The organism is Pseudomonas sp. NFPP28 (genome assembly GCF_900115535.1).
Taxonomy (GTDB): domain Bacteria; phylum Pseudomonadota; class Gammaproteobacteria; order Pseudomonadales; family Pseudomonadaceae; genus Aquipseudomonas; species Aquipseudomonas extremorientalis.
In genome coordinates this window covers 224,476-339,818 of sequence record NZ_FOWT01000008.1, presented here as the reverse complement: position 1 = coordinate 339,818, position 115,343 = coordinate 224,476, and the positions used below count along the sequence as shown (strand labels likewise).

Sequence of the window (115,343 nt, the reverse complement as noted above, 5' to 3'; positions counted from 1 at the left end):
CCAAGGCGTTCGCCAAGTTGTCGTTCCTGCACCGTGAAGTCTTCGGCCAGGTGGGTTTCGGCACCGGCGGCTGGGACTCTGACTTCCCCAATTCGATGCTGGAAATCTTCCGCGTGGTGATGACCAACTGCGACGACCACCAACACCTGGTGGTCGGCGGCGTAGCCCAGGTGCCGATGGGCATCTGGCGCCATGTACCGGAGCGCTGCGCCCACTGGCCGGCCGGCACCAGCCTGAGTTCACTGCATCGCGGCGCGCCACGCGCGGGCGTCAAACGTATCGCCCATGCCGCCGATGGCCGTTTTGCCGTCACCGACAACTATGGCGACACCCGCGAATACTCCGCCGTGCTGACCACCTGCCAGAGCTGGCTGCTGACCACCCAGATCGAATGCGACGAAAGCCTGTTCTCGCAAAAAATGTGGATGGCCCTGGACCGCACACGCTACATGCAATCATCGAAAACCTTTGTGATGGTCGACCGTCCGTTCTGGAAGGACAAAGACCCGGAAACCGGCCGTGACCTGATGAGCATGACCCTCACCGACCGCCTGACCCGTGGCACCTACCTGTTCGATAACGGCGACGACAAGCCGGGGGTGATCTGCCTGTCGTACTCGTGGATGAGCGACGCCCTGAAAATGCTGCCGCAGCCCATCGACAAGCGGGTGAAACTTGCCCTCGACGCGCTGAAAAAGATCTACCCGAAAGTCGATATCAAGGCACGCATTATCGGCGATCCAATCACCGTGTCCTGGGAAGCCGACCCGCACTTCCTCGGGGCCTTCAAGGGCGCGTTGCCGGGGCACTATCGCTATAACCAGCGCATGTATGCACACTTCATGCAGAAGGACATGCCCGCCGAACAACGTGGGATTTTTATCGCTGGTGATGATGTGTCCTGGACGCCGGCCTGGGTGGAGGGCGCGGTGCAAACCTCACTGAACGCCGTGTGGGGCATCATGACCCACTTCGGCGGCAGCACTCACCCCGAGAACCCGGGGCCGGGTGATGTGTTCGATGAAATCGGGCCGATTGCCCTGGCGGATTAAGGAGTTGAACATGCGCGTCGCCCTGTACCAATGCCCGTCGCTGCCGCTGGATGTGGCCGGCAACCTCAAGCGCCTGCACCAACTGGCGCACGAGGCATCCGATGCCGATGTGCTGGTGCTGCCGGAGATGTTCCTGAGCGGCTACAACATCGGTGCCGAGGCCGTTGGCGCCTTGGCCGAGACGCAGGACGGGCCGTCGGCGCAGGCCATTGCCGAACTGGCCAAAAGCGCCGGGCTGGCGATTCTGTACGGCTACCCTGAGCGGGCCGCAGATGGCCAGATCTACAACGCCGTACAGTTGATCGACGCCCATGGCCAGCGCCTGTGCAACTACCGCAAGACCCATCTGTTTGGTGATCTGGACCATTCGATGTTCAGCGCCGGTGAGGATGATTTCCCACTGGTAGAACTCAACGGCTGGAAGCTCGGTTTCCTGATCTGCTATGACCTGGAGTTCCCGGAAAACACCCGGCGCCTGGCCCTGGCTGGCGCTGAGCTGATCCTGGTGCCCACTGCCAACATGGTGCCGTTCGATTTTGTCGCCGATGTCACCGTGCGGGCGCGGGCCTTTGAAAACCAGTGTTATGTGGCCTACGCCAATTACTGCGGGCATGAAGGCGAGATCCAGTACTGCGGGCAGAGCAGCATTGCCGCGCCGAATGGCCAGCGTATTGCCCAGGCCGGCCTGGACGAAGCGCTGATCGTCGGGGAGTTGGAGCGCCAATCGCTCCTCGACGCCCGCAGTGCCAATCACTACCTGCAAGATCGCCGCCCCGAGTTGTACGGCGCGCTGCACAAGCCCTGATCCAGCCGGTTTGCTAGCATAGGCACATTCTCTGTTTCGGAAGTGCCCATGCCTGCGCCGGCCCACCCTCATTACCTTCACCTGACCCTGGCCAATGGCTTGCGGGTTTCCTTGCATCACGCCCCACGGTTAAAGCGTTGCGCGGCCGTGCTGAGGGTGGCGGCCGGCAGCCACGACGTGCCACTGGCATGGCCGGGACTGGCGCATTTCCTGGAGCATTTGCTGTTCCTCGGGACCGAGCGTTTTCCCACAAGCGAAGGGTTGATGGCCTACGTGCAACGCCATGGAGGCCAGGTCAATGCCAGCACCCGTGAGCGCACTACGGACTTTTTCTTTGAACTACCGGCGGCCACGTTTGCCGGGGGCCTGGAGCGCTTGGCCGACATGCTGACCCATCCGCGCCTGGCGCTGGAGGACCAACTGCGTGAGCGCGAGGTGCTGCACGCGGAGTTTATCGCCTGGTCCCAGGATGCAACGGCACAACAGCAAGTGGCACTACTGGAAGGCCTGGCGTCGGATCATCCGCTGCGGGGTTTCCATGCGGGCAACCGCGACAGCCTGCCAGTAGAGCATGAGACATTTCAGCAAGCCTTGCGGGAATTTCATACGCAGTTCTATCAGAGTGGGCAGATGACCTTGAGCCTGGCCGGCCCACAATCGCTGGAGGCACTGGAAGGCTTGGCACAGCGGTTCAGTGAGCACCTGATCTCAGGACTTCCGCGTGTGCAATCCGCGCCACCGCCCTTGATGCCGGGGCAAGCCCAGCGCTATCGGCACATCGCCAATGATCACCTGCATCAGGTCATCACGTGCAATGCACCCCGGGAAGCACTGGCATTCCTCTGCACCTGGCTTAACGCTTCGGCACCCGGTGGCTTGCTGGCGGAGCTGAAAGCGCAGCAACTGGCGAGCGCACTGCAGGCGTCGGTGCTGTATCACTTCGCTGGGCAAGCGGTGCTGGCTATCGACTTTACACTCAGTGGTCCCGCTGAATCGGCGACACACGTCGAGGCGTTGCTGTACGACTGGCTGGCCTTTTTCGCACATAGCGACTGGACGGCGTTGCGCGAAGAATTCGCACTGCTGGCCGTTCGCCAACAACAGACCCAAGGCGCTCTGGCCTTGGCCCGAAACGACAACCAAGGCCTGTCGGAACTGGATGTCGCCGCCCTCAAGGCCATGCTGGATTCGCTGCACCTGCCGCCCTCCACACTCACTTGGCAGTTGCCGCCGAACAACCCCTTCCTGCGTCCGACGATCAAGGAAGAACGCGCCGGCCTGATCCGCGGCCAGACCAGCGCCCACCGAGGCTTGCGCACGTTTGCCCAGGATCGCTCCAGAGGGCGTCGGGATGCATCGGCGTTGACCTTCAGCCAGGCATTGGCGGACGACAGCAACGAAGGAGCATTGTATCTGCAATGGCAATCAGCTCCGCCACACCCGGAAAACGCTTTGCAATCGTTGCGCGACAATGCACGCCAGGCGGGTGTCGACGTGTCGTTCGAAAACCTGGGCAGTCACTGGCGGGTGAAAATGGTCGGGCTACAGGAGCCGATCCCAGCAGTTCTGGAAGTGCTGGCGCAACGCCTGGGCGAGCCGCAAGAGGCACAAGCCGCCGCGCCGCCCATGATCGCCATCCGCGAATTGCTCAAGACGCTGCCCGCTTGCTGCACCTCGACCACGTCCGAACCAGCCTCGTGGGACTCCGCACGTTGGCACGGCCTGGGGCTGGGTTTCTCTACCCCCCATGAAGCCTTGATCAAAACTGCTGCGGCCCGCCTGCCGGGGCAACCCGCGAGCCTCAATCACGTCGCGCCATCCCTGAGCGGCCAACGTATCTGGCATGAGGTGGAAACCGACTCAAACGAAGCCGCGTTGCTGCTGTTTTGTCCAACGCCAAGCCAATCCTTGGCGGACGAAGCCGCATGGCGACTACTCGGCCATCTGCTCCAGGCGCCGTTCTACCAGCGCCTGCGGGTAGAGCTGCAAATCGGCTACGCCGTGTTCAGTGGCATCCGACAGATAAACGGCCAGACCGGCCTGCTGTTCGGTGTGCAATCCCCTGGCCTGTCCCTGTCGGGCATCGCCGATCACCTGAACACCTTCCTCAAGCAACTGCCGGCGCTGATCGACCGCAGCGACGACCTGGGCAACCTGGCGTTGGCCGAGCAGTTCTGCGTACGGACGCTGCCCAACGCCCAAGCCGCCGAACTGCTGTGGCATGCCCATCTGGCGGGCCATCCGTCGGACTACCTGGTTCAACTTCAAGCCCGGATCCAAACCTGTACCCGCGAAGCATTGCAGCATGCCGCGCAACAATTAAACGACGCCGCAGGCGGCTGGCGCTGCATCGCCAACGGCCCGCGCATCTCGACTGCGTGGCAAGCGGCAGGGTGATCATTGCCGCCCCTGCAAAAGGCTTTCTCCCTCAAGACAGCGCTAACTTGAAAAGAATTGAGTAATATTCCCACGCACACATCTGAACATCTCCGACTGGAGGTGGACTATATGTATTACTTGGTAGTAAACGTCCCATCCCTTCGTAGGAGTAAGAATATGACCTGGTCCAAACCTGCTTACACTGATCTGCGCATCGGTTTCGAAGTAACCATGTACTTCGCCAGCCGTTAATCCGCTGGGTACTACAACGCCTCGGTTCGCCCGGGGCGTTTTTGTTTTGAGCTTGATGGAGCTGCCATGTTTGTCCAGATTCTAGGTTCCGCCGCCGGCGGTGGTTTCCCGCAGTGGAACTGCAACTGCGTGAACTGCGCGGGTTTTCGTGATGGCAGCCTGCGGGCCCAGGCGCGTACCCAGTCGTCCATCGCGATCTCCGACGATGGCGTGAATTGGGTGCTGTGCAATGCCTCGCCGGATATCCGCGCGCAACTCCAGGGCTTTGCACCGATGCAACCCGGCCGCGCCCTGCGCGATACCGGCATCAGCGCGATCATCCTGATGGACAGCCAGATCGACCACACCACCGGCCTGCTGAGCCTGCGCGAAGGCTGCCCGCACCAGGTGTGGTGCACCGACATGGTCCATGAAGACCTCAGCACCGGTTTCCCGCTGTTCAGCATGCTCACCCACTGGAATGGCGGCCTGGCCTGGAACCGCATCGAGCTGGACGCCAGCTTCACCATCCCGGCCTGCCCCAATCTGCGCTTCACCCCGCTGCCCCTGCGCAGCGCAGCCCCACCCTACTCGCCACACCGCTTCGACCCGCACCCCGGCGACAACATCGGCCTGATCGTCGAAGACCTGCGCACCGGCGGCAAGCTGTTCTACGCCCCGGGCCTGGGCAAGGTCGACGCGCCATTGCTGGAGATCATGGCCGGCAGCGACTGTCTTCTGGTGGACGGCACCATGTGGGATGACGATGAAATGCAGCGCCGTGGCGTTGGCACCCGCACCGGCCGCGAAATGGGCCACCTGGCGCAAAACGGCCCCGGCGGCATGCTTGAAGTGCTGGAACAGTTGCCCGAGCAGCGCAAGGTGCTTATCCACATCAACAACACCAACCCGATCCTCGATGAAGACTCCCCCGAGCGAGCGGAGCTGGTGCGGCGCAATGTCGAAGTGGCTTACGACGGCATGAGCATTGAATTGTAGGAGCTGACGAGATGACTGACACGCCATTGACCACCGCCGAATTCGAAGCCGCCCTGCGGGCCAAGGGCGCCTTCTACCATATCCATCACCCGTATCACGTGGCGATGTACGAAGGCCGCGCCACCCGCGAGCAGATCCAGGGCTGGGTCGCCAACCGTTTCTATTATCAGGTGAATATCCCGCTCAAAGACGCCGCGATCCTGGCCAACTGCCCGGACCGTGAGATCCGTCGCGAGTGGATCCAGCGCCTGCTCGACCACGATGGCGCCCCCGGTGAGGACGGCGGCATCGAAGCCTGGCTGCGCCTGGGCCAGGCGGTGGGCCTCGACCCCGACCAACTACGCTCGCAGGAGTTGGTACTGCCTGGCGTACGATTCGCGGTAGACGCCTACGTCAACTTCGCCCGTCGCGCCAGTTGGCAGGAAGCCGCCAGCAGCTCGCTGACCGAGCTGTTCGCGCCGCAGATCCACCAGTCGCGCCTCGATAGCTGGCCGCAGCATTACCCCTGGATCGACCCGGCCGGCTATGAATATTTCCGCACCCGCCTGGGCCAGGCCCGCCGCGATGTGGAACACGGGTTGGCAATTACCCTGCAGCACTACACCACTCGTGAAGGCCAGGAGCGCATGCTGGAGATTCTCCAGTTCAAACTCGACATCCTGTGGAGCATGCTCGATGCCATGAGCATGGCCTATGAACTCAAGCGCCCGCCATATCACAGCGTGACCGAGCAGCGGGTGTGGCATAAAGGGATCACCCTATGAGCTTTGACCGCAGCAAGAAACCGACCTGGCGCCCAGGCTACCGTTACCAGTATGAGCCGGCGCAAAAAGGCCACGTGTTGCTCTACCCCGAAGGCATGATCAAGCTCAACGACAGCGCCGCATTGATCGGTGGTTTGATCGACGGCGAGCGCGACGTGGCGGCCATCATCGCCGAGCTGGAGAAACAATTTCCTGGTGTGCCTGAGCTCGGTGAAGACATCGAGCAATTCATGGAGGTCGCCCGTGCTGAGCACTGGATCACCCTTGCCTGAAAAGCCGGCCATCGGCCTGCCGCTGTGGTTGCTGGCCGAGCTGACCTACCGCTGCCCGTTGCAGTGCCCGTACTGCTCCAACCCATTGGACTTTGCCGAGCAGGGCAAGGAGCTGACGACCGAGCAGTGGTTCAAGGTGTTTCGCGAAGCCCGCGAGATGGGGGCCGCGCAGCTGGGGTTTTCCGGCGGTGAACCGCTAGTGCGCCAGGACCTGGCCGAGCTGATCGCTGAAGCGCGCAAACTGGGGTTCTACACCAACCTGATCACCTCGGGCATCGGCCTCACCGAGCAGAAGATCAGCGACTTCAAGAAAGCCGGCCTGGACCATATCCAGATCAGCTTCCAGGCCAGCGACGAACAGGTGAACAACCTGCTGGCCGGCTCGAAAAAAGCCTTCGCACAGAAGCTGGAAATGGCCAGGGCCGTGAAGGCCCACGGCTACCCGATGGTGCTGAACTTCGTGACCCATCGGCACAATATCGACAAGATCGACCGCATCATCGAACTGTGCATTGCGCTGGAGGCCGACTTCGTGGAGCTCGCCACCTGCCAGTTCTACGGCTGGGCACAGCTCAATCGGGTGGGGTTGTTGCCGACCCGGGAGCAGCTGGTGCGCGCCGAACGCATCACCAACGAATATCGCGACCGGCTGGAAGCGGAAGGTCACCCGTGCAAGCTGATCTTCGTCACACCGGACTACTACGAAGAGCGCCCGAAGGCCTGCATGAACGGCTGGGGCAGTATCTTCCTGACCGTGACACCCGACGGTACCGCCCTGCCGTGTCACGGTGCCCGACAAATGCCGGTGCAATTTCCCAATGTGCGCGACCACAGCATGCAGCACATCTGGTACGACTCGTTCGGCTTCAACCGCTTTCGTGGCTACGACTGGATGCCCGAGCCGTGCCGTTCGTGCGATGAAAAAGAAAAGGACTTCGGCGGCTGCCGTTGCCAGGCCTTCATGCTGACGGGGGACGCGAGCAATGCCGACCCGGTCTGCAGCAAGTCCGAGCAGCACGGCATCATCCTGCAAGCGCGGGAAGAGGCCGAGCACGCCACCCAGACCATCGAGCAACTGGCCTTTCGCAATGAGCGCAACTCACGGCTCATCGCCAAAGGCTGACGGCCTCAGCGCTTGGCGATGATGTACACCGCGTGCACGATGCCCGGGATGTAGCCGCACAGGGTCAGCAGGATATTCAGCCAGAACGCGCCGCCGAAACCCACTTGCAGGAACACACCCAGTGGCGGCAACAGAATGGCGATGATGATACGAATGAAATCCATGGGATCAGCTCCAGAAAATCGGCTCGTGTGAGCCGTGTAGCTAATCGACCTTGGGCGTTCGTGAGGGTTCAGTGGGATCTGGCGTTGGGCCATCCAGGCAAAAAAACGCCCCCAGCCAAAAGAATCAGGCCGGAGGCGTCGCGTAGACCGCGAGACGGTTCAGGAATAGGGGTTAAACAGCGATGCCCTTGCGGCATTGCAGTTGTGCGGTGCGCACGCGGGAGAAGGCACGGGCCAGGCGCAGGAGCATTTCGTCGATGTTGCTTTTGCTCACCGTGAGAGCCGGGGTGAAGCGCAGGCAGCCGGGCTGTGGGGCGTTGAGGATCAGGCCTTCGTGCAGGGCCGCTTTTACCACCGCATCCGCAGAATCATCCGACAGCGCCAGGCCCCACATCAGGCCGTGGCCGCGCAGCGGGCCGTGGTCGTAGCGATAGGCCAGGCGGGCAAGGCCTTCGCCGAGGTAAAGGCCGGACTCACGCACCTGTTCCAGAAAGCCGTGCTCCAGCACCGTATCGAATACCGCCAGCCCGGCCGATGCCATCAGCGCATTGCCGTGATGGGTGCCTTCCAGCTCGCCCACTTCAAAACAGCAGGCTTTACCACGCGCCAGCAGCGCCGCAACGGGCACACCGCCACCCAGGCCTTTGCCGAGGGTGATGATGTCCGCACGTACGCCGTATTGCTGTTCGGCGAGTAAGGTGCCGCAGCGGCCTATGCCGGTTTGCACCTCGTCGAGTATCAGCAGGATCCCCAGTTCACGGCACAGCCGCTCGACCCCTTTGAGATAGTGCTCCGTCGCGGGGATCACTCCGGCCGCGCCCTGGATCGGCTCCAGCAGGATGGCGACGGTTTGCGCGTCGACCGCGGCATGCAGGGCCGGCAGGTCGTTGAAGGGCACATGGCTGAAGCCCGGCAGTTGCGGTTCGAAGCGATTGGTACTCTCGCCCGCCGACGCCGACATCGCCGCAAAACTGCGACCATGGCAACCACCGCTCGCGCTGATGATGCGGTAAGCGCCACCACGATGCAGTTGGCCCCATTTGCGCGCCAACTTGATCGCGGCTTCAACGGCTTCCGCGCCGCTGTTGAGCAGGTAGGCCTGGTCACTGCCGGTGCGATGGCACAGGCGCTCGGCAAGGTTGAGTTGAGCGCGGTTATGCAAGCCGTTGCCTGGGTTGATCAGCGCCTGAGTCTGGTCGGCCAGCGCCTTGATCAACACCTGTGGGCTGTGGCCGAGGCTGTTGGCTGCGTTGCCCTGGCTGAAATCCAGGTAGGCCCGGTCGTCACTGTCCCAGAGCCAGGAACCCTGGCCGCGCACGAACACTTGCGGCGGCCGTGCGACGGAGGGCATCAGGGATTCGTTGGGAGGATTATCGCTGGGCGTCTCCAGAACTAAATCGTCCAGGCTCGGCGCGGGGCGACGGAATAGATTCATGGCTCGCCCCCAATAGCAACTGGGCCTTGGTCGGTGCGAGGTGCCAACATTGCCTTGAGGTTTTTTGCCTTGCCTATGTAAACGCCATCAATATAAACGCTGTTCATTGCCCGATCTGGCCCTGTAAGCCCTGCGAATAGGCGCTAGACTAGGCGTCTCGGGGGCCAGCGGCCATTTCGATTTTCCAGCTTTTTCGATAAGTAAACCTTATGGATTTCAAGCAACTGCGTTATTTCGTCGCGGTGTATGAGGAGGGCCATGTAGGCCGTGCTGCGGAGCGTCTGTCGATCTCCCAACCGGCGCTGTCCCAGCAGATTCGCCAGTTGGAGCAGAACCTGGATGTGAGTCTGTTCGAACGCAGCAGCAAGCGCCTGCTACCGACACTGGCGGCGCATACGCTGTACAACCACGCCTTGCCGCTGATCGATGGCATGCAACAGGCAGTTGAGGCCCTGCGCAACTTCAAGGGCCAGGCGATGCGCACGCTGGCCATCGGCGTGTTGCAAACCGTGCACACCAGCCTGGTCCCGCAGATGCTCGAGCGCGTGCGCAAGGCCCAGCCGCATTTGGTGGTGCAGATCTACGAATTGACCGGGCTCGAAATTGAGCGGCGGCTACTCAACGGCTCGCTGGATATCGGCATCAGTTACCTGCCGCCACGCCAGCCGGGGTTGCACGGCGTGTTGTTGTACGAAGATGAGTTGAAGGTGGTCATCCCCGAAGACCATCCCTTGCGGGAATTCAAGAAAGTCTCACTGAAGCAGGCCGCGGAGTTGCCGATGTTGCTGTTGGGGGAAGAGTTTCAGGTGCGGCAGATCTGGCAGGGCCAACTGTCCAACCTCGGGCGACGCCCGCAGGTCCAGGCGGAACTCAACACCATGGTGGGGATCCTCGACAGCCTGCCTCACACAAAACTGGCGACGGTGCTGCCGGGGCGCTCCCAGGATGAACACAACAGCCAGGCGCTGCTTTGGAAGCCCTTGAGTGAGCCCAGGGTGCCGCTGAAAGTCGGTCTGGTGTGCCGCGATGTGCAGCGCCAGCAGGCGACGGTGGCGTTGCTGCGCACCTTGCTGGAAGACGTGATGAATGCCCCGCAGGCGCCTGCCTGACTTTTTCGCGGGCAAAAGAAAACCCCGCCGAAGCGGGGCTTTGCAGACTGTTTCCCTGACATCCATTTCACTCCGCCGTCCTGGCAGAATCCTACGTGTCCGTGTTGTTGCTTTGCGCTTCCTGCGCGACGTCCATGTGAAGTAGATTATCCGTGGATCCAATATGGCGATAGAGGACGAATAGCAGCACGTCATGTAAGAGAATGCTTACACGTCCTCCAAGCCCTTAGAACAAGGCTTCATCCAGCAAAAACAGTGATTCGCTACCGGCTTTTACCGACGCACTCAGCGAGTGGATGCGTGGCAACAGGCGCGCAAAGTAGAAACGCGCAGTCCCCAGTTTGCTGGCGTAGAAGTCTTCTTGCGACTCCTTGCCCAACGCGGCCTTGGCCATGCGAGCCCACATATAGGCATACGCCATGTAGCCAAAGGCATGCAGGTACTCCACCGACGCCGCGCCGATTTCATTGGGGTTGGCCTTGGCGCGGTCCAGCACCCAGGCGGTCAGCTCATCCAGGTTGTCCACCGCCGCGCCCAACGGCTTGGTGAATTCGGCCAGCTCGGCACCCGCCGAGGCAATGAACGCGCGGATCTCATCGGCAAACAGGGTGTAGAACGCCCCGCCACTGCCGACGATCTTGCGCCCCATCAGGTCCAGGGCCTGGATGCCGTTGGTGCCTTCGTAAATCTGGGTGATGCGCACATCGCGCACCAGTTGCTCCTGGCCCCACTCACGAATGTAACCGTGGCCGCCAAATACCTGTTGGCCCAGCACAGTGGTTTCCAGGCCCAGGTCGCTCAGGAACGCCTTGGCCACCGGCGTCAGCAGTGCCACCAGGTTATCCGCACGCTCGCGGGCAGCGGCGTCGTCGCTGAACTTGGCGATGTCCAGTTGCGTCGCCACGTAGGTGGAGAACGCACGGCCACCTTCGTTGGCGGCCTTCATGGTGAGCAGCATGCGCCGTACGTCCGGGTGCACGATGATCGGGTCGGCCATTTTGTCTTTGGCCTGGGCGCCGGTCGGTGCACGGCTTTGCAGGCGGTCGCGGGCGTACTCGATGGCGTTCTGATAGGAACGCTCGCCGGACGCCAGGCCCTGGATACCGACACCCAGGCGCTCGTAGTTCATCATGGTGAACATCGCCGCCAGACCACGGTTCGGCTCGCCCACCAGGTAACCCACGGCCTCGTCGAAATTCATCACGCAGGTCGCCGACGCCTGGATCCCCATCTTGTGCTCGATGGAACCACAGCTCACGGCATTGCGTGCGCCCAGGCTGCCGTCGGTGTTCACCATGAACTTCGGCACCAGGAACAGCGAAATCCCCTTGGGCCCCGCCGGCGCGTCCGGCAGCTTGGCCAGTACCAGGTGGATGATGTTATCGGTGAGGTCGTGTTCACCGCCGGTGATGAAGATCTTGGTGCCGCTGACTGTGTAGGAGCCGTCCGCCTGCGGCTCAGCCTTGGTGCGGATCATCCCCAGGTCGGTCCCGGCGTGGGCCTCGGTCAGGCACATGGAACCGGCCCACTCACCGGAATACATCTTCGGCAGATAAGCAGCCTTGAGCGCTTCGCTGGCGTGGGTGTTGATCGACACGCAGGCGCCGGAGGTCAGCATCGGGTACAGGCCGAACGCCAGGCTCGACGAGTTGATCATCTCTTCGACCTGGGCCGACACGGCCTTGGGCATGCCCATGCCGCCGAACGCAGGGTCGCCGCCTACACCCACCCAACCGCCTTCAGCGTAGGTTTTGTAGGCTTGCGGAAAACCGTCCGGCGTAAATACCGCTGTGTTATCCCAACGGCAACCTTGTTCATCGCCACCACGGCTGAGCGGGGCGATGGATTTGGCGGTGACCTTGCCGGCTTCTTCGAGGATGGCCTCTACGGTTTCGGCGTCAACGGTGTCTGCCAATGCCGGCAACTGGGCCCAAGTGGTGGCGACCTCAAAGACTTCGTTGAGGACGAAGCGCATATCACGCAGCGGCGCTTTGTAATCAGCCATGGCAAACCTCGTGAGAACGTGAAAAGTAATTCGGTAAGAGTCGGTTTTACAGGCTCAGAGTGTACCCGAACAACTTTTCAGACACATAGGGTCCACTTGTGACTGATTGGTATTTTTAAGTCATTACCACGCAAACGCCTCCGCAGGCAGACTCATCAGGCATTCGCTGCCCGCTTCCACGGCCGCGCGATGGGTAGCCGTACGCGGCAGTAGACGCTTGAAGTAGAACTCGCACGTGGCCAACTTGGCCTTGGCAAAATCGCCATCTGGCTGTTCAAGGGCAGCGATCGCCATGCGCAGCCACAGGTACGCGAGCACCACGTAACCGCTGTACATCAAGTAATCCACCGCCGCCGCGCCCACTTCATCGGGGTTCTTCATCGCGGCCATGCCGACCTTCGTGGTCAGCTCACCCCACTCCCCGTTCAACTGATTGAGTTGCGCCACATAGCCCTTGAGCTGAGGGTGCTCGGCATTCGCGGCACAGAACTTATGCACGATTTTGGTAAACCCACGCAGCAACTTGCCCTGGCTGCCCAGCACCTTGCGCCCCAGCAGGTCGAGGGCCTGGATGCCGTTGGTGCCTTCATAGATCGGCGCAATCCGCGCATCGCGGGCCAGTTGTTCCATGCCCCATTCGCGGATGTAACCGTGGCCACCGAAGATCTGCATGCCGTGGTTGGTCACCTCAAGGCCAGTGTCGGTCATAAAGGCTTTGCAGATGGGCGTGAGGAACGCCAGCAGGTCTTCGGCCTCCTGACGCTGCGCCGCGTCCTTGCTCAGGTGCGCGGTGTCGAGCAATTGTGCGGTGAAGTAGGTCAGCGCACGGTTGCCTTCGTTGAAGGCCTTCATGGTCAGCAGCATGCGGCGCACATCAGGGTGCACGATGATCGGGTCGGCGGCTTTGTCCGGGGCCTTGGCGCCAGTCAGCGAGCGCATTTGCAGACGGTCGTTGGCGTACTTGATCGCGCCCTGGAAGCTCGCTTCGCCGTTGCACAGGCCCTGCATGCCGGTGCCCAGGCGCGCATGGTTCATCATGGTGAACATACAGTTGAGGCCCTTGTTCGGCTCACCGATCAGGAAACCCTTGGCCCCATCGAAGTTCAACACACAGGTAGCGGACGCCTTGATGCCCATCTTGTGTTCGATGGAACCGCAGTGCACCGCATTGCGCTCGCCTGTGTCGGCATGGAACTTGGGCACGATGAACAGCGAGATGCCCTTGGTGCCCGCCGGCGCATCCGGCAGCTTGGCCAGCACCAGGTGAATGATATTGGCGCTCATGTCGTGCTCGCCGGCCGAGATGAAGATCTTGCTGCCGGTGACCGCATAGCTGCCGTCCGCCTGGGGCACGGCACGGGTCTTGATCAGGCCCAGGTCGGTGCCGCAGTGGGCTTCGGTGAGGCACATGGTGCCGGTCCATTCGCCCGCAGTGAGTTTGGTCAGGAACGTGTCTTTCTGCTCGGCGGTGCCGTGGGCGTGGATCGCCGACATCGCGCCGTGTGTCAGCCCCGGGTACATGCCCCAGGAGGTGTTGCTGGAGCCGATCATCTCGCTCAGCACCAGGCCGAGCGACTGCGGCAAGCCCTGGCCACCGTAGGCCGGGTCCGCTGCCACGCCGTGCCAGCCGCCCTCAACGTACTGGGCGAAGGCTTCCTTGAAGCCCTTGGGCGTGGTGACCACGCCATTGTCGAAATGGCAGCCTTCTTCGTCGCCACTGCGGTTGAGCGGCGCGAGCACGTTCTCGCAGAATTTTGCGCCTTCTTCGAGGATCGCAGCGACCATGTCCGGGCTGGCATCGGTGGCGCCCAATGCGGCGTAGTGGCCGTGGAAATCAAACACGTTGTCGATCAGAAAGCGCATGTCGCGAAGGGGAGCTTTGTACTCAGGCATGGCAATGTCTCCGTCAGCAGATGGTTTCAACCTACCGCCGGCCAACGCCCGGAACAATCACTGTAGAACCGCTGAATACACCGCCATCACTCAACCGGCAGCGCTCTCCATGCGCACCGCGCCACGCCGGGTCTGCCCGGACGCTACCACGCAGTTGCGCCCCGCGCCCTTGGCGGCGTACAGCGCCTGGTCGGCGGACTTGAGCACTTCCTCGGGCGTGCGCTGCTCGGCCTGGCGTTCGGCCACGCCGATGCTGATGGTCACTGAGACACTGGAGGCGCCGCTGCCTGAACGGCGCTGGCGACCCTGCTGATCGTCCTGGGGGCGGTCCGAATGACGCAGCTTGATGTCGTAGTCGGCGATGATCTCGCGGATCTCCTCCAGGTGCGGCATGCATTCATCCAGGGTCTTGCCGGCGAACACCACGGCGAATTCTTCACCGCCGTAGCGGTACGCGCGCCCGCCGCCGTTGACCTTGGACAGCTTGCTCGCCACCAGCCGCAATACCTGGTCGCCCACGTCATGACCATGGGTATCGTTGAAGCGCTTGAAGTGGTCGACGTCGCTCATCGCCAGCACATAGTTGCGCCCCAGCCGCTGCATGCGCTCGTTCAGCGCACGACGCCCCGGCAGGCCGGTCAGCTCATCGCGGAAGGCCATTTGATAAGCCTCGTGGGCCACACCGGCGGCGATCATCAGCATCACCTGGCTGCACATGATATTCAGGGTGAAGGGCAGGATGAACGTCTGCGGCAACATCCAGAACAGGCCGAGCAACCCCACCAGTTGCGCCGCATGCAGCGGGCGCGGCTGGTACCAGTATTGCGCTGCCAGGGTCAGGAAGCCGATCAGGAACATCGGGTACGACAACTGGATCAGGCTCATCCAAGTGCCATGCAGCGCCGGCCAGCGGATCTCCGCCAGCCAGTTCAGCACCGCCTGGGGATAACTCTGCTCCAGCGCCAGCGCTACGCTGCCGACCGCCAGCAACACCGCGCCACGGGCAACGAAGTCACGAAACAGGTGGGTCTTCTCCTGCCACAGAGCGTAGATGCTGAACAACAACGGCAGCAGCAGGCAGCACAGGTGAAACACCACCGCGGCGTCTTCGCGCACGCGGCCATTGTCGCGGTAGAAGTCGGTCTGGGTATCGAGCAGGAAGTAGACGATGTACACCGTGATCATCAGGAACAGTTCACGCTGGCGGCGGTACACCGCGCAGTACGAACCACCGAGCAACAGCACCAGGGTCGGCAATACATTGAACAGCGAGGTGAAGAAGACGTTGAGGTCCTTGACGTACGCAGCCGAGAGCCCGGCCAGCAAGAGCAGCAACGAAGGGAGAAAGTGACTGAAACGTACAGCGGACACGCGTGACAAGGGTAAAACTCCGACCCGCAAAAAATGATGGCACTGTGCCTTTATGCAGACAGTTAAACACAACCCGTCGAACATGTATCACATTGCCATCACTGTAACGGCAGCCGACAGTAATCCCTGAGTGCTGCGCTGTGGTTTTTTATCGGGTAAAAAAAACCGCCGCTCCCGCAAGGGAGCGGCGGCTCTGCAAGTGAACCCCGGTAAGGCTTAGTAAGCCAGGCCGAAGTCTTCTTCTTTCATGTCCATGAGGTTGTTGGCGCCCGACAGCATGGTGGCCACGTGCGTACGGGTACGCGGCAGGATGCGCTGGAAGTAGAAGCGCGCGGTCTGCAGCTTGGCGGTGTAGAACGCTTCTTCGGTGGTGCCGGCAGCCAGTTTCTCGGCCGCCAGGCGCGCCATGTCGGCCCAGAAGTAAGCCAGGCAGGCGTAACCGGAGTACATCAGGTAGTCCACCGAGGCGGCACCCACTTCTTCACGGTCTTTCATCGCGGCCATGCCGACCTTCATGGTCAACTCGCCCCACTCTTTGTTCAGCGCAGCCAGCGGTGCAACGAATTCTTTGACCGCTTCATTGCCTTCGTTGGCCTGGCAGAACTTGTGCACGATCTTGGTGAAGCCCTTGAGCGCTTCGCCTTGGGTCATCAGCACTTTACGGCCCAGCAGGTCGAGGGCCTGGATGCCGGTGGTGCCTTCGTACAGCATCGAAATGCGGCTGTCGCGAACGTTCTGCTCCATGCCCCACTCGGCGATGAAACCGTGGCCGCCGTAGATCTGCACACCGTGGTTGGCCGATTCAAAGCCGACTTCGGTCATGAAGGCCTTGGCGATCGGGGTCATGAAGGCCAGCAGGCCGTCCGCCTGTTTCTTGGCTTCGTCGTCGGTGCCGTATTTGACGATGTCCACTTGCTTGGCAGTGAAGTACACCATCGCACGGTTGCCTTCGGCGAAGGCCTTCATGGTCAGCAGCATGCGGCGCACGTCAGGGTGCACGATGATCGGGTCGGCGGCTTTGTCCGGTGCTTTCGGGCCGGTCAGGGAGCGCATTTGCAGGCGATCGCGGGCATATTTCAAGCCGCCCTGGAAACCGATCTCGGCATGGGACAGGCCTTGCAGCGCGGTACCCAGACGAGCGGTGTTCATGAAGGTGAACATGCAGTTCAGGCCTTTGTTCGCCGGGCCGATCAGGAAACCGGTGGCCGCGTCGAAGTTCATCACGCAGGTGGCGTTGCCGTGGATGCCCATCTTGTGTTCCAGGGAACCACAGCTCACGGCGTTGCGCGCGCCAATCGAGCCATCGGCGTTGGGCAGGAACTTCGGCACGATAAACAGCGAGATGCCTTTGGTGCCGGCCGGTGCGTCCGGCAGGCGGGCCAGTACGATATGGACGATGTTGTCGGCCATGTCGTGTTCACCGGCCGAGATGAAGATCTTGGTGCCGGAGACCTTATAGGAACCATCAGCCTGAGGTTCGGCCTTGGTGCGCAGCATGCCCAGGTCGGTGCCGCAGTGTGGCTCGGTCAGGCACATGGTGCCGGTCCATTCGCCCGACACCAGTTTGGTCAGGTAGGCCTCTTGCTGCTCGGGGGTGCCGTGCTCGGAGATGGTGTTCATCGCACCGTGGGACAGGCCCGGGTACATGCCCCACGACCAGTTGGCGGTGCCGACCATTTCGCTCACGGCCAGGCCCAGGGATTCCGGCAGGCCTTGGCCGCCGTGCGCCACGTCGTGGGCCAGGCTTGGCCAGCCGCCTTCGACGAATTGTTTGTAGGCTTCTTTGAAACCGGTAGGGGTTTTGACGCCCGACTCACTCCAGGTGCAGCCTTCGATGTCGCCCACGCGGTTCAGCGGTGCCAGCACTTGCTCACAGAACTTGGCGCCTTCTTCAAGGATGGCGTCAACCATGTCCGGGGTAGCGTCCTGGCAAGCCGGCAGGCTCTGATAGTGCGCTTCATAGCCAAGCAGTTCGTCACGAACGAAGCGAATATCACGCAAGGGGGCCTTGTAGTCAGGCATAGCGATAAACCTCTGCTGATGTATCTGGAATGAACAACCGCGTGGAAGTGTTGGGGCGGTCAAACAGGTGTTTGAAACATACGTTTACCACTTGGGGATGTCAAGCGTCGTCCGGATGCCGTTTGTCATGACGCGAATCAATGGCGCGCACGGCAACGCTTGCGGCAAGACGCCACATGACTGCGGGAGTGTAGAAGTTCAGAAGGACGGCACAGTAAAAATGTGGGAGGGGGCTTGCCCCCGATAGCGCCATGTCAGCCATACACACATTGGCTGATCCATCACTATCGGGGACAAGCCCCCTCCCACATTTTTTAGCGCCAGCAGATCAGGCGTAGGTGTCGATCAAGGTGCCGAGCATTTCATCCGAAGCCTTGGCGACTTTGGCGCCGAGCTCCACTTGGAATTTGCCCTGGGCCATTTCAACCATATTGCTGGCCGAGTTGGACGGCTGAGCGCGGTCGTTGGCTTGCAGACGGTCGCTTTGCGCATCCGATGGCTGGGTAGTCGCGGCGCTGGCAATTCTGCCGGCGGCCTGATCGACACGGTTCTGTCCGGACTGAATACTGCTCAGGCCCGAATAAAACGCGCTGCTTCCAGAGATTTCCATGGCGTAAGCCTGCCTTTAGAGAATCGTGAAGTTGAATTGAAGCAGATATCCCGTCAAAGGGCTCGTCAAAAACACTAATGGCATAATGCCTTATCGATAGCCAAAATCAGTCAAGCAGGTCCAACTGTAAGTACTCGGCAACCGCTTCAGCCCCGGCGTGCTTGAGTTTCGGCACACGCCCCAGGCATGGCGCAGGCAGGCGCTCGGCCAGGGTGGCGAGGTTTTCTTCCAGACGGGAGGTCTTGGGCTCGATGATATTGGCCACCCACCCGGCCAACTGCAGGCCGTCCCGGGCGATGGCTTCGGCGGTCAGCAAGGCATGGCTGATGCAACCCAGGCGCACGCCCACCACCAGGATCACCGGCAACTTCAGCGCCATGGCCAGGTCCGACAGGTTCGCCTGATCGGCCAATGGCACCCGCCAGCCGCCGGCGCCTTCGATCAGGGTGAAATCCGCTTGCCGTGCCAGGATCTGCTGCATGGGCTTCAACAACGATTGCACGGTGAGCGAGAAACCCGCCTCCCGCGCCGCCAGGTGGGGAGCGATGGCCGGTTCGAAGGCCACCGGGTTGACCTCGGCATAACTCAACGGCAACGAGCATTCGGCCAGCAACGCCAGTGCATCGGCGTTGCGCAAGCCCTTGGGCGTGACCTGGCAACCGGAGGCCACCGGCTTGCCAGCCGCGGTGCTTCTACCGGCTTGCCGCGCCGCGTGCAACAGGCCGGCGGCGATGGTGGTCTTGCCGACATCGGTGTCGGTGCCGGTGATGAAGTAAGCGGCGCTCATAGAGGTTTCTCCAGTACGGCATACACCACTTGGTAAGTCGCCGGCAGGCCTTGGGCCTGGCGGAACCGCTCATACGCGTGCACCAGTGCAACAATCCGCGCGCGCCCCGTCAACCCACCGGGGCGACCTGGGTTGAGGTTATGCGCGCCCAGGGCCTTCAACTCGTGGGTCAGGCTGCGTACATCCGGGTAATGCAACACATGAGGACGGCGCTCCACGCTCACCACCCGCAGGCCGCTGGCCGCACACAAGTGTTGATACGCCTCGAAGGTGCGGAAGCGATTGACGTGCACCAGGCCATCCGCCGCACGCCAGCTTTCGCGCAGTTCTTCCAGGGTGCCCACGCAGAGACTGGCGAAGGCCAGCACTCCGCCCGGTTGCAACACCCGATAGGCTTCGCTGAGCACCGCCTCGAAATTCGCACACCACTGCACCGCGAGGGAGGAAAACAGCAGCTGCACGCTCTCAGCTTTGAGCGGCAAGCGTTCAGCGTCGCCGGCGATGAAGTGCTCGGCGCCACCCAGGGGGCGTGCGTGGTTGAGCATGCCTTCGGCGATATCCAGCGCGATGCCTTCGCTGGCGGGCCACTGTTCACCCAGCACGCGACTGAAATAACCGGTGCCGCAGCCCATGTCCAACCAGCGTTGCGGCGCGGTATTGCCCGGCAGGCGCGCCAGCAATTGGCTGCCCACCGCCCGCTGCAATTCGGCAACACTGTCGTAACTGGCGGCGGCACGGGAAAAGGACGCCGCCACCTGGCGCTTGTCCGGCAACGCGCCCGGCAGCGGGGCGTGGGATAAATCAGTCATCGACGCACTCATGCAAAAAAGCCTGGATGGCCCCCGCTACACCGTGAGGGTCTTCCAGAAGAAAAGCGTGGCCGGCCTGTTCAATCAGGCCGATTTCAACATCCGGCAGCAGGGCCAGCAGGTCGCTGGCGGCTTCGGCGGGGACCAACCCGTCCAGGCCGGCGAACAGGTGCAACTGCGGGCCGCGATAGGCCAATAAGGCTTCACGGGTATCCAACTGGGCGAGTAGCTCAAGGCCGGGCATCAACACACTGGACGGCGTGTTCGGCGCGCCACTGACCAGCAGCCGCGACAGTCCGCGCGGGTCTTCGGCGCCCTTGGCGCACAACAGGCCGAAGCGCTTGAGGGTGACCTGGGAGTCGGCATGGCAGCCCGCGAGGAACGCGTCGAAGGTCTCGGCGGGCATCGCGCTTGGCCAGCCAGCGTGGGCGACGAAACACGGGTTACTCGCCAGAGTCAGCAGGCCGCAGCAACGTTCGCCACGCCGCGCCGCCAGTTCCGAAGCCAGCATGCCGCCCAGGGACCAGCCGCCCAGCCAGGCGTTGTCTGGCAGCGTGGCGTCGAGTTCGTCGAGCCACTCATTCAGGTCGCTGGAATCCAGTGCGGGCAACGGTTCGATCTGCACCTGCAGGTGCTCGTCCAAACCTTGCAAGGCGGCGGCCAACGGCTCCAGCGGCGATACACCGAGGCCCCAGCCGGGCAGCAATATCAGTCGATCACGCATGGTTGGGCCCCGAACTGCCTGACAAGCGGAAACACGCTTCCAATGCGTTTAACAATAGCTGCACCTGCGCCGCGCTGTGGGCCGCCGTCAATGTCACGCGCAGACGCGCACTGCCGGCGGGCACGGTCGGTGGGCGAATAGCTGTGACCATCAGGCCGCGCTCGCGCAGCATCTGCGACAGCCGCATGGCCTTGGAGCTGTCGCCGATCAGGATGGGTTGGATCGGCGTGAAGCTGTCCATCAGGTCCAGCCCAAGCTGCTCGGCGCCCTGGCGGAACTGGCTGATCAGGCGGTTGAGGTGCTCGCGCCGCCAATGCTCAGTGCGCAACAGTTCCAGGCTTTTCAAGGTGGCGCAGGCCAGGGCGGGCGGTTGGCTGGTGGTGTAGATGTACGGGCGGGCGAACTGGATCAGGCTTTCGATCAGCTCTTCACTGCCGGCCACAAACGCCCCGGCCGTGCCGAACGCCTTGCCGAGGGTGCCGACCAGCACCGGCACGTCCTCCTGGCTCAGGCCGAAATGCTCGACGATGCCGCCGCCGTTGGCGCCCAGGGGGCCAAAACCATGGGCGTCATCCACCATCAACCAGGCGCCTTTGGCCTTGGTTTCGCGGGCCAGCGCGGGCAGGTCGGCCAGGTCGCCGTCCATGCTGAACACACCATCGGTGACCACCAGGGTATTGCCGGTAGCTTTCTCCAGGCGCTTGGCCAGGCTCTGCGCATCGTTATGCAGGTAACGCTTGAAACGCGCCCCCGAGAGCAAGCCCGCGTCCAGCAGCGACGCATGGTTGAGACGGTCTTCCAGCACCGTATCGCCCTGCCCCACCAACGCCGTGACCGCGCCGAGGTTGGCCATGTAACCGGTGGTAAACAGCAGCGCACGCGGGCGACCGGTGAGGTCGGCCAGGGCTTCTTCCAGTTCATGGTGCGGCGTGGCATGCCCGACCACCAGGTGCGAAGCGCCGCCGCCCACACCCCAACGGGAGGCACCGACGCGCCAGGCCTCGATCACTTGCGGGTGATTGGCCAGGCCCAGGTAATCGTTATTGCAGAACGCCAGCAGCGGCTGGCCGTCCACCACCACTTCCGGGCCTTGGGGGCTGTCGAGTAGCGGGCGTTGGCGGTAAAGGTGTTCGGCACGACGGGCAGCGAGGCGCGCGGCGAGATCGAAAGACATGCTGGCCTCGGTTTAACGGTAAAAATGTGGCGGGGATCTAATGTGGGAGGGGGCTTGCCCCCGATTGCAATCGGTCAGTTGATGCAGGTGTCGACTGACCCATCGCTATCGGGGGCAAGCCCCCTCCCACACAAGCCGTTTCCCACAGCTGTATGGCGTTTAAATCAAACGACAGCGTTGTAGAACTGCTCGCTGCTCTTCTGCTCCACCAACGCCTGCTCGATTGCCGCCTGATGCACTTCATCGGCATGTTCTTCACGGGCTTCCGGCAGGATGCCCAGGCGCGCGAACAGTTGCATGTCCTTGTCAGCCTGCGGGTTGGCGGTGGTCAGCAACTTGTCGCCGTAGAAGATGGAGTTGGCACCGGCAAAGAACGCCAACGCCTGCATCTGCTCGTTCATCGCCTCACGGCCGGCCGACAGGCGCACGTGGGACTTCGGCATCAGGATGCGCGCCACGGCGAGCATGCGGATGAAGTCGAACGGGTCGATATCTTCGGCGTTTTCCAGCGGTGTCCCCGCCACCTTCACCAGCATGTTGATCGGCACCGACTCCGGATGCTCCGGCAGGTTGGCCAGCTGGATCAGCAAATTGGCGCGGTCATCGAGGGACTCGCCCATGCCGAGGATGCCGCCGGAGCAGATCTTCATCCCCGAATCACGCACATAGGCCAGGGTTTGCAGACGCTCGCTGTAGGTGCGGGTGGTGATGATGCTGCCGTAGAACTCCGGCGAGGTGTCGAGGTTGTGGTTGTAGTAGTCCAGGCCGGCCTGGGCCAGGGCTTCGGTCTGGTCCTGGTCAAGGCGGCCGAGGGTCATGCAGGTTTCCAGGCCCATGGCCTTCACGCCTTTGACCATTTGCAACACGTAGGGCATGTCTTTGGCCGACGGGTGTTTCCAGGCGGCGCCCATGCAGAAGCGGGTCGAGCCGATGGCTTTGGCGCGGGCCGCCTCTTCGAGGACCTTCTGCACCTCCATCAGCTTCTCTTTTTCCAGGCCAGTGTTGTAGTGGCCCGATTGCGGACAATATTTGCAATCTTCCGGGCAGGCGCCGGTCTTGATCGAGAGCAGCGTCGACACTTGCACACGGTTGGCGTCGAAATGCGCGCGGTGCACGGTCTGCGCCTGGAACAGCAGGTCATTGAACGGCTGCACGAACAGCGCCTTGACTTCGGCGAGGGACCAATCGTGACGCAAGGTGGCGGTGGTGCTGGCGCTCATGGGCGATTCCTTGATTATGCTTTGGCAAGCGCTGCGGGAAGGGCAATACCCACAGGCACGACACGGATGCTCGGCATATTTAAGGAAGATTCATGCACTGTCAACCGAGATACAAACACCAGGTTTACATCTGGTTAAATAACATACAGACCTGTTTAATCTGTGATGAAGCGACACCTTCCGCCCATTGTGTGTGCAACGTCTGCGAAACCGAGCTGCCCTGGCTCATGGAGCACTGCGATGTGTGTGCCCTGCCCTTGCCGATGGAGGGTTTGATCTGCGGGCAATGCCAAAGAAATCCCCCCGCGTTTAAACAGGTCATCGCCCCCTGGTCCTACCGCTTTCCCATCGACAGCCTGATCAGCCGCTTCAAGCATCAGGCACGCTGGCCCCTCGGGCAGATGCTGGCGTGGCTCCTGGCGCAGCACCTGCAACATCGCTTTGACAATACCGAACTCGTACGCCCCGAGTGCCTGCTACCGGTGCCCATGGCGCGCAAGCGCCTGCGCGAACGCGGCTACAACCAGGCGTTGATGCTGGCGCGCTGGCTCGGCAGCGACTTGAACATCCCCCACGATGAACAGCTGTTGTTACGCCCCCATGAAACCGTGGCCCAACAAGCCCTTGACGCCAAGACCCGTCAACGCAACCTGCTCGGCGCCTTCGCCCTGGCGCCCGACGCCCAGGTGCAGGGCCGGCATTTCGCCCTGGTCGACGACGTGCTGACGACCGGCGCCACGGCCCACAGCCTGGCGCGGTTATTGATGAACGCCGGTGCGAAGCAGGTCGATGTGTATTGCCTGGCCCGCACGCCCAAACCGGGCAGTTGACTTGACTCCGGCGCACCTTGCCCGCAACGTTCGGCTCATCCCAGCCAAGCGTATCCCCATGTCTCTGCCAGCCTCCCTCAGCCAACACATCATTCGCCGCCCCCAGCGCATTGCCTTGCTGGCGCATATCGCCGAGCAGGGTTCCATCACCCGCGCGGCCAAAAGCGCAGGCTTGAGTTACAAGGCGGCGTGGGATGCCATCGACGAGTTGAACAACCTGGCACAAAAGCCGTTGGTAGAACGCAGCGTGGGCGGCAAAGGCGGCGGCGGTGCCAAGCTGACGACCGAAGGTGAGCGCGTGTTGCGTCTGTACCAGCGTCTGCAAGTGCTGCAAGCCGAGGTGCTGGGCTCCGATGAAGCCGCCAGCGACTTCAACCTGCTCGGCCGCTTGATGCTGCGCACCAGCGCGCGCAACCAATTGCATGGCCAGGTCATCGCCATCGAGCAGCAGGGCCGTAACGATCTGATCCGCCTGCAACTGGCCGGCGGCCTGAGCCTGGACGCGCAGATCACCCACGACAGCACGCAGCGCCTGGAGCTGGAAACCGGTGTGGAAGTGGTCGCATTGATCAAGGCCGGATGGCTGGAACTGCTCCCATCCAAGCAATCTGCAACACCTGGACACAATTGCATGAGTGGCACCGTCGACGCCATTCTCGACGCCGACGACGGCCCAGGCGAAGTGCGCATCGCCCTGCCCAATGGCCAGGTTTTATGCGCCCTGGCGCGGCCCGACGCTCTCAAGGACGTGGGCGCCGTCGTAGGTAAAACCATCACCGTGCAGTTCGCGCCAAGCAATGTGCTGCTGGGTACGCCGGTGTAGCCGCAGCCCGTCTTCAAACTGCAACCATTTCGTCACGCCCGCTCCTTATGGTGTCTGCAAAAACCGCAGGGAGCCTGAGATGAGCCTATTAGAAGAAAACCAAGCCACCGACCTGGAACAGATGGTCGGCCTCACCCGCCGCCGCTTTATCGGCGCTGGCGCCCTGTGCGGTGCCGCAATGTTCCTCGGTGGCAACCTGCTGAGCCGCAGCGCCCTGGCCGTCAACGCCGCCAGCGCCAGCCCACTGCTGGGCTTTACCAGCATCGCCGCCGCCACCAGTGACGCCATCACCTTGCCGCCAGGCTACAGCGCCTCGGTGCTGATCAGTTGGGGCCAACCGCTGAGCAAGAACGCACCCGCCTTCGACCCGTCCGGCAACGGCACGGCCAAGGCCCAGGAGCAGCAGTTCGGTGACAACAACGACGGCATGAGCCTGTTTGCCTTCCCGGGCGACGACAACCGTGCGCTGATGGCGATCAACAACGAATACACCAATTACCGCTACCTCTTCGCCCACGGCGGCGCGCCGCAATCGGCCGAAGACGTGCGCAAGGCCCAGGCCAGCGAAGGCGTGTCGGTGATCGAAGTGCGGCGCAAGGGCGACACCTGGCAGTTCGTGCAGGACTCGCGCTACAACCGGCGCATCCACGGCAACTCGCCGATCAACCTCAGCGGCCCCGCCGCTGGCCACGCCTGGCTGAAAACCAGCGCCGACAAAACCGGCAAGAAAGCCCTCGGCACCTTCCAGAACTGCGCCAACGGCAAGACGCCGTGGGGTACTTACCTGACGTGCGAAGAGAACTTTACCGACTGCTTTGGCAGCAGCAACCCGCAACAAACCTTCGACGCCGGGCAGAAACGCTACGGCGTGGTGGCCGCCAGCAAAGACATCAACTGGCACCCGCACGACCCGCGCTTCGACATCGCCAAGAACCCCAACGAACTCAACCGCCACGGTTGGGTGGTGGAAATCGACCCGTTCGATCCCAAGTCCACGCCGGTCAAGCGCACTGCGCTGGGCCGCTTCAAGCACGAAAACGCCGCCCTGGCCGAAACCCGTGACGGCCGCGCCGTGGTGTACATGGGCGACGACGAACGCGGCGAGTTCATCTACAAGTTCGTCAGCCGCGACCCGATCAACCACCACAACCCCAAGGCCAACAAGGACCTGCTCGACCACGGCACCTTGTACGTGGCGATCTTCGACGCGGGCGACGGCAACGCCGATCACCCCAAGGGCAAGGGCCAATGGGTCGAACTCACCCACGGCAAGAACGGCATCGACGCCAGCACAGGTTTCGCCAGCCAGGCCGAAGTGCTGATCCACGCGCGCCTGGCCGCCAGCGTGGTGAAGGCCACGCGCATGGACCGCCCGGAATGGATCGTGGTCAGCCCCACCGATGGCCAGGTCTATTGCACCCTCACCAACAACGCCAAGCGCGGTGAAGACGGCCAGCCGGTGGGCGGCCCCAACCCGCGTGAAAAAAACGTCTACGGCCAGATCCTGCGCTGGAAGGCCGACGCGGATAACCACGGTTCCACCGAATTCAGCTGGGACCTGTTCGTGGTGGTCGGCAACCCGGGCGTGCACGCAGGCACGCCAAAGGGTGGCTCGTCGAATATCAACCCGCAGAACATGTTCAACAGCCCGGACGGCCTGGGTTTCGACAAGGCTGGACGCCTGTGGATTCTCACCGATGGCGACTACAGCAACGCGGGTGACTTCGCGGGCATGGGCAACAACCAGATGCTCTGCGCCGACCCCTCCACCGGGGAAATCCGCCGTTTCATGGTCGGACCGGTAGCGTGTGAAGTGACGGGCATCAGCTTCTCGCCGGATCAGAAGACGTTGTTTGTGGGGATTCAGCACCCAGGCGAAACCGGCGGTTCGACCTGGCCGGAGCATCTGCCGAATGGCAAGCCGCGCTCGTCAGTGATGGCAATTCGGCGGGATGACGGCGGTATCGTCGGCGCCTGACAAAGCCTCATCGGGGGCAAGCCCCCTCCCACACTGACTGTGTTCACAAGTCAAAATATGTGAATGCAGTCAATGTGGGAGGGGGCTTGCCCCCGATAGCAATGGCACAGCCACCACCTATCTCAGCCCCGGTGCGTTACCATACCCGGCCGGACGCGGCGCCCTGCTGCGCGCAGGAGTTCGCATGGCCCACCCGTTTGAAACACTCACCCCCGACCTGGTCCTCGACGCCGTCGAAAGCATCGGTTTCCTCAGCGACGCTCGCGTCCTGGCACTCAACAGCTACGAAAACCGCGTCTACCAAGTGGGCATCGAAGACTCAGAGCCGCTGATCGCCAAGTTCTACCGCCCGCAGCGCTGGACCAACGCGGCGATCCTCGAAGAACACCGCTTCACCTTCGAACTGGCCGAATGCGAAGTGCCGGTGGTCGCGCCACTGATCCACAACGGCGAAAGCCTGTTCGAACATGCCGGATTCCGCTTCACCCTGTTCCCGCGCCGTGGCGGCCGCGCGCCGGAACCAGGCAACCTCGACCAACTCTATCGCCTCGGGCAACTGCTCGGCCGTTTGCATGCGGTGGGCTCTACCCGCCCGTTCGAACACCGTGAAGCCCTGGGCGTGAAGAATTTCGGGCACGACTCCCTCACCACACTGCTCGAAGGCAATTTCATCCCCAAGAGCCTGTTGCCGGCCTACGAGTCCGTGGCCCGCGACCTGCTCAAGCGTGTGGAAGAGGTGTACAAGGCCACGCCGCACAAGAACATCCGCATGCACGGCGATTGCCACCCCGGTAACATGATGTGCCGCGACGAGATGTTCCACATCGTCGACCTGGATGACTGCCGCATGGGCCCGGCGGTGCAGGACCTGTGGATGATGCTCGCCGGCGATCGCCAGGAATGTCTGGGGCAACTGTCGGAATTGATGGACGGCTATCAGGAGTTCCACGACTTCGACCCGCGTGAACTGGCGCTGATCGAACCCCTGCGCGCCTTGCGCCTGATGCATTACAGCGCCTGGCTGGCACGCCGCTGGGATGATCCGGCGTTCCCCCATAGCTTTCCGTGGTTTGGCAGTGAGCGTTACTGGGGCGATCAGGTGTTGGCCTTGCGCGAGCAATTGGCGGCCCTCAACGAAGAACCCCTGAAACTCTTCTGACCTGTCGAGTTAAATGTGGGAGGGGGCTTGCCCCCGATTGCAGTCTGCCAGTTGATGCATCTGTGACTGACACACAGCAATCGGGGGCAAGCCCCCTCCCACCCAAAGCAAAGCAGATCACATTGCCCGCCAAATGTACTTACAATCACGCCTTTGTTAGCTGCCTAAGCAAGGATTCTGCAATGCAAGCCGCCAACCCCCGCAAGGGTTATATCCTGGGCCTGAGCGCCTATGTCATCTGGGGTCTGTTCCCGCTCTACTTCAAAGCCATCGCCAGCGTGCCCGCCGCCGAAATCATCGTGCACCGCGTGTTGTGGTCGGCGCTGTTCGGCGGTTTGCTGTTGATGGTGTGGAAACATCCCGGCTGGTTCCGCGAACTGCGCGACAACCCCAAGCGCCTGGCGATCCTGGCACTCAGTGGTTCGTTGATCGCGGGTAACTGGCTGACCTACGTGTGGTCGGTCAACACCGGGCGCATGCTGGAGGCGAGCCTGGGTTACTACATCAACCCGTTGGTGAATGTGGTACTGGGCATGTTGATCCTGGGTGAACGCCTGCGCCGTTTGCAGTGGGTCGCCGTTGGGCTGGCTGCGGTGGGTGTGGCGCAGCAGGTGTGGCAAGTGGGCAGCCTGCCGTGGGTATCGCTGGTACTGGCGTTGACCTTTGGTTTCTACGGGCTGATTCGCAAGCAGGCACCGGTGAAAGCCCTGCCGGGGCTGGTGGTGGAAACCTGGATGCTGGTGCCGATTGCGGTTGCATGGCTGCTGTTCAACCCGACCGCCCACAGTGCGCAGATGGAATTCTGGGGCACCTCCGAAGCCTGGTGGCTGGTAGCCGCCGGCCCGGTGACACTGATCCCGCTGGTGTGTTTCAACGCCGCCGCACGGCATTTGCCCTATACCGCCCTGGGCTTTTTGCAGTACGTCGCGCCGACCCTGGTATTGCTGGAAGCCGTGCTGCTGTTCGGCGAGCATCTGGCACCAAGCACCTTGACCGCCTTCGCGTTCATCTGGGCGGGCCTGGTGGTGTACAGCGTGGATATCTGGCTCAGCGCACGCAAACGCTGATCAAATAACGTACAAACCTCTGCAAGCCATAATCTACGTGGCTTGCAGACATCCACCCCAAGGTTATCCACAACCTGATCCCCGCCATTTGTGCACAAGCCCTTGAAACTGCTCGTTTTTTGCTCAAGTAGCGAAGAACCCCGCACGGCGTGGCCTGGCGCCGGGTCTCTACAGGTTATCCACAGGCCCATGCAAGATTTCCATGCATAACCCTGTGGGCCGATTATTCCTCGTGATGCAGTTCCACCATCAGATCGTCCGCCAGGGTTTCCAGGGACAACTGCAAGGTATCCAGGGATAACGCTGCCGGCACCTGCAGCAGCGCTTCAGCAGTAAACAACGGATCACCGCTCATGGGCGCCGGGCGCACGTCCGTGCTCAGGCTCTCCAGGTTCACGCCCTGCTGGCTCAGCAGCGCCGTAATCTCGCGCACAATACCCGCACGGTCATTGCCCACCAGCGTCATCATGATCGACTTGGAGGCCGAGGCCTGCCCGCTGCTGCCTTCGCCCACCAGCACGCGAATGCCATGTGTGGATAAGTCCTCCAGCGCGCCGACCAGCGCCTGACGGTTCTCTGTTGGAACGCTGACCCGCAGGATCCCGGCAAATTGCCCGGCCATGTGCGCCATGCGGCTTTCCAGCCAGTTGCCACCGTGGGTGGCAATATTCTGCGCGATGCGTTCAACCAGGCCGGGTTTGTCGGCGGCGATAATTGTGAGTACAAGATGGTCCATGGCGAAGCCCTCTGAATTCAATCTACAAGGTGGACTCGGAAGCCCTCGAAAACAAATCGTGTACCATTTTTATATTTATCTGGAACAATCCAATAGTTTTTTGAGAACATCCGGTTCTCCGCTGTGACCGTACGACCAAAGTGGGTCGCTAAACGACGTATTTAGTCTAATTTTCACAACCGCAAGTCATCATGTAGTATGCCCAACCGTGCACTACATAATGAAAATCTGAAAAAGCGCATAAGCTCCGCAGAGTGAGGCAAGCAATGACTGAACACGTTCAAGTCGGTGGCCTGCAGGTCGCCAAAGTCCTGTTCGACTTCGTGAACAACGAAGCCATTCCCGGTACCGGCATCACTGCCGACCAGTTCTGGGCCGGTGCCGACAAGGTCATCCACGACCTGGCACCGAAGAACAAAGCCCTACTCGCCAAACGCGACGATTTCCAAGCGCGGATCGATACCTGGCACCAGACTCACGCAGGTAAAGCGCACGACCCGGTGGCTTACAAAGCCTTCCTGCAAGACATTGGATACCTGCTGCCAGAAGCCGCGGATTTCCAGGCCACGACCCAAAACGTCGATGACGAGATCGCCCGCATGGCCGGCCCGCAGCTGGTGGTGCCCGTGATGAACGCGCGCTTTGCCCTCAACGCCTCGAATGCGCGCTGGGGCTCGTTGTATGACGCCCTGTACGGCACCGACGCCATCAGCGAAGCCGACGGCGCCGAGAAGGGCCAGGGCTACAACAAAGTCCGTGGCGACAAGGTGATCGCCTTCGCCCGCGCCTTCCTTGATGAAGCCGCACCGCTCAGCGCCGGCAGCCATGTGGATTCGACCGGCTACAAGATCGTCGATGGCACGCTGATCGTCAGCCTCAAGGGCGGCAGCAACAGCGGCCTGCGCGACGACGCACAACTGATCGGCTTCCAGGGTGACAGCGCCCAGCCGATTGCGATCCTGTTGAAACACAACGGCCTGCACTTCGAAATCCAGATCGACGCCAACACCCCGGTCGGCCAGACCGACGCCGCCGGCGTCAAAGACGTGCTGGTGGAAGCCGCGCTGACCACCATCATGGACTGCGAAGACTCCGTCGCCGCTGTGGATGCCGACGATAAAGTGGTGATCTACCGCAACTGGCTCGGCCTGATGAAGGGCGACCTGGCCGAAGAAGTGTCCAAGGGCGGCAAGACCTTCACCCGGACCATGAACGCCGACCGCGTGTACACCGGCGTAAATGGCCAGGACGTGACGCTGCATGGCCGTTCGCTGCTGTTCGTACGCAACGTGGGTCATCTGATGACCATCGACGCGATCCTCGACAAAGACGGCAACGAAGTGCCGGAAGGCATTCTCGACGGGCTGATCACCAGCCTGGCCGCGATCCACAGCCTCAACGGCAACAGCAGCCGCAAGAACAGCCGCACCGGTTCCGTGTACATCGTGAAACCAAAGATGCACGGCCCGGAAGAAGCCGCGTTCACCAACGAGCTGTTCGGCCGTATCGAAGACGTGCTGAAGCTGCCACGCAATACGCTGAAAGTCGGGATCATGGACGAGGAACGCCGCACCACGGTCAACCTCAAGGCCTGCATCAAGGCCGCCAGCGAGCGCGTGGTGTTTATCAACACCGGCTTCCTCGACCGTACCGGCGACGAGATCCACACCTCCATGGAAGCCGGCGCGATGGTGCGCAAGGCGGCGATGAAGGCGGAAAAATGGATCGGCGCCTACGAAAACTGGAACGTCGATATCGGTTTGAGCACCGGGCTGCAAGGCCGTGCGCAGATCGGTAAAGGCATGTGGGCGATGCCCGACCTGATGGCGGCGATGCTCGAACAGAAAATCGCCCACCCACTGGCCGGCGCCAACACCGCGTGGGTGCCATCGCCTACGGCGGCGGCGCTGCACGTGTTGCACTACCACAAGGTCGACGTGTTCGCCCGCCAGGCCGAGCTGGCCAAGCGCGAGCGCGCGTCGGTGGACGACATCCTGACCATTCCCCTGGCCAGCAACACCGATTGGTCTGACGAAGAGATCCGCAACGAGCTGGACAACAACGCCCAGGGCATCCTGGGTTATGTCGTCCGCTGGATCGACCAGGGCGTCGGCTGCTCGAAAGTGCCGGACATCAACGATGTGGGCCTGATGGAAGACCGCGCCACCCTGCGTATCTCCAGCCAGCACATCGCCAACTGGCTGCGCCACGGCATCGTCGACGAAGCCCAGGTGATGGAAAGCCTCAAGCGCATGGCGCCGGTGGTGGACCGTCAGAATGCCGGGGACAAGTTGTATCGTCCGCTGGCGCCGGATTTCGACAGCAACATCGCGTTCCAGGCAGCGGTGGAGTTGGTGATTGAAGGGACCAAGCAGCCGAACGGGTACACCGAGCCGGTGTTGCACCGTCGGCGTCGGGAGTTCAAGGCTAAAAACGGCCTGTAAATCAAAAAGCCCTGATCGAGAGATCGGGGCTTTTTCTTTGGGGTTGTGGTGGCTGAACTGGCGCTATCGGGGGCAAGCCCCCTCCCACAACTAATAGAACATGTGGGAGGGGGCTTGCCCCCGATGAGGCCGTTATAGACACCGCAGAATCAGGACGCCATCCCCAACTCCCGCTTCACCATCTTTGCCAATTTCACGCTATCAATCGGCTTGAGCAAAAAGTCCACTACGCTCAAGTGCATCGCATCGATCACGTCCGGCGCTTCGGCGTCTCCCGACATGATGATGATCGGCAACGCCGCCCGGGTGGATTCACGCACTTGTCGGATCAGTTCCAGGCCATTGCTGGGCGCCATGCGCAGGTCGGTGATCAACAAACCGATAGAGCTGCTGGACTTCAACAAATCCCACGCCGCCTCACCACTGTCGGCGGTCATGCAGCGAATACCGTCCAGCCCCAGGATTTCCGCCAGCAGTTCACGCGCGTCCTTGTCATCGTCAACAATCAACACGCGTTGTGGCGGTAAATCAGGCTCCAGCATCACGGCGCTCAGCGCCTCGCGCTCGGCATCGCTCAAAATATCGTGGTCGGACATACGGTTCTCAGCAATTCTCATCTAGCTCCCAGCACACTCGTCAGACATCTGCGGAAGGGCGATCAATGTGCACTTCGTCGGAAAGTTTGACTAGTGGGTGTTCTACGGGGTTTGGACGATAGTCATGTAAGGTTTTTCCCTAGTTCTATGGTGTTTTCAGCGACCTAGACTTACGTCCAATGGGCACCCGCTGCGCAGGAGTCGACCATGAGGGACGATAACGACAAAAAAACTGCGGTCACTGTTATGAGTAAAGCTGATGCCTACGCCCAGGCGGGGAAAACTGCTGTACTGCAAAATATCCACGGCACCCTGCAATTCCTGCAACGTTTCCCGCCGTTCAACCAGATGGAAAACGCGCACCTGGCGTTTTTGGTGGAACAGTGCCAGTTACGCTTCTACAGCCCCGGCGACAGCATCCTCAAACCGTCGGGCGGCCCGGTAGAGCATTTTTATATCGTCAAGCAGGGCCGCGTCGTGGGCGAGCGGCCCGACAGCGCCGAAACCACCTTTGAAATCACCACGGGCGAATGCTTCCCCCTGGCAGCCCTGCTAGGTGAACGGGCCACCCGCACCGAGCACAAGGCCGCCGAAGACACCTTCTGCCTGCAACTGAACAAACCGGCGTTTATCAAGCTGTTCGCGCTGTCCAGCCCGTTTCGCGACTTTGCCCTGCGCGGCGTCAGCAGCCTGTTGGACAAGGTCAACCAGCAAGTGCAGCAAAAGGCGGTGGAAAACCTCGGCACTCAATACTCCCTGAACACTCGCCTGGGTGAATTGGCCATGCGCCACCCGGTAACGTGCAGCCCCACCACACCGCTGCGCGAGGCCGTTACGCTGATGCATGAGCAGCAGGTGGGCAGTATCGTGATCGTCGATGAACACAAAGCGCCCCTGGGGATTTTCACCCTGCGCGACCTGCGCCAGGTGGTGGCCGATGGCACCAGCGATTTCAGCCGGGCCATTGAAGGCCATATGACCCAGGCACCGTTTTTCCTGACCCCGGACCACAGCGCCTTCGACGCGGCCATCGCCATGACCGAGCGGCATATCGCCCATGTGTGCCTGGTCAAGGAGCAGCGCCTGTGCGGCGTGGTGTCCGAACGCGACCTGTTTTCCCTGCAACGGGTGGACCTGGTGCACCTGGCGCGCACCATCCGCAACGCACCGCGGGTAGACAACCTGGTAGCGATTCGCGGCGAAATCGGCCAATTGGTGGAGCGCATGCTGGCACATGGTGCGTCGTCCACCCAGATCACCCACATCATTACGCTGCTCAACGACCACACCGTGTGCCGGGTGATCGAACTGACCCTGGCCGAGAAAGGCGACCCCGGCGTGCCGTTCAGCTGGCTGTGCTTTGGCAGCGAAGGCCGCCGCGAGCAGACGCTGTATACCGACCAGGACAACGGCATCCTGTTCGATGCCAAGGACGCCGCCGAAGCGGCCGAGATGCGTGGCCGGCTGCTGCCGCTGGCGCAGCAGATCAACCAGAGCCTGGCGCTCTGCGGGTTCAGCTTGTGCAAGGGCAATATCATGGCCTGCAACCCGGAGTTGTGCCTGTCGCGGGCTGAGTGGGCGCGCCGTTTCGCAGCGTTTATCCGCGAGGCCACGCCGGAGAATTTGCTGGGTTCCAGTATCTATTTCGATCTGCGGGTGGTGTGGGGCGACGAGCGTGGCTGCGAGCAACTGCGCCAGGGCATTCTGGATCAGGTCGCGGACAACCGATTGTTCCAACGCATGCTGGCCGAGAACGCGTTGCGCCAGCGCCCACCTGTAGGACGCTTCCGCGAGTTTGTGCTGACCCGTAAAGGGGGCGAGAAAGCCACCCTCGACCTCAAGGTGCAGGGCCTTACGCCATTTGTGGACGGCGCGCGCCTGCTGGCCCTGGCCAATGGCATCCACGCCAACAACACCCTGGAGCGCCTGCGCCAACTGGTGGTCAAGGAAGTGATCGAGCCCCTGGACGGCGCCGCCTACGAAGAGGCCTACCACTTTATCCAGCAAACCCGCATGCAGCAGCACCAGTTGCAGACCCGCGAGAACCAGCCGTATTCCAACCGAGTCGACCCCGACAGCCTCAACCATCTGGACCGGCGCATCCTGCGGGAATCCCTGCGCCAGGCCCAACGCCTGCAAAGCAGCCTGACGTTGCGGTATCAGCTGTGAGCTTGTTCAACTGGCTGCGTACGAAAAAACCGGGGCTCGACAGCACGCAACAACAGCGCCTGGAGCAACTGTGCAAGCCTTCGCCTCTAGGCAACGAACCTTTGCGCAGCCAGCGCTGGGTGGTGGTGGACCTGGAAACCAGTGGCCTGAACCTCAATCGCGACCAGGTGCTGTCCATCGGCGCGGTGGTGATCGAGGACGGCGCGATGGACTTCTCCCAGATGTTCGAACGCACCCTGCAACGCGCCGAGACCAGACTCAGCCCCAGCGTACTGATCCACGGCCTCGGCCCCAGTGCCATTGCCGCCGGCAGCGACCCGGCCGAGGCACTGCTGGATTTCATGGAGTTCGTCGGCGACAGCCCTTTGCTGGCCTTCCATGCGCCATTCGATCAACACATGCTGTGCCGGGCGCTCAAGGACAGCCTGGGTTACCGCCTGGCCCACCCGTTCCTGGACGTGGCCGACATCGCCCCTTTGCTGTGCCCCGACGCGCATATCCGCGAGGCCGGGCTGGACGACTGGATCAACCATTTCAACCTGCACGTGGGCGAGCGCCATCACGCCAGCGCCGACGCCCTGGCCACGGCGGAGCTGATGCTGATCCTGTTCAGCCGCGCACGGGCGCAGCACATCGACACGCCACAGGCGCTGCTAGAGCGTTTGAGCCAATGGAAACGGCGTAAACACGCACCCTCTTTCTAAGGCCGCCGATCCTTGTGGTGAGCAGGCTTGCCCCGGTACAAACCGACAGACGCCAATTGCGCCCACCCCACGGCTCTGACACAATCGCGAATAATTCTCGTTAGTTTAAACATCGCGTTTACCAGGTGATGCCTTGTCGTCGATCCAGAACCCACGCAGTGAGCTTGTTGGTGCGTTGTATCGCGACCATCGTGGCTGGCTGTTGGCCTGGCTTCGACGCAACGTCGCCTGCCCGAGCCGTGCCGAGGATTTGAGCCAGGACACCTTCATACGTCTGCTCGGCCGTGATGAGCTGCGCGAACCCCGCGAGCCACGGGCCTTTCTGGTGGCGATCGCCAAGGGCCTGTTGTTCGACTACTTCCGCCGCGCCGCCCTGGAGCAGGCGTATCTCACCGAACTGATGCTGATCCCGGAAAGCGAACATCCCTCGCCGGAAGAACAGCAACTGATCCTCGAAGACCTCAAGGCCATCGACCGTCTGCTCGGCAAGCTGTCGAGCAAGGCCCGCGCCGCCTTCCTCTATAACCGCCTCGACGGGCTGGGCCACACGGAAATCGCCCATCGCCTGGGCGTATCCGTACCCCGGGTGCGCCAGTACCTGGCCCAGGGCATTCGCCAGTGCTACATCGCGCTGTATGGCGAGCCGCTGTGACGGTGATCAGTTCCAAACCCGTGTCGGCCCGCGTGCTGGATGCGGCGATTGCCTGGCAGCTGTCCCTTGATTCAGGCGACGGCAGCGCCATTGAGCGCGAAGAGTTCGATAAATGGCTGGCCAGCGATGAAGAGCACGCTCGCGCCTGGCGCCAACTGGGCATGCTCGACCAGCGTTTCAGCATGGCCTCGGGCCCGGCGCGGGTGGCGTTGTTGCAATCGCGCGAAGGCATTCGCCAACGCGTGCGCAAGCTGGGCAGTGGGCTGGCGAGCATTGCACTGGTGATCGGGCTGGCGTTGTTTGCCGGCGAGCGCTATGTGCCGATCCACTATTGGCTGGCCGACCAACGCACCGCCACGGGTGAACAGCGCACGCTGAAGCTGGCGGACGGTACGCTGATCAACCTCAATACCCACAGCGCCATCGACGTGCGTTTTGATGAAAAACGTCGCCTGATCGTATTGCAGGAAGGCGAGATCCTGGTCGAGACCGGCCATAACGATGCCCGCCCGTTCTATGTGCAAACCCGCGACGGCAGCCTGCGGGCGTTGGGCACGCGGTTCATCGTCAAGCGTGAAGACGACGCCACGCGCTTGAGCGTGCTGCAATCGGCGGTGGCCGCCCAGCCCGAGGCGCTGCATCAGGAGCAAATCTTCAAGGCCGGCCAGCAAGTGCTGATGCGCAGCGACGGCCTCGGCCCACTGCTGGCCGTTACCCCCGCCACCGACGCCTGGACCCGCGGCATGCTGGTGGTGGACAACGCCCGCCTGGGCGATGTGATCGAGGAATTGAGCCGCTACCGCACCGGTTACCTGGGTGTGGATAAAAACGTGGCCGACCTGCGCATCACTGGCAGCTTCCCATTGCGCGACACCACGCTGGCGCTTAATGCGCTGCTGCCGACCCTGCCGGTGCAGATCGAGCAGCACACGCCGTGGTGGGTGACGGTGACTGGCAAGGCACCTGCCGCCAAATAAAAAATATTTCCCCCCGCCCTATCACTTTCTGATTCTCGTTCGGCACATAGGCAATTGCGAATTACTTCCATTCAGGAGCCGCCCTATGTCCCGCACGCTAGACACCTTGTTGCGCCCCAGCCTGTTAGCCGTGGCCATTGCCCTCGGCGCCCCGCTGGCCAGCACGTCGCTGATCGCCGCCGAACAGGCGTCCAGCGTGCGCGCCTACAACCTGCCGGCGGCGCCACTGGCCAGCACCCTGAACCAGATTGCCAGCCAGGGCGGCCTGGCACTGACCCTCAGCCCGGCACTGGCATCGGGCAAGACCTCGGCGCCGGTCCAGGGCCAGTTCGACGCACCCGGCGCGCTGCGTGAGGCGTTGCGAGGGACGGGACTGCAGTTGGAACAAAGCAGTGCGGGAACCTACACCCTGGTGGCAATTCCGGAAGGCGTCGTAGCGTTGCCGACCACCAATATCACCGGCCAGGACAGCTATGAAAGCGCCTGGGGCCCGGTCGACGGCTACCTGGCCAAGCGCACTGCCGCCGGCACCAAGACCGACACCGCGTTGGTCGAGGCGCCGCGTTCGATCTCGGTTGCCACGCGCCAGCAGATGCAGGACCGCAACGTGCAGAACCTGGACGATGCGGTCAAATACATGCCCGGCATCGTGTCCGCCAGCTACGGCAGCGACACCCGCTACGACTGGATGCGCGTGCGCGGCTTCGAACCAACCCAGTTCCTCGACGGCCTGCCGCTGCCACGCGGTGTGTACGCCAACCCGAAAGCCGAAACCTGGAACCTCGACCGCCTCGCCCTGCTGCGCGGCCCGGCCTCGTCGATCTACGGCCAGACCCCGCCGGGCGGTTTGCTGGACATGGTCAGCCGCCGCCCCAGTGCTGAATCGAGCAATGCCGTACAGGTGCAATACGGCAGCGACAACTACCGCCAGATCAACTTCGCCAGCACCGGCAAGATCGATGACGAAGGCCAGTTCCTCTATGGCCTCAGCGGCGTGGTGCGGGATGCCGGCACCCAGGTCGACCACATCGATAACAAGCGCTACAACATTGCGCCCAGCCTGACCTGGAACATCGACCCGGACACCAAGCTGACCTTCCTGTCGCAGTTCACTCGTGACGATACGGGGGCCACCAGTCAGTTCCTGCCTATCGTGGGCACCAAGATCAAATCGCCATTGGGCGATGTGTCCCACCACAAGAACCTGGGCGACCCGGACTACGAGTTTTACGACCGCACCTATTACGCGTTGGGCTATGCGTTCGAGCACCGCTTCAACGACACCTGGCAGTTCAAACAGAACCTGCGCTACACCAAGTCGGAGCTGTCGTTCCAGCAACTGACCGTGGGCGCTTATGCCTATTACCCGGTTGACGCTGCCGGTAACATTGGCCGCACCTCGACCAACGTCGACGAGAACATCGGCCAGTTCGCAGTCGACAACAACTTCCAGGCAGACTTCGCCACCGGCGATGTCACGCATACCCTGCTGCTGGGCCTGGATCACCAGCGTACCGATACGTCATACCTGTCGATCTACGGCGGAGCAGGCACCGTCAACATCTTCAATCCTGTAAACACCACGCCGGTCGTACGTCCTCCACGCTCCGATGCGTATTACGATTACAACCAGAAAACCATCCAGACCGGCCTCTACGTACAAGACCAGATGGCCTTGGACAATTGGCGCCTGACCCTGGGCGGTCGTGAAGACTGGGTCCATCAGGGCACGACCTACTTCAATAAGAACGACGTCACCAACACCGACCGCAGCAAGAACTTCAGTGGCAACGCAGCGTTGAGCTATGTGTTCGACTCGGGCTTTGTGCCGTACTTGTCCTACGCTGAATCTTTCCAGCCAGCGAGCAACGCCAGCGTAGACCCACTCAAATCGTACAAGCCAACCGAAGGCAAGCAGTGGGAACTCGGGATCAAGTACCAGCCACCCGGTTCCAACACCCTGTTGAGTGCGGCGGTGTATGACCTGACCCAGAAAAACGTGCTGGTCACCAGCACAGGTGCAGGCGGCCAGGCGGTCACCGACCAGACCGGCGAAGTGAAAGTCAAAGGCCTGGAGTTGGAAGCCGTGTCTGACGTGACCGAAAACCTCAAGGTGATCGCCGCCTACACACTGGCCAAATCCGAAGTCCAAAAAGGCGACTTCAAAGGTAACCGCCTGCAACTGATGCCAAATCAGCAAGCGTCGCTCTGGACCGACTACACCTGGCACACCGGTGTACTGGACGGCTTCGGTATCGGCTTCGGCGCGCGCTACACCGGCAACACCTACGGCGACCAGGGCAACACCTGGCTCGGCAAAGCCAACGCCTACACCGTTTTCGACGGTGCGGTGCATTACGACTTGGGTCGCCTGGACAACAGCCTCAAAGGCGCCTCGGTCAAACTCAATGCCACCAACCTGTTCAACAAGGACTACATCTCCACCTGTGACGGTTCCTACTGCTACTTCGGCGACCAACGCAGCGTCGTTGCCAGTGCCACCTACCAGTGGTAATCGGCTGAGTTAACCACCGGGCCGCCCCAATGGGCGGCTTTGGTGTGTCTGAAGGTTGAAAACATGAAAAGCAAAACCATCCGCCGCTGGTCCTTCATCCACACCTGGACCAGCCTGATCTGCACGGTATTCCTGCTGCTGCTCGCGCTCACCGGCCTGCCGCTGGTGTTTCACCACGAGATCGACCACCTGCTGGGCAACGAGCCCGAGCTAGCGCAGATGCCCGCCGACACGCCGCAGCTCAACCTGGAGCAACTGGTCAGCGCCGCGCAGGCCCATCGCCCCGGCGACGCCATGCAGTACCTGGCCTGGGACGAAGACGACAAGAACGGCGTGATCGCGATCATGGCCGCCACCGCCGGCACCGAACCCAACTCGTCGCACACCTTCCTGCTCGACGCGCGCACCGGCCAAGCCATGGAAACCCCGGCGGCCAACGGCGGGTTCACGATGTTCCTGCTGCGCTTGCATGTGGATATGTTCGCTGGCCTGCCGGGCAAGTTGCTGCTGGCGTTCATGGGGGTTCTGTTTGTGCTGGCGATCATCTCCGGCACGGTGCTGTACCTGCCGTTCATGCGCCGCCTGAAGTTCGCCACCGTACGCCAGGACAAGTCCACCCGCCTGCGCTGGCTCGACCTGCACAACCTGATCGGCGTGGTCACCCTGACCTGGGCGCTGGTGGTGGGCGTGACCGGCGTGATCAGCGCCTGCGCCGACCTGATCATCGCCGCCTGGCGCCAGGACAGCCTCAGCGCCATGATCGAACCCTACAAAAACGCCCCGCCCCTGACCCAACGCGCACCGGCCACCGAACTGCTGGCGATTGCCGCCAAGGCCGCCCCCGGCATGGAGCCGGACTTCATCGCCTTCCCCGGCACACGCTTTTCCAGCGAACACCATTACGCGGTGTTCATGAAAGGCAGCACCCACCTCACCTCGCATTTGCTCACGCCGGTACTGATAGACGCCAGCACCCTGGCTGTCACCGCCGTCGCCGAACGGCCTTGGTACATGGACGCCATGGGCCTGTCCCAGCCGCTGCACTTTGGCGATTACGGCGGCATGCCGATGAAGATCCTGTGGGCGGTGTTGGATGGGCTGACCATCATCGTGCTGGTGAGCGGGATCTACCTGTGGATCGTAAGGCGCCGAACATGAAGCCACGTCAGTCGAGTTTCTGGAAGGTCTTCGGGATCCCTCTGGGGATCGGCCTGCTCAGCGCCGCCGGGTTGTTTGCGGCGCTGCTCGGGGATGGGCTGTGGGATTCGCTCAGTTGGCTCGGGCTGGGCATCCCCGCTGCAATTGGTACTTGGGCCTTGATCAAACGGTGAGATAGATTAGCGCAGCCCATTCAGAGGAATGCCCATGTCCGCTCCCAGCATGACCTTGTTCCACAACCCCGCGTCACCGTTCGTTCGTAAGGTTCGCGTGCTGCTGGCTGAAACCGGCCAGCAGGATCGCGTCGCCCTGTACGGCTGCATGCCGACCCCGGTCAACCCGGATGCGCAGGTGGTAGAAGGCAACCCCGTGGGCAAGATCCCGGCCCTGCGCCTGGCCGACGGTTCAGTACTGCACGACAGCCGGGTGATCCTCGATTACTTCGACCACCAGCACGTCGGCACCCCGCTGATCCCCCGCGACGGCTCGGCCCGCTGGCGCCGCCTGACCCTGGCCTCGATGGCCGATGGCATCATGGATGCCGCCGTGCTGGTGCGCTACGAAACCGCCCTGCGCCCGGCAGAAAAACACTGGGACCAGTGGCTCGACGAACAGCGCAACAAGATCCGTCGCACCCTCGCCGAGCTGGAAGCCGACGCGATTGCCGAACTGGCCAGCCATTTCGATATCGCCGCCATCAGCGTGGCTTGTGCCCTGGGTTACCTCGACTTCCGCCACCCGGATATGCAATGGCGCCTGGACAACCCGCAGCTTGCCGCCTGGTACGCCGAGGTCAGCCAGCGGCCTTCGATGCTGCAGACCCAGCCACCGACCTGATGTTCACACCGACCCCATGTGGGAGCGGGCTTGCCCGCGATCGCGGTATGTCATTCAGCACAGCTGTTTCTGAACCACCGCTATCGCGGGCAAGCCCACTCCCACATTGAACGGCGGTGGTATTGAGGAATGTAGCGATCCTTGCGGCTAATTGCGCCCCCACTTGCTGATCCTCGCGTAACCCGATCATTGCACCGCCTCCAGGTCAAACATCAACGGCTCGGCCGCCTTGCGCTTGCCCACGCCATACCAGTCCAACTTGCGCGTCAACACCATCACCGTGCCCAGCAGGCCGAACAGCAGCAACGAACCCATCAGCAACGCGTAGTCCTCGGCACTCAATAACCCGTACAGCAAGCCATACAACGCCGCCAACCCCGCCGAGAAGCCCAGCCCGTGCGCCACGCTGCGCAGCACATGGCACACATAGAAGCCGATCAACAGCACACAGGCACTGGCCGAGGTCAGGTAGGCCAGGGCAAAGCCTATGTGCTCGGACAACGACAACAACAGCAGGTAGAAGAACGCCAGCGCAAAGCCCACCAACGCGTACTGCACCGGGTGCACCGCCAGGCTCTTGAGCACTTCGAACAGGAAGAAGCCAGCAAAGGTCAGGGCGATGAACAGCAGCGCATATTTGATCGCACGGTCGCTCTTGAGGTACTGGTCCACCGGATCGATGAAGTTCACGCCGAAGCTGCGGTTGTTGAAGTCATTGCAGCCCTGCCCGTCCAGGCAGGTTTGCAGAGCCTGTTCGAGGTTGGTGGAGAAGAATGAGGTCTGCCAGTTGGCGGTAAACCCCTTATCGGTGACCTCACGTTGCGCCGGCAGGAAGTTGCCGATAAAGCTGGGGTGCGGCCAGTTGGAGGTGAGTGATACCTGGCTGGTCTTGCCCACCGGCACCACTTGCAATTGCTCGGTGCCCTGCAGGCGCAGGTCGAAGGCAAAGTCCATGACACTGGGCTTTTTGCTGTCCTGCTCCGGCAGCGTCACGTGCACGCCTTCACCCAGCCAGTCCACCTGGGAGCCCGGTTCGAACTCCAACTGCTGGCTGCCCAGCTCCAGCTTCAACGCATTTTCGATGCCGCGAATATCGCTGATGCCCACCGCCAGAAACGCCGGTTCAAAGCGGTAATCGGCGAAGTCTTCGGTGATACCCAACTGCGCGGGCAATTCGAAACGTCCGCTGATACGGTTGTCGGCGTGGAACAGCCGCGCCTGGTAGATGCCCCGTGCGCGCAGTTCGGTCTGCACCTTGCCGTCGAGTTCAAAACGGTCCGGCAGGAAATACAGCCGGCCGCGCTCTTCACGGATGACTTCGTAGCGTTTGTTGAGTTTTTCGTTGAGCTTCCACTCGCGGACGGTCTTGCGATACGGCACCACCATCACCGGGCCGGTGAGGCGCTGGGCGTAGCTGGAGCTGCGGGCGATGTCCATCAGGACGCCATCGCGCAGTTGCTGGCGGTCGCTGATGATGCCGTTGATCATCAGCAACGGAATCAGCAACAGCAGGATCAGCAGCGCAATCGCGCCAAGTTTGAAAAGCAGGCTGCGGTTCATGGGTCTCTCCCTGTTTGGATGGAGGAGAGTCTGGGCAGCCTGTGTGGGAGATTTATGTGGGCAATGTGGAGACTGTGTGGAGATGCAGCACCACTTGCACGCCGCCTTGCACGTTGCCGATCTGCAACGCGCCGCCGTGCAGCTTCATCACTTCCTCGACAAAGTTGAGGCCCAGGCCGGTGCTTTTGCGGCCACTGGCCGGGCGTGGCAGCGAGTAGAACCGTTCGCTCAGGCGCGGCAGGGCGTAGTCGGGAATCGGCGCAGCCTGGTTGAACAGGCTCACCTGTACGTCGTTGTGCCGGGTCTGCGCGCTGAATTTCAAGGTGCCGCCAGGCGGTGTGAAATCCAGGGCGTTATCCAGCAAGTTGCCCAGGGCCTGGCGCAGCAGAAAGGGTTCGCCGTACACCTTCACATCCGCCGCAATCGCCTGATCGACGTGCAACCCGGCGCCTTCGATCCGCGCACATTGCGCCTTGAGCACATCATCGACCATGGCTGCCAGCGGGATGCTCACCTGCTCTTCCAGGCCCTGGCGTTGCTCGACCTGCGCCAGGTTCAGCAGGCGTTCGATCAACTGCTGCAGGCGCGCGCTTTCACTGTCGATATTGCCGACGAAACGCTGCTGTTGCTCACGGGTCATGTCGCCCTGCAACAGCTCTGCCGCGCCGCGTATCGCGGCCAGCGGGCTCTTCAATTCGTGGGTCAGGGTGTGCACGTAGTGTTCGACGTAAGCCTTGCCTTCCAGTTGCGTGCGCATGTGCTCGACAGCGGTGGACAACTGCTTGAGTTCACCGCCACGGTAATGCGGCAGCTCGGCGCGCCGGCCCTCGCTGACCGCCTCGGCGTAGGCCGTCAAACGACGCAGCGCAACGCTCAGCCACCACGACAGCAGCGCGCCGAGCAACAGGCCGAGAATCACCAGGCCCGCGCCGTACCACAGCAGGCGCCGCTCGGTGCGGTCGACGTAGGGCTGCAACGAGCTGTTCGGCTTGGCCACGGTGACCACGCCAATGATCTGCCCGTTGTCACGGATCGGTGCACCCACGTGCATCACCGAGGAAGTGGGGTCATCCAGCTCGCTGCGAGTGGAACGCGCACCGTACTCGCCACGCAGGGTCAGGTACACGTCGTTCCACTTGGAATAGTCCTGCCCCACTGCTTCACCCGTGGAGTCGAGCAGCACGGTGCCCTTGGCGTCGGTCACGTAGATGCGGTGGTTGACCTGGTTCTTCGGCAATCCCCAGATGGTCGCGCCCGGCTGGCGATTGCCGTAGGCCTTGAGCAGTTCGGGCCAGTGGCTTTGGCCGAGGGTGCCGTTCTTCACGTCGTCGCGCAGGATTTCGGCCAGCAGGTTGGCGGTGTCCACCAGGGTTTCTTCGGTGGACTGGCGCACGCCAGGGCGGATTTCCTTCATCACGGTGCTGAGCACGAAGTAGCCGGTCAGGCCGATAAACAGCGCGTATACCAGGAAGATCCGCAGCCCCAGGCGCATCAGCTGTTGCCCGGGCTGTAGCTGTAGCCGAGGCCGCGGTGGGTCTGGATCGGCTCGGCGTCCGCAGCCACGCTGCGTAACTTGCTGCGCAGGCTTTTGATATGGCTGTCGATGTTGCGTTCGTAACCGGCATCCGCCGCCACGCCGACCGCGTCCAACAGCTGCTCGCGGCTGAATACACGTTCAGGCTGTTCCAGCAGGCTTTGCAGCAGGCGGAATTCGTGACGCGTGAGGCTCAACGGCTGGCCGCGATACATGATCTGCATGCGCTCCAGGTCTACCTGGAACACCACCGGCGCAGCTCCTGGGCCAATGCGCTTGAGGATCGCCCTGACCCGCGCCGTCACTTCCCGAGGGCTGAAGGGCTTGACCACATAATCGTCCGCACCGATTTCCAGCCCCACCACCCGATCGATCTCGCCATCCCGCGCGCTGAGGAACATCACCGGCACTTCGCTGAACCGGCGCAGTTGCTTGCAGGTTTCAAACCCGGTGATGTCCGGCAGGCCGATATCGAGGATGATCAGGTCGGCCGGGGTCTGGCGTTGATGCTCCAACGCCGCCTGGCCAAGTGTCAGCCAGGTGGTGGTGAAGCCCTCGCCTTGCAGGGCGAATATCAGCGTGTCGGCTATCGCCGCTTCGTCTTCGACAATCAGGATGTGGGGCATGGTGGTCGGTCAGCAGTCCGGTTTGTCAGCAGTGTAGCGACGCGCCGGGTTGACCGCAGCGCCGAACTCGCGCAGAGCCTTGGCGCCGATCAGCAGCGGATAGTTGAAGCTGCTGCGGTCGGTGAGGTTGACCTCAACGGTGCGCTTGACGTCGCCCAGGCACATTTCCAGGTCGATCACCGGGCGCTTGGCCACGGTGGCTTCGTCCTTGTCCTCGTCTTCGTCGGCGCGGCTCTTGATCTTGCTGATGCGCGAGACTTTGTGTTCGTAGACCTTATCGGACGCGTCCTTGCCGCCGAGGCGGAAACGCACCCAATCGTCACCGTCACGGGTGAAGGTCTGGATGTCGCGGGCCGACAGCGAGGCGGTCAGCGCGCCAGTGTCCATCTTGGCCTTGAAGGTTTCGCCGATCTCCGGCAACTGGATGTATTCGTAGCGACCGTAGAGGGTCGGCTCGGCGGCCATGACCGGCAGGGCAACCAGGGCGAGGGAGGCAAGAAACAGTTTCACGAAGTGATGTCCTCGGAAAGAAGTAGGCGGATTCTAGACCGCAAAAGCGCCGGTTAGTTAGCTAACCCCACCATACCCGGCACATTGTGAAACATTCGTACGGTGATTTGCGATTTGGCCTCTAGACTCACCTTGCTTATGATGGCCCGCCCACAAGATTCCAAGAGTTACTTATGCGCCGCCTGCTCACCGGCTGTTTCGTCACCCTGCTGCTCTTGCTCAACACCCTCGTGCTGTTCGGCCCGTTGATGGTGTTTGCCCTGCTCAAGCTGGTAGCCCCGGGGCGCTTGCGTGACTACATGTCATGGGCGGTGATGTGGATCGCCGAGACCTGGGCCGAGATCGACAAGCTGATTTTCTCGCTGTGCATCCCGACCCAGTGGGACATTCGCGGCGGCGACGATCTGCGGGGTGACACCAGTTACCTGGTGATCAGCAACCACCAATCCTGGGTTGACATCCCGGCCTTGATCCAGGCCCTCAACCGGCGTACGCCGTTCTTCAAATTCTTCCTGAAAAAAGAGCTGATCTGGGTGCCCTTCCTGGGCCTGGCCTGGTGGGCGCTGGATTACCCGTTCATGAAGCGCTACACCAAGGCATTCCTGGCCAAGCATCCGGAACTGGCGGGGCAGGATCTGAAGATCACCAAAGAGGCCTGTGAGCTGTTCAAGCGCCAGCCGGTGACGGTGGTCAATTATCTGGAAGGTACGCGGTTCAGCGAGGCCAAGCGCAAACAGCAGGGCTCACCTTTCACCCGCTTGCTCAAGCCCAAGGCAGGCGGTGTGGCATTCGTGCTGGCGGCGATGGGTGAACAACTGGATGCTGTGCTCGATGTGACGGTGGTCTACCCGCAAGACAGGATTCCAGGGTTCTGGGATTTGATTTGCGGATCGGTACCGAAGGTGATCATCGATATCCGCACCCGTGAGCTGGACCCGGCGCTGTGGCAAGGAGATTACGAGAATGATCCGGCATTTCGCCAGACCGTCCAGGACTGGGTCAACCAGCTCTGGGGCGAGAAGGATCAGCGCATTCAAAACCTTCTCAAATGAAAGTGTCAAAGACAGTAGGGCTGTTAAACCCTACTGTTTCAAAACTAAAGTTCAAGCCTGCGAGTTTATGCTATTGCAAAAAGTATCTCGTCATTGCTCAGGGCTGTTAGCAAAAAACGAATTGCTAAGAAGAGGCTTCAAACCCGAGCGCAAGTTTTCCGCTGCCTGCGAGATGTCGTCTACAGCAGCCCTAGCTTCCAGCAACGCCTTGTCTGCAGGCCGCTCTTTGGGCGGGGTGATTTCTTTTAGCAGGCCGTCACTGCCCTTCACAAAGAATTTACCGCCTTCAGGGATCACTTTGTCTGCAGGCCACTCTTTGGCCGGGGTGATTTCTTTTGGCAGGCCGCCACTGCCCTTCACAAAGAATTTACTGCCTTCGGGGAACCCTTTGTCTGCAGGCCACTCTTTGGGCGGGGTGATTTCTTTTAGCAGGCCGTCACTGCCCTTCACAAAGAATTTACCGCCTTCAGGGATCACTTTGTCTGCAGGCCACTCTTTGGCCCCGCCACTAAAAGAAGTCAGGAGTTGTTGAAACCCAGCCACCAAATTAGTGAGTGCCCGGTCAGGGACCGACCCATTAATCACCGCGTCCAAGTCATTTCGCAAGTTGTGCAGTAAGTTCGCGTTCAACCCCATATCATGCAAAAAATTGGGGGCAGTCAGCACAGGCTTGGTGCTCTGCAAGTTGGCGCCAATCTGGTTATATTGATTCTGAAGCGTTGTTTGCTGCGGATTAACAGATGTCATTAGTTCACCATTAATTCAGTCGATTTGCCCTTCAAACAGCACCGAAGTGATGCTGCGAAGGGTACAACTGCGTGGCACTCAGACTTCCTACCGTTCCTACCGCTTTACTACAACTCATTGCGCCGATAATCCAACTCATCATGAATAATGACGCAGAAATAATTACAGGAAATGCACTCCTTGGAGAAAGGGCGATTAACCGCCTGTACCCCAGGCCTTGGCCAGCTTGCCCAGCACCGAGCTGCTGGCACCCTGACCACCCAGGTATTGCAGGATCACCGGGGCAAACTGGCCGACCATGCCACTGTCCATGCCCAGGGCGCTGAACGCGGTGTTCAGGTCGTTGGTGTTCTTCACGTTACCCAGCAGGCCATCCAGGCCGCTGGTCTTGCTACCGCCAGCCTGGCCGAGCATCCCGCTCAAGGCCCCGAGGCTGCCCAACGCATTATTCCCCGACAGTTGGTCGAGGCCAGGCACACTATTACCCAGTTGCGAATAGTCGTTGCCGCTCAATTTGTTCTTGGCCAGGCCCAGCATTGCGCCCGTACCGCCGACCGCTTGCTCGGGGGTGATGTTCAGTTGCGAGGTCAGGGCGCTCAGCAACCCGGCCGTCTCGGACGACGGCGCTGCTGCCGCTGCCTTGTTGTTACCACCCTGCATGCCGGAAATGGCATTGGCCGCGTCGCCAAGGCTGAACCCTGCGGCAAGCACCGGGCCGGCTGCCAGGGTCATCAGGCAGGAAAGGGCGAAACCGCGTGAAATCTTCATCGAAACAACCTCTGGGTGTAGGGGTGAAAGCAGGCGTTTGACTGGGTATCCGACGCATTGTTCCGGGCGGGCCGAGGAACCCAAGGGGAATACCAGAGTCCATGAAATGACTTCAACACAGCCAGGAATAGCCATATGAGCGCCACACGCCCCCAAGTGATTGAGCCAACGTCCCCATTCTGGAGCCGCCCACGTGTGTTTATCGGCGCCTGCATGGCCATCGTCGCCGGCCTCGGTGGCGCGCTCTACACCCAGGATAACGTCAAGTCCGCCGCCACCCTGGTGACCACGGCCCAGCAGCCGGCCGCTCAAATCATTGCGCACAAGGATTACCTCGAAGTTGAACCGATCGCCACGGCGGCCCCGGAGCCGGACCGCAGCCTGGAACTATGGGCCATTCCAGAAGGCAGCACGCCGGTTTCCCTGGGGCTGTTGCCGGAAGATGGCAAAGGCATTATCGGACTCAACCCGCGCCAGCAGAAAAGCATCCGCAAGCCGGTGGAGTTGATGGTGAGTTCGGAGACCAAGGGTGGTTCCATCAGCAAACAGCCGACGGGGCCGACCGTCTACCAGGGCGCACTGGCCACTCGCTGATTCCACAAACACCACAAACCCATGTGGGAGGGGGCTTGCTCCCGATAGCTGTAGTTCAGTCACAACTTTACTGACTGAGCCACCGCCATCGGAGCCCCCTCCCACATTGACATTCAGTGCCTGGGTGACTTGCTCGTGGCAAGGGATCGCGCTTTATAGTTCGGCCGTCGTCCACATGGCGACACGGGTTTGGCGACCCGGTGAATGGTGCAAAAGCTTCTGCTTTTTTGCAGGCCCTTTTGCGTCCGCAATAGCCGCTTTCATGGTGGCTGTGCGCGGGAGACCTTCGGGTCTGCCGGTTCCATTCCCGGTTCGCCAACCTGCGTACAGCTGCCACCCAATTCGTTTGGCGACGAATATATGTGTAGCCCACCTCTACTTGAATGGGTTCAAAACATGAACCGATACATGCCGCTCACCGGCCACGACAGCGCCACCCCATCCCTGCACACCGACACCCTCGTCCCCCAGGACTTCGACCTGCTATGCGCCATTCCGCTGTGCGACGGCTGCGATTTGCTCGATGTCATCAGCCGGCGATTGCAGGCTTAAAAAATTGCCGCAAAAAGGGCGATGCCCTGTCGCCCTTTCTGTACCTGCGTATGCAATTTCTGGCAGCTTCAAATATACCGACTCCCATATAAAACGAATTTTTCATACCGAATAATTATAAATTACTGTCATTTCTAACAGTACCCCACGCTAGCAAACCGTCTTAGCATTCAGACTTCACCTCACAATTCAATTAAGGATCAGATATGAATTATCAATTCGCCGTAGGGATGCTGGCTGCTTGTGTATTGGCCGGGGGCGCTCATGCAGCTGATATCGAGGACTGCCCGGCAACTAGCACCATTAAATCTGAAGCATTCCAAGAAACCATCCAAGGTAATAGCGTCGACGGTTTCAAATACACCGCCAAGAGCGGTGGTAAGGAGTGAACGGGCCAAACAGGTAACACTAAAGATGATTACCTGGCACCTGAATATGAACTCAAAGCAGAGACGTTCAATGTAGTGAATGGAAAGCTGCGCTGTGACTACGGAGGCAAAACGCTGATAAAAAATGGTGAAACTGCAGTTCCTAATCTAAGACTCACAGCACCGCAATAATTAATATGGGCGACTTTGCGGTCGCCCTTCCCGCAACCCACAGGAGGCGGGTAATGAGAAGCTCACTGCTTGCAGGTATGTTGGCCACGATGGCCCTGGTGCACACTGTCGGTGCAGCGACCTCCACCTGTCCCTCGATCCAAGCCATCAAACAAACGGAGATGATCAATGGCGGTTACCGCTATGAGGCGTCACAACCTGATGGACGGGCCTGGATAGGTGAAAACCCGTTGGCTGCCGCTTCGTACTTGAATGATTCGACCTTTCACGATGCCCGGTACGATGCAAATAACAAAACCGTCACCTGCACCTATAAGGGCCCCATGAATAACGACGCGAGCTTTTCGGTCACGCTCAAACCTGTGTCTGCCTGGAACCTTATCCCTCCTATTGGCGAGTGGAAAGGCACGTATTGCGAAGCCCTGGCAATTTCCAAGTGTTCATTTACGCATCAGTAAAAACGTCATCCGAATCATTCCGACCGTTCACGTTCACAAATCCTCAGCCAGCCGCCGACGTGCTTGCGGAACTGTAGGCCCGGCACGGCCCACCCAAGGCAGCCTTCTCACGATTTTCGACGCGAAGGTTCAGCCACAAACAAAGGAACTGTGACGAGATGATCGGATTGATACCCAATATTTTTGCTGCCGCTACCGCACTCAACCTTCTCGATTTTCGCAGGCCACACCAGGCTTCGTCGGGCCAGGCCATCGACATCGGCCAATGCCCAGCCGTCAGCGACATCCACTCCAAACCCTACACGGACCCTGACCTGCCACCGCCCTACGGCGAAGGATATGAATACTCGGCCCACACCAGGGGCAGGACATGGAAGGGCCAGACAGCCGGAACAGATGACGATTATCTAGCCCCCAGGTACGCACTCAAGGCAGAGACCATCACCCAGACAGAGGGAAGGCTACGTTGTGACTATGGCGGAAAGACTGTCGTTGAAGAGGGTGTAACAGCCACTCCCTACCTGCGGCTCAACTCACAATAAATAATAAGGGCGACCCTGGGGTCGCCCTTATTATTTGCCCTGCTCTTTATGCCGCACTGAACAACTTATGCGGATCAATCACAAACTTCTTCGGCACGCCCGCATCGAACTCGCCATAGCCGCGCGGTGCGTCATCCAGGCTGATCACCTGCACACCGACGATTTCAGCAATGTTGATACGGTCCCACATGATCGCCTGCATCAGCTGGCGGTTGTACTTCATCACCGGCGTCTGCCCGGTGTGGAAGCTGTGGGATTTAGCCCAGCCCAGACCAAAGCGAATGCTCAGGCTGCCCATTTTTGCGGCGGCGTCCACGGCACCCGGATCTTCGGTGACGTACAGGCCAGGGATACCGATCTTGCCCGCCACGCGCACCACGCCCATCAGCGAGTTGAGTACGGTGGCCGGCGCTTCGGCCTTGACCCCTTCATGACCATGACCACGGGCTTCAAAGCCCACGGCATCGACGGCGCAGTCCACTTCCGGCTCACCCAGCAGTGCGGCGATCTGTTCGTGCAACGGGGTGTCCTTGGACAGGTCGGCAATCTCGAAGCCCTGAGCCTTGGCGTGAGCCAGGCGGACCGGGTTGACGTCGCCGATGATCACCACTGCGGCGCCCAGCAGGCGGGCGGAGGCGGCAGCCGCCAGGCCCACAGGACCGGCACCCGCGATGTACACGGTACTGCCTGGGCCAACGCCGGCGGTGACTGCACCGTGGTAGCCGGTGGGCAGAATGTCGGATAGACAGGTCAGGTCGCGGATCTTCTCCATGGCCTTGTCGCGGTCCGGCAATTTGAGCAGGTTGAAGTCGGCGTAAGGCACCAGCACATATTCGGCCTGGCCGCCGGTCCAGTCGCCCATGTCAACATAGCCATAGGCGCCACCGGCACGGGCCGGGTTGACGGTCAGGCACACACCGGTGTGTTGCTCTTTGCACGAGCGGCAACGCCCGCACGCCACGTTGAAAGGCACCGAGACCAGATCGCCGATCTTCAGGTTCTCGACGTCGCTGCCCTTCTCGATCACTTCACCGGTAATTTCATGACCGAGCACCAGGCCGGTCTGGGCAGTGGTGCGGCCGCGCACCATGTGTTGGTCGGAGCCGCAGATGTTGGTGGAGACCACGCGCAGGATGACGCCATGCTCGATCTTCCTGCCACGGGGGTCCTGCATTTTGGGATAGTCGATTTTCTGTACTTCGACCTTGCCGTTGCCGAGATACACGACACCACGATTACCAGACATGCTTTCACCTCGCTGTTGTTTTTATGGAACTGCGTTGCCCGTTGGGTGGGCAGCGCGTTTAAGTGCTCGGGTACAGATGCTGTTCTTGCGTTGTTAGTGAGGGCCTCATCGGGGGCAAGCCCGCTCCCACATTCGACCGCATTCCAAAGGTGGGAGGTGGCTTGCCCCCGATGGCGTCAGTCAGAGCACCACCGTCCGATTGGCGTTCAAAAACACCCGCCGCTCAATGTGATACCCCACCGCCCGGGCCAACGTCAGCCCTTCGATATCCCGCCCCTTGGCAATCAAGTCCTCGGGATAGTGGCTGTGGTCCACCACCTCCACGCCCTGGGCGATGATCGGGCCTTCGTCCAGGTCGTTGTTGATGTAATGCGCCGTGGCGCCTACCAGCTTCACGCCCTTGTTATACGCCTGGTGATACGGCTTGGCGCCCTTGAACCCCGGCAGCAACGAGTGGTGAATGTTGATGGCCTTGCCATCGAGCTTGCGGCACAGCTCCGGCGACAGCACTTGCATGTAGCGCGCAAGGATCACCAATTCGGCGCCAGTGTCTTCCACCACCTGCCACACCTGACGCTCCTGGGACGGTTTGTCGTTGGGGTCGAGGGGGAAATGGTAGTAGGGAATCTGGTGCCAGTCGGCCAAGGGTTTCAGATCGGGGTGGTTGGACACCACCGCGACCACGTCCATCGACAGTTGGCCGATGCGCTGGCGATACAGCAGGTCGTTGAGGCAGTGATCGGCCTTGGAGACCATGATCACCACTTTTGGCCGGTAGTTCGGCGCCGTCAGCTCGAAGATCATGCCGAAGGCTTCACCGCGGGTGGCCAGGCCATCGCGGAACGCCTGTTCGTCAAAACCATCGGGCTGGCGGAATTCCACGCGGATAAAGAACCGGCCCGAAAGCCGGTCATCGAACGAGTGGTGCTCGGTGACGTAGCAACCCTGTTCGAACAGGTAGCGGGTGACCGCGTCCACCGTGCCGAGCACGCTGGGGCAGTCGGCGGTCAAAATCCATGTATCGGGTGCGCGGCTCATGGCTCATTCCTCAGGCTTGGACGCTCAGGCCGAACTCGGCCGATGCATCCTGCAACCACAACCACCAGTAATCCGAGAAGCTGCGACGGATCACCAGCTCCCAGGTGTCTTCAGCCGTGTGGCGGATCACCAGTTGCGACTTGGCGAACACCGTGCCCACTGCCTTGCCCACCGGGAAGTTGTTGGGGTGCACGTCGTAGCTGGTGGACTTCATCAGCACATCGCGCACGTTCGGGCCGCTGAGTTCGAGGATCTGCTGACCGCCGCTGACATTGACGACCTGGATATGCAGGTCGCCCAGGGCGGCGCGCAGGTTTTGCTCGGCGGCGAATTCTTCACCGCTCGGCACGATCAGCAACCACTCATCCGGGCCGAGCCATTGCAGGCTGGTTTCGCCCTTGACGATCACTTGCAGCGCGCCGGGCAACTCGATGCCGATGGCTTTGTGCACGCCGGCGGCGAAAGCTGCGTCATGGCCGTCGCCACGAATCGTCAGATGGCCCAGGAGTTTCTTTTCACGCACGGTCACGCCGGCGTTCTTGCGGCCCTTGCCGACCAGGCTGGCGAGGTCGGCGTGATGCAGCGACGACTCGGCCTTGGCGCCGGAGGTGGGGCGTTGTTGGTAAACATTGGCTGCTGTCATAAAGCACCTGTTCTGAATTCTATTGTGAGGCTGCTGACCTCATCGGGGGCAAGCCCCCTCCCACAGGGGAATGCATTTCAACTTGAGGGAGGGGCTTGGCCTGTCAGATGTTCTGGCGATCGCCTTTGGGGTCGAAGAACACCGAAGAAACAATCTCCGCCTCGATCACGCTGCCATCGGCCTGCGGTGAGAACACCCGCTCGCCGATACGCTTCAAGCCGCCCTTGACCACACCCAGCGCAAACGAATAGCCGAGGGAGTTGTGGGCGTAGCTGGAGGTGACGTGGCCGACCATCTTCATCGGGATCGATTGCTTCGGATCAAACACCAGTTGCGCGCCTTCCGGCAGCCACACCTTCGGATCGACTGGCTTCAAGCCCACCAGTTGCTTGCGTTCTTCACGCACACAGTCTTCACGGTTCATGCCACGCCAGCCGATCCACGAGAACGGCTTGGTACGGCCCACGCACCACCCCATGTTCAGGTCATCCGGGGTCATCGAGCCGTCAGTGTCCTGGCCGACAATGATGAAGCCCTTCTCGGCCCGCAATACGTGCATGGTCTCGGTGCCGTACGGGGTCAGGTTGTACTTTTTGCCGGCGTCGACGATTTTTTCCAACACACCCATGGCGTAGTCGGCCTGCACGTTGACTTCGTACGACAGCTCACCGGTAAACGAAATGCGGAACACCCGCGCCGGTACGCCGCCGACCAGGCCTTCTTTCCAGGTCATGAACGGGAACCCGTCCTTGTCCAGGTCGATGTCGGTGACTTCCGCCAGCAGCTTGCGGCTGTTGGGGCCGGACAGGGTCATGGTCGCCCAGTGGTCGGTGACCGAGGTGAAATACACCTTGAGGTCTGGCCACTCGGTCTGTTGGTAGATTTCCAGCCATTGCAGCACACGGGCAGCGCCGCCGGTGGTGGTGGTCATCAGGAAGTGGTTGTCGGCGAGGCAGGCAGTCACGCCGTCGTCGAAGACCATGCCATCTTCCTTGCACATCAGGCCATAGCGCGCCTTGCCCACGTCGAGCTTGGTCCAGGCGTTGGTGTAGATGCGGTTGAGGAACTCCCGCGCGTCGGGGCCCTGGATGTCGATCTTGCCGAGGGTGGACGCATCCAGCAGGCCGACGCTGTCACGCACGGCCAGGCATTCGCGTTTGACGGCGGCGTGCAGGTCTTCACCGTTGCGCGGGAAGTACCAAGGGCGCTTCCACTGGCCGACGTCTTCAAACTCGGCACCGTTCTTCACGTGCCAGGCGTGCAACGCGGTGTAGCGCACCGGTTCGAAGATGTGCCCACAGTGACGGCCCGCTACGGCGCCGAAAGTCACCGGCGTGTAGTTGGGACGGAACATGGTGGTGCCCATTTGCGGGATGGTCACGTTCAGCGAGCGGGCGGCAATGGCCAGGCCGTTGACGTTGCCCAGTTTGCCCTGGTCGGTGCCGAAGCCCAGCGCGGTGTAGCGCTTGACGTGCTCGACCGACTCGAAACCTTCGCGAGTGGCGAGTTCGATGGCGGCGGCGGTCACGTCGTTCTGCAGGTCGACGAATTGCTTCGGCGCCCGTGCAGTCGGCTTGTCGTGCGGTACTTGGTAAACCGCCAAAGTCGGCTCTTCCAGGCGGCTCAGCGCTTTGGGCAAGGTGCCTTCCACCGGCGCGAAACCGGCTTCGCTGGCCGCGCGCACGCCGCCTTCAAAACCATCCGCCAGGGAGTCGCTAAGGCCGTAGACCCCGTTGATCCCACCGACACACACGCGTTTCTGCGGCGCTTCGCCGGGTACAAACCCGAGGATATCTTCACGCCAGGTCGGCTTGCCGCCCAGGTGCGAAGCCAGGTGAACTACCGGGCTGTAGCCGCCGGAGCTGGCTACCAGGTCGCACTCCAGCCATTCGCCTGGGCTGGTGACTTTATGCGCTTTCACATCGATCGCAGCCACGCGGGCGGCGGTCACGTGCTTGCTGCCACGGGCTTCGATCACGGCGCTGCCGGTGAGGATACGAATGCCTTTGGCGCGGGCTTCTTCCACCAGCGCACCGCGTGGGTTGTGGCGAACATCGGCCACGGCCACCACTTGCAGGCCGGCATCGAGCCAGTCCAGGGCAACGCGGTAGGCGTGGTCGTTGTTGGTCGACAGCACCAGCTTCTTGCCCGGTGCCACGCCGTAGCGACGCACGTAGGTGGAGACCGCACCGGCCAGCATGTTGCCCGGCACGTCGTTGTTGCCGTACACCAGCGGACGCTCGCACGCGCCGGTCGCCAGCACCACGCGCTTGGCACGCACACGGTGGATACGCTGACGCACCACGCCAATCGGCGCACGGTCACCGAGGTGATCGGTGAGGCGCTCGTGAATGGTCAGGAAGTTATGGTCGTGGTAGCCGTTGACGGTGGCGCGGGGCAACAGCACCACGTCCGGCAGGGCCTTGAGTTCAGCGATGACGCTGGCAACCCATTCCGCAGCCGGCTTGCCGTCGAGGCTTTCACGCGAATCCAGCAGCGAACCACCGAACTCTTCCTGCTCGTCGGCGAGGATCACGCGGGCACCGCTGCGGGCGGCGGCCAGTGCGGCAGCCAGGCCCGCAGGGCCGGCGCCGACGACCAGCACGTCACAGTGACGGTTGAAGTTGTCGTAGGTGTCCGGGTCATTCTCGGTCGGCGAGCGGCCGAGGCCGGCGGCCTTACGAATGTACTTCTCGTAGGTCATCCAGAACGATTGCGGGTACATGAAGGTTTTGTAGTAGAAACCCGGCGGCATCAGCTTGCCGCCGACCTTGCCGAGGATGCCCATCACGTCATTGTTGACGTTCGGCCAGCCGTTGGTGCTGGTGGCGACCAGGCCTTGGTACAGCGCCTGTTGCGTGGCGCGCACGTTGGGAATCTGGGTGGCTTCGGTGGCACCGATCTGCAGCACCGCGTTCGGCTCTTCGGCGCCGGCGGCAAAGATGCCGCGAGGGCGCGAGTACTTGAAGCTGCGGCCGATGATGTCGACGCCGTTGGCCAGCAGGGCTGCGGCCAATGTGTCGCCTTCAAAGCCTTTGTAGGTCTGGCCGTTGAAAGTAAACGTCAGGACTTTATTACGGTCGATCCGGCCACCGTTGGACAGGCGATTGGTCTGGCTCATACCTTCTCTCCAGAGGCCTTGGCGGTGAATTGTGGCTTCTCACCGATCTTGTAGGTTTCAAGAATTTCGTAGGTCAGGGTGTCGCGGGTCGCGTTGAAGTACTGGCGGCAACCGGCAGCGTGGATCCACAGTTCGTGGTGCAGGCCGCGCGGGTTGTCGCGGAAGAACATATAGTCGCCCCACTCTTCATCGGTGCAGGCATTCGGGTCCAGCGGGCGCGGGATATGCGCCTGGCCGGATGCGTGGAATTCCTCTTCGGAGCGCAGTTCGCCACAGTGAGGACAGAAGATATGCAACATAGGGAATTTCTCCTGTTAGTGGGCGACGGCCGCAGCGCCGTGTTCGTCGATCAACGCACCGTTGTGGAAACGGTCGATGGAAAAAGGTGCCGCCAATGGGTGCATTTCACCCTTGGCCAGGCTGGCGGCAAACACGTTGCCTGAGCCCGGCGTGGCCTTGAAGCCACCGGTGCCCCAACCGCAGTTGAAGAACATGTTCGGCACCGGAGTCTTGGAGATGATCGGGCACGCATCCGGCGTGGTGTCGACGATACCGCCCCACTGACGGTTCATGCGCACGCGGGACAGCACCGGGAACATCTCGACGATGGCCTGGATGGTGTGTTCGATCACCGGGTACGAGCCGCGCTGGCCGTAGCCGTTGTAGCCGTCGATACCGGCGCCGATCACCAGGTCGCCCTTGTCGGACTGGCTGATGTAGCCGTGTACGGCGTTGGACATGATCACGCTGTCGATAATCGGCTTGATCGGCTCCGACACCAGCGCTTGCAGCGGGTGGGATTCGATCGGCAGGCGGAACCCGGCGAGCGAAGCCATGTGCCCGGAATTACCGGCAGTGACTACACCGACGCGCTTGGCGCCGATGAAGCCCTTGTTGGTTTCCACGCCGATGCACACGCCGTTTTCCTTGCGAAAGCCGATCACTTCGGTCTGCTGGATCAGGTCCACACCCAATGCGTCGGCGGCACGGGCAAAGCCCCAGGCCACGGCATCGTGACGGGCCACGCCGCCGCGCCGTTGCACGGTGGCGCCGAGCACCGGGTAGCGGGTGTTTTTCGAGCAGTCGAGGTACGGGATCTCGTCGGCCACTTGCCTGGCATTGAGCAATTCGCCGTCCACCCCATTGAGGCGGTTGGCGCTCACACGGCGCTCGGAATCACGGATGTCCTGCAAGGTGTGGCACAGGTTGTACACGCCACGCTGGGAGAACATCACGTTGTAATTGAGGTCCTGGGACAGGCCTTCCCACAGCTTCATCGCGTGTTCGTACAGGTGCGCCGACTCGTCCCACAGGTAGTTGGAACGCACGATGGTGGTGTTGCGCGCGGTGTTACCGCCGCCCAACCAGCCTTTCTCGACCACGGCCACGTTGGTGATGCCGTGTTCTTTGGCCAGGTAGTAGGCGGTTGCCAGACCATGCCCGCCGCCGCCGACGATGACCACGTCGTAGACTTTCTTGGGGGTCGGCGTGCGCCACATCTTCTGCCAGTTTTCGTGGTGGCTGAGGGAGTGCTTGAAGAGGCCGAAGCCCGAGTAGCGTTGCATAGTCATTACTCCAAAACCGCGCTCAGCGATAAACCGGGAAATCAGCGCACAGGGCAGACACGTGCTTGGCCACGTTGGCCTCGACGTCGGCGTCGCCGAGGTTGTCGAGGATGTCGCAGATCCAGCCGGCCAGTTCGATGCACTGCGGCACTTTGAAACCACGCGTGGTCACCGCCGGGGTGCCGATGCGCAGGCCCGAGGTCACGAACGGCGACTGCGGGTCATTCGGCACGGCGTTCTTGTTGACGGTGATGTGAGCGCGACCGAGGGCGGCGTCCGCCTCTTTGCCGGTGAGGCCCTGACGGATCAGGCTGACCAGGAACAGGTGGTTATCGGTGCCGCCGGACACTACATCGTAGCCGCGTTTGATAAACACGCTGGCCATGGCCTGAGCGTTGTCGATCACTTGCTGCTGGTAAGCCTTGAAGCCTGGCTCCAGCGCCTCCTTGAAGCACACGGCCTTGCCGGCGATGACGTGCATCAGCGGGCCGCCCTGGGCGCCGGGGAATACGGCGGCGTTGAGTTTCTTTTCGATCTCTTCGTTGGACCTGGCCAGGATCAGGCCGCCACGAGGACCGCGCAGGGTCTTGTGGGTGGTGGTGGTGACCACGTCGGCGTAGGGCAGCGGGTTCGGGTACAGGCCGGCGGCAACCAGGCCGGCGACGTGGGCCATGTCGACGAACAGCAGCGCCCCCACTTTGTCCGCGATCTGACGGAAGCGTGGGAAATCCAGGGTCTTGGAGTAGGCGGAGAAACCGGCCACGACCATTTTCGGCTTGTGCTCCACCGCCAGGCGCTCGACTTCGTCGTAATCGATCAGGCCGGTGTCGGTGTTGATCCCGTATTGCACCGCGTTGTACAGCTTGCCCGAGGACGACACCTTGGCGCCGTGGGTCAGGTGACCGCCGTGGGCCAGGCTCATGCCCAGGATGGTGTCGCCGGCGTTCAGCAGGGCCAGGTACACGGCGCTGTTGGCGGACGAACCGGAGTGTGGCTGCACGTTGGCGTAATCGGCGCCGAACAGCTGCTTGGCGCGCTCGATGGCCAGGGCTTCAACTTTGTCCACATGCTCGCAGCCACCGTAGTAGCGCTTGCCTGGGTAGCCTTCGGCGTATTTGTTGGTGAGGCCGCTGCCTTGGGCTTGCATCACGCGTTTGCTGGTGTAGTTCTCTGACGCGATCAACTCGATATGATCTTCCTGGCGCTGCTCCTCGGCATTCATGGCCGCCAGCAGTGCGTCGTCATATCCCTGGATCTGGTCTTGTTTGCTGAACATCGCGTCTCTCCCAGCCTTTCGTATTGTTGAGGCCCGTGCAGGGCCCTTTGATGCGATGGTAGGGCTGGCGCAGACAGGTCAAATGCCTGCGCACGCCATGCAAAGGTGCGTTTACGACATGGGTTGCTGGTCGACCTCGTTTTCAACGTACACGAAGAGGCAGGCACCTGCCCGGCAGAAAGTTTTATATACAAACAAACCTACTGAAAGAGGCTTCTTACAAAAACCACTAATAGGCAAACATTAAAAGAAACTTTGAAAACACCCAATCAAATAACCACTTACAAAACGTCTTTTGCATTTCACCCTACATGAGAACTTAATTGCTCCCCGAGCAATACCTCGACTCGCGACAAGCCAACAACGCTATCTTGAAACTGACTTTTAAACCGCAGGAGAACAAACATGGCTTTAATTGATCAAGTCAAAGATATTTGCACCCGATTGGCCCCTGGTGGCTGGCATAACTTACTGCTTCATCACGGCCTCAACATCCTTGCACCGTCCTTGCAAGACGAACTTCGTAACATCTTAAAGGTGGATCGAACACTCGCCGGCTTTGAAGACTTCGCGTTAAGCGGAGTACGCGGCATTGAACCCGGCAACCCCGCACTCAGTTTGCTGTTTCACGCACTGGCCAACGCTAACGTAACAGTGGATGCGAAAGGTAATCCACTTCAGATTTACCCTACGGCTGCCGAGTTGGAAACGGTCATGAACTATGTTTACGGCAGCCAACCACCCAGCCTCCAGCAATTAAAAGAACGCGCCAATGGTGCGCCCATGGCTGTGGTCGTCTTTGCTAATGAGTACCGACCGGCACCTGATACAGTTCACAAAGAACAGGCCGATATGTGTTTTTCACGAACCGGCATATCACGCGTTGGCACCGCTGAACCTTTGTACGATGCGCAAAGTAGGGGGTTCCTACCTTTTGTTGCAGATGACAACCACGCCATTCGTGTCTTGCCTGCTCGATACGCCGCCTACATCGCCATCCAACGCAAGGGAGACGCCACAACTTTCGGCCCTATGCGCGTGCGCGAAGAGGACGAAACCCACGATTTTTGGGTACCCCTGCACAAACTGTTCAACGGCACCGAGTGCATTGCAGGTCTGAGCCTTGACGTCCAACTGACAGCGATGCACAAAAACGAGAAAATACGCCGCCTACACTTAATGTTGGGCGCCGGGTCGGGCTGGGAAGAACCAGACATCAGTCAACCACCTTTTGTCATAACCGAAGGGCTCGGCAACTGGCTTTGCGAACAGGAATTCGGCGCGGGGCTCATGGCAGCCTCGCCACGCAGATTTCTGGTTGAGGCGGCGCAATACAAAGGTAAACCGTTGACCTTCAACGTACCAAAATCGCCAAGGCTGTTAGCATCCACCCTGATCGGGCCCGAAAACGCTCCGGAATATGTGCACATTCGCCATAAAGTTGACGACGCCGGCAACCTTGTTAACTTCAACCAACAGCCAGGCATCCTCAGTGAGCTGGAAAAAGGCGACTTCCGAGCCCTGCATTACCTGGACTTTACCGCAGACGGCTGGATTCAAGCTCAGTGCCCAGCGCTGGACACCGCTTTTCCAACTCGCATACCCGCCTACTCTTTGCTGTGCGCTCCCGACTTCTACCCTCTGTGTAATCAGCGGCATCTGAGCGAGTGGCTGGAGACCCTGAGTCCGGACATTCAAAAAACCGTGTTTCAAACGCCCCCTGAATGCCTGTCCGACTCTCGCTATGCGGCCAATATCCAGTCTTTTCCCACCCTCTTTTCCAGCACTGATGTCAGCGTAACTGCGATTGTGGGTCACCATGGGTCAACTGTTGGGCAGTCGACTGCGGCAAAACCTGATACAGCGTCGGCAAAACGTGCCTCATGCCTTCCCGATGCCGCAGCGGGAGTATTTGCTCCTGGCTGGGATGTTGGTGCTGTCGAATACGAGAGTAGCTCGGGGGCCGTGCCGCACCTCGCAGCCTACAGGCTAGGCAGCCCTTTTCCAGAGGACGCAAAACTGTGTGCCGCGCTCAGTTCATTTTGGCCGGCAGTCGCTCCTGACGCCGCTCAATCCTTTGAACCCGACGCCGGAGCGGGCCCGACGATTAAACCGATGCTCGATCAGGAAATTGGCATAACTTCCGGTTTTTCTTGGGACGGCATCCCCGCACCACACAGTATTATTACCAACAACGTGACACAAATTGCTTATCACAGTTATCGCTATGGTGATTATACGGAAAGCGCTCTGGAAGGTAAGTTCTCACTCGCCCTGACCGGCAAGATTGATACATTGGAATACCAAAGACGTATTGATGCATTCCGACGCGTCAAACTTGCACTCGGCTCCCTGCATGAAAAATGGTTTATACGCTCGTTCAAAACTATAACTTCCGACGATTTAAGAGAGCTCGATTCCCCTCTAAATTCAAACGTCACCCTTGATACCACAGCATATCGATTCGAACTCTATCGCTATGAACCAAGCGCCTCTCCACATTTCAATAAAACCCTAATCAAAGTCATAGAAACTTCAAATTATCTCGTCTGGCCACATGTGATCTTTCACCAATCAGGCACGCGTCCATGGCAACCCGTTTAACCACAGCTAAAGTCCGACACGATGAATGACTACGATGTCGTCATAATAGGCGCCGGCCCGGCAGGATGCGCGGCGGCTATTGCTTGCGCTCAACATGGCCTGAGGGTGGCCATTGTTGAGCGCCTTTCATTTCCTCGCGAACGTCCTGGCGAAACACTGCATCCTGGCATTGAGCCTCTTCTTAAGCAGCTAGGCGTGATGAACCAAGTGCAGGCGGGCAAATTCATCAGGCCTTTTGGAAACTGGGTAACCTGGGATAAGGAACGAAACTTTACTCCCTTCGGAAATGATGCCGATGGCGCTTGGTCAGGGTTTCAAATACCCAGGTCCATATTGGATGGTTTTTTATTGGCGAAGGCAATCGCGCTGGGGGTCCATGCCCTGCAGCCTTGCCATGCAAAAAAGGTACTCCTGGAAAACGGTCGCGTCATGGGCGTACAAACCCTTACCGGGACTCTGTCTTGCCGCCAGCTTGTGGATGCCAGCGGCGCTCATGGCTGGCTCACACGTCAGCTCGGGCTGGGATCACGTTGCTACTCACCGCCACTTACGGCCCTGTATGGCTATACGAGCGGAACCATCGACGAAAGTGCACTGGGTATTTTCGCCGATCGGCTGGGGTGGTATTGGACCGCACAGGTAGGACGAAAGCTGTATCACTGGACACGTCTCTATTTTGAGCACGATCAGATCTGCAAGGCATCTGCTGTTCCATCCTCCTTCGAACACCTGACCCGCGTGGGGAAAATGCAGGGTGCCGATGTTACTTGGAGAATCTGCGATCAATCGGCAGGCAGTGGCTACTTCATCGTGGGAGACGCCAGCGCGGTGATAGATCCGGGCGCCTCTCATGGGGTTCTTAAAGCACTAATGTCAGGAATGATGGCCGCCCAGGCTGTCGTCGAAGGATGTGCCAACCCAACGAATCAAGAGGTTATTTCCCTGCAGTACCAACGATGGATACGGGACTGGTTCGAGAGCGATGTAAAAAGAATGCGTGAACTGTATCGTGCCCATCCGTTCCCTCCTCCGTGGCTTGAAAAGCCATAGCCAATACGGCCCTTGCGCGGTCAAGCAATCAGCTGTCGAACGGCAAGCAACACTATAAAATGCGCAGGGTAAAGGCTATACGCCCAGCGCCGCATGGCGGGTGGCGCGGCGTTTTTGGCATGTCGCAGCAGGACCAAGCCGAGCAGTGGCGCGATCATGCACACCGTCAGTCCCGACAGCGCCAAAAACGTACCGCTGTTGAGCAGGGCCTGCCATTGATTGGCTGCTACGCAGATCGCGCCCGGCAAGACGCTGAAATACCAGGGGCGACGGAAGACCAGCAACATCGCCAACGGCAGTAATACGCCGAAAAAGCCGAACATCAAGTGCGCGGAAAAAACGGTCGCAATCATGATGGCAATCAACGCCAATCCTCGATCAAAAAACGTCTTCTGCTGCCATCCTCTGGCAACCAGCAAACCCAGCGCCAGGGTTGGCAACACATTCAATGTATCGGCATCGTCGATAAACATCCGGTACGGCACTTCGCTGATCACACTGAACAGCAGTAGCCATCCCAGGTAACGCCACTGGCGCGTCACCGGCGTGCCTGCGACCCGATGCAGGTTGGCCGCAATTGCCAGGCAAAACCACGGAAACGCCAGGCGCCCCGGCACATACAGGCCATCCAGGCTTAAACCGACATAGCGCAGGTGGTCCAGCACCATACTCAACAGCGCCAGCCACTTGAGCAGATCCAGGGCGCCATCGCGGACACGTCCGACAGGCATCGTTCCAGTACCGTGCATAATTCCCCAGTGACTTTGCATTTACAGTGCGTGCGCACCCGCGACAATCTTCGTTACAGTGCGCACCAACATCGACCACAGGAATGGGCCATGACCGACAAGAGCCAACAATTCGCCAGTGACAACTATTCCGGCATCTGCCCGGAAGCCTGGGCCGCGATGGAACAAGCCAACCAGGGTCATCAACGCGCCTATGGCGATGATGAATGGACCCACCGCGCCGCCGACGGTTTCCGCAACTTGTTCGAAACCGACTGCGAAGTGTTCTTCGCCTTCAACGGTACCGCCGCCAACTCGCTCGCGCTGTCTTCGCTGTGCCAGAGCTACCATAGCGTGATTTGCTCGGAAACCGCCCACGTCGAAACCGACGAATGCGGCGCGCCGGAGTTTTTCTCCAACGGCTCCAAGCTGCTCACCGCCCGCACCGAAAACGGCAAGTTGACCCCGGAGTCGATCCGCGAGATCGCCCTCAAGCGCCAGGACATCCACTACCCCAAGCCACGCGTGGTCACCCTGACCCAAGCCACGGAAGTCGGCAGCGTGTACACCCCGGAAGAAATCCGCGCCATCAGCGCCACCTGCAAAGAGCTGGGCCTGAACCTGCACATGGACGGCGCACGCTTCTCCAACGCCTGCGCGTTCCTCGGCTGCTCGCCCGCCGACCTGACCTGGAAAGCCGGTGTGGACGTGCTGTGCTTTGGCGGCACCAAGAACGGCATGGCCGTGGGCGAAGCGATCCTGTTCTTCAACCACAAGCTGGCCGAAGACTTCGACTACCGCTGCAAACAGGCCGGGCAGCTGGCGTCGAAAATGCGCTTTCTTTCGGCCCCGTGGGTAGGTCTGTTGGAAAACGACGCCTGGCTCAAACACGCACGCCATGCCAACCACTGCGCGCAGCTGCTGAGCAGCCTGGTGGCGGATATTCCCGGTGTGGAGTTGATGTTCCCGGTGCAGGCCAACGGCGTGTTCCTGCAACTCTCGGAGCCGGCCATCGCAGCGCTGACGGCCAAGGGCTGGCGTTTCTATACCTTCATCGGCAAAGGCGGCGCGCGTTTTATGTGTGCGTGGGATACCGAGGAAGAGCGTGTAAGAGAATTGGCGGCGGATATTCGGAAAGTGATGGGGGCCTGAGACTACGGGCCTTCCAGCCCGTTTTCAGAGACTGTTTGTACGTATTTCTGACAGTATCTATCTAGCCCCTGCCCTGGATAAGATCTCGTCACCCCGAACCAATGGACGCGTTGTTTCGGGGCTGACTGCCTGCCGAATAGTCGGCTGGAAATGGATATCCCACAGAGGGCAACATCATGGAAATTCAATGCTACACGACTGCTTCTCAGCTTCAATCCGACACCAACGCCACCCTCGTCGGCCTGGACGACCTGAGGAAACTGGCGAACGTTGGTGACGCTATCATCGAGCCTTCAAGGCACTTTACCGTCACGGGTAAAGAGTTCGAAATGACAGCATCGGGTGCGTATCTCATCAACCTGTTTGTGCGTTAAGCACTGACTGTGGGAGGGGGTTCTACACCCCTCCCACATTTAGAGCGGCTTCGTTAGTCAGAACTCGATACGCACATCACCCTTCGGCACGCTGCAGCACGACAGGATGTAACCCTCGGCTTCATCTTCCTCGGTAATCCCGCCGTTGTGGTCCATCTCGACCTCGCCACCCAGCTTCATCACCTTGCACGTACCACAGATGCCCATGCCGCAGGCTTTCGGGATCAGCAATCCAAGCTTCGCAGCAGCGGCGTGGACAGTTTCGCCAGGGGCCACGCGAATACTTTTGCCCGACGCAATGAACTCCACCTGATGCAGATCCGCCAAGTCGATTTCCGGCGCGTCGGCGGCCTGTTCGGCTTGTTCTACCGCATCCGCACGGGCCTCCGGCGGCGTGGCGCCAAAGGACTCCTCGTGATACCGCGTCATGTCGAAACCCGCCACTTCCAGCAGGCGCTTCACCGCATTCATATACGGTGTAGGCCCGCAACAGAACACTTCGCGCTCGAGGAAGTCCGGCACCATCAGTTCGAGCATCTTGTGGTTCAGGTAACCGCGATAACCGGCCCATGGCTCGCCCAGCCCATGCTTCTCGCAAATCAGGTGCAGGCTGAAGTTGTCGATCCGCGACGCCATGTGCTCCAGCTCGCGGTGGTAGATGATGTCTTTCGGCGAGCGGGCGCTGTGGATAAACGTCATGTCGACGTTGGCGTTGGTGTCGTAGAACCAACGGGCCATGGACATCACCGGCGTGATGCCGACGCCGCCGCTGAGGTACAGCACCTTCGGGCTCGGATAGTCGATGGCATTGAACAGGCCTACCGGCCCGTGCACCGCCAGTTCCTGGCCCTCGTGCAACGTGTCGTGCAGCCAGTTGGAAACCTTGCCGCCCGGCACGCGCTTGATGGTCACCGAGAAGCTGTACGGCACCGACGGCGAGCTGGAAATGGTGTAGGAACGCATGATCGGCTGGCCTTCGATCTCCAGTTCCAGGGTGACGAATTGCCCTGGCTTGAAGAAGAACAGGATCGGCTGATCAGCCATGAAGCAGAAGGTGCGTACGTCCCAGGTTTCCTGGATGACTTTGACGCACCGGACAATGTGCCGACCATTGGCCCAGGTCTGGGTGGTTACCGGATTCAGGAAATTATTGGACATGTTGTTCTCCACCGCCGACGTCGGCCTTATGGTGGCGATTCTGCGTAACGCCGGAACCGCCCATTTACCTATCTGCGACATTCACATACTTATCGCGACCAGCCCCCAACGACCTAGGGTTGCGCGTCGGGAACAGATTGGGCCATGTCGCCCATGGATAAGGTTCTGACGTTGCGCGGCCCCACACTCGCTCCCAACAACGACGCTTTCTTTATGCCTTGCGTAGTACAACCGTAGCCACTATTCGCCGGCCACACAGAATGGCCATGAGGACACACACGATGGACGTCACCGCAACCTTAAGCTTGGGCGATCCGCTGGAACCCGCACGCAAGGCCACCGCGCAGATGCTGCAAGAGCGCGAGCGCACTTTCTCGCTGCCACAGCCGTTCTACTCTGATGAGCGGCTGTTTGATATCGACATGCAGGAGATCTTCCAGAAAGAGTGGTTGATCGCAGGCATGACCTGCGAGATCCCCACCAAGGGCAATTACCTGACCCTGCAAGTGGGCAAGAACCCGATCATCGTGATCCGTGGCGCCGAAGGCGTGGTGCACGCGTTCCACAACGTGTGCCGCCACCGTGGCTCGCGCTTGTGCACCAGCGACAAGGGCAAGGTCGCCAAACTCGTGTGCCACTACCACCAGTGGACCTACGAGCTGGACGGCCGCCTGCTGTTCGCCGGCACCGAGATGGGCGCCGACTTTGACATGAAGCAGTACGGCCTCAAGCCAGTGAACGTGAAGACCGCCGGCGGCTACATCTTCATCAGCCTGGCGGAGAACCCGCCGGCCATCGACGACTTCCTGTCGACGCTGAACCACTACATGGAACCCTACGACATGGAGAACACCAAGGTGGCGGTGCAAACCACCTTGATGGAAAAAGCCAACTGGAAGCTGGTGCTGGAAAACAACCGCGAGTGCTACCACTGCAACGCGTCGCACCCGGAACTGCTGAAAACCCTGCTGGAATGGGACGACGTCACCGATCCGCGCGCCGACCAGGCGTTCAAGGACCATGTAGCCGCCTCCGCCGCCGCCTGGGATGCCGAGAAGATCCCTTACGCCCACGCCAGCTTCGGCTTGCGTAACCGTATCGTGCGCATGCCGCTGCTCAAAGGCACCGTGTCGATGACCATGGACGGCAAGCAGGGCTGCGCCAAACTCATGGGCCGCATCAAGAACCCGGACCTGGGCTCGATGCGCATCCTGCACCTGCCCCACTCCTGGAACCACTGCATGGGCGACCACATCATCGTGTTCACTGTGTGGCCGATCAGCGCCCAGGAAACCATGGTCACCACCAAGTGGCTGGTGCACAAAGACGCCGTGGAAGGTGTTGACTACGATGTGGCACGCATGCGCGAAGTGTGGGACGCCACCAACGACCAGGATCGTCGCCTGGCCGAAGAGAACCAGCGCGGGATCAACTCCACCGCTTACCAGCCTGGCCCGTACTCCAAGACCTATGAGTTCGGCGTGGTGAACTTCGTGGACTGGTATAGCGAGCGCATGCTGCACAACCTTGGGGCCGCTCCGGCGCCCTACCTCAAGGGTGTTGCCGCTCACGAATGACACGTTGGTCCGGGGGGCTGAATTGTGCAAAAAACATTCAACCCCCTGCTTCCCCTTGTTTCCCCTGCCCTCCAGACTTTGCCCAACAACTTATCCACAGAGCCACCCACAGCAATTGTGGACAAGCGCCGCACCAGCCTGAAATTAAGTGAATAAAATCCGTGACTTATTCAAACCAGTGAGTCTGGCCCGGCTTTGTTCGTTTTTTGAACAACCTACTGAAAGCCATGATTTACGTGGCTTGTAGCAGTACACGAACACCTTATCCACAGATGCACCAACAGACTTTGGGGGCAACTCCGATCACGCTGTGGAAAACCACCTCAAAGCTTCACGAATCTAGGCTTTCAGGCGTCTCAGCTGAGAAACCGCTTACATCGATCAGATTTTGATCAACTCCATGCAGGCCTTTATTAATAAGGTCCTCAGCCGAGAGCGAACACGTTATCCACAGAAGCACCAACAGACTATGGGGGCAAGTCGGTTCAGCGAAATACACCGACGCAGCGAAAAACCCCATCAAAAACCTTCAGTTAGCTTGGTTATTTTTCGTACATGGGACTCTAGGGCTTGATTCATAAGGGGTGTGGACAACCGCGAACAGGTTATCCACAGACAGGTCAACAGGGATTGTGGGTAAACACAGTCCCTGTTCACGTTCAGCGAACCACACCTTCCTCAACCAATAGCTTGAGGATCGCCTGCGCACCCTCTTCCGGGCTCACACCCTTGAGCACTTGCCCACCGCCACCACTGGCCTTGGCCGTGGCGGCTTTCATCCGGTCAGCGCCGCTCTTGGCCTTGATCACCTTGAGACGCTTGGGCCGTGGCTTGGCCGGCTGCAACACCGCCGCATGGAACAGCTCATCCTCTTCAATCTGGACTTCATGGGGCGCCAACTCACCGCGTTGCGCCGGGCCGTAGGCGCTTTGCCGTGGCTTGGGCGCAGCGTTATCCACCGTCGCCAGGAACGGCAGGCGCACCTTCAAGCGCCGCCGCTGACCACGGGGCAAGGCTTGCAGCACATGGGCCACACCGCCGTCGATGGACTCCACCTGCGCCAGCCCCACGATCAGCGGCCAACCCAGTTGCTCGGCCAGCAGGAACGGCAGCATGCCCGAGCCTTCACCGGTTTCGGCCTGGCTGCCGGCGAGCACCACTTGGGCACCCGCATCGCGCAGGTACTCGCTGAGCACCGGCAACGCATCGCTACCCGCCGGTTGCTCCAGCACATGCAATTGCGGCAGGCCCATGCCCAGGTAGCTGCGCAGGGTCGGTTCGGCGATGTTGCCGGCGTGCAGCACCTGCAACTTATCCCCAGCCATTTGCAGGCCCAGCTCCACGGCTCGCGCATCCTGCTCGGCACGGCGCGGGCGCCCGGAAGTCGGGTGGGCGCCGATGGACACCAGGCTGATTACATTCGTCGTCATGGTCGTATCCTCATGCTGCATCGCGCTTGGCGCCATTGCGGTAGGCTTCGACCGCCGCGATCAAGGCTTGCAGTATTGCGGCGCTTTCGCCGATCACCGACAGGTCGGCCCGCTTGATCATGTCGCAGCCCGGGTCGAGGTTGATCGCCACCACTTTGTCGCAGGCGCCGATGCCTTGCAGGTGCTGGATCGCACCGGAAATACCCACGGCCACGTAGACCCGCGCCGTGACCCAGGTGCCGCTGGCACCGACCTGGCGATCACGCGCCATGAAGCCATCGTCCACCGCCACCCGCGAGGCGCCTTCGGTGGCGCCCAGGGCGGCGGCGGTCTGGTGGAACAGCGCCCAGTCCTTCACGCCGTTGCCGCCGGAGAAAATGAATTCCGCTTCGGCCATGGGAATCGCCGCCGGGTCCACCGCCACCGCGCCGAGGTCTTCGATGCGTGGCAGGCTGCGCGCCAGGGCTGTGGATAACTCCACTGGCAGCACTTCGTGACGGGTTTCGCTGACCGGATCGGCACATTCGGCAGCCGCCAGGACCAGGCGCGGCAGTGGCCGGGCCAAGTCTTCCTGGCCGGCACCGGCGCAGCCGATGCACTCGTCGCCCTTGATCTGCCACACCCGCGTGGCCGGGCGCTCCTTGAGGCTGGCGGCAAAGCGTCGACCCAACTCACCACCGCCGCTGCGGCTGTCCGGCAGCAGCCAGTGTCGCGGGTTGAACTGGTTATCCACAGCCCGCAGGCCCTGGACGCGTTGCTCCGGTGAATAACCGTCGAATGCGTGGCCCTCCAGCACCAGCAAACGGTCGACACCCGCCGTGGCAAACGCACTTTCCTTGTGCTCACCAAACACCACCGCCAGCACCGCGCCGTCGCTGCCGGCCAGTTGTCGCGCCAGGCCAAGCAGGTCGCGATCGTGGCTGCTCAAGCGGCCGCCAACCATGTCCGGTACCACGTTGATGTAGAACGCGGGGGCGGCAATCTGATGCAGCGGCAATTGCACTTCTACCGCCGCCGTACGCTTGGCCGAGCCGCCCTGCTGCGCGCCGCTGCGGTCGATACGCTTGATGCCATTGGGGCCGATAAAACCGACGCCGTGCACGTTCTTGCGGATGACGCCATTGGGCCCCATCCAACTGTGCTGCACAGGTTGCATCGCCGCATGCAGCGGGTGCAGGCGGTTGCGGGCGATCCACTCGGCGCGTGGGTCGCGGCGGATAATGTCGCTCATCAGTGCACCTCCGCAGGTTCACGCTTCAATGGGGCTTTGGCAGGCGCGGCGTCTTCAAGCAGCGCGTCGGCCACCAGCTCGGCAATGTCCTTGATCAAGGGTCTTGGTTCTACAACGCCCTCAAGCATCGCCGTGCACTGTGGACAACCCACCGCCACCAGCTCGGCACCGGTTTCGCGGATGTCTTCCATGCGCATGTCCGGGATACGTTGCTTACCGGGGATGTCAGTGATTGGCGCACCGCCGCCGCCACCGCAGCAGCGTGAACGGAACCCCGAGCGTTGCATTTCCTTGACCTCAATCCCCAATGCACGCAGCACTTGGCGTGGCGCCTCGTACTCGCCGTTGTAGCGGCCGAGGTAACAAGGGTCGTGATAGGTCACGCTGTTGCCTTTGTGCTGGCCCAGGTTCAGCGCTCCCTCACCGATCAACTCGGCCATGAAGGTGCTGTGGTGCTGTACCCGGTAATTGCCGTTGAAAGCGCCGTATTCATTTTTCAGCACATGGAAACTGTGGGGGTCGCAGGTGACGATCCGCTTGAAGCTGTACTTGGCCAGGGTCTGGATATTGCGCGAAGCCAGCAGCTGGAAGGTCGCTTCATCACCCAGGCGCCGGGCGACATCACCGCTGTCGCGTTCTTCCAGGCCGAGCACGGCGAAGTCGACCTTGGCCGCTTTCAGCACTTTGACGAAGGCACGCAAAGTCCGTTGGTTACGCATGTCGAAGGCACCGTCGCCGACCCAGAACAGCACCTCGGCACTGCCTTTTTCGCTGAGCAGCGGCAGGTTCAGGTCCGCCGCCCAGTTCAGGCGACCGCCCGGTGCGAAACCACCGGGGTTGTCGGTGGCGATCAGGTTTTCCAGGACTTCGGCACCCTTGTTCGGCGTGGCGCCTTTTTCCAACGTGAGGTGGCGACGCATGTCGACGATGGCGTCCACGTGCTCGATCATCATCGGGCACTCTTCCACGCAGGCGCGGCAGGTGGTGCACGACCACAGGGTCTCGGCGTCGACCAGGCCGTTGACGATCGGCTGGTGCGGGTTGCCGCTGTGCTCGCCCACCGCTTTGCCCGGATACGGGCTGCCGGCGAACTTGGCATCGGTGCCGCCGGCCAGGCCGACGACCATGTCCTGGATCAGCTTTTTCGGGTTCAGCGGCTGGCCGGCGGCGAACGCCGGGCACGCGGCTTCACACTTGCCGCACTGCACGCAGGCGTCGAAACCGAGCAGTTGGTTCCAGGTGAAATCCTTGGGTTTCTCCACACCCAGGGGCGCAGTCTTGTCACTGAGGTCCAGCGGTTTCAAACCAGTGGAACGGCCACCGCCAAAACGCTCGGCGCGGCGGTGCCAGGCCAGGTGCAGGGCACCGGCGAAGGCGTGTTTCATCGGGCCGCCCCAGGTCATGCCGAAGAACATCTCGGACACGCCCCACAACACACCGACGCTGAGCAATGCGGCGAGCAGCCAGCCGCCGAAGTCCGCCGGCAGAATCCCAGCCACCGGCAGCGTCACCAGAAAGAAGCTCACCGAGAACGCCATCAGGCTTTTCGGCAGGCGCATCCACGGGCCTTTCGACAGGCGCGACGGCGGGTTGCGCCGACGCAGATAGACGAAGGTGGCGCCAACAAACATCAGCACCGAGGCCAACAGTAAGGCGTAACCGAGGATACGGCTTTGCAGGCCGAAACCGTGGACCAGGATCGCCAGCAAGGCCGACAGCACAAAGCCCAGCGCGGTGGCGACGTGGGTATTGGCGATGTATTTATCGCGGGCGACCACGTGGTGCAGGTCGACCATGTAGCGCTTGGGCATGGCCAGCAGGCCGCCCAGCAGGTCGACTTTGGACGCGCGGCCACGGCGCCACATGTTCACCCGGCGCAGGGCGCCGAGGACGGCGAGGCCCAGGGCGGTAAACAAGAGAATAGGCAGCAAGGTGTTCAACATGGTGAAGCTCCCACAGACCGCACAGGTCTACTGTGAAACTGGCGCTGAATGTGGGAGGGGGCTTGCCCCCGATAGCAGTGGATCAGCTACAGCTGTATCAACTGACACTCCGCCATCGGGGGCAAGCCCCCTCCCACATTTGGACCGAGTACACATTGGTTCAAGGCTGGCTCAGAAATCCTTGCACAGGCGCAGAGCGTCATAGATCGCAGCGTGGGTATTACGCTGCGCCACACAGTCACCGATGCGGAACAGCAAGTACCCATCACCCGTCTCGCTCAGGCACGGCTGCGGCTTGATCGCGAACAAGGCTTCGACGTCGATCTGGCCCTTGTTGCGCGAGCCTTCCTTGAGCGCGTAGTAGATGGCTTCGTCCGGCCGTACGCCGTTTTCCACCACCACCTGGTCGACCACCCGCTCCTCTTTGGCGCCGGTGTATTCGTTCTCCAGCACCGCCACCAGCTTGTCGCCCTCGCGGTAGACCTTTTCCAGCATCATGTCGCCGGTCATGATCACTTCCTTGGGGTACATGCTGCGGTAGTAGGTCGGGAACGACGTACCGCCGATGGCCACGCCCGGCTTGATGTCGTCGGTGACGATCTCGACCTGGCTGCCTTTGTCCGCGAGGAAATCCGCCACCGACATGCCGGTGAATTCGCAGATGGTGTCGTACACCAGCACGTTCTTGCCCGGTGCTACCTTGCCGTCGAGCACATCCCAACTGCTCACCACCAAACCTTCGGCGGCGCCCCAGTGTTCGTTCTGCTCCACATTCGGATGCCCGCCCACCGCCAGCACCACCACGTCCGGACGCAGGTCCAGGATGGTGTCGGCATCCGCCGCCACGCCAAGACGCAGGTCGACTTTCAAGCGTGCCAGCTCCAGTTGGAACCAGCGGGTGATACCCGCAATCTGGTCACGCTGCGGCGCTTTCGAAGCGGTGGTGATCTGCCCACCGATAAATTCTTTCTTCTCCAGCAGCGTCACATCATGGCCACGTTCGGCGGCCACGCGTGCAGCTTCCATCCCGGCCGGGCCGGCACCCACCACCACCACTTTGCGTTTCGGCCCGGTGGACTTCTCGATGATATGCGGCACGCCCATGTATTCACGGGACGTCGCGGCGTTCTGGATGCACAACACATCCAGGCCCTGGTACTGGCGGTCGATGCAATAGTTGGCGCCGACGCATTGCTTGATCTGGTCGATCTGGCCCATCTTGATCTTGGCGATCAGGTGCGGGTCGGCAATGTGCGCGCGGGTCATGCCGACCATGTCCACATAACCGCCTTCCAGGATGCGCGTGGCCTGGTTCGGATCCTTGATGTTCTGCGCGTGCAGCACCGGGACCTTGACCACCTCCTTGATACCGGCGGCCAGGTGCAAAAACGGCTCCGGTGGATAACTCATATTGGGGATAACGTTGGCCAGGGTGTTGTGGGTATCGCAACCCGAACCCACCACGCCGATGAAATCGAGCATGCCGGTGTCGTCGTAATACTTGGCGATCTGCTTCATGTCCTCGTGGGACAAACCATCCGGGTGGAACTCGTCACCGCACAGGCGCATGCCCACGCAGAAGTCGTCACCCACCTCGGCACGCACGGCCTTCAGCACTTCCAGGCCGAACTTCATGCGCCCTTCAAACGTGCCGCCCCACTCGTCGGTCCGCTTGTTGACCCGCGGGCTCCAGAACTGGTCGATCATGTGCTGGTGCACGGCGGACAATTCCACCCCGTCCAGGCCACCGGCCTTGGCGCGGCGTGCGGCCTGGGCGTAGTTGCCGATCACACGCCAGATTTCTTCCGGTTCGATAGTCTTGCAGGTGGCGCGGTGCACCGGCTCACGCACGCCAGACGGCGACATCAGCGTCGGCCAGTTGAAGCCGTCCCAACGCGAGCGGCGGCCCATGTGGGTAATCTGGATCATGATCTTGGCGCCATGCTTGTGCATGGCGTCGGCCAGGTTCTGGAAGTGCGGGATGATGCGGTCGGTGGACAGGTTCACCGAGCTCCACCATTCCTGCGGGCTGTCGATGGCCACCACCGAGGAACCGCCGCAGATTGCCAGGCCGATACCGCCCTTGGCTTTCTCTTCGTAATACTTCACATAGCGGTCAGTGGTCATCCCGCCATCGGTGGCATACACCTCGGCGTGGGCGGTACTGAGCACGCGGTTGCGGATGGTCAGCTTGCCGATCTGGATCGGCTGGAACATTGCTTCGAAAGCCATGGCACGGTCCTCGGCTTACAACGGCTTGACGGTGAACAGGCCGTCATCGTGGCCCTCTTCGGAGCCTCCGTAGACTTGTTCGGCCACAGTGCGAATCTTGCTGCCTCGGGCCTCAAGAATCTGGTCCATGGCACCGGCAAACCAGCCTGTGAACATGTAGTCGACCTTGCGCCCGACCTTGCCGTATACGTAGACAAACGCCGAGTGTTCGAGCTTGACGCTGGCGGTGCCTTTGTCGAGGTCGATGTCCTGGATCTTGAACAGGCCCCAGCCGCGTTGCGACAGACGCTTCATGTAGTGCTCGAACACCGCGATGCCTTCCAGGCCGTGGCATTCGGCTTCTTTCTCGCACCAGTGCCAGGCGGATTTGTAGCCGGCCTTGTAGAGGATCTCGGCATAGGCCTCGGCGCCCAGCACTTCTTCGATGCCCATGTGGTTGTTGACGAAGAAATGGCGTGGCACATACAGCATCGGCAGGGCGTCGGAGGTCCAGACACCGGTTTCGCTGTCGACTTCGATAGGCAATTGCGGGGCGATCTTGGCCATGGAAACTTAACTCCAGAAAATTCTTGTGTAGTGCCCCGGCGCGGATGGCCGGGGAGAAGATGCGTTAGCGGTGGCTTATTCGCCCCAGACGTCCTTGAGGACGTTGACCCAGTTCTCGCCCATGATCTTGCGCACCACGCGCTCAGGGTGGCCGCGCTTGAGCAGGGTCTCGGTGAGGTTGGGGAACTCGCCCACGGTGCGGATGCCCAGCGGGTTGATGATCTTGCCGAAGCTGGTCAGGCGGCGGGCGTAGCCCTTGTCATGGGTCAGCATTTCGAAGAAATCCTGGCCATGGCCCTGGGTGAAGTCGGTGCCAATGCCGATGGCGTCTTCACCGACGATGTTCATGGTGTATTCGATGGCTTCGGCGTAGTCGTCGATGGTCGAATCGATGCCCTTGGCCAGGAACGGCGCGAACATGGTCACACCGACAAACCCCCCGTGATCGGCGATGAACTTCAGCTCTTCATCGGACTTGTTGCGCGGGTGTTCTTTAAGGCCCGACGGCAGGCAGTGGGAATAGCACACCGGCTTTTTCGATTCGAGGATGACTTCTTCGGACGTCTTGGAGCCCACGTGGGACAGGTCGCACATGATGCCGACACGGTTCATCTCGGCGACAATCTCGCGACCGAAGCCCGACAGGCCGCCGTCGCGCTCGTAGCAACCGGTGCCGACCAGGTTCTGGGTGTTGTAGCACATCTGCACCACACCGACGCCGAGCTGCTTGAAGATCTCGACGTAGCCGAGTTGGTCTTCGAAGGCATGGGCGTTCTGGAAGCCGAAGATGATGCCGGTCTTGCCCTGTTCCTTGGCTTTGCGGATGTCCGCAGTGGTTTTCACCGGGATCACCAGGTCGCTGTTCTCACGGATCAAAGTCTGGCTGGCCACGATATTGTTGATGGTGGCCTGGAACCCTTCCCACACCGACACCGTGCAGTTGGCGGCGGTGAGCCCCCCTTTGCGCATGTCCTCGAACAGGTCGCGGTTCCACTTGGCAATAATCAGCCCGTCGATAACGATGCTGTCGGCGTGCAATTCGGCTGGGCTCATCAGGCGTCCCCTTATTGGCGATTCATGCGCCGAATCGTCTGCCGGCGCTTTGGGCCAGCATATGCCCAGGGGCCGACAGAGCCGGGTGCAAAAACGACAGGGGAATTGCCGAAAGCGTCAATCCGCGACAAAGGCTACCAAGAGAGGTCTGACTCGCGGCTGTTCTTTGTCTTACGCTTGAGCCAGAATTCGGGCATCAACTGATATGAGACGGCGCAATGAAATCGATTTTCCTGGCTTTGGCACTCATCGCAACCGGCGTTCACGCGGCTGAAGACACCGACAGCACGCCGTGCGACGGCATCGAAAACGACAAGCAAACCCTGGAATGCGCCACCTATAACAAAACCACTGCTGAACAGCTGCTCAAGGATAACTACCAGGGCCTGCTCGAACGCATGGCGTCGACCTACGGCAGCGACAAGACCAAGCTGGCGGACATTACCGCTCGTCTGAAGGATGCCCAGCAAAAGTGGGAAAAATTGCGTGACGCTGATTGCGCGGTGGACACCTTTCCGGCGGTGACCGGCACCAAGGCCTACGCGATCGCACAGAACGACTGCCTGGCGCGGATGAGTGATGAGCGGTCGGAGTTTTTGGAGTCGATTGGGCAGGAATAAGCGACAATCTCCGCCACTTTTACTCTGAACCAAGGCTATTCATGAAGACTTGCAGCATCGAAATCAAAGGCAGCGAAGCCATCATCGCCGTCGCCTCACTGGACAACCAGGCACTTGCCCACGTCATCCTGGCGACCAAGAAAATTGCCCTGGAAGACGATGACGAGGCCGCCAACGTCAAAGCCTTCGCCGCACAGGTAAAGGCATTTGTGCAGGAAAACGCCATCGAGCGTATCGCGATCAAGAAGCGCAGCAAGAAAGGCGAGTTCGCCGGTGGCCCGACCACGTTCAAGATTGAAGGGGTGTTCCAGCTGCTGGACGGGGTTGAGGTGACCTTGCTGTCGCCGCAGACCCTTAATGCGCAGAACAAGAAGCACAACTTCGAACTGCCGGCGACGCTGAACAAGTACCAGCATGAAGCGTACAAAGCAGCGTGTTCGGCGCTGCTGAAGAAATAGGCCACATCATTAATCTACTGTGGGAGGGGGCTTGCCCCCGATAGCGGTGGGTCAGCCGAAGTTGTATCAACTGACAGCCTGTCATCGGGGGCAAGCCCCCTCCCACATGTCAGCGCTTGTTGCGTAGCCAGTCGCCGAAGGTTTTGTCCTCCAGGGCATACCCTCCCCGGCTCGACTTCCACACCAGTTCCTTGTCGCGCAGGGCATCGATACAGGCCTGAATCGTCTGAGTGCCCGGCACCACGTCGCTGCCCATGTCCTCCAGCGCCTTGCTGACCGCCGTTACGGTGCTGTCGGTGAACGGCGCGAAGGGTTCGTTGTTTTGCGAGCGCTCCACCATCACTTGCAGTACGGCGCGCTGGGGGATGGTGAGGTTGTTCCAGGCGCTTTCGAATTCGGTCCACACACCGGCACGCAGCAGTTCGGCACGGCTGTGCAGCAACTGGCCGAGGTTGCTGGCTTCGCCCAACTCCAGCGCCACTTCACCGATGATCGTGCGCAACATCTCGGGGCGCCGGCCTACCAGCTCAAAGGCTTCATCAATATCGGCAGCGTTGAATTGGTTGGTCTTGGCCAGGTGCGCGTTGAGGTGCGCGGTGTAGGCCTGGGTGAACTCTTTACCCAGCAGCGGGAACGGCGTGATGCTGGAGCCGAAGAACGGCTGGCTTTTACCCAGTACCAAGTGAGCCAGCTTGTCGCGATTGGAGCCGGTGAATACCAGATGCAAACCGCTGCCGTCCTCGTCACGGCCTTGGTTGAGCTGATCCCGGGCAGCCTTGAGCGCGAACATCACATTGATGCCTGAATCGCTGGTCAAAGCGTGCTGAGCCTCGTCAATCACCAGGACGACAGGTTTTTCCGCTGCGCGGTGGAGCAACTCCAAGGCCTGGGTCAACGTCGCGCCAACCGGCAATTGAGGCTTGCTGAAGTCCCAGGACAGGGTACGCAGAAAGCTCAGTTTCTCGATTCCAATGTGCTTGGCCAGCTTGCGAATGCCCTTTTCATAGGGCACCAGCGCGGCAGCAATAGCACTGGCAATCAACTCCGCGGGATCTTTCTCTTTGTCGGCCCACAGATCGACATACACGGTAAGCCAACCCCGAAGCTGGCACTCCGGGATCAGATCCTCACGCAAAAAAGTACTTTTGCCCGTACGACGCGGCGCCGCGAGAAACAGGCCAGAGGTGAAATCCTGAATGCCGGCGCCCACCAGGCCGTCAGCAATACTGCTGGCCAGGGTGGGGCGGCGGAATACAAATCCGCTGTGCTTGGACATGGTTTTATACTCAATTATGGAAAGGACTATAAATTATAGTCGCGAGTATAATTTACTATAATTGGCCATTACACCACCTCCCGTCGCCGATCCTCCCTCGGACACTTCGCAAACCGCGCGCGATAACTGCGGGTGAAGTACGACGGCGACTCGAACCCGCACGCAATACCTACCTCCAACACGCTCATACCGCTTTGGCGTAAGAGCTGTCGGGCTTTTTCCAGGCGCAGGCCCAAGTAGAAATTGCTCGGGGTGTCGTTCAGGTGCAGGCGGAACAGCCGCTCCAACTGGCGCCGGGTGACTTTGATCGCCTCGGCCAGGGCCAAGGTGCTCAGCGGCGGCTCGGTGTGTTGCTCCATTTCGCCGATCACCTGCACCAGTTTCTTGTTGTTGATGCCGTAGCGCGTGGCGATCTGCATGCGCTGGTGGTCTTTGCGTGGGCGGATGCGGCCGAGCACGAATTGTTCGGAGACCTGGATCGCCAGTTCGGGGCCGTGGGCCTGGGCAATCAAGTCGAGCATCAGGTCGATGGAAGCGGTGCCGCCAGCGCAGGTGATGCGACGGCGGTCGATTTCGAACAGTTCCTGGGTGACCATCAGGTGCGGATAGGATTCCTTGAACGCGTCGATGGCTTCCCAGTGCAGGGTGAGGCGGTGGCCGTCGAGCAGCCCGGCTTCGGCGAGCACACAAGCGCCGGTGTCGATGGCGCCGAGGGTCACGCCATCATGGTCAAGGCGCCGTAGCCAGTGCTCCAGCGCAGGCGTGGCGAACTGCAGCGGCTCGAAGCCCGCCACCACCAATAACGTCGCGCCCTTTTTCAACGGTTCCAGCGCGGCGTCAGCGTTGACCGACATGCCATTGCTCGCCAATACCGCGCCGCCATCGGCACTCAATACATGCCAGCGGTAAAGCTCGCCACGAAAGCGGTTGGCCACCCGCAACGGTTCCAGCGCAGAGATAAAGCCGATGGCCGAGAAGCCCGGCATCAGCAGAAAGTAGAAATCCTGGGACATGGTGCGCTCTCGTAGGACGGGCAGCGTGCTCACTGTGATACGCCAGTTCAACGAGCCATTCAAGAGCACAGGTCGCTGCAGTGCAAGAGCTGGTCGCCGCCGTGCGTTTTGTCGGCCCTCAAGCTGCGTAATTTGATCCCACGGCGCACAAAGACGCCGGACCCCACAATAACGACCTGCCGAGGGATCCACCATGAACCGACTGATCAGCCGCTGCGTGCTCGCACTCAGCGCCAGCGCCATCTTGAGCACGAACGTACTGGCTGCCGACGCGGCATCCTGCCAGAACGTGCGCATGGGCGTGGTGAACTGGACCGACGTAATCGCCACCAGCGCCATGACCCAAGTGTTGCTCGACGGCCTCGGCTACAAGACCAAACAGACCAGCGCCTCCCAGCAAATCATCTTCGCCGGTATCCGCGACCAGCGGCTGGACCTGTTCCTGGGCTACTGGAACCCACTGATGACCCAGACCATCACGCCGTTCGTCGACGCCAAGCAAGTCAAGGTGCTCGACAAGCCCAGCCTGGAAGACGCCCGTGCCACCCTCGCCGTGCCTACCTACCTGGCAGACAAAGGCCTGAAAACCTTTGCCGACATCGCCAGGTTCGAGAAAGAACTGGGCGGCAAGATCTACGGCATCGAGCCAGGCTCGGGCGCCAACACCCAGATCAAGGCGATGATCGCCAAGAACCAGTTCGGCCTGGGCAAATTCCAGCTGGTCGAGTCCAGTGAAGCCGGCATGCTCGCCGCCGTCGACCGCGCCGTGCGCCGCAAGGAAGCCGTAGTGTTCTTCGGCTGGGCGCCGCACCCGATGAACGTCAACGTCGCCATGACCTACCTCACCGGCAGCGACGACGCCCTGGGGCCGAACGAAGGCATGGCCACCGTGTGGAGCGTCACCGCACCGAACTACGCCGAACAATGCCCCAACGTGCACAAACTGCTGACCAACCTGACCTTCACCGCCGCCGACGAGAGCCGGATGATGCAGCCGCTGCTGGATCACAAAGACCCTATCGAGTCCGCCAAGCAATGGCTCAAGGATCACCCGCAAGACCAGGCCCGCTGGCTGGAAGGTGTGACCACCTTCGACGGCAAACCGGCGGCGGCCAACCTGCAATTGACCAGCAAATAACCTGATTCGAATCACCGTGTCGCAGCCACTCCCGGCTGCGCACGGCACCCCTACGCCCGCTTGTAAGGAACCTGCCTCATGAACCACGACGTCATCATCACCTGCGCACTCACCGGTGCTGGCGACACGACCAGCAAAAGCCCACACGTGCCGGTCACCCCCAAACAAATCGCCGCCGCCGCCGTGGAAGCCGCCAAAGCGGGCGCGACCGTTGTGCACTGCCACGTGCGCGACCCGCACACCGGCAAGTTCAGCCGTGACGTCGCCTTGTATCGCGAAGTGATGGAGCGTATCCGCGAGGCCGACATCGACATCATCGTCAACCTCACTGCCGGCATGGGCGGCGACCTGGAGATCGGTGGCGGCGAGAACCCGATGGAATTCGGCCCCAACACCGACCTGGTCGGCCCGCTGACCCGCCTGGCCCACGTCGAAGAACTGCTGCCGGAAATCTGCACCCTGGACTGCGGCACCCTGAACTTTGGCGATGGCGACACCATTTACGTGTCCACCCCGGCACAACTGCGGGCGGGTGCCAAACGCATCCAGGAGCTGGGCGTAAAGGCCGAGCTGGAGATCTTCGACACCGGTCACCTGTGGTTCGCCAAACAGATGATCAAGGAAGGCCTGCTCGACAACCCGCTGTTCCAACTGTGCCTGGGCATCCCGTGGGGCGCCCCGGCCGACACCACCACCATGAAAGCCATGGTCGACAACCTGCCCGCCGACGCCGTGTGGGCCGGCTTTGGGATTGGCCGCATGCAAATGCCGATGGCGGCGCAAGCGGTGCTGCTGGGCGGCAACGTGCGGGTCGGTCTGGAAGACAACCTGTGGCTGGACAAGGGTGTGCTTGCGACCAACGGCCAGTTGGTGGAACGGGCCAGTGAAATCCTCAGCCGCCTCGGCGCACGGGTCATGACCCCCGCCGAAGGACGCATAAAAATGGGCCTCACCAAACGCCGCTAATCAAAAAATGTGGGAGGGGGCTTGCCCCCGATTACGGTGCATCAGTACCGAATGTATCGACTGACACACCGCTATCGGGGGCAAGCCCCCTCCCACACTGGACCACCGAAATCCATAGGAATTTGCCATGAGCTTTATCACCGAAATCAAAACCTTCGCCGCCCTCGGCAGCGGTGTCATCGGCAGCGGCTGGGTGTCCCGCGCGCTGGCCCATGGCCTGGATGTGGTCGCCTGGGACCCGGCACCTGGTGCCGAAGCTGCGCTGCGCAAGCGCGTCGCCAACGCCTGGGGCGCCCTGGAGAAACAAGGGCTGGCGCCGGGTGCGTCGCAAGAGCGCCTGCGCTTTGTCGCCACCATTGAAGAATGCGTGAAAGACGCCGACTTCATCCAGGAAAGCGCCCCGGAACGCCTGGAGCTGAAGCTGGACCTGCACAGCAAGATCAGTGCGGCAGCCAAGCCGAATGCGTTGATCGGCTCAAGCACCTCGGGCCTGTTGCCGAGTGAGTTCTACGAAGGTTCGACCCACCCGGAACGCTGTGTGGTCGGCCACCCGTTCAACCCGGTTTACCTGTTGCCGCTGGTGGAAGTGGTTGGTGGCAAGAACACCGCGCCAGAAGCCATCCAGGCCGCGATCAAGGTGTATGAATCCCTCGGTATGCGCCCGTTGCATGTGCGCAAGGAAGTCCCGGGGTTCATCGCCGATCGCCTGCTCGAAGCGTTGTGGCGTGAAGCACTGCACCTGGTCAATGATGGCGTGGCGACCACCGGCGAGATCGATGACGCAATCCGTTTTGGCGCCGGCCTGCGCTGGTCGTTCATGGGCACGTTCCTCACCTACACCCTGGCGGGCGGCGATGCCGGCATGCGGCACTTCATGGCGCAGTTCGGCCCGGCACTGCAATTGCCGTGGACCTACCTGCCGGCGCCGGAACTGACCGACAAGCTCATTGATGATGTGGTCGACGGCACCAGCGACCAGTTGGGCAAGCACAGCATTTCGGCGCTGGAGCGCTATCGTGATGATTGCCTGCTGGCGGTGCTGGAAGCGGTGAAAACCACCAAGGCCAGGCACGGCATGACCTTCGCTGAATAACGGAACCCCTGACATGCCCGTACTCACCACTTACACCACCCAGGTCCACCCCGACTGGGTGGACTACAACGGCCATCTGCGCGACGCGTTCTACCTGCTGATCTTCAGCTACGCCACCGACGCGCTGATGGACATCCTCGGGCTGAACAGTGAAAACCGCGAAGCCAGCGGCCATTCGCTGTTCACCCTGGAGCTGCACCTGAACTACCTGCACGAAGTGAAACTCGGCGCCGACATGGAGGTGCATACCCAACTGATCGCCCATGACGCCAAGCGCCTGCACCTCTATCACAGCCTGCACTTGGTGGGGGATGAGAAGGAACTTGCGGGCAACGAACAGATGCTGTTGCATGTTGACCTGGCCGGTCCGCATGCCGCGCCGTTCACCGATGCCACGTTGGAAAGACTCACTGCCATCAGCGCCCAGCAGGCTGACCTGCCTCGCCCCGCCCTGCTCGGCCGAGTGATTGGACTGCCACCCAAAAAACCATAAGGAGACCCCATGCAAACCGCCGCCGCTGTTGCCGATTTCCGTACCTACCCGAAGATCTGCGACCTTGCGCAGGTGCGGGTGCTAAATGATCAGATTCGTGTGCAATGGGCCGATGGGCGGGTCAGCCCGTTTCATCATCAGTGGCTGCGGGACAACTGCCCCTGCGCGGAATGCGTGTACAGCGTGACCCGCGAGCAGGTGCTGGAGATTGTCGATGTGGACGAGCACCTCAGCGCTGTCGACGCACGCATCGATCAAGGCTTGTTGAGCGTGCAATGGAGCGGCGGCCACCGCAGCCAGTACGACCCCGGCTGGCTGCGGGCGCATGCCTACGACGATGAGTCCCGCGCCGAACGCTGGGCGGCGAAGCCCAAACCCCAGCTGTGGGACAGCCGCTTCCAACTGCCGGTGTTCGACTATTCAGCGGTCATGCAAGACCCCCACGCATTGTTGCAGTGGCTGCTGGCGCTACGTGACTGCGGCCTCACGCAAATCCGCGGCGTGCCCACCGAGCCCGGCGCCCTGGCGCTGGTCGCCAAGCGCATTTCATTCATCCGCGAGAGCAACTTCGGCGTGCTGTTCAACGTGCAATCCAAGGCCGATGCCGACAGCAATGCCTACACCGCCTTCAACCTGCCGTTGCACAGTGACTTGCCCACGCGGGAGCTGCAACCGGGCCTGCAGTTTTTGCATTGCCTGGTGAACGATGCCGACGGTGGCGAAAGTATTTTTGTCGATGGGTTTGCCATCGCCTGCGCCCTGCGTACCGAAGACCCCGAAGCGTTCCTGGCGCTGTGCGACATCCCGGTAGAGTTTCGCAACAAGGACCGTCACAGCGACTACCGCCAGTTGGCGCCGATCATTGCGCTGGATGCCTTGGGCGATATCGCGGAGATCCGCATGGCCAATTTTCTACGCGGGCCGTTTGAGACGAGTGTGGAACAGATGCCGTTGCTGTATCGCGCCTATCGGCGCTTTATCGCCATGACCCGGGAAGATCGCTTTCGTGTGGTGCAGCGCCTGAACCCCGGTGAGCTGTGGTGCTTCGATAACCGCCGCACGTTGCATGCGCGTCACGCTTTTGACCCGGCTTCCGGGGCTCGGCATTTTCAAGGGTGTTATATCGATAGGGATGAGTTGCTCTCGCGCATTTTGGTGTTGCAACGGTAGACCCTGGCGCGCCCTTCGCGAGCAAGCCCGCCCCCACAAAAAAACCCCGATCCAGCCGTGACTGGATCGAGGCAGAGGGCCTTGTGTGAGCGTGACATCCCGAGGGTGACCAAACCTTCAAGCTGTTTGCTGGTACTCAGTGTGCCCATTACCGCCGCCGGTAAATGGCCCGAAAACGACATGCTCATAGCCATCTGAGGCATTCATACAATCTGCGCTTGCCGCCCTCTTGGGTGGCTACCAGAATCCCAGTCAGACCCCGTTCACCTCACCAGGATAAACGTCATGATGCACGCGGATTTGATTGACCAGGATGACCTGCTGGGCCAACTGCGCTCGCTGGGTTTCGAAGTGTCCAGCGGCGCCACTGCCGAGCAGGCCTGCGAGTGCGCGGTGCGCGGCTTGAGCGAGGCACGGGCCAAGGCGCTCAAGGGCATGGTGGAGCAGATGTACACCGGCAGTGCGACGATTCTGCCGGCCGTGCGCCAGGCAATCGACAAGCAGTTGTTGCCGGCACTGGTGCAGTTCAAGCAGAACTCTGGCGCCTGATTAGATTGCTATCGGGGGCAAGCCCCCTTCCACCTTTGACTGTGTTCACCCATCCAAATGTGGGAGGGGGCTTGCCCCCGATGCAGAAACCTCGGTCTAGAGCCTTACGCTGGCAAACGTCGACTCATTGCGCGCCTGACTCAACGCCGACATCGGCCCCGACAACGGCGACAACACCAGCGCCTGTGGAATTGGCATCATCGCCACCTGTTGGGTGGTGTTGGAGCCGACGCGTTCATCCCGTGGCGGAATGCCGAAATATTCGCGGTAGCACTTGGAGAAGTGTGGCGTGGACACAAACCCGCACACCGACGCCACTTCGATGATCGACATCGGCGTTTGCTTGAGCAACTGCCGTGCACGGATCAGGCGCAGCTTGAGGTAGTAACGCGACGGCGAGCAATGCAGGTACTTCTGGAACAACCGCTCCAACTGGCGACGTGAGACGGCGACGTATACCGCCAGTTCATCCAGGTCGATCGGTTCTTCCAGATTGGCTTCCATCAGCGCGACGATTTCCTGAAGCTTCGGCTGGTTGGTGCCGAGCATGTGCTTGAGCGGCACGCGCTGGTGGTCTTGCTCGTTGCGGATGCGTTCGTACACAAACATCTCGGAGATGGCGGCCGACAGTTCGCGACCGTGATCGCGGCTGATCAGGTGCAGCATCATGTCCAGCGGCGCGGTGCCGCCCGAGCTGGTGAAGCGGTTGCGGTCGAGGGTAAACAGGCGTGTGCTCATGGCCACGCGGGGGAAGGCTTCCTGCATCGAAGCCAGGCATTCCCAATGCACGCTGCAATCAAAACCGTCGAGCAGACCGGCGCAAGCCAAGGCCCAACTGCCGGTGCATACCGCGCCCAAGCGGCGCGATTGGCGTGCCTGGCTTTGCAGCCACGACACATGTTCACGGGTCACGGTACGCTGGATACCCACACCCCCGCACACGATCACGGTATCCAGAGCGGGCGCTTTGTGCATGGAAGCATCGGGAGTGATTTGCAGACCGTCGCTGGCCCACACCTGGTTTCCATCGACGCTCAAGGTCGTCCAGCGATACAGCTCGCGGCCGGAGAGCTGGTTGGCCATGCGCAGCGGTTCGACTGCGGAGGCCAGGGAAATCAGCGTGAAATTGTCCAGCAGCAAAAAGCCGATGGATTGAGGCGCACGGTTCTGGGGTTGGGCCCCGGAGTTGAACGACGTCATCGCGGTATCTCCTCACACAAAGCGGGTGATGGCCTCAGGCGAGGCTCTTGTTATTGCGCTCTTCATCCGGCGAGGAGAGAGGCTTTGAATTGATAGAGCAAATGCCATGCCTAAATTTGAATGGCCGTCCAATAACTCCTAAAAACGACCTCATGACGCGTCTAAATAAGCCCGCGCCGCACGTACGGTTATGGCTGGAATTGGCCGTAGGAACACGCCCGGGCAAGGTGTGTGAGCAGATCGGTAGCACTTGTGGGAAGGCGCTTTTCGGGTGTGGGAGAAGTCTGTCACCCAAAGCGCGGGAGGCCAGTGGTCAGGTCGAAAATCGTTCGCAAGCTACTTATCTATTTGCGACGCGCTAAAAGGTGGCGCTTTTGGTTGGGGTGTTCACTTTTTGCGCAGCGGCGCCTGGATGATTGCTATCGGGGGCGAGCCCCCTCCCACCTTTGACTGTGTTCACCAATCCAAATGTGGGAGGGGGCTTGCCCCCGATGCAGGCAACGCGGTCTCAGCACTCCACCGCGCTGACCGCCAACCCACCGCGCGATGTCTCTTTGTACTTGTCATGCATGTCCGCTCCGGTATCGCGCATGGTGCGGATCACCCGGTCCAGGGAGATAAAGTGCTGGCCGTCGCCGCGCAGCGCCATTTGCGCCGCGTTGATCGCCTTCACCGCCGCGATTGCGTTGCGCTCGATGCACGGCACCTGCACCAAGCCGCCCACCGGGTCGCAGGTCAGCCCCAGGTTGTGTTCCAGGCCGATTTCGGCAGCATTGCACAGTTGCTCCGGCGTGGCGCCGAGGATCTCGGCCAGCCCGGCGGCGGCCATGGCGCAGGCAGAGCCCACTTCGCCCTGGCAGCCGACTTCGGCGCCGGAGATCGAGGCGTTCTTCTTGCACAGAATGCCCACCGCCGCCGCACCAAGCAGGTAGTCGACCACATTGGCCTCGGTGACTTCTTCGCTGAATTTCATGAAGTAATGCAGCACCGCCGGGATGATCCCGGCAGCGCCGTTGGTGGGCGCCGTGACCATGCGTCCACCGGCGGCGTTTTCTTCGTTCACCGCCAGGGCGAACAGGTTGACCCATTCCATGGCACTCAGGGTCGAACCAATCACATTGGGCTTGTTCAACTCCTGCAGGCTGCGGTGCAACTTGGCGGCACGCCGGCGCACGTTGAGGCCGCCGGGCAGGATGCCTTCGTGCTTGAGACCCTGTTCCACGCAATCCTGCATGGCGCGCCAGAGTTTCATCAGGCCGCTGCGGATTTCATCTTCAGAGCGCCAGACCTTCTCGTTGGCCATCATCAACTCGGCCACGCGCAGGTTGTGGGTCTTGCACAGCTGCAACAGCTCCACCGCGCTGGAAAAATCGTAAGGCAACTCGGTGCGGTCCATGTCGGCCACGCCGCTTTGTGCCTGGGCCTCATCCACCACGAAACCGCCGCCCACCGAGTAGTAGGTGTCGCGGTGCAGCTCGCCGTTGTCACCCGCCACCACCAGGGTCATGGCGTTGGGATGGAACGGCAGGTTTTCGTCGAGCAGGCGCATGTCCCTGGCCCAGACAAAGGGCACCGGCAAGCGCCCGTCGAGCAGCAGGGTGTCGGTCTCGCGCAGGGTGTGGATGCGTTGGCCGATCTGCGACGGGTCGATGGCGTCCGGCCATTCGCCCATCAGGCCCATGATGGTCGCGGTGTCGCTGCCATGGCCGATGCCGGTGGCCGACAGCGAGCCATACAGCTGAACTTCGACGCGCCGCACTTGTTCCAACAGGTCACGTTCACGCAACCCTTGAACGAACAACGCCGCGGCGCGCATGGGGCCGACGGTATGAGAACTCGAAGGCCCGATGCCGATCTTGAACAGGTCGAAAACACTGATAGCCATTAACGTGGAACTCCGCAGGTGAACAGGCCGGACACCAACGAGCTGCTACGCTCAGATCGCCCAGATGGCGGCATCATCAAGCTTTTGTTTGCCGTCACGGCGTCTCACACCGACGCACCCATGCTCACCAGCGTCGCGCCTGTGCGATCACCGGTTTTGGCCGTTTTTAGCGGTGCAGATGGGCAAAAACTGCAGTTTTGCCTTGGGAAAAACCTGTAAGCGACGTCACCGACACTGGATACGACCCTCCCTGTACTGGATACGACGCCCCCTGTAGGCGTCAGATTTTCACTGGTACATGATCAGTCTCGACTCGTTTGCAAGGCACCGTGCCAGAGCTGTTGTCGCACGCTCCAACCGCAACACTTATAAAGCGCGGCGAACGCCGCCAGAAAAAACACAGGAGTCTAGCCCCATGAAAGCTTCACCCTCGTTGTTGTTGGCCGCCATGCTGAGTCTGCCAGTCGTGGCGCACGCTGCAGAACCGGCACAATGCCAGACCGTCAACTTCTCCGATGTCGGCTGGACCGATATCACCGTCACCACCGCCGCCACCAGCGAAGTCCTCAAGGGCCTGGGCTACAAGCCACGCACCACGATGATTTCGGTGCCCGTGACCTACAAGTCCCTGGCCGACGGCAAGAACATGGACATCTTCCTCGGCAACTGGATGCCGACCATGGAAAACGACATCAAGCAGTACCGCGATGCCGGCACCGTGGAAACCGTGCGCGCCAACCTGGAGAACGCCAAGTACACCCTGGCGGTCCCGGAAGCGCTGTACAACAAAGGCCTGAAGGACTTCGCCGATATCGCCAAATTCAAGGATGAGCTGGGCGGCAAGATCTACGGCATCGAGCCGGGCAACGACGGCAACCGCACCATCCAGACGCTGATCGACAAAGACGCCTTCGGCCTGAAAACCGCCGGTTTCAAAGTCGTCGAGTCCAGCGAAGCCGGCATGCTCTCCCAGGTCGAACGCGCCACCAAGCGCGACCAGGCCATCGTGTTCCTCGGCTGGGAACCGCACCCGATGAACACCCGCTTCAAGATGAAGTACCTGACCGGGGGTGATGATTCCTTCGGCCCCAACTACGGCCAGGCCACCATCTACACCAACACCCGCAAGGGCTACACCCAGGAATGCAGCAACGTGGGTCAGTTGCTGAAGAACCTGGTGTTCACCCTGAACATGGAAAGCACCCTGATGGGTAATGTCCTGGACGACAAGATGAAACCCGACGCCGCGGCGAAAGCCTGGCTGAAGAAGAACCCTCAAGTACTCGACACCTGGCTCGCCGGTGTCACCACCGTTGATGGCAAACCTGGCCTGGAGGCCGTGAAAGCTTACCTCTCCAAGTAATGCCGCTGACCCCGGGGCGGTGCGCTGCCCCGGGATGTTTTCCCTCTTCGCATGTGGACATTCACTACCATGCTGACTGAACAGAAAATCCCACTAGGCCAGTACATCGCTGCCTTCGTCGAATGGTTGACCCAACACGGCGCCAACTATTTCGACGCAATCGCATCGACACTGGAAACGATGATCCACGGCGTGACGTTTGCGCTGACCTGGTTCAATCCGCTGGCATTGATCGGTCTGATTGCGCTGCTGGCTCACTTTATCCAACGTAAATGGGGACTGACTGTTTTTGTCATCGCCTCCTTCCTGCTGATCCTCAACCTGGGTTACTGGCAGGAAACCATGGAGACCCTGGCGCAGGTGCTGTTCGCCACCCTGGTCTGCGTGGTCATCGGTGTGCCGCTGGGCATTGTTGCCGCGCACAAACCGTTGTTCTACACCATGATGCGGCCGGTGCTCGATCTGATGCAGACCGTACCGACCTTCGTCTACCTCATCCCTACCCTGACCCTCTTCGGGCTGGGTGTGGTGCCTGGGCTGATTTCCACGGTGGTGTTCGCGATTGCCGCGCCGATCCGCCTGACCTACCTGGGTATCCGTGATGTACCGCAAGAGTTGATGGACGCCGGCAAGGCCTTTGGCTGCTCGCGTCGTCAGTTGCTCTCGCGCATTGAACTGCCCCACGCCATGCCGAGCATTGCCGCCGGCATTACCCAATGCATCATGCTGTCGTTGTCGATGGTGGTGATCGCGGCCCTGGTGGGCGCCGACGGCCTCGGCAAGCCGGTGGTCAACGCGCTCAACACCGCTGACATCGCCCTGGGCTTTGAAGCGGGCCTGGCGATCGTCCTGCTGGCCATCATGCTCGACCGCATCTGCAAACAACCCGACGCCAAAGTAGGGGGTGATGCATGAGCATTATCCGATTCGACAAAGTCGACGTGATCTTCTCCAAAGACCCACGCGAAGCGCTCAAGCTGCTGGACCAGGGCATGAGCCGTAACGAGATCCTGAAAAAGACCGGACAGATTGTCGGCGTGGAAAAAGCCAGCCTGGATATCGAGAAAGGTGAGATCTGCGTGCTGATGGGCCTGTCGGGCTCCGGCAAATCGAGCCTGCTGCGCTGCATCAACGGTCTCAACACCGTGAGCCGTGGCCAGTTGTTCGTGGAGCATGAAGGTCGCCAGATCGACATCGCGTCCTGCACGCCCGCCGAGCTGAAAATGATGCGCACCAAGCGCATCGCCATGGTGTTCCAGAAGTTCGCCCTGATGCCCTGGCTGACGGTGCGCGAAAACATCAGCTTCGGCCTGGAGATGCAGGGCCGCCCAGAGAAAGACCGGCGCAAGCTGGTGGATGAAAAGCTTGAACTGGTGGGCCTGACCCAGTGGCGCAACAAGAAGCCGGACGAACTCTCCGGCGGCATGCAGCAGCGCGTCGGCCTGGCCCGAGCGTTGGCGATGGACGCCGATATCCTGCTGATGGATGAACCCTTCTCCGCCCTCGACCCGCTGATCCGGCAAGGCCTGCAGGACGAGTTACTGGAGCTGCAACGCAAGCTGAGCAAAACCATCGTGTTCGTGAGCCACGACCTCGACGAAGCGCTCAAGCTGGGCAGCCGTATCGCAATCATGAAAGACGGCAAGATCATCCAGTACAGCGTGCCGGAAGAGATCGTGCTGAACCCGGCGGACGACTATGTGCGTACCTTCGTCGCCCACACCAACCCGCTGAACGTGCTGTGCGGTCGCAGCCTGATGCGCACCCTGGACAACTGCAAGCGCGTGAACGGTTCGGTATGCCTCGATCCGGGCGGCGACTCGTGGCTGGACCTGGCCGAAGGCAACACCATCAAGGGCGCCCGCCAGAACGGCGCGGTGATGAACCTGCAGAACTGGGCGCCGGGGCAAGCGGTGGAAGGTTTGGGTCGATTGCCGACACTGGTGGACTCGAACATCGGCATGCGCGATGCGTTGCAGATTCGTTATCACACCGGCAACAAGCTGGTGTTGCATGACAACAACCAGGTGGTGGGGATTCTGGGAGACAGTGAGCTGTACCACGCCCTGCTGGGCAAGAACCTGGGCTGACACTGCACAGTAGACAGGTGGTGTCAGTGAGGACACCACCCGTCTTCAACTATCAGCTATAGACCCGGCCAAGGAGTTGCCGATGGCTTTCAAACTGATCGAGCACATCCCGGGTGATCTGTTCCTGGGTGAAGCCCATCAGGTCGTATTCCTGAGGTCCGTTGTGCAGGTATACCTCGGCACGGTAGTAGCGAGTGCGCTCTTCCTCGGGCAGGTCGCTCGGCGCCGACGAGTAGGCATCCAGGCTCACTTCATAGACAAACGGGTTGCCCTCTTCCATCTCGATGCGCACACCGATGCAACGCTTGGACTTACCGAGCAGGGTCTGCACTTCCAAGCCCTGATCACGCAACGCCGTCGCCGCCTCTTCCAACGCCGGCGTCACATGCTTGTCCATGAAACGCTGCACGGTGCCTTGGCTCGGTTGCAGGTCCAGCGCCGTCAGACGCTCGCTGAAACCACGGCGACCACGCTCGGCCAATTGCGCCTGCTCCTGTTCGATGGCCACGTCCTGGCGCATCGCCTTGTGCAAGCCGAACATAAAGAAGATCAGCACCACCGAGAACGGCAGCCCCGCCAGCACCACCATGGTTTGCATGGCTTCGAAGTTGCCGGCAAACAGCAGGCCGATGGTCACCAGGGTGATCACCACCGACCAGAAGATCCGCAGCCAGTGCGGCGCATCTTCATCCACGTTGCCACCTTTGCACGACAGGTTGGCCATCATCACCGCGCCCGAATCCGCCGGGGTGAGGAACAGCACGAAGCCTACAAAGATCGACACGCCGATAACAATTTTCGACGCAGGATAATGCTCCAGCAACTGGTAGATGGCCATGGAAGGCTGCTCCAGCGCCGTCTTGCCCAACTCCACCGCACCGTGGTTCAGCACCAGGTCCAGGGCCGAGTTACCGAAGATCGACAGCCACGCCAGGGTAAAGCCCAGCGGAATCAGCAGCACGCCGGCCACCAGTTCACGCACCGTGCGACCACGGGAAATCCGCGCGATGAACATGCCCACGAAGGGCGCCCAGGAAATCCACCACGCCCAGTAGAACAGGGTCCACAGGCCCATCCAGCGTTCGGTCTTGTCGGCGTCGCCTTCGTACACGTAGAGGTCGAAGGTTTTCAGGATGATGCCGTTGAGGTAGTCCCCGGTGTTCTGCACCAGGCCGTTGAGCAAATGCAGGGTCGGGCCGAACAACAGCACAAAGATCAACAGGCCGCTGAACAGCACGATGTTGAGGTTGGACAGGCGGCGGATGCCGTTCTCCACGCCCGACACGGCAGCAATGGTCGCCACGGTGCTCATCACGATGATCACGATCAACAGGTTGGTGTTGCTGTGCTGCATGCCGAACAGGTTTTCCAACCCGGACGACACCTGCATCGAACCAATCCCCAGGTTCGTCACCAGGCCCAGCAGGGTCACGAACATACCGAAACCGTCCACCGCATGGCCGGCCGCGCCTTTCACCCAACGCTCGCCCACCAGCGGGTACAGCGCCGAACGCAGGGCCAGCGGCTGGTTATGGCGATACGCGAAGTACGCCACGGCCAGGCCGACCAGGGCATAGATCGCCCAGCCATGCAGGCCCCAGTGCAGGAAGGTCAGTTGCAGCGCCTGGCGTGCGGCGCCATTGCTGGCGGCTGCGCCTTCGGGCGGGTTGAAGTAATGGTCCAGCGGCTCCGAGGCGCCAAAGTACAGCAGCGAGATGCCGATGCCCGAGGAGAACAACATGCCGGCCCAGGCGCCGTAGCTGAAGTCCGGGGTGTCGTCCTTGCTGCCCAGTTTCAACTTGCCGTAGGACGAAAACGCCAGGCCCACCACAAACACCAGGTATGCGGCGATGACCACCATGTAGTACCAGCCGAAGCTTTTCGAAAGCCACGCCTGGGCAACACCGAGCATGCGCCCGGCCTCCTGCGGGGCGATGATCAGAATGGCAGTCAACAACAGAATCAGCGCGGTGGAGGTGTAGAACACCCAACCGTTGACCCGCACCTTTTCCGGTGGGGTTTTTATAAGAGAGGCAGAACTCATGGCGCAGATGCTCCGGGCAGTGCGAGAGAGAAACACAAGGCAACGGTTATCCCGGGACATCGATTTTTCGGCAGTCGACGGACGGGTGTTATAAAGACACCCCTTAAACCCCTGTCCCCCACGGGCGCAGTGCCCAGGGACGTTTCGGGGGTTTAACCAGGTGCCGGATGTCGCGCCTGCAGGTGGGAAATACCTGTAGGACGCGACCATTTGTCGCAGATCTTATTCTTTGTTGATTGAACGTTCAATCAAAACAAAATAGACTGGCCATCAAGCCGACGGACGTTTATCGCCCGCCGCAGGCCTAAGGAGAGGTGCTACATGCCCAAGGTCGGTATGCAACCCATACGCCGCCAGCAGTTGATCGAAGCCACGTTGACGGCCATCGATCAGGTCGGAATGGGAGATGCCAGCATTGCGCTGATCGCCCGTTTGGCCGGCGTCTCGAACGGCATCATCAGTCACTACTTCAAGGACAAGAACGGCCTTATTGCAGCGACGATGCGCTACTTGATGAACGCGCTGATCGACAACGTCCATGAGCGCCGGCAGGCGCTGACGGACGACAGCCCACGGGCGCACCTTCAGGTGATCATCGAGGGCAACTTCGACGCCAGCCAGGTCAACGGACCGGCAATGAAAACCTGGCTGGCCTTCTGGGCCACCAGCATGCACCACCCGTCATTGCACAGGTTGCAGCGGATCAACGATCAACGTCTGTATTCCAACCTGTGCTGCCAGTTCCGCCGAGTGCTGCCGCTGCCGCACGCACGCAAAGCAGCCCGAGGCCTGGCGGCCCTGATCGACGGTTTGTGGTTGCGCGGCGCCCTGTCGGGAGACGCTTTCGACACGGCGCAGGCGCAACGGATCGCTTACGAATACATGGATTTCCAATTGGCCAAGCAGGTGAGTTAGAGCACACATAAACGCTCAACCCCTGAACGCTGCCGCACCGGCTTACGGTACGGCAGTCAACGCCAACCACTTATGCACTTGCGAGGACTTTATGGCCCGTTTCGAACTGCAAAAACTCTACATTGACGGCGGCTACAGCGACGCTGGCAGCGATGCCACCTTCGAAGCCATCAACCCGGCTAACGGTGAAGTTCTCGCCCAAGTGCAACGCGCGACGAAAGAAGACGTTGAACGTGCCGTGGTCAGCGCCGAGAAAGGCCAGAAAATCTGGGCCGCGATGACCGCCATGGAGCGCTCGCGCATCCTGCGTCGTGCCGTCGACATCCTGCGCGAGCGCAACGACGAGCTGGCCGCCCTGGAAACCCTGGACACCGGTAAAGCCTTCTCCGAAACCAAATACGTCGACATCGTTACCGGCGCCGACGTGCTGGAATACTACGCAGGCCTGGTGCCGGCCATCGAAGGCGAGCAGATCCCGCTGCGCGACACCTCGTTCGTCTACACCCGCCGCGAGCCGCTGGGCGTGGTTGCCGGTATCGGCGCGTGGAACTACCCGATCCAGATCGCCCTGTGGAAATCCGCACCGGCCCTGGCCGCCGGCAACGCGATGATCTTCAAGCCAAGCGAAGTCACCTCGCTGACCACGCTGAAACTGGCCGAGATCTACACCGAAGCCGGCGTTCCGGCGGGCGTGTTCAACGTGCTGACCGGCAGCGGCCGTGAAGTCGGCACCTGGCTGACCGAGCACCCTCGCATCGAGAAAGTCTCGTTCACCGGCGGCACCGACACCGGCAAGAAAGTCATGGCGAGCGCGTCGAGCTCCTCGCTCAAGGAAGTGACCATGGAACTGGGCGGCAAGTCGCCATTGATCGTGTTCGAAGACGCCGACCTGGATCGCGCCGCCGACATCGCGATGATGGCCAACTTCTACAGCTCCGGCCAGGTCTGCACCAACGGCACTCGCGTGTTCGTACCCAAGCACCTGCAAGCGGCATTCGAAGCCAAGATCGTCGAGCGTGTTGCGCGCATCCGCGTCGGCGACCCGCAGGACGACAACACCAACTTCGGCCCGCTGGTCAGCTTCGCCCACATGGAAAGCGTGCTGGGCTACATCGCCAAAGGCAAGGAAGAAGGCGCACGCGTACTGTGCGGCGGCGACCGCCTGACCGACGGCGACTTCGCCAAAGGCGCCTACGTGGCCCCGACCGTGTTCACCGACTGCACCGACGAAATGACCATCGTCCGTGAAGAAATCTTCGGCCCAGTGATGAGCATCCTCACCTACGAGACCGAAGAAGAAGTGATCCGCCGCGCCAACGACACCGACTTCGGCCTGGCCGCTGGCCTGGTGACCAAAGACCTGAACCGCGCTCACCGCGTGATTCACCAATTGGAAGCGGGTATCTGCTGGATCAACGCCTGGGGCGAATCCGACGCGAAGATGCCGGTCGGTGGCTACAAGCAATCGGGTGTGGGCCGTGAGAACGGCATCAGCTCGCTGAACAACTTCACCCGCATCAAATCGGTACAGGTTGAGCTGGGCGACTACGCCTCGGTGTTCTAAGACCCGGGCCTTGTATTGCCTGAGGCCGCCATCGGAGGCAAGCCTCCTCCCACACTTTGATTTGCGCATACATTCAAAAATGTGGGAGGGGGCTTGCCCCCGATGAGGCCCGACCTGACCACACATCAAAGAGGGTGCATCCAATGTCCCAAGAATACGACTACATCATTGTGGGTGCCGGCTCCGCCGGTAACACCCTGGCGACCCGTCTGACCGAAGACGAAGGCGTCACCGTCCTGCTGCTGGAAGCCGGTGGTCCCGACTACCGTTTCGACTTCCGCACGCAAATGCCAGCCGCCCTGGCGTTCCCACTGCAAGGCCGCCGCTACAACTGGGCCTACGAAACCGATCCAGAGCCGCACATGGACGGCCGCCGGATGGAATGCGGGCGTGGCAAGGGCCTGGGTGGTTCCTCGCTGATCAACGGCATGTGCTACATCCGTGGCAACGCCATGGACTACGACAACTGGGCGAAGCTGCCGGGCCTGGAAGACTGGACCTACCTCGACTGCCTGCCGTACTTCCGCAAGGCCGAAACCCGCGATATCGGCCCCAACGACTGGCACGGCGGCGATGGCCCGGTCAGCGTGACCACGCCCAAGCCTGGCAACAACCCACTGTTCCACGCGATGGTCGAAGCCGGCGTGCAGGCCGGTTACCCGCGTACCGAAGACTTGAACGGTTACCAACAGGAAGGCTTCGGCCCGATGGACCGTACCGTCACGCCTAAAGGCCGTCGCGCCAGCACCGCACGCGGTTACCTGGACACCGCCAAGAAGCGTTCCACACTGACCATCGTCACCCACGCCCTCACCGACAAAGTGTTGTTCGAAGGCAAACGTGCGGTTGGCGTGCGTTACCTGATCGGCGCCGCCGAAGAGCGCGTCGAAGCCCGCGCCCGTAAGGAAGTGCTGGTGTGCAGCGGCGCAATCGCTTCGCCGCAATTGCTGCAACGCTCCGGTGTCGGCCCGGCCAAACTGCTGGAAAGCCTCGACATCCCGGTGGTCCACGACCTGCCAGGCGTCGGTGAAAACCTGCAGGACCACCTTGAGCTGTACCTGCAATACGCCTGCACCCAGCCCGTGTCGCTTTACCCGTCGCTGCTCTGGTACAACCAGCCGGCCATTGGTGCCGAGTGGCTGTTCAACGGCACCGGCATCGGCGCCAGCAACCAGTTCGAAGCGGGCGGGTTCATCCGCACCCGTGAAGAGTTCGAATGGCCGAACATCCAGTACCACTTCCTGCCGGTGGCGATTAACTACAACGGCAGCAACGGTGTGAAAGAGCACGGCTTCCAGGCGCACATGGGCTCCATGCGCTCGCCGAGCCGTGGCCGCATCCAGTTGAAGTCGAAGAACCCACGGGACTACCCGAGCATCCTCTTCAACTACATGGCCACCGAGCAGGACTGGCAGGAATTTCGCGACGGCATCCGCCTGACCCGTGAAATCATGCAGCAGCCGGCGCTGGACCCCTACCGTGGCCGCGAAATCAGCCCGGGTATCGATGTGCAAACCGATGAGCAACTGGACAAGTTCGTCCGTGAGCACGCCGAAACGGCGTTCCACCCGTCCTGCTCGTGCAAAATGGGCACCGACGAGATGGCAGTAGTCGATGGCGAAGGCCGCGTGCATGGCATGCAGGGTCTGCGTGTAGTCGATGCGTCGATCATGCCGATCATCACCACCGGCAACCTGAACGCGCCAACGATCATGATCGCCGAGAAAATCGCCGACAAGATCCGTGGCCGCAAGCCATTGCCACGCAGCACCGCCGACTACTACGTGGCAGGCGACGCGCCGGTACGTGGCAAGCCGCTGCGTGAAGTGGGCCCTACCGCGCAGTAACGGATACACCGCGGTGTTCCCATCGGGGGCAAGCCCCCTCCCACATTTTTGACCGTGTGAACCCGATCAAGTGTGGGAGGGGGCTTGCCCCCGAAGAGGCCCGACCAGTCACTGCAAAACCCCTCCTTGATCAGCTACTCTGTCTGCCTGCCCGCGACGAGCCGCCCACAAGGAAGGCCCCATGTTCGACCACCACGCCACACTCAAACAGCATTTCAGTGCCCTGCGCACCCGCGCCGAATTCTTCTCGCTGCGCTACGTACGCGAATCCGGCCAATACCTGGCCGTACGCAAGAACGTCGCCGAACCGCCCCACCTGAGCCACGACGAGGGCGCCATGCTCACCGTGCGTCTCAACGGTGTGGAAGCCTACGCCGCGACCAACGACATTTCCCTCGCCGGCCTGCAAGCCGCCCTTGAGCGTGCCGAACAACAAGCCCGCCTGATCAGCCCCCACGCCTTGCTCGACCTGCGCGAGCAACACGTCTCCAGTGACGTCGCCGATTACCTGTCGCCCGAGCTTCAACAGCCCTTCCCGTCCCTGAGCGATTGCTACCAGTTGCTCGGCAGCGAATCGGCCTCCGTGCCCAAGGACGAGCGCCTGGTGAGCTGGGAAGTCAGCCTGGGCCTGACCCACGTCGAGCAGATCTACCTGAACAATGCCGGTGCCCAGTTGCGCCAGGCCCAGCGCTTTGTATTCCCCGGCGTCAACGTCACCGCCTATGACGGTGATGACAGCCAGACCCGCACCCTCGGCGGCAGCAACTTCGGCCAGCAAGGCGGGTTCGACGTGATCAGCCGCTTCGGCCTGGTCGGCGCCGCGCCACGCATCGCCGATGAGGCCCTGCAACTGCTGGCCGCGCCGAACACGCCCAACGGTCCGCGTGACCTGCTGTTGATGCCCGACCAGATGATCCTGCAGATCCACGAATCCATCGGCCACCCCCTGGAACTGGACCGCATCCTCGGCGACGAGCGCAATTACGCCGGCACCAGCTTTGTGAAGGCCAGCGACTTCGGCCACCTGCAATACGGCTCCCCGCTGCTGAACGTGACCTTCGACCCGGACATTCCCGAACAACTGGCCAGCTACGGCCACGATGACGAAGGCACCAAAGCCAGCAAACAATTCCTGATCCGTGAGGGGCTGCTGCTCAAGCCTCTCGGTGGAGCGCTGTCGCAATTCCGTGCAGGCATGCCAGGCGTGGCCAACAGCCGGGCCAGCAGTTGGAACCGCGCGCCCATCGATCGCATGGCCAACTTGAATATCGAAGCAGGCGACAAGAGCCTCGCGCAACTGATCGGCGGCATCGAAAACGGCATCCTGATGTCGACCAACCGCTCGTGGTCCATCGACGATGCGCGCAATAAGTTCCAGTTCGGCTGCGAATGGGGCCAACTGATCGAAAATGGCGAGTTGAAAGGCGTGGTGAAAAACCCCAACTACCGGGCCATTTCCGCGAACTTCTGGCGCAATCTCAGCGCCGTCGGCGATGCCAGTACGTTCAAGGTGCTGGGTACACCGAACTGCGGCAAAGGCGAGCCCAACCAGGTGATTCGCGTCGGCCATGCGTCGCCGGCCTGCGTATTCAGTGATGTCGATGTATTTGGGGGAGATGCCTGATGAACAATTTCAAGGCACTGGTGGAGTGGCTCAAGCAGGCCATCACCGACAACGAACAATTCCACCTCGGCTATGCGGATGAAGCCTCCGAATTCGTACGCTTCAACCACGCCAAGGTGCGCCAGGCCGGCCAGGTGCAACAAGCCAGCCTCACCCTGAAACTGATCAACGATGGCCGCCATGCCGACCTGGGCATCACCTTGTCCGGCGAAGCGGGGCTGGACCGCCAACGCCTGGCCGACGGCCTGCAACAACTGCGCGACACCTTGCCGTTGCTACCCAAGGACCCGTACCTGCTGCTCAACCACAATGCCTGGCAAAGCAGCAACGAACAAACGCGACCGCTGCCGGACCTGGCCCGGGTGTTGGAAGACATCAGCCAGGCTGCTGAAGGTGTTGATCTGGTCGGTTTCTACGCTGCCGGCCCGATCAGCCGTGGCTTTGCCAGCTCGGACGGCGCGTTCGGCTGGCATCGCGCCAACAGCTTCAACTTCGACTTCAGCCTGTTCCACGCCAATGGTGAAGCGGTCAAGGCCAGCTATGCCGGGCACACCTGGAACAGCGCCGAGTTCGCCGCGCGCTTCCAGCAAGCCCGCGAGCAACTGGAATTCCTTGGCCGCCCGCTGCACAAGCTGGCACCCGGGCAGTACCGCGCCTACCTCGCCCCGGCGGCACTGGAAGAGATCATCAGCCTCATTACCTGGGGTGGTTTTTCCGCCCAGGCCATTGCCAGCAAAGGCAGTTCGCTGCAAAAGCTGTATGCCGGTGAACAATCCCTGAGCCCGCTGGTGACCGTGGACGAACAGATCAGCGGCTCCCTGAGCCAGGCGTTTTCCACCGAAGGCTATCCGCGCAGTGACGTGACACTGATCAGCGCGGGCAAAGGCGAAGGCCAGTTGGTCAACTCGCGCAGCGCCGCCGAATACGGCCTGAGCACCAACGGCGCCAGCAGCGACGAATCCCCCAGCGCCTTGCAGATGGCCGCCGGCGGCCTGGCCCAGGCCGATATCCTCAAGCAATTGGGCACCGGGCTGTACATCAGCAACCTGTGGTATTTGAACTACTCGGACCTGCCGGCGGCGCGCCTGACCGGCATGACACGCTTCGCCACGTTCTGGGTGGAAGACGGCGAGATCAAGGCACCGGTCAGCACCATGCGCTTTGATGACAGCGTGTACAACCTGCTCGGCTCGCAGCTTGAAGCCCTGACCGCTGAGCGGGAATTGCTGCTCTCGGCCAGCACCTACAGCCAGCGCAACACCGCTTCCAACCTGTTGCCGGGTGCCCTGGTCAAACGCCTGACCCTCACCCTGTAAACCCCATCCTTCGTGGGCGCCGGCTTGCCGGCTCCTACAGGGGATTTACCTGCGCCGTAGCGAAGCTTCCCTTCTCCACACTTTGGCCATTCGGCCTGTTGTTCACCTCCAGATTCCTCGTTATAAGGGTTAGTGGCACCCCGCCACCCCACCCACGAGAGCATGGCCTTGCCCGGGAAGGGCAAGCTGGAGCGTTGACATGAACCATGGAAGTTTTGTCATAGAGAAGCTGTTCAAGCACTACAACGTTCATGTTGAGCAGCTAGGAAACGATTCGGAAAAAAAGACCGTCCTGATGGTCAACGGCGCGCTGTCCACCACGCGCTCCTTCGCCCGCACCAGCAAATGCCTGGCCGGGCATTTCAATGTGCTGCTGTTCGACCTGCCGTTCTCCGGCTATTCCCGGGAACACAACGCCGAACTGGACCTGGTCACCAAGGACGACGAGGTGCAGATGCTGCGCGCCCTGGTCGAGCGCTTCCAGGTCAACCACCTGGTGTCGGCCTCCTGGGGCGGCATCTCGACGTTGCTGACCCTGGCCCATAACCCGCCGTCCATCGAAAGCTCGGTGGTGATGGCCCTGGCGCCCAGCCTCAACCAGGCCATGCTCGATTATGTGGAGCGCGTGCGCGTGCTGATCGAGGCCGATGACAAGTCCGCGGTCGGCCACTTGCTCAACGAGACCGTGGGCAAGTACCTGTCGCCCCGCCTCAAGCGCAACAACCACCGGCACTTGTCGAGCATGGCCACCACCGAATACCGCCAGGCGCGTTTTCACATCCATCAGGTATTGGCCTTGGGCGACGGCAACTACCTGCCGACACTCAAGCAGATTGAAACACCGGTGCACTTCCTCAACGGCGCACTCGACGAATACACCCCCGCCGCCGAAGCGCAATTGTTCAAGCAGTACGTAGGGCGCAGCAGCTTTGCCGTGGCCGAACACACTGGCCACTTGCTCGACCTCGAATCCAATGAAGCCGCCGCAGCGGTACACCGTGAACTGCTGGATTTCCTGGTGGGAAAAAGCACCCCGGTTGGCGCATAATCGCCGACACATAGCCAGCTAACAAAAAGGTTCTCTATGCCCAATCGCGTCCCGCTCGATGCCAAGACCGCCCGCTGGCTCCCCTGGGTGGTCGCGATTGCCTTCTTCATGCAGTCGCTGGACGGGACAATCCTCAACACGGCGTTGCCGGCCATGGCCCGGGACCTCGCTGAAAACCCGCTGCGCATGCAAGGGGTGGTGATCGCCTACATGCTCACCGTTGCCTTGCTGATCCCGGCTTCGGGCTGGATCGCCGACCGCTTCGGCACCAAGAAAATCTTCTTTGGCGCGATCATGCTGTTCAGCATCGGTTCGCTGCTGTGCGCCTTGTCCAGCAGCCTGACCATGCTGGTGGGCGCCCGGGTGATCCAGGGCCTGGGCGGCGCGCTGATGTTGCCGGTCGGCCGCTTGGTGGTGCTGCGTGCTTACCCCCGCTCCGAACTGGTGCGCATCATGGGCTTCATTACCATTCCCGGCCTGCTCGGCCCGCTACTCGGCCCGACCATGGGTGGCTGGATGGTGCAATACCTGACCTGGCACTGGATCTTCCTGATCAACCTGCCGGTGGGTATGGTCGGCTGTTACGCCGTGTGGAAACTCATCCCCGATCTGCGCGGCAGCGAACGCACGCGCTTTGATGGCGTCGGGTTCCTCTTGTTTGGCGCGGCAATGGTGTTGATCACCATCGCCATGGAAGGCCTGGGCGAACTGCACCTGCCGCACCTGCGGGTGATGTTGCTGCTGTTCGGCGGGCTGGCGTGCCTGGCGGCGTATTGGCTGCGCGCCGGGCATATCGACAACCCACTGTTTTCGCCGGTGCTGTTCAAGACCCGCACCTTTGCTATCGGCATCCTCGGCAACCTGTTTGCGCGGCTGGGCAGCGGTGCGTTGCCGTTTCTGGTGCCGTTGCTGTTGCAGGTCGCGCTGGGTTACTCACCGTCCGAAGCCGGTATGAGCATGCTGCCCCTGGCGGCGGCGGCGATGTTTGCCAAGTCCATCGCCCGCCCCCTGATCGAACGCCTCGGCTACCGCATCGTGCTCACCGGCAACACGCTGGCGCTGGGCATCATGCTGGCGAGCATGGGCCTGGTCAGCGAGCACACGCCCTACCCGCTGCTGTTGTGCATGCTGGCGGTACTCGGGGCGATCAATTCCCTGCAATTTACCGCGATGAACACCGTCACCCTGATCGACCTCGACGACGCCCAGGCCAGCAGCGGCAACAGTTTGCTGTCAGTGGTGGCGCAGTTGTCCCTCAGCCTCGGCGTGGCCTGCGCGGGTGCGCTGCTCGGCGGGTTCACCGCCGAAACCGGTAATGATGGGGTGGAAAGCGTACTCGGCGCGTTCCAACTGACCTTTCTGACAGTGGGCATCATGGCGATGCTGGCGGCGGCGATCTTCCTGCAGTTGTCGCCAACCGATGGCAAACGAGTAGTCAGCCGCGAGCACGACATCGAGCATTAACAGGCTTCTCGTCTAGAACTTGCAGGGAAATTCCCACGGGACTGGTACACTGCGCGACATTTTGTTTTGCAGAGCCAGTCCCGTGACTACCATCGCCACCGCTTTTAATACTTTGCCCCTGTCCGCCGCCATGCTGGCTAACCTCGACTCGCTGGGTTATGTCGAGATGACGCAGATCCAGGCGCAAAGCTTGCCGGTGATCCTCAAGGGGCTGGACCTGATTGCCCAGGCCAAGACCGGCAGCGGCAAGACCGCCGCCTTCGGCATCGGCCTGTTGAACCCGATCAACCCGCGCTACTTCGGCTGCCAGGCCCTGGTCATGTGCCCGACCCGTGAGCTGGCCGACCAGGTCGCCAAGGAAATCCGCCGCCTGGCCCGTGCCGAAGACAACATCAAGGTGCTGACCCTGTGCGGCGGCGTGTCCCTCGGCCCGCAGATCGCTTCCCTGGAGCACGGCGCCCACGTCATCGTCGGCACACCGGGCCGCATCCAGCAGCACTTGCGCAAGGGTTCGCTGGTGCTGGACGGCCTCAACACGCTGATCCTCGATGAAGCCGACCGCATGCTCGACATGGGCTTCTACGACGCCATCGAAGACATCATCAGCAAGACCCCGCCGCGCCGCCAGACCCTGCTGTTCTCCGCCACCTACCCGGTGAGCATCAAGCAGCTGGCCTCAAAGTTCATGCGCGCGCCGCAGCAAGTCAAAGCCGAAGCGTTCCACTCCGATGACCAGATCGAGCAGCGTTTCTACGAGATCTCACCGGAAGAACGCATGGACGCCGTGACCAAGGTGCTGGCGCATTTCCGCCCTGCCTCCTGCGTGGCCTTCTGCTTCACCAAGCAGCAAGTACAGGAAACCGTGGATCACCTGACCTCCAAGGGCATTTCCGCCGTTGGCCTGCATGGCGACCTGGAACAGCGCGACCGCGACCAGGTGCTGGCGATGTTCGCCAACCGCAGCACCTCGGTGCTGGTTGCCACTGACGTTGCAGCCCGTGGCCTGGACATCGACTCGCTGGACATGGTGATCAACGTCGAACTGGCCCGCGATTCGGAAATCCACATCCACCGCGTCGGCCGTACCGGTCGCGCCGGTGAGACCGGCATCGCCATCAGCCTGGTCGCTCCGTCCGAAGCGCACCGCGCCCAGGCCATCGAGCAGTTGCAGAAATCGCCACTGAACTGGGACCAACTGGACAACCTCAAGCCGCAAAGCGGTGGTCCGTTGCTGCCGCAGATGAGCACCTTGTGCATCGCTGCAGGCCGTAAAGACAAGGTTCGTCCAGGCGACATCCTCGGCGCGTTGACCGGTGAAGCTGGCATCCCGGGTGCCCAGGTCGGCAAGATCGCGATCTTTGACTTCCAGGCCTTCGTGGCCGTGGAACGCGGGATCGCCAAGCAGGCCTTGCAGCGCTTGAATGACGGCAAGATCAAAGGCCGTTCGTTGCGCGTGCGCATCCTGTAACGGGCTCTCCGCTTCAATGGAGATCCAATGTGGGAGGGGGCAAGCCCCCTCCCACATTTGACTGTATTCCAAATCAGAACTTGTATGAGGACATTGCTGTGCGCTCGACCGAAGTTGTGATCATTGGCGCCGGCGCCGCAGGCTTGATGTGCGCGCTGACCGCCGCCGGGCGTGGGCGCAAGGTGATGTTGGTCGACCATGCGAACAAGGCCGGCAAGAAGATCCTGATGTCCGGTGGTGGCCGCTGCAACTTCACCAACCTGTACACCGAGCCGGCCAACTTCCTGTCGCACAACGAACACTTCTGCAAGTCCGCCCTGGCCCGCTACACCCAGTGGGACTTCATCGGGCTGGTGGCCAAGCACGGCGTGCCGTACCACGAGAAAAAACTCGGCCAGTTGTTCTGCGATAACAAATCCAGCGACATCCTCGGCATGCTGCTCGATGAGTGCATCCAGGTCGGCGTGAGCCTGCACCTGGACACGTCAGTCCAGGAGATTGCCAAGCTGGACAGCGGCTATCAGTTGCAGACCACCTTGGGCGAGTTGCGCTGTGAATCCCTGGTGATCGCCACCGGCGGCCTGTCGATCCCGACCCTGGGCGCGACCGGTTTTGGTTACCAGGTGGCCAGACAGTTCGGCCACGAACTGCTGCCGACCCGCGCCGGGCTGGTGCCGTTCACCATCACCGACCAGCTCAAGGATTTGTGTGGCGAGTTGTCGGGGACGTCGGTGGATTGCCTGGTCAGCTGCAACGGCCAGAGCTTTCGCGAGAACATCCTGTTTACCCACCGTGGCCTCAGCGGGCCGGCGATTCTGCAGATTTCTTCTTACTGGGAATCCGGCGACACGGTTGAAATCAACCTGCTGCCCGACCACGACGCTCACACCTGGCTGCAACAGCAACAAGTCGAGCGCCCCAACAGCGAGTTGAAAACCCTGCTGGGCGAGATCTTCACCAAGAAGATGGCCAACCTGTTGGCCGAGACATGGTTCGTGTCCAAGCCGATGAAGCAATACACCCATGCCGAAATTGCCGACATCGCGCAAAAACTCGGCAACTGGCAATTGGTGCCGGCGGGCACCGAGGGTTATCGCACGGCGGAAGTCACATTGGGTGGCGTGGACACACGGGAAGTGTCGTCCAAGACCATGGAATCGCTGAAAAGCCCCGGCCTGTACTTTATCGGCGAAGTGCTGGATGTGACCGGTCACCTGGGCGGCTTCAACTTCCAGTGGGCCTGGGCTTCGGGTTACGCGGCGGCGCAGTACGCCTGAAGAGTGTAATCGGTCAAATGTGTGAAGGGGCTTGCCCCCGATGGCAGTGTGTCAATCAGTACGACTGTGACTGATCTACCGCTATCGGGGGCAAGCCCCCTCCCACATGGAATAAATTTTGCTGTTGGATGTGATCGCCACGCTTGCCGTGGCGTCCTTGATAGCTCAATTTAGCGGCATCGTCCCGGAAGACTCCAGACTTCATGTCATCGACCTCGTTCAAGCAGTCCCTGCGGCGCCTGTGGGCACTGGATAAATTCAGCTACAGCATTCGGGTATTCATTGCCCTCACCGGCAGCATGGCGCTGTGCTGGTATCAGGATGAAATGGCACTGCTGATCCCGTTGTTCCTGGGGATCATCGCCAGCGCCCTGGCCGAGACCGATGACAGTTGGCAGGGCCGCCTCAACGCCCTGGCGGTGACGCTGGTGTGTTTCAGCATCGCCGCGCTGTCGGTAGAGTTGCTGTTCCCTTATCCCTTGATCTTCGCGGTCTCACTGGCCCTGGCCACCTTCTGCCTGACCATGCTCGGCGCCTTGGGCGAGCGCTATGGGGCGATTGCTTCGGCAACGTTGATTCTGTCGGTATACACCATGATCGGCGTGGACCAGCGCGGCGGCGCCGTCAGCGATTTCTGGCATGAACCGCTGCTGTTGGTGGCCGGTGCAGCCTGGTATGGCGCGCTGTCGGTGCTGTGGCAGGCGCTGTTTTCCAACCAGCCGGTGCAACAGAGCCTGGCGCGGTTGTTCCGTGAGCTTGGACGGTACCTCAAGCTCAAGTCATCGTTGTTCGAGCCAATCCGCCAGTTGGACGTGGAAGCGCGGCGCCTGGAACTGGCCCAGCAGAACGGTCGCGTGGTGGCGGCGCTGAATGCGGCGAAGGAAATCATCCTGCATCGCGTGGGCAATGGTCGACCCGGTTCGAAAGTCAGCCGTTACCTGAAGCTGTACTTCCTGGCCCAGGACATCCACGAACGCGCCAGCTCGTCGCACTACCCATACAACGCCCTGGCCGAGGCCTTCTTCCACAGCGACGTACTCTTCCGTTGCCAGCGCCTGCTGCGCCAGCAGGGCAAGGCCTGCCAGACCCTGGCCGAATCGATCCAGATGCGCCAACCGTTCATCTATGACGACAGCTTCGCCGAAGCCCTGGGCGACCTCAACGCGTCCCTGGAGCACCTGCGCATCCAGAGCAACCCAGCCTGGCGCGGCCTGCTGCGTTCGTTGCGCGCCCTGGCGGCCAACCTTTCGACCCTGGACCGCCTGCTCGGCGACGCCAGCAACCCCGACAGCCTGGCGGACGCCACCGACAGCAACCTGCTGGACCGCGCCCCGCGCAACCTCAAGGAAATGTGGACGCGCCTGCGCACGCAGATGACGCCGACGTCACTGCTGTTCCGCCACGCGTTGCGCCTGTCCCTGGCGCTGACCGTCGGCTACGGCATGCTGCATGCGATCCACGCGTCCCAGGGCTACTGGATCATCCTCACCACGCTGTTTGTGTGCCAGCCGAACTATGGCGCCACGCGGCGCAAGCTCGGCCAGCGGATCATCGGCACGGCCATCGGCCTGACCGTGGCCTGGGCACTGTTCGACTTGTTCCCGAGCCCCCTGGTGCAATCGATGTTCGCCATTGCTGCCGGCCTGGTGTTCTTTATCAACCGCACCACCCGCTACACCCTGGCCACCGCCGCCATCACCTTGATGGTGTTGTTCTGCTTCAACCAGGTCGGCGATGGCTACGGACTATTCCTGCCACGCCTGTTCGATACCTTGCTCGGCAGCCTGATCGCCGGCCTCGCGGTGTTCCTGTTCCTGCCGGACTGGCAAGGTCGCCGCTTGAACAAAGTGCTGGCCAATACCCTGACCTGCAACAGCATCTACCTGCGCCAGATCATGCAGCAGTACGCCGCAGGCAAGAGCGACGACCTGGCCTACCGCCTGGCCCGACGCAACGCGCACAACGCCGATGCGGCGCTGTCCACCACCCTGGCGAACATGCTGATGGAACCAGGGCACTTCCGTAAGGAAGCGGACGTGGGTTTTCGGTTCCTGGTGTTGTCGCACACTTTGCTCAGTTATTTGTCAGGGCTGGGCGCGCACCGTGAAACCCAATTGCCGGCCGAGGTGCGTGAGCATCTGATCGATGGCGCCGGCCAGACCCTGGCGGCGAGCATCGATGAGATCGCCACGGGGTTGGCCAACAAGCAGCCGATCGCGATCCAGAGCGATGCCGAGGAAGCGCTGGCGGCGGACCTGGAGCAGATGCCGGATGAGATCGATGAAGGGCAGCGGTTGGTGCAGACGCAGTTGGCGTTGATTTGCCGGCAACTGGGGCCGTTGCGCACCTTGGCGGCGCATTTGATCAAGGACACCAGCGCGGCCTGACCTGTGGCGAGCGGGCTTGCCACAAGAGGCGCCCGCTACATACCGTGCTGCTTCATCAACCGCTCATAGCTACCGTCAGCCTTCATCTTGGCAATCTCCCGATCAAACCCGGCCACGATCTGCTCATGCTCCGGGTTCTTCAGGCTGACCAGGATATGCAGGCTGTTTTCGCTCAGCGGCTGGGGCAAAAACTCCACCGCATTGCGCACCCGCGCCGACTCGCGCGACAGGTAATAGCGCGCCACATACTCATCCTCCAGCGTCAGCCGCACCCGCTGCGCCGCGAGCATGCGCACGGCTATGGCGAAGTTGTGCACCGGGACTTTCTGCAACTGCGCATCCCCATCGAACGCCGCCGAATAGGCATAGCCACGCACCACGGCGATGGGATAGTCGTGCAATTGCGCAAGGTTCTGGAATTCGATGGGATCGTCGCGGCGCTTGATAAAGCGCACACGGTTGAGCAGGTATTCACCTGAGAACTGGCCCAGTTTCGTACGGGCATCGTCGTACCAGGCGTTGATCAGCACGTCATAACGGCCGTCGCCCACCCCCATCAGCGCACGGGCCCAGGGCACTTGCTCGAAGTCACTGGCATAACCCGCACGGGCCAGGGCGGTACTGACGATATCGGTGGCCAGCCCGCCGTTGATCAAGGTGGAATCGGTAAAAGGCGGCCAGGCATCTGCCACCAGACGCAGGCGCTGCGCGAATGCCGGCTGGGCCAGCAGCAACACTCCAATCAAAGCAACGGCACGAGAGAATCGCGGCATGCTCAAAGTCCTTGGCAGGCAGGCGGTGGCCTTGGCTCAGGCGCGGCCCGAGGTTCTAACAGTAGCTCAGATTACACAAAGAAACCGGCGCCGAACGCACTCAATGATGGCAAATTGATTTCACTCACAAAAATAGTTGATTTAGACAGCGTTGCCCGCTGCGCTTACTATCCGCAACAGACATTGATAAGAGAACTGGCCATGACCGTTGAATGGGTGTGCAAACACCACGATGACCTGGGCAAGGAGCAGCTTTACGCGATCCTGCGCTTGCGCAACGAGGTGTTTGTTGTCGAGCAGAAATGTGTGTACCAGGATCTCGATGGGCAGGATTTATCGGGCGACACCCACCACCTGATGGCGTGGCAGGACGACCAACTGGTGGCGTACCTGCGCCTGCTGGACCCGGAATCCCAGGGCGGCGACGTGGTGATCGGCCGCGTGATCGTAGCGCCGGTGGCGCGCGGCACCGGGCTGGGCCATCGGATGATGGAAGAGACGCTCAAGCAGATTGCCGATACGTGGCCCGAGACACCGATATTCCTGTCAGCCCAGGCGCATTTGCAGGGGTACTACGGGCGGTATGGTTTTGTCGTGGCAGGTGAGGAGTACCTTGAGGATGATATTCCACACATCGGCATGCGAAAGGACTAGGGATAACCCAGCACCTGCTTGATCTGGCCGAGGTTCGCCTCGATCCAGCGCCGATCAATCGCGCCCCAGCTGCGAATCCGATAGTGCCCGGCATGGTTGCGGGCACCGTCTTCCTGCTCGAACTCACACACAATGTCCAGGTCGGCCAACGCCGCAATGGTGTCCTGCGCCGTACGCCGGGGCATGCCGGTGGCGTCGGTCAGGGCCGGGACGCTGCTGGCCTGGCCGCTGTCGATCAGGTAGGCCACGTACAGGCGGCGGTAGAAGCTGCTCTTGGTCTTGCTCACATCCATGGTCGGTTGCCTTGTGCGGTCAGGGTTTGCCCAGCAGGTCGCGGTACGTGAGGTACACCCGCAGGTCGAATTCCACCTGATGGTAGCCCGGCATCATGTACTCGCAGAGTTTGTAGAACGCCTTGTTGTGGTCCGACTCCTTGAAGTGTGCCAGTTCGTGCACCACGATCATGCGCAGGAACTGCGGCGCGGCCTCCTTGAACAGCGCAGCAATGCGGATCTCTTTCTTCGATTTCAGATTGCCGCCCTGTACCCGCGAGATGGTGGTGTGCAGGCCGAGGGCGCGATGAGTCAGGTCCAGGCGATTATCGAACAGCACCTTGTCAATGGCCGGCGCATTGCGCAGATGTTCCTGCTTCAAGGCCAGGGCGTAGGCGTACAGGGCCTTGTCGCTCTGCACCGCGTGGCGTTCGGGGTAACGTTGCTCCAGGTAGGCACCCAACTGGTCCTTGGCGATCAGTTGGCGCACTTGTTCCTGAAGGGCGGCGGGATAGGCCTGGAGGTATTTCAGCGCGGTCATGGGGTCTGCAACAGATTCGGATAGGCGCCAGTGTAACGAATTCAGCGCAGGCGAGCGTGGCACCAGTGTGCCACTTCCTCAGCCACCAACGGCTGCGCCGCCATCGGCCCCTGAATGAAAGGGCAGCCATTGGCCTTCAGCCATTGGGCCTGCTCCTGGGTTTCCACCCCCTCAGCCACCACCACTACCTCAAAATGCCCGCACAGCTCGATAATGCTGCGCGCCATCACCTCATCCCGCGCTGAGCCTGGCAGGCGAGCGACCAATTGCGGGTCGAGCTTGAGGGTGTCGAAGGCCAGGTCGCGCAGATGCGCCAGGGAACAGTTGCCCAGGCCAAAGTCATCCAGGGCGGTGCGCACGCCGATCTGGCGCAGCAACTTGAGCTGCTTGATCGACTCTTCAAGGTTGCTCATCAGGCAGTCTTCACTGATTTCCACTTCCAGTTGCCGCCCCTGCAGCCCATGTCGCTCAAGCACCTGCTGCAGTTGGCTCGCCAGGTTGGGCATGTTGAACTGACTGCTGCTCAGGCTCACGCTCAACACCAGTTCATCATCCAAGCCGGCGTGCCAGGCCTGGAGCTGGCCGCCGACCTGCTGGTAAATCCAGGTGCTGAGTTGGCTGATCAGCCGGGCTTCTTCCAGCAACGGCAAAAACAGACCGGGTGGCACATCACCGACACTGGGGTGCTGCCAGCGCAGTAGCGCTTCCACGCCGCGCACACGTCCGTCCGCCAACGCCACCTGGGGCTGGTACACCAGGGTGAACTCCTTGTTTTGAATCGCCGTGCGCACGCCGTCTTCCAGCATCAGGCGCGAACGGGCGCGGCCGTTCATTTCCTGGTCGTAATAGCGATATTGCTGACGACCTGCGCGCTTGGCTTCGTACATGGCGATGTCCGCCGCGCGCAACAGGCCGTTAACGTCCGAACCGCAATCCGGGAACGTGGCGATACCGATACTGACACCGAGCATCACATCCAAACCGTCAACCTGCTGGCAGATAGACACCCGTTCGATCAGTTTTTCCGCAATCTTCGCCGCCTGCTCGGGGAACTCCAGTTCCAGCAGCGCGGTGAACTCATCGCCGCCCATGCGCCCGAGAATGTCGTAGGAACGCAGGCAACCCTGCAACTGCTCCGACACCCAGCGCAGCACCCGGTCGCCGGCGTCATGGCCGAGAGAATCATTGACCCGCTTGAAGCCATCAAGGTCCAGGTACAGCAGCACCAGAGACTGCTCGTTGCGCTCGCTGCGCAGCAAAATGTTCTCGGCCGCCTGGTAAAACCCGCGCCGGTTCAACAGCCCGGTCAGCGGGTCGGTGACTGCCTGGAACTCCAATTGTTGATGCAGGTGACGCACTTCGGACATGTCCAGCACGGTCACCACCATGGCCTTCTGTTCGGCCGGCAGCGGCGCACACGACAACGCCACCGGCACCTGCTGGCCGCGGCTGGTACGCAGGATCGCATCGTGCAAGCGCCAGGTCTGGCCCTGGCGGTAAGCGAGGTACATCTCGAACCCCAGCCAGGCCGGCACATGGGGTTTTTGCAGGAAGCTCAGGAAACTCTCGCCTCGCAACTCGGCCATGGTAGCGTTCAGCAGTCGCGAAATGGCCGGGTTGGCATACTCGATCACACTGCCCTCGCCCACCACCAGAATGCCTTCGGCGGCGTTGTCCAACACCGAGGCATTGAACGCCCGTGCGGACTCCAGCTCATGAGTCAGGCGCTGCAAGGCCCGGCGATTGCGCTGATGCTCAAGCAACGCCTGGACCTTGGGTTTGAGGATATGCGGGTCGAACGGTTTGAACAGGTAATCGATGGCGCCACTGGCATAGCCTTCAAGTACTGCGGCGGGCGACTGGGCATTGGCGGTGAGGAAAATGATCGGGGTCATGCGCGTGCGCTGGCTGCCACGCATCAGGCGCGCCACCTCGAAGCCGTCCATGCCGGGCATCTTCACATCCAGCAGCACCAGGTCGACTTCGTGCTTGAGCAACTTCTCGAGGGCTTCCACACCGGACGCAGCGGTCACCACATGCCAGTCTTCACGCTGTAACAGCGCTCGCATGCTGAGCAGGTTCTCTGGGTAGTCATCGACCACGAGAAGAACCGAATGACCATCGCCGTGGTGTGGAGCGCATTCCATGCTACGTCTCTTCCTTAGGACTACTCCGGTCATTTCTGACAGAAAACCCGGACAAACACTGAGGCCTCACTCTAGCCCCGGTTCAGAAAAAGCAGAAGTAACCTCAGTGCCATCATTGCGCCAAAGTTCAGGAAGCCGACTAACGGTCAATCGCTACAAGCCACGAACCACGGGAAACATGGCTTTTTGGCATTCCTTTGGCGCCAATAAGTTGCCAGCAATGATTTAACAAGACGGTTAACACCACCTATAAAGAACCTGTCTGGCCCAAGGGCCATAGCCTACACCCCTCTGTAAAAAGGCCTACGCCATGATCGACCTATCTACCTGGAACCTCAGCATCCCTGTCGGCTCTCCACCCGCGACCATCGAAACCCCCAGATTGATGAGCGGCTTCAACGACCAATATTTCCAGGCCGAAGGCAGCAACGTCCAATTCTGGACCCCGGTCACCGGCACCCGTACCGAAAACGCCATTTACCCGCGCAGTGAATTGCGCGAGACCTACGCCGATGGCCGCCTGCGCAACTGGACCTATCCGGATGCGGACAACTTCCTGCGTGCCACTCTGGCCGTCAATCAAGTGCCGTCCTCCGGCAAAATCGTGATCGGGCAGATTCACGCCTATGACAGCCAGAAACCACTGATCAAGCTGGAGTATCAATTCAAGGAGAAGACCCAGACCGGCAACATCGTCGCCAAGGTGCGCATGCGCCCGGATGAAGATGAAGGCCGGGTGATCACCGTGGCATCTAATGTGCCGCTGGAAAAAACCTTCACCTATGTGATCAACCTCAACAAGGCTGGGCTGCTCAGTGTGTATGCGGCGGACGGCGAGTGGAACGAACGCATCGGCGCGGCGTGGGGCGCCAAGCCGTTGTATTTCAAGGCGGGAGCGTATGTGCAGGACAACAGTGGCGACAGCAAGGAAGGGGCGCGGGTGACGTTTGCCAAGTTGGATATTGATCACGAGTAAGATTATTTCAATCATCCCCCGCTACGGCGGGGGAATGATTACTTGGATATAACGAACTTCGACGATCGTCTTACCCCTATAGCAAAACAGCATAAAAAAATAGTATTTCTTGCAGTGCGCACCTTAGCGCACATCTCATAAAATCATGTGCGTCCGACTCATGTAACCATTCAGGAGTTAAACACATGCCAACGATAGCCACCATTAACCAACCTGCCGTCTCGGGGTTTGGCGCCGGGTCGCAACCAAAAATATACAATGCCACCCCACCTGGTTCTTTTGCGACGCCGCCCCAAAACATGCCAGTTGTCACCAGGCCCTTCAGGTATCTCGTCTTGTCGCACTTTTTGAGCAACAACACCAGGATAGGCGATGTGCTGACTTATTATTGCTACCCTGTGCCGTCCGCAGGTCTTCCTACGATGTTTCTGGAGCAAATAACTCTTACTGCCGCGCTGCTACAAATTTACATCAACAATAAACGCGAACATTTTGAGAAGGAAATACCCTGCTACCTTCCAAACCCAGGAGTCTATGATGTTTACTGGGAGCTTGAAAATGCATCTCAAACATATACGGAGATCGGACAGAACCTGAGATTTACAGTTGTATAACTAGAGTAATTACTAAGATGGCTTATCCATTACCT

At 61.1% G+C, this 115,343-nt stretch carries 102 protein-coding genes (1 of these 102 running past the window's edge); 58 read left to right on the top strand and 44 right to left on the bottom strand.

Annotated elements, in window-relative coordinates:
- The 8 genes from BM110_RS21965 to pqqE all read left to right on the top strand — a co-directional run.
- Positions 1-1,052 carry the 3' portion of a flavin monoamine oxidase family protein gene (locus tag BM110_RS21965; RefSeq protein ID WP_093514168.1) on the top strand. Its footprint begins 640 nt before the window's first position, so 1,052 of the gene's 1,692 nt are visible here — the last part of the coding sequence; the start codon falls outside the window, past its left edge; it ends in the stop codon at positions 1,050-1,052.
- Positions 1,053-1,062: 10 nt separating this feature from the next.
- A complete protein-coding gene (locus BM110_RS21960) occupies positions 1,063-1,857 on the top strand; it encodes a carbon-nitrogen hydrolase family protein (protein WP_093514167.1) in 795 nt (264 codons plus the stop codon).
- Positions 1,858-1,905: 48 nt separating this feature from the next.
- Entirely contained in the window at positions 1,906-4,254 is a 2,349-nt protein-coding gene (pqqF, locus tag BM110_RS21955) for a pyrroloquinoline quinone biosynthesis protein PqqF (RefSeq protein WP_093514166.1), read from the top strand.
- Positions 4,255-4,413: 159 nt separating this feature from the next.
- Positions 4,414-4,488, top strand: coding sequence for a pyrroloquinoline quinone precursor peptide PqqA (gene pqqA, locus BM110_RS21950; RefSeq protein ID WP_003194766.1), 75 nt, complete (start codon positions 4,414-4,416; stop codon positions 4,486-4,488).
- 66 nt (positions 4,489-4,554) lie between these two features.
- Entirely contained in the window at positions 4,555-5,466 is a 912-nt protein-coding gene (gene pqqB, locus BM110_RS21945) for a pyrroloquinoline quinone biosynthesis protein PqqB (protein WP_058424746.1), read from the top strand.
- Between the two features lie 11 nt (positions 5,467-5,477).
- Positions 5,478-6,230, top strand: a complete 753-nt coding sequence (gene pqqC, locus BM110_RS21940) for a pyrroloquinoline-quinone synthase PqqC (RefSeq protein WP_017138042.1) — start codon at positions 5,478-5,480, stop codon at positions 6,228-6,230.
- Entirely contained in the window at positions 6,227-6,502 is a 276-nt protein-coding gene (gene pqqD / locus BM110_RS21935) for a pyrroloquinoline quinone biosynthesis peptide chaperone PqqD (protein WP_092242265.1), read from the top strand. The genes pqqC and pqqD overlap by 4 nt, the downstream gene beginning before the upstream one ends.
- The gene (pqqE, locus tag BM110_RS21930; RefSeq protein WP_093514165.1) at positions 6,495-7,625 is read left to right on the top strand and encodes a pyrroloquinoline quinone biosynthesis protein PqqE; all 1,131 of its coding nucleotides are present in this window, start codon (positions 6,495-6,497) and stop codon (positions 7,623-7,625) included. The genes pqqD and pqqE overlap by 8 nt, the downstream gene beginning before the upstream one ends.
- Positions 7,626-7,630: 5 nt before the next feature.
- On the opposite strand, the gene BM110_RS21925 is transcribed toward pqqE, so the two are convergent.
- Both BM110_RS21925 and BM110_RS21920 read right to left on the bottom strand, forming a co-directional pair.
- Entirely contained in the window at positions 7,631-7,789 is a 159-nt protein-coding gene (locus tag BM110_RS21925) for a YqaE/Pmp3 family membrane protein (protein WP_003228885.1), read from the bottom strand.
- A gap of 172 nt (positions 7,790-7,961) precedes the next feature.
- Positions 7,962-9,224, bottom strand: coding sequence for an aspartate aminotransferase family protein (locus BM110_RS21920; RefSeq protein WP_093514164.1), 1,263 nt, complete (start codon positions 9,222-9,224; stop codon positions 7,962-7,964).
- A 209-nt stretch (positions 9,225-9,433) separates the two neighbouring features.
- On the opposite strand from BM110_RS21920, the gene BM110_RS21915 reads away from it, so the two are divergent.
- The gene (locus BM110_RS21915) at positions 9,434-10,333 is read left to right on the top strand and encodes a LysR family transcriptional regulator (RefSeq protein ID WP_071490257.1); all 900 of its coding nucleotides are present in this window, start codon (positions 9,434-9,436) and stop codon (positions 10,331-10,333) included.
- A 226-nt stretch (positions 10,334-10,559) separates the two neighbouring features.
- Here BM110_RS21915 and BM110_RS21910 read toward each other — a convergent pair whose 3' ends face one another.
- The 10 genes from BM110_RS21910 to bioB all read right to left on the bottom strand — a co-directional run bounded on the left by BM110_RS21910 (position 10,560) and on the right by bioB (position 22,948).
- Positions 10,560-12,338, bottom strand: coding sequence for an acyl-CoA dehydrogenase C-terminal domain-containing protein (locus BM110_RS21910; RefSeq protein WP_092242250.1), 1,779 nt, complete (start codon positions 12,336-12,338; stop codon positions 10,560-10,562).
- A 123-nt stretch (positions 12,339-12,461) separates the two neighbouring features.
- Complete coding sequence (locus tag BM110_RS21905; protein ID WP_093514163.1) at positions 12,462-14,231, bottom strand: acyl-CoA dehydrogenase C-terminal domain-containing protein; 1,770 nt, start codon at positions 14,229-14,231, stop codon at positions 12,462-12,464.
- A 90-nt stretch (positions 14,232-14,321) separates the two neighbouring features.
- Entirely contained in the window at positions 14,322-15,611 is a 1,290-nt protein-coding gene (locus tag BM110_RS21900; RefSeq protein WP_071490260.1) for a GGDEF domain-containing protein, read from the bottom strand.
- Positions 15,612-15,818: 207 nt separating this feature from the next.
- Positions 15,819-17,624, bottom strand: a complete 1,806-nt coding sequence (locus BM110_RS21895; protein ID WP_071490261.1) for a phenylacyl-CoA dehydrogenase — start codon at positions 17,622-17,624, stop codon at positions 15,819-15,821.
- A gap of 328 nt (positions 17,625-17,952) precedes the next feature.
- Entirely contained in the window at positions 17,953-18,234 is a 282-nt protein-coding gene (locus BM110_RS21890; protein ID WP_058426691.1) for a hypothetical protein, read from the bottom strand.
- 106 nt (positions 18,235-18,340) lie between these two features.
- Positions 18,341-19,021, bottom strand: coding sequence for a dethiobiotin synthase (gene bioD, locus BM110_RS21885; protein WP_092242245.1), 681 nt, complete (start codon positions 19,019-19,021; stop codon positions 18,341-18,343).
- A complete protein-coding gene (gene bioC, locus BM110_RS21880; protein WP_093514162.1) occupies positions 19,018-19,830 on the bottom strand; it encodes a malonyl-ACP O-methyltransferase BioC in 813 nt (270 codons plus the stop codon). Before bioC ends, bioD begins: the two co-directional genes overlap by 4 nt.
- Positions 19,823-20,554 carry an alpha/beta fold hydrolase gene (locus BM110_RS21875; RefSeq protein ID WP_058426688.1) on the bottom strand — a complete coding sequence of 244 codons (732 nt, stop codon included), beginning with the start codon at positions 20,552-20,554 and terminating at the stop codon, positions 19,823-19,825. The genes bioC and BM110_RS21875 overlap by 8 nt, the downstream gene beginning before the upstream one ends.
- Positions 20,547-21,728: an 8-amino-7-oxononanoate synthase gene (gene bioF, locus BM110_RS21870; protein ID WP_093514161.1), complete on the bottom strand. Its 1,182-nt coding sequence runs from the start codon at positions 21,726-21,728 to the stop codon at positions 20,547-20,549. The genes BM110_RS21875 and bioF overlap by 8 nt, the downstream gene beginning before the upstream one ends.
- A gap of 164 nt (positions 21,729-21,892) precedes the next feature.
- Positions 21,893-22,948 carry a biotin synthase BioB gene (bioB, locus tag BM110_RS21865; RefSeq protein ID WP_058426686.1) on the bottom strand — a complete coding sequence of 352 codons (1,056 nt, stop codon included), beginning with the start codon at positions 22,946-22,948 and terminating at the stop codon, positions 21,893-21,895.
- A 92-nt stretch (positions 22,949-23,040) separates the two neighbouring features.
- Between bioB and BM110_RS21860 the strand changes: the two genes are divergently transcribed.
- The 5 genes from BM110_RS21860 to rarD all read left to right on the top strand — a co-directional run bounded on the left by BM110_RS21860 (position 23,041) and on the right by rarD (position 28,805).
- Positions 23,041-23,778, top strand: a complete 738-nt coding sequence (locus tag BM110_RS21860) for a ComF family protein (RefSeq protein ID WP_093120804.1) — start codon at positions 23,041-23,043, stop codon at positions 23,776-23,778.
- A 58-nt stretch (positions 23,779-23,836) separates the two neighbouring features.
- Positions 23,837-24,601 (top strand): TOBE domain-containing protein, encoded by a 765-nt coding sequence (locus BM110_RS21855; RefSeq protein WP_092242237.1) that lies wholly within the window; start codon positions 23,837-23,839, stop codon positions 24,599-24,601.
- Positions 24,602-24,680: 79 nt separating this feature from the next.
- Entirely contained in the window at positions 24,681-26,579 is a 1,899-nt protein-coding gene (locus BM110_RS21850) for a PhoX family protein (RefSeq protein ID WP_093514160.1), read from the top strand.
- 184 nt (positions 26,580-26,763) lie between these two features.
- Entirely contained in the window at positions 26,764-27,738 is a 975-nt protein-coding gene (locus BM110_RS21845) for a serine/threonine protein kinase (RefSeq protein ID WP_093514159.1), read from the top strand.
- A 182-nt stretch (positions 27,739-27,920) separates the two neighbouring features.
- Positions 27,921-28,805: an EamA family transporter RarD gene (gene rarD / locus BM110_RS21840; protein ID WP_093514158.1), complete on the top strand. Its 885-nt coding sequence runs from the start codon at positions 27,921-27,923 to the stop codon at positions 28,803-28,805.
- Positions 28,806-29,028: 223 nt separating this feature from the next.
- On the opposite strand, the gene BM110_RS21835 is transcribed toward rarD, so the two are convergent.
- Entirely contained in the window at positions 29,029-29,541 is a 513-nt protein-coding gene (locus tag BM110_RS21835; protein ID WP_093514157.1) for a glycine cleavage system transcriptional repressor, read from the bottom strand.
- Positions 29,542-29,807: 266 nt separating this feature from the next.
- On the opposite strand from BM110_RS21835, the gene BM110_RS21830 reads away from it, so the two are divergent.
- Positions 29,808-31,985: a malate synthase G gene (locus BM110_RS21830; protein ID WP_093120794.1), complete on the top strand. Its 2,178-nt coding sequence runs from the start codon at positions 29,808-29,810 to the stop codon at positions 31,983-31,985.
- A 149-nt stretch (positions 31,986-32,134) separates the two neighbouring features.
- On the opposite strand, the gene BM110_RS21825 is transcribed toward BM110_RS21830, so the two are convergent.
- Entirely contained in the window at positions 32,135-32,581 is a 447-nt protein-coding gene (locus BM110_RS21825; protein WP_058426679.1) for a response regulator, read from the bottom strand.
- Between the two features lie 246 nt (positions 32,582-32,827).
- Here BM110_RS21825 and BM110_RS21820 point away from each other — a divergent pair, with 246 nt between their 5' ends.
- The 8 genes from BM110_RS21820 (at position 32,828) to BM110_RS21785 (ending at position 41,593) form a co-directional block, all read left to right on the top strand.
- Complete coding sequence (locus tag BM110_RS21820) at positions 32,828-34,750, top strand: putative nucleotidyltransferase substrate binding domain-containing protein (RefSeq protein ID WP_175538858.1); 1,923 nt, start codon at positions 32,828-32,830, stop codon at positions 34,748-34,750.
- A complete protein-coding gene (locus tag BM110_RS21815; RefSeq protein ID WP_093514155.1) occupies positions 34,747-35,454 on the top strand; it encodes a 3'-5' exonuclease in 708 nt (235 codons plus the stop codon). The genes BM110_RS21820 and BM110_RS21815 overlap by 4 nt, the downstream gene beginning before the upstream one ends.
- A gap of 133 nt (positions 35,455-35,587) precedes the next feature.
- Complete coding sequence (locus BM110_RS21810) at positions 35,588-36,106, top strand: RNA polymerase sigma factor (RefSeq protein ID WP_093514154.1); 519 nt, start codon at positions 35,588-35,590, stop codon at positions 36,104-36,106.
- On the top strand, positions 36,103-37,083 hold the full coding sequence (locus BM110_RS21805; RefSeq protein ID WP_071490276.1) for a FecR domain-containing protein: 981 nt from the start codon (positions 36,103-36,105) through the stop codon (positions 37,081-37,083). The genes BM110_RS21810 and BM110_RS21805 overlap by 4 nt, the downstream gene beginning before the upstream one ends.
- An 85-nt stretch (positions 37,084-37,168) precedes the next feature.
- Positions 37,169-39,598 carry a TonB-dependent siderophore receptor gene (locus BM110_RS21800; protein ID WP_093120786.1) on the top strand — a complete coding sequence of 810 codons (2,430 nt, stop codon included), beginning with the start codon at positions 37,169-37,171 and terminating at the stop codon, positions 39,596-39,598.
- A gap of 63 nt (positions 39,599-39,661) precedes the next feature.
- A complete protein-coding gene (locus tag BM110_RS21795; RefSeq protein ID WP_093514153.1) occupies positions 39,662-40,756 on the top strand; it encodes a PepSY-associated TM helix domain-containing protein in 1,095 nt (364 codons plus the stop codon).
- Positions 40,753-40,929, top strand: a complete 177-nt coding sequence (locus BM110_RS21790) for a hypothetical protein (RefSeq protein ID WP_092242210.1) — start codon at positions 40,753-40,755, stop codon at positions 40,927-40,929. The genes BM110_RS21795 and BM110_RS21790 overlap by 4 nt, the downstream gene beginning before the upstream one ends.
- A 34-nt stretch (positions 40,930-40,963) precedes the next feature.
- Positions 40,964-41,593 carry a glutathione S-transferase family protein gene (locus BM110_RS21785; protein WP_092242207.1) on the top strand — a complete coding sequence of 210 codons (630 nt, stop codon included), beginning with the start codon at positions 40,964-40,966 and terminating at the stop codon, positions 41,591-41,593.
- Positions 41,594-41,779: 186 nt separating this feature from the next.
- On the opposite strand, the gene creD is transcribed toward BM110_RS21785, so the two are convergent.
- Genes creD through BM110_RS21765 form a run of 4 tightly spaced genes read right to left on the bottom strand, consistent with a single transcriptional unit; the run spans position 41,780 to position 45,823 of the window.
- Positions 41,780-43,153, bottom strand: coding sequence for a cell envelope integrity protein CreD (gene creD / locus BM110_RS21780; protein ID WP_093514152.1), 1,374 nt, complete (start codon positions 43,151-43,153; stop codon positions 41,780-41,782).
- Positions 43,154-43,205: 52 nt separating this feature from the next.
- Positions 43,206-44,645 carry a two-component system sensor histidine kinase CreC gene (creC, locus tag BM110_RS21775; RefSeq protein ID WP_092242201.1) on the bottom strand — a complete coding sequence of 480 codons (1,440 nt, stop codon included), beginning with the start codon at positions 44,643-44,645 and terminating at the stop codon, positions 43,206-43,208.
- Positions 44,645-45,313 (bottom strand): two-component system response regulator CreB, encoded by a 669-nt coding sequence (creB, locus tag BM110_RS21770; protein ID WP_092242198.1) that lies wholly within the window; start codon positions 45,311-45,313, stop codon positions 44,645-44,647. Before creB ends, creC begins: the two co-directional genes overlap by 1 nt.
- A 9-nt stretch (positions 45,314-45,322) precedes the next feature.
- Positions 45,323-45,823, bottom strand: coding sequence for a retropepsin-like aspartic peptidase RloA2 (locus BM110_RS21765; RefSeq protein ID WP_071494368.1), 501 nt, complete (start codon positions 45,821-45,823; stop codon positions 45,323-45,325).
- Positions 45,824-45,996: 173 nt separating this feature from the next.
- Here BM110_RS21765 and BM110_RS21760 point away from each other — a divergent pair, with 173 nt between their 5' ends.
- Positions 45,997-46,875 carry an acyltransferase gene (locus tag BM110_RS21760; RefSeq protein WP_092242195.1) on the top strand — a complete coding sequence of 293 codons (879 nt, stop codon included), beginning with the start codon at positions 45,997-45,999 and terminating at the stop codon, positions 46,873-46,875.
- Between the two features lie 90 nt (positions 46,876-46,965).
- Here the strand turns inward: BM110_RS21760 and BM110_RS21755 are convergent, their stop codons facing one another.
- The gene (locus BM110_RS21755; RefSeq protein WP_093514151.1) at positions 46,966-47,622 is read right to left on the bottom strand and encodes a hypothetical protein; all 657 of its coding nucleotides are present in this window, start codon (positions 47,620-47,622) and stop codon (positions 46,966-46,968) included.
- Positions 47,623-47,817: 195 nt separating this feature from the next.
- On the bottom strand, positions 47,818-48,390 hold the full coding sequence (locus BM110_RS21750) for a DUF2780 domain-containing protein (protein ID WP_092242187.1): 573 nt from the start codon (positions 48,388-48,390) through the stop codon (positions 47,818-47,820).
- Positions 48,391-48,525: 135 nt separating this feature from the next.
- Between BM110_RS21750 and BM110_RS21745 the strand changes: the two genes are divergently transcribed.
- The 5 genes from BM110_RS21745 (at position 48,526) to BM110_RS21730 (ending at position 51,096) form a co-directional block, all read left to right on the top strand.
- Positions 48,526-48,984, top strand: coding sequence for an anti-sigma factor (locus BM110_RS21745; protein ID WP_092242184.1), 459 nt, complete (start codon positions 48,526-48,528; stop codon positions 48,982-48,984).
- Positions 48,985-49,380: 396 nt separating this feature from the next.
- Entirely contained in the window at positions 49,381-49,536 is a 156-nt protein-coding gene (locus BM110_RS29635; RefSeq protein WP_170856043.1) for a hypothetical protein, read from the top strand.
- Between the two features lie 206 nt (positions 49,537-49,742).
- A complete protein-coding gene (locus BM110_RS29920) occupies positions 49,743-49,925 on the top strand; it encodes a hypothetical protein (protein ID WP_256575449.1) in 183 nt (60 codons plus the stop codon).
- 224 nt (positions 49,926-50,149) lie between these two features.
- Positions 50,150-50,554, top strand: coding sequence for a DUF3757 domain-containing protein (locus BM110_RS21735; RefSeq protein ID WP_092242177.1), 405 nt, complete (start codon positions 50,150-50,152; stop codon positions 50,552-50,554).
- A 158-nt stretch (positions 50,555-50,712) separates the two neighbouring features.
- Complete coding sequence (locus BM110_RS21730) at positions 50,713-51,096, top strand: hypothetical protein (RefSeq protein ID WP_078050475.1); 384 nt, start codon at positions 50,713-50,715, stop codon at positions 51,094-51,096.
- Positions 51,097-51,142: 46 nt separating this feature from the next.
- Here BM110_RS21730 and fdhA read toward each other — a convergent pair whose 3' ends face one another.
- From fdhA to glyA, 7 genes are all read right to left on the bottom strand, one after another.
- On the bottom strand, positions 51,143-52,342 hold the full coding sequence (gene fdhA / locus BM110_RS21725) for a formaldehyde dehydrogenase, glutathione-independent (protein WP_016972852.1): 1,200 nt from the start codon (positions 52,340-52,342) through the stop codon (positions 51,143-51,145).
- Between the two features lie 180 nt (positions 52,343-52,522).
- Positions 52,523-53,380, bottom strand: a complete 858-nt coding sequence (purU, locus tag BM110_RS21720; RefSeq protein ID WP_005792124.1) for a formyltetrahydrofolate deformylase — start codon at positions 53,378-53,380, stop codon at positions 52,523-52,525.
- 10 nt (positions 53,381-53,390) lie between these two features.
- Positions 53,391-54,023, bottom strand: coding sequence for a sarcosine oxidase subunit gamma (locus tag BM110_RS21715; RefSeq protein ID WP_092242174.1), 633 nt, complete (start codon positions 54,021-54,023; stop codon positions 53,391-53,393).
- Between the two features lie 103 nt (positions 54,024-54,126).
- The gene (locus tag BM110_RS21710) at positions 54,127-57,144 is read right to left on the bottom strand and encodes a sarcosine oxidase subunit alpha (RefSeq protein ID WP_093514149.1); all 3,018 of its coding nucleotides are present in this window, start codon (positions 57,142-57,144) and stop codon (positions 54,127-54,129) included.
- Positions 57,141-57,443: a sarcosine oxidase subunit delta gene (locus BM110_RS21705; RefSeq protein ID WP_010207083.1), complete on the bottom strand. Its 303-nt coding sequence runs from the start codon at positions 57,441-57,443 to the stop codon at positions 57,141-57,143. Before BM110_RS21705 ends, BM110_RS21710 begins: the two co-directional genes overlap by 4 nt.
- 15 nt (positions 57,444-57,458) lie before the next feature.
- Positions 57,459-58,709 (bottom strand): sarcosine oxidase subunit beta, encoded by a 1,251-nt coding sequence (locus tag BM110_RS21700; protein ID WP_044271809.1) that lies wholly within the window; start codon positions 58,707-58,709, stop codon positions 57,459-57,461.
- 22 nt (positions 58,710-58,731) lie between these two features.
- Positions 58,732-59,985 (bottom strand): serine hydroxymethyltransferase, encoded by a 1,254-nt coding sequence (gene glyA, locus BM110_RS21695; RefSeq protein WP_071490289.1) that lies wholly within the window; start codon positions 59,983-59,985, stop codon positions 58,732-58,734.
- 405 nt (positions 59,986-60,390) lie between these two features.
- Here glyA and BM110_RS21690 point away from each other — a divergent pair, with 405 nt between their 5' ends.
- Together BM110_RS21690 and BM110_RS21685 are read left to right on the top strand one after the other, a co-directional pair.
- A complete protein-coding gene (locus BM110_RS21690) occupies positions 60,391-62,589 on the top strand; it encodes a hypothetical protein (protein ID WP_092242169.1) in 2,199 nt (732 codons plus the stop codon).
- Positions 62,590-62,610: 21 nt separating this feature from the next.
- Entirely contained in the window at positions 62,611-63,639 is a 1,029-nt protein-coding gene (locus BM110_RS21685; RefSeq protein WP_093514148.1) for an NAD(P)/FAD-dependent oxidoreductase, read from the top strand.
- A gap of 20 nt (positions 63,640-63,659) precedes the next feature.
- Here BM110_RS21685 and BM110_RS21680 read toward each other — a convergent pair whose 3' ends face one another.
- Complete coding sequence (locus BM110_RS21680) at positions 63,660-64,388, bottom strand: TraX family protein (protein WP_093514147.1); 729 nt, start codon at positions 64,386-64,388, stop codon at positions 63,660-63,662.
- 90 nt (positions 64,389-64,478) lie between these two features.
- Here BM110_RS21680 and BM110_RS21675 point away from each other — a divergent pair, with 90 nt between their 5' ends.
- Together BM110_RS21675 and BM110_RS21670 are read left to right on the top strand one after the other, a co-directional pair.
- The gene (locus tag BM110_RS21675; protein WP_092242160.1) at positions 64,479-65,519 is read left to right on the top strand and encodes a threonine aldolase family protein; all 1,041 of its coding nucleotides are present in this window, start codon (positions 64,479-64,481) and stop codon (positions 65,517-65,519) included.
- Positions 65,520-65,695: 176 nt separating this feature from the next.
- Positions 65,696-65,893, top strand: a complete 198-nt coding sequence (locus tag BM110_RS21670; RefSeq protein WP_092242156.1) for a hypothetical protein — start codon at positions 65,696-65,698, stop codon at positions 65,891-65,893.
- A 57-nt stretch (positions 65,894-65,950) separates the two neighbouring features.
- On the opposite strand, the gene gbcB is transcribed toward BM110_RS21670, so the two are convergent.
- A complete protein-coding gene (gene gbcB, locus BM110_RS21665; RefSeq protein ID WP_092242153.1) occupies positions 65,951-67,051 on the bottom strand; it encodes a glycine-betaine demethylase subunit GbcB in 1,101 nt (366 codons plus the stop codon).
- 281 nt (positions 67,052-67,332) lie between these two features.
- Here gbcB and gbcA point away from each other — a divergent pair, with 281 nt between their 5' ends.
- Positions 67,333-68,628 carry a glycine-betaine demethylase subunit GbcA gene (gbcA, locus tag BM110_RS21655; protein WP_071490295.1) on the top strand — a complete coding sequence of 432 codons (1,296 nt, stop codon included), beginning with the start codon at positions 67,333-67,335 and terminating at the stop codon, positions 68,626-68,628.
- Positions 68,629-69,287: 659 nt separating this feature from the next.
- On the opposite strand, the gene BM110_RS21650 is transcribed toward gbcA, so the two are convergent.
- The 6 genes from BM110_RS21650 to BM110_RS21625 form a co-directional block, all read right to left on the bottom strand.
- A complete protein-coding gene (locus tag BM110_RS21650; protein WP_092242150.1) occupies positions 69,288-70,058 on the bottom strand; it encodes an electron transfer flavoprotein subunit beta in 771 nt (256 codons plus the stop codon).
- Between the two features lie 10 nt (positions 70,059-70,068).
- Positions 70,069-71,289, bottom strand: coding sequence for an electron transfer flavoprotein subunit alpha (locus tag BM110_RS21645; RefSeq protein WP_093514146.1), 1,221 nt, complete (start codon positions 71,287-71,289; stop codon positions 70,069-70,071).
- Positions 71,289-73,232 (bottom strand): dimethylglycine demethylation protein DgcB, encoded by a 1,944-nt coding sequence (gene dgcB / locus BM110_RS21640; RefSeq protein ID WP_071490298.1) that lies wholly within the window; start codon positions 73,230-73,232, stop codon positions 71,289-71,291. The genes BM110_RS21645 and dgcB overlap by 1 nt, the downstream gene beginning before the upstream one ends.
- A 171-nt stretch (positions 73,233-73,403) precedes the next feature.
- Positions 73,404-75,464, bottom strand: a complete 2,061-nt coding sequence (dgcA, locus tag BM110_RS21635; RefSeq protein WP_071490299.1) for a dimethylglycine demethylation protein DgcA — start codon at positions 75,462-75,464, stop codon at positions 73,404-73,406.
- A 15-nt stretch (positions 75,465-75,479) separates the two neighbouring features.
- Positions 75,480-76,010 carry a DUF5943 domain-containing protein gene (locus tag BM110_RS21630; RefSeq protein ID WP_093514145.1) on the bottom strand — a complete coding sequence of 177 codons (531 nt, stop codon included), beginning with the start codon at positions 76,008-76,010 and terminating at the stop codon, positions 75,480-75,482.
- Positions 76,011-76,085: 75 nt separating this feature from the next.
- On the bottom strand, positions 76,086-77,063 hold the full coding sequence (locus tag BM110_RS21625; RefSeq protein ID WP_010207105.1) for a dipeptidase: 978 nt from the start codon (positions 77,061-77,063) through the stop codon (positions 76,086-76,088).
- A gap of 218 nt (positions 77,064-77,281) precedes the next feature.
- Here BM110_RS21625 and BM110_RS21620 point away from each other — a divergent pair, with 218 nt between their 5' ends.
- Together BM110_RS21620 and BM110_RS21615 are read left to right on the top strand one after the other, a co-directional pair.
- Entirely contained in the window at positions 77,282-77,683 is a 402-nt protein-coding gene (locus BM110_RS21620) for a lysozyme inhibitor LprI family protein (RefSeq protein WP_071494402.1), read from the top strand.
- 41 nt (positions 77,684-77,724) lie between these two features.
- Positions 77,725-78,141 (top strand): DUF3010 family protein, encoded by a 417-nt coding sequence (locus tag BM110_RS21615; RefSeq protein ID WP_093514144.1) that lies wholly within the window; start codon positions 77,725-77,727, stop codon positions 78,139-78,141.
- Positions 78,142-78,250: 109 nt separating this feature from the next.
- On the opposite strand, the gene BM110_RS21610 is transcribed toward BM110_RS21615, so the two are convergent.
- The gene (locus tag BM110_RS21610; RefSeq protein ID WP_093514143.1) at positions 78,251-79,417 is read right to left on the bottom strand and encodes an AAA family ATPase; all 1,167 of its coding nucleotides are present in this window, start codon (positions 79,415-79,417) and stop codon (positions 78,251-78,253) included.
- Between the two features lie 68 nt (positions 79,418-79,485).
- On the bottom strand, positions 79,486-80,430 hold the full coding sequence (locus tag BM110_RS21605) for a GlxA family transcriptional regulator (RefSeq protein WP_093514142.1): 945 nt from the start codon (positions 80,428-80,430) through the stop codon (positions 79,486-79,488).
- Positions 80,431-80,623: 193 nt separating this feature from the next.
- On the opposite strand from BM110_RS21605, the gene BM110_RS21600 reads away from it, so the two are divergent.
- From BM110_RS21600 to BM110_RS21575, 6 genes are all read left to right on the top strand, one after another.
- Entirely contained in the window at positions 80,624-81,568 is a 945-nt protein-coding gene (locus BM110_RS21600) for a choline ABC transporter substrate-binding protein (RefSeq protein WP_071490304.1), read from the top strand.
- A 78-nt stretch (positions 81,569-81,646) separates the two neighbouring features.
- Complete coding sequence (locus BM110_RS21595) at positions 81,647-82,534, top strand: 3-dehydrocarnitine:acetyl-CoA trimethylamine transferase CdhC (RefSeq protein ID WP_092242127.1); 888 nt, start codon at positions 81,647-81,649, stop codon at positions 82,532-82,534.
- A 127-nt stretch (positions 82,535-82,661) separates the two neighbouring features.
- Complete coding sequence (locus BM110_RS21590; protein WP_071490306.1) at positions 82,662-83,627, top strand: L-carnitine dehydrogenase; 966 nt, start codon at positions 82,662-82,664, stop codon at positions 83,625-83,627.
- A gap of 13 nt (positions 83,628-83,640) precedes the next feature.
- Positions 83,641-84,120 (top strand): thioesterase family protein, encoded by a 480-nt coding sequence (locus BM110_RS21585; RefSeq protein ID WP_093514141.1) that lies wholly within the window; start codon positions 83,641-83,643, stop codon positions 84,118-84,120.
- A 9-nt stretch (positions 84,121-84,129) separates the two neighbouring features.
- On the top strand, positions 84,130-85,290 hold the full coding sequence (locus BM110_RS21580) for a gamma-butyrobetaine dioxygenase (protein ID WP_093514140.1): 1,161 nt from the start codon (positions 84,130-84,132) through the stop codon (positions 85,288-85,290).
- A 285-nt stretch (positions 85,291-85,575) separates the two neighbouring features.
- Positions 85,576-85,839, top strand: coding sequence for a hypothetical protein (locus BM110_RS21575; protein WP_010207120.1), 264 nt, complete (start codon positions 85,576-85,578; stop codon positions 85,837-85,839).
- Positions 85,840-85,935: 96 nt separating this feature from the next.
- Here the strand turns inward: BM110_RS21575 and BM110_RS21570 are convergent, their stop codons facing one another.
- On the bottom strand, positions 85,936-87,039 hold the full coding sequence (locus BM110_RS21570) for a choline metabolism transcriptional regulator GbdR (RefSeq protein WP_005792167.1): 1,104 nt from the start codon (positions 87,037-87,039) through the stop codon (positions 85,936-85,938).
- A gap of 508 nt (positions 87,040-87,547) precedes the next feature.
- Positions 87,548-88,924, bottom strand: a complete 1,377-nt coding sequence (locus tag BM110_RS21565; protein WP_093514139.1) for an L-serine ammonia-lyase — start codon at positions 88,922-88,924, stop codon at positions 87,548-87,550.
- A 415-nt stretch (positions 88,925-89,339) separates the two neighbouring features.
- On the opposite strand from BM110_RS21565, the gene BM110_RS21560 reads away from it, so the two are divergent.
- The 3 genes from BM110_RS21560 (at position 89,340) to choV (ending at position 92,377) form a co-directional block, all read left to right on the top strand.
- Entirely contained in the window at positions 89,340-90,287 is a 948-nt protein-coding gene (locus tag BM110_RS21560) for a choline ABC transporter substrate-binding protein (protein WP_092242112.1), read from the top strand.
- A gap of 69 nt (positions 90,288-90,356) precedes the next feature.
- Complete coding sequence (choW, locus tag BM110_RS21555; RefSeq protein WP_016972877.1) at positions 90,357-91,202, top strand: choline ABC transporter permease subunit; 846 nt, start codon at positions 90,357-90,359, stop codon at positions 91,200-91,202.
- A complete protein-coding gene (gene choV / locus BM110_RS21550) occupies positions 91,199-92,377 on the top strand; it encodes a choline ABC transporter ATP-binding protein (RefSeq protein WP_058426626.1) in 1,179 nt (392 codons plus the stop codon). The genes choW and choV overlap by 4 nt, the downstream gene beginning before the upstream one ends.
- A gap of 52 nt (positions 92,378-92,429) precedes the next feature.
- On the opposite strand, the gene BM110_RS21545 is transcribed toward choV, so the two are convergent.
- On the bottom strand, positions 92,430-94,364 hold the full coding sequence (locus tag BM110_RS21545) for a BCCT family transporter (RefSeq protein WP_256575450.1): 1,935 nt from the start codon (positions 94,362-94,364) through the stop codon (positions 92,430-92,432).
- Between the two features lie 378 nt (positions 94,365-94,742).
- On the opposite strand from BM110_RS21545, the gene betI reads away from it, so the two are divergent.
- From betI to yccS, 10 genes are all read left to right on the top strand, one after another.
- Positions 94,743-95,336, top strand: a complete 594-nt coding sequence (gene betI, locus BM110_RS21540; RefSeq protein WP_017735982.1) for a transcriptional regulator BetI — start codon at positions 94,743-94,745, stop codon at positions 95,334-95,336.
- Between the two features lie 91 nt (positions 95,337-95,427).
- Positions 95,428-96,900 (top strand): betaine-aldehyde dehydrogenase, encoded by a 1,473-nt coding sequence (betB, locus tag BM110_RS21535; protein ID WP_092242109.1) that lies wholly within the window; start codon positions 95,428-95,430, stop codon positions 96,898-96,900.
- Between the two features lie 143 nt (positions 96,901-97,043).
- The gene (betA, locus tag BM110_RS21530) at positions 97,044-98,747 is read left to right on the top strand and encodes a choline dehydrogenase (RefSeq protein WP_093514137.1); all 1,704 of its coding nucleotides are present in this window, start codon (positions 97,044-97,046) and stop codon (positions 98,745-98,747) included.
- Positions 98,748-98,928: 181 nt separating this feature from the next.
- Positions 98,929-100,371, top strand: a complete 1,443-nt coding sequence (locus BM110_RS21525) for a TldD/PmbA family protein (protein ID WP_093120726.1) — start codon at positions 98,929-98,931, stop codon at positions 100,369-100,371.
- Entirely contained in the window at positions 100,371-101,687 is a 1,317-nt protein-coding gene (locus BM110_RS21520; protein WP_093120724.1) for a TldD/PmbA family protein, read from the top strand. Before BM110_RS21525 ends, BM110_RS21520 begins: the two co-directional genes overlap by 1 nt.
- Positions 101,688-101,886: 199 nt before the next feature.
- On the top strand, positions 101,887-102,735 hold the full coding sequence (locus tag BM110_RS21515) for an alpha/beta fold hydrolase (RefSeq protein ID WP_071490316.1): 849 nt from the start codon (positions 101,887-101,889) through the stop codon (positions 102,733-102,735).
- Between the two features lie 36 nt (positions 102,736-102,771).
- Positions 102,772-104,199 carry a multidrug transporter subunit MdtD gene (mdtD, locus tag BM110_RS21510; RefSeq protein ID WP_093514136.1) on the top strand — a complete coding sequence of 476 codons (1,428 nt, stop codon included), beginning with the start codon at positions 102,772-102,774 and terminating at the stop codon, positions 104,197-104,199.
- Between the two features lie 130 nt (positions 104,200-104,329).
- Positions 104,330-105,667, top strand: coding sequence for an ATP-dependent RNA helicase DbpA (gene dbpA / locus BM110_RS21505; RefSeq protein WP_231501119.1), 1,338 nt, complete (start codon positions 104,330-104,332; stop codon positions 105,665-105,667).
- Between the two features lie 98 nt (positions 105,668-105,765).
- On the top strand, positions 105,766-106,944 hold the full coding sequence (locus BM110_RS21500) for a BaiN/RdsA family NAD(P)/FAD-dependent oxidoreductase (RefSeq protein WP_092242106.1): 1,179 nt from the start codon (positions 105,766-105,768) through the stop codon (positions 106,942-106,944).
- Between the two features lie 203 nt (positions 106,945-107,147).
- On the top strand, positions 107,148-109,331 hold the full coding sequence (gene yccS / locus BM110_RS21495) for a YccS family putative transporter (protein ID WP_093120715.1): 2,184 nt from the start codon (positions 107,148-107,150) through the stop codon (positions 109,329-109,331).
- 35 nt (positions 109,332-109,366) lie between these two features.
- Here the strand turns inward: yccS and BM110_RS21490 are convergent, their stop codons facing one another.
- On the bottom strand, positions 109,367-110,104 hold the full coding sequence (locus tag BM110_RS21490) for a substrate-binding periplasmic protein (RefSeq protein WP_093514135.1): 738 nt from the start codon (positions 110,102-110,104) through the stop codon (positions 109,367-109,369).
- Positions 110,105-110,305: 201 nt separating this feature from the next.
- Between BM110_RS21490 and BM110_RS21485 the strand changes: the two genes are divergently transcribed.
- Complete coding sequence (locus BM110_RS21485) at positions 110,306-110,758, top strand: GNAT family N-acetyltransferase (protein WP_092242104.1); 453 nt, start codon at positions 110,306-110,308, stop codon at positions 110,756-110,758.
- On the opposite strand, the gene BM110_RS21480 is transcribed toward BM110_RS21485, so the two are convergent.
- From BM110_RS21480 to BM110_RS21470, 3 genes are read right to left on the bottom strand one after another with little or no spacing between them, the layout of a single operon-like run.
- Positions 110,755-111,051 (bottom strand): winged helix-turn-helix domain-containing protein, encoded by a 297-nt coding sequence (locus tag BM110_RS21480; RefSeq protein WP_033898013.1) that lies wholly within the window; start codon positions 111,049-111,051, stop codon positions 110,755-110,757. The genes BM110_RS21485 and BM110_RS21480 overlap by 4 nt on opposite strands.
- 19 nt (positions 111,052-111,070) lie before the next feature.
- On the bottom strand, positions 111,071-111,571 hold the full coding sequence (locus tag BM110_RS21475) for a M48 metallopeptidase family protein (RefSeq protein WP_058426613.1): 501 nt from the start codon (positions 111,569-111,571) through the stop codon (positions 111,071-111,073).
- Between the two features lie 41 nt (positions 111,572-111,612).
- Positions 111,613-113,718 (bottom strand): putative bifunctional diguanylate cyclase/phosphodiesterase, encoded by a 2,106-nt coding sequence (locus BM110_RS21470; RefSeq protein WP_093514134.1) that lies wholly within the window; start codon positions 113,716-113,718, stop codon positions 111,613-111,615.
- Positions 113,719-114,028: 310 nt separating this feature from the next.
- Between BM110_RS21470 and BM110_RS21465 the strand changes: the two genes are divergently transcribed.
- On the top strand, positions 114,029-114,694 hold the full coding sequence (locus tag BM110_RS21465) for a polysaccharide lyase family 7 protein (protein ID WP_071490323.1): 666 nt from the start codon (positions 114,029-114,031) through the stop codon (positions 114,692-114,694).
- Between the two features lie 185 nt (positions 114,695-114,879).
- Complete coding sequence (locus BM110_RS21460) at positions 114,880-115,308, top strand: hypothetical protein (protein WP_092242102.1); 429 nt, start codon at positions 114,880-114,882, stop codon at positions 115,306-115,308.
- The last annotated feature ends 35 nt before the right edge of the window (positions 115,309-115,343 follow it).

Coding starts and splice junctions, on each gene's coding strand:
- BM110_RS21710 (WP_093514149.1), bottom strand. CDS start 57,144: ATGAGCCAGACCAATCGCCTGTCCAACGGTGGCCGGATCGACCGTAAT.
- BM110_RS21860 (WP_093120804.1), top strand. CDS start 23,041: ATGCACTGTCAACCGAGATACAAACACCAGGTTTACATCTGGTTAAAT.
- BM110_RS21685 (WP_093514148.1), top strand. CDS start 62,611: ATGAATGACTACGATGTCGTCATAATAGGCGCCGGCCCGGCAGGATGC.
- BM110_RS21585 (WP_093514141.1), top strand. CDS start 83,641: ATGCCCGTACTCACCACTTACACCACCCAGGTCCACCCCGACTGGGTG.
- betB (WP_092242109.1), top strand. CDS start 95,428: ATGGCCCGTTTCGAACTGCAAAAACTCTACATTGACGGCGGCTACAGC.
- BM110_RS21590 (WP_071490306.1), top strand. CDS start 82,662: ATGAGCTTTATCACCGAAATCAAAACCTTCGCCGCCCTCGGCAGCGGT.
- BM110_RS21850 (WP_093514160.1), top strand. CDS start 24,681: ATGAGCCTATTAGAAGAAAACCAAGCCACCGACCTGGAACAGATGGTC.
- BM110_RS21760 (WP_092242195.1), top strand. CDS start 45,997: ATGCGCCGCCTGCTCACCGGCTGTTTCGTCACCCTGCTGCTCTTGCTC.
- BM110_RS29920 (WP_256575449.1), top strand. CDS start 49,743: ATGAATTATCAATTCGCCGTAGGGATGCTGGCTGCTTGTGTATTGGCC.
- BM110_RS21835 (WP_093514157.1), bottom strand. CDS start 29,541: ATGGACCATCTTGTACTCACAATTATCGCCGCCGACAAACCCGGCCTG.
- BM110_RS21615 (WP_093514144.1), top strand. CDS start 77,725: ATGAAGACTTGCAGCATCGAAATCAAAGGCAGCGAAGCCATCATCGCC.
- purU (WP_005792124.1), bottom strand. CDS start 53,380: ATGAGCCGCGCACCCGATACATGGATTTTGACCGCCGACTGCCCCAGC.
- rarD (WP_093514158.1), top strand. CDS start 27,921: ATGCAAGCCGCCAACCCCCGCAAGGGTTATATCCTGGGCCTGAGCGCC.
- BM110_RS21670 (WP_092242156.1), top strand. CDS start 65,696: ATGGAAATTCAATGCTACACGACTGCTTCTCAGCTTCAATCCGACACC.
- pqqD (WP_092242265.1), top strand. CDS start 6,227: ATGAGCTTTGACCGCAGCAAGAAACCGACCTGGCGCCCAGGCTACCGT.
- BM110_RS21515 (WP_071490316.1), top strand. CDS start 101,887: ATGAACCATGGAAGTTTTGTCATAGAGAAGCTGTTCAAGCACTACAAC.
- BM110_RS21560 (WP_092242112.1), top strand. CDS start 89,340: ATGAAAGCTTCACCCTCGTTGTTGTTGGCCGCCATGCTGAGTCTGCCA.
- BM110_RS21460 (WP_092242102.1), top strand. CDS start 114,880: ATGCCAACGATAGCCACCATTAACCAACCTGCCGTCTCGGGGTTTGGC.
- gbcA (WP_071490295.1), top strand. CDS start 67,333: ATGGACGTCACCGCAACCTTAAGCTTGGGCGATCCGCTGGAACCCGCA.
- BM110_RS21475 (WP_058426613.1), bottom strand. CDS start 111,571: ATGACCGCGCTGAAATACCTCCAGGCCTATCCCGCCGCCCTTCAGGAA.
- BM110_RS21755 (WP_093514151.1), bottom strand. CDS start 47,622: ATGACATCTGTTAATCCGCAGCAAACAACGCTTCAGAATCAATATAAC.
- BM110_RS21920 (WP_093514164.1), bottom strand. CDS start 9,224: ATGAATCTATTCCGTCGCCCCGCGCCGAGCCTGGACGATTTAGTTCTG.
- BM110_RS21480 (WP_033898013.1), bottom strand. CDS start 111,051: ATGGATGTGAGCAAGACCAAGAGCAGCTTCTACCGCCGCCTGTACGTG.
- BM110_RS21630 (WP_093514145.1), bottom strand. CDS start 76,010: ATGGCCAAGATCGCCCCGCAATTGCCTATCGAAGTCGACAGCGAAACC.
- BM110_RS21605 (WP_093514142.1), bottom strand. CDS start 80,430: ATGTCCCAGGATTTCTACTTTCTGCTGATGCCGGGCTTCTCGGCCATC.
- BM110_RS21905 (WP_093514163.1), bottom strand. CDS start 14,231: ATGCCTGAGTACAAAGCTCCCCTTCGCGACATGCGCTTTCTGATCGAC.
- betA (WP_093514137.1), top strand. CDS start 97,044: ATGTCCCAAGAATACGACTACATCATTGTGGGTGCCGGCTCCGCCGGT.
- BM110_RS21705 (WP_010207083.1), bottom strand. CDS start 57,443: ATGTTGCATATCTTCTGTCCTCACTGTGGCGAACTGCGCTCCGAAGAG.
- BM110_RS21855 (WP_092242237.1), top strand. CDS start 23,837: ATGTCTCTGCCAGCCTCCCTCAGCCAACACATCATTCGCCGCCCCCAG.
- BM110_RS21745 (WP_092242184.1), top strand. CDS start 48,526: ATGAGCGCCACACGCCCCCAAGTGATTGAGCCAACGTCCCCATTCTGG.
- BM110_RS21595 (WP_092242127.1), top strand. CDS start 81,647: ATGAACCACGACGTCATCATCACCTGCGCACTCACCGGTGCTGGCGAC.
- creD (WP_093514152.1), bottom strand. CDS start 43,153: ATGAACCGCAGCCTGCTTTTCAAACTTGGCGCGATTGCGCTGCTGATC.
- BM110_RS21795 (WP_093514153.1), top strand. CDS start 39,662: ATGAAAAGCAAAACCATCCGCCGCTGGTCCTTCATCCACACCTGGACC.
- bioF (WP_093514161.1), bottom strand. CDS start 21,728: ATGTCTTTCGATCTCGCCGCGCGCCTCGCTGCCCGTCGTGCCGAACAC.
- glyA (WP_071490289.1), bottom strand. CDS start 59,985: ATGTTCAGCAAACAAGACCAGATCCAGGGATATGACGACGCACTGCTG.
- betI (WP_017735982.1), top strand. CDS start 94,743: ATGCCCAAGGTCGGTATGCAACCCATACGCCGCCAGCAGTTGATCGAA.
- choV (WP_058426626.1), top strand. CDS start 91,199: ATGAGCATTATCCGATTCGACAAAGTCGACGTGATCTTCTCCAAAGAC.
- BM110_RS21915 (WP_071490257.1), top strand. CDS start 9,434: ATGGATTTCAAGCAACTGCGTTATTTCGTCGCGGTGTATGAGGAGGGC.
- BM110_RS21490 (WP_093514135.1), bottom strand. CDS start 110,104: ATGCCGCGATTCTCTCGTGCCGTTGCTTTGATTGGAGTGTTGCTGCTG.
- gbcB (WP_092242153.1), bottom strand. CDS start 67,051: ATGTCCAATAATTTCCTGAATCCGGTAACCACCCAGACCTGGGCCAAT.
- BM110_RS21465 (WP_071490323.1), top strand. CDS start 114,029: ATGATCGACCTATCTACCTGGAACCTCAGCATCCCTGTCGGCTCTCCA.
- BM110_RS21820 (WP_175538858.1), top strand. CDS start 32,828: ATGAGTAAAGCTGATGCCTACGCCCAGGCGGGGAAAACTGCTGTACTG.
- BM110_RS21675 (WP_092242160.1), top strand. CDS start 64,479: ATGACCGACAAGAGCCAACAATTCGCCAGTGACAACTATTCCGGCATC.
- dgcB (WP_071490298.1), bottom strand. CDS start 73,232: ATGTTGAACACCTTGCTGCCTATTCTCTTGTTTACCGCCCTGGGCCTC.
- BM110_RS21600 (WP_071490304.1), top strand. CDS start 80,624: ATGAACCGACTGATCAGCCGCTGCGTGCTCGCACTCAGCGCCAGCGCC.
- pqqC (WP_017138042.1), top strand. CDS start 5,478: ATGACTGACACGCCATTGACCACCGCCGAATTCGAAGCCGCCCTGCGG.
- fdhA (WP_016972852.1), bottom strand. CDS start 52,342: ATGTCTGGTAATCGTGGTGTCGTGTATCTCGGCAACGGCAAGGTCGAA.
- BM110_RS21730 (WP_078050475.1), top strand. CDS start 50,713: ATGATCGGATTGATACCCAATATTTTTGCTGCCGCTACCGCACTCAAC.
- BM110_RS21580 (WP_093514140.1), top strand. CDS start 84,130: ATGCAAACCGCCGCCGCTGTTGCCGATTTCCGTACCTACCCGAAGATC.
- bioB (WP_058426686.1), bottom strand. CDS start 22,948: ATGAGCGCCAGCACCACCGCCACCTTGCGTCACGATTGGTCCCTCGCC.
- BM110_RS21910 (WP_092242250.1), bottom strand. CDS start 12,338: ATGGCTGATTACAAAGCGCCGCTGCGTGATATGCGCTTCGTCCTCAAC.
- BM110_RS21625 (WP_010207105.1), bottom strand. CDS start 77,063: ATGAGCCCAGCCGAATTGCACGCCGACAGCATCGTTATCGACGGGCTG.
- BM110_RS21800 (WP_093120786.1), top strand. CDS start 37,169: ATGTCCCGCACGCTAGACACCTTGTTGCGCCCCAGCCTGTTAGCCGTG.
- BM110_RS21650 (WP_092242150.1), bottom strand. CDS start 70,058: ATGACGACGAATGTAATCAGCCTGGTGTCCATCGGCGCCCACCCGACT.
- pqqF (WP_093514166.1), top strand. CDS start 1,906: ATGCCTGCGCCGGCCCACCCTCATTACCTTCACCTGACCCTGGCCAAT.
- pqqB (WP_058424746.1), top strand. CDS start 4,555: ATGTTTGTCCAGATTCTAGGTTCCGCCGCCGGCGGTGGTTTCCCGCAG.
- BM110_RS21690 (WP_092242169.1), top strand. CDS start 60,391: ATGGCTTTAATTGATCAAGTCAAAGATATTTGCACCCGATTGGCCCCT.
- BM110_RS21890 (WP_058426691.1), bottom strand. CDS start 18,234: ATGGAAATCTCTGGAAGCAGCGCGTTTTATTCGGGCCTGAGCAGTATT.
- BM110_RS21785 (WP_092242207.1), top strand. CDS start 40,964: ATGTCCGCTCCCAGCATGACCTTGTTCCACAACCCCGCGTCACCGTTC.
- BM110_RS21925 (WP_003228885.1), bottom strand. CDS start 7,789: ATGGATTTCATTCGTATCATCATCGCCATTCTGTTGCCGCCACTGGGT.
- yccS (WP_093120715.1), top strand. CDS start 107,148: ATGTCATCGACCTCGTTCAAGCAGTCCCTGCGGCGCCTGTGGGCACTG.
- dgcA (WP_071490299.1), bottom strand. CDS start 75,464: ATGGCTTTCGAAGCAATGTTCCAGCCGATCCAGATCGGCAAGCTGACC.
- BM110_RS21700 (WP_044271809.1), bottom strand. CDS start 58,709: ATGCAACGCTACTCGGGCTTCGGCCTCTTCAAGCACTCCCTCAGCCAC.
- bioD (WP_092242245.1), bottom strand. CDS start 19,021: ATGAGCGCCGCTTACTTCATCACCGGCACCGACACCGATGTCGGCAAG.
- creC (WP_092242201.1), bottom strand. CDS start 44,645: ATGCGCCTGGGGCTGCGGATCTTCCTGGTATACGCGCTGTTTATCGGC.
- BM110_RS21875 (WP_058426688.1), bottom strand. CDS start 20,554: ATGCGTGATCGACTGATATTGCTGCCCGGCTGGGGCCTCGGTGTATCG.
- mdtD (WP_093514136.1), top strand. CDS start 102,772: ATGCCCAATCGCGTCCCGCTCGATGCCAAGACCGCCCGCTGGCTCCCC.
- BM110_RS21645 (WP_093514146.1), bottom strand. CDS start 71,289: ATGAGCGACATTATCCGCCGCGACCCACGCGCCGAGTGGATCGCCCGC.
- BM110_RS21825 (WP_058426679.1), bottom strand. CDS start 32,581: ATGTCCGACCACGATATTTTGAGCGATGCCGAGCGCGAGGCGCTGAGC.
- dbpA (WP_231501119.1), top strand. CDS start 104,330: ATGCTGGCTAACCTCGACTCGCTGGGTTATGTCGAGATGACGCAGATC.
- BM110_RS21750 (WP_092242187.1), bottom strand. CDS start 48,390: ATGAAGATTTCACGCGGTTTCGCCCTTTCCTGCCTGATGACCCTGGCA.
- BM110_RS21895 (WP_071490261.1), bottom strand. CDS start 17,624: ATGCCTGACTACAAGGCCCCCTTGCGTGATATTCGCTTCGTTCGTGAC.
- BM110_RS21470 (WP_093514134.1), bottom strand. CDS start 113,718: ATGGAATGCGCTCCACACCACGGCGATGGTCATTCGGTTCTTCTCGTG.
- BM110_RS21565 (WP_093514139.1), bottom strand. CDS start 88,924: ATGGCTATCAGTGTTTTCGACCTGTTCAAGATCGGCATCGGGCCTTCG.
- BM110_RS21960 (WP_093514167.1), top strand. CDS start 1,063: ATGCGCGTCGCCCTGTACCAATGCCCGTCGCTGCCGCTGGATGTGGCC.
- BM110_RS21570 (WP_005792167.1), bottom strand. CDS start 87,039: ATGACGTCGTTCAACTCCGGGGCCCAACCCCAGAACCGTGCGCCTCAA.
- BM110_RS21610 (WP_093514143.1), bottom strand. CDS start 79,417: ATGTCCAAGCACAGCGGATTTGTATTCCGCCGCCCCACCCTGGCCAGC.
- BM110_RS21620 (WP_071494402.1), top strand. CDS start 77,282: ATGAAATCGATTTTCCTGGCTTTGGCACTCATCGCAACCGGCGTTCAC.
- creB (WP_092242198.1), bottom strand. CDS start 45,313: ATGCCCCACATCCTGATTGTCGAAGACGAAGCGGCGATAGCCGACACG.
- BM110_RS21790 (WP_092242210.1), top strand. CDS start 40,753: ATGAAGCCACGTCAGTCGAGTTTCTGGAAGGTCTTCGGGATCCCTCTG.
- BM110_RS21845 (WP_093514159.1), top strand. CDS start 26,764: ATGGCCCACCCGTTTGAAACACTCACCCCCGACCTGGTCCTCGACGCC.
- BM110_RS21715 (WP_092242174.1), bottom strand. CDS start 54,023: ATGACAGCAGCCAATGTTTACCAACAACGCCCCACCTCCGGCGCCAAG.
- BM110_RS21680 (WP_093514147.1), bottom strand. CDS start 64,388: ATGCACGGTACTGGAACGATGCCTGTCGGACGTGTCCGCGATGGCGCC.
- BM110_RS21520 (WP_093120724.1), top strand. CDS start 100,371: ATGAACAATTTCAAGGCACTGGTGGAGTGGCTCAAGCAGGCCATCACC.
- bioC (WP_093514162.1), bottom strand. CDS start 19,830: ATGACTGATTTATCCCACGCCCCGCTGCCGGGCGCGTTGCCGGACAAG.
- BM110_RS21735 (WP_092242177.1), top strand. CDS start 50,150: ATGAGAAGCTCACTGCTTGCAGGTATGTTGGCCACGATGGCCCTGGTG.
- BM110_RS21830 (WP_093120794.1), top strand. CDS start 29,808: ATGACTGAACACGTTCAAGTCGGTGGCCTGCAGGTCGCCAAAGTCCTG.
- BM110_RS21485 (WP_092242104.1), top strand. CDS start 110,306: ATGACCGTTGAATGGGTGTGCAAACACCACGATGACCTGGGCAAGGAG.
- choW (WP_016972877.1), top strand. CDS start 90,357: ATGCTGACTGAACAGAAAATCCCACTAGGCCAGTACATCGCTGCCTTC.
- BM110_RS29635 (WP_170856043.1), top strand. CDS start 49,381: ATGAACCGATACATGCCGCTCACCGGCCACGACAGCGCCACCCCATCC.
- BM110_RS21525 (WP_093120726.1), top strand. CDS start 98,929: ATGTTCGACCACCACGCCACACTCAAACAGCATTTCAGTGCCCTGCGC.
- BM110_RS21575 (WP_010207120.1), top strand. CDS start 85,576: ATGATGCACGCGGATTTGATTGACCAGGATGACCTGCTGGGCCAACTG.